Source organism: Brevibacillus sp. HB1.2 (assembly GCF_013332495.1).
Classification (GTDB): Bacteria; Bacillota; Bacilli; order Brevibacillales; family Brevibacillaceae; genus Brevibacillus; species Brevibacillus porteri.
The window spans coordinates 288,357-403,699 of the sequence record NZ_JABMIU010000005.1 but is presented as its reverse complement, the minus strand read 5'-3'; the positions used below and the strand labels follow the sequence as shown (position 1 = coordinate 403,699).

Annotated in this window: 98 protein-coding genes and 1 riboswitch (2 of these 99 cut by a window edge); of the genes, 3 read left to right on the top strand and 95 right to left on the bottom strand. The window is 44.8% G+C overall.

Going from position 1 to position 115,343, the window contains the following annotated elements:
- From HPY28_RS15675 to HPY28_RS15660, 4 genes are all read right to left on the bottom strand, one after another.
- On the bottom strand, window positions 1-2,951 hold the 5' portion of the coding sequence (locus HPY28_RS15675; protein ID WP_174230888.1) for a glycosyltransferase. 259 nt of this gene lie to the left of the window's left edge; the window shows 2,951 of its 3,210 coding nt (coding positions 1-2,951); it begins with the start codon at window positions 2,949-2,951; its stop codon lies off the left edge, out of view.
- Window positions 2,952-2,954: 3 nt separating this feature from the next.
- Window positions 2,955-5,048 carry a glycosyltransferase gene (locus tag HPY28_RS15670; RefSeq protein WP_174230887.1) on the bottom strand — a complete coding sequence of 698 codons (2,094 nt, stop codon included), beginning with the start codon at window positions 5,046-5,048 and terminating at the stop codon, window positions 2,955-2,957.
- Between the two features lie 89 nt (window positions 5,049-5,137).
- Window positions 5,138-7,078, bottom strand: coding sequence for a glycosyltransferase family 2 protein (locus HPY28_RS15665; RefSeq protein ID WP_174230886.1), 1,941 nt, complete (start codon window positions 7,076-7,078; stop codon window positions 5,138-5,140).
- Window positions 7,079-7,158: 80 nt separating this feature from the next.
- Window positions 7,159-7,980 carry a flagellin N-terminal helical domain-containing protein gene (locus tag HPY28_RS15660; protein ID WP_174230885.1) on the bottom strand — a complete coding sequence of 274 codons (822 nt, stop codon included), beginning with the start codon at window positions 7,978-7,980 and terminating at the stop codon, window positions 7,159-7,161.
- Between the two features lie 233 nt (window positions 7,981-8,213).
- Here HPY28_RS15660 and fliB point away from each other — a divergent pair, with 233 nt between their 5' ends.
- A complete protein-coding gene (gene fliB, locus HPY28_RS15655; protein WP_174230884.1) occupies window positions 8,214-9,455 on the top strand; it encodes a flagellin lysine-N-methylase in 1,242 nt (413 codons plus the stop codon).
- 77 nt (window positions 9,456-9,532) lie between these two features.
- Here fliB and csrA read toward each other — a convergent pair whose 3' ends face one another.
- From csrA to HPY28_RS15480, 35 genes are all read right to left on the bottom strand, one after another.
- The gene (gene csrA / locus HPY28_RS15650) at window positions 9,533-9,781 is read right to left on the bottom strand and encodes a carbon storage regulator CsrA (protein ID WP_174230883.1); all 249 of its coding nucleotides are present in this window, start codon (window positions 9,779-9,781) and stop codon (window positions 9,533-9,535) included.
- 13 nt (window positions 9,782-9,794) lie between these two features.
- Window positions 9,795-10,211, bottom strand: a complete 417-nt coding sequence (gene fliW, locus HPY28_RS15645) for a flagellar assembly protein FliW (protein ID WP_174230882.1) — start codon at window positions 10,209-10,211, stop codon at window positions 9,795-9,797.
- Window positions 10,212-10,224: 13 nt separating this feature from the next.
- A complete protein-coding gene (locus HPY28_RS15640; RefSeq protein ID WP_174230881.1) occupies window positions 10,225-10,803 on the bottom strand; it encodes a DUF6470 family protein in 579 nt (192 codons plus the stop codon).
- A gap of 20 nt (window positions 10,804-10,823) precedes the next feature.
- The gene (gene flgL / locus HPY28_RS15635; RefSeq protein WP_174230880.1) at window positions 10,824-11,726 is read right to left on the bottom strand and encodes a flagellar hook-associated protein FlgL; all 903 of its coding nucleotides are present in this window, start codon (window positions 11,724-11,726) and stop codon (window positions 10,824-10,826) included.
- A gap of 17 nt (window positions 11,727-11,743) precedes the next feature.
- Window positions 11,744-13,231, bottom strand: a complete 1,488-nt coding sequence (flgK, locus tag HPY28_RS15630) for a flagellar hook-associated protein FlgK (RefSeq protein ID WP_174230879.1) — start codon at window positions 13,229-13,231, stop codon at window positions 11,744-11,746.
- Window positions 13,232-13,243: 12 nt separating this feature from the next.
- On the bottom strand, window positions 13,244-13,735 hold the full coding sequence (locus HPY28_RS15625) for a flagellar protein FlgN (protein ID WP_173623360.1): 492 nt from the start codon (window positions 13,733-13,735) through the stop codon (window positions 13,244-13,246).
- A 72-nt stretch (window positions 13,736-13,807) separates the two neighbouring features.
- Entirely contained in the window at window positions 13,808-14,083 is a 276-nt protein-coding gene (flgM, locus tag HPY28_RS15620; RefSeq protein ID WP_016742371.1) for a flagellar biosynthesis anti-sigma factor FlgM, read from the bottom strand.
- A 110-nt stretch (window positions 14,084-14,193) separates the two neighbouring features.
- Window positions 14,194-14,622: a TIGR03826 family flagellar region protein gene (locus HPY28_RS15615; protein WP_106838056.1), complete on the bottom strand. Its 429-nt coding sequence runs from the start codon at window positions 14,620-14,622 to the stop codon at window positions 14,194-14,196.
- Between the two features lie 87 nt (window positions 14,623-14,709).
- Window positions 14,710-15,495, bottom strand: a complete 786-nt coding sequence (locus HPY28_RS15610) for a ComF family protein (RefSeq protein ID WP_174230878.1) — start codon at window positions 15,493-15,495, stop codon at window positions 14,710-14,712.
- Window positions 15,492-17,480 carry an ATP-dependent helicase ComFA gene (locus tag HPY28_RS15605; protein WP_174230877.1) on the bottom strand — a complete coding sequence of 663 codons (1,989 nt, stop codon included), beginning with the start codon at window positions 17,478-17,480 and terminating at the stop codon, window positions 15,492-15,494. The genes HPY28_RS15610 and HPY28_RS15605 overlap by 4 nt, the downstream gene beginning before the upstream one ends.
- 149 nt (window positions 17,481-17,629) lie before the next feature.
- On the bottom strand, window positions 17,630-17,995 hold the full coding sequence (locus tag HPY28_RS15600; RefSeq protein WP_017252296.1) for a glycosyltransferase family 2 protein: 366 nt from the start codon (window positions 17,993-17,995) through the stop codon (window positions 17,630-17,632).
- Between the two features lie 70 nt (window positions 17,996-18,065).
- Window positions 18,066-18,773 carry a response regulator gene (locus HPY28_RS15595; protein ID WP_017252297.1) on the bottom strand — a complete coding sequence of 236 codons (708 nt, stop codon included), beginning with the start codon at window positions 18,771-18,773 and terminating at the stop codon, window positions 18,066-18,068.
- Window positions 18,774-18,806: 33 nt separating this feature from the next.
- On the bottom strand, window positions 18,807-19,949 hold the full coding sequence (locus HPY28_RS15590; protein WP_017252298.1) for a sensor histidine kinase: 1,143 nt from the start codon (window positions 19,947-19,949) through the stop codon (window positions 18,807-18,809).
- Window positions 19,946-20,962 carry a polysaccharide deacetylase family protein gene (locus HPY28_RS15585; RefSeq protein ID WP_017252299.1) on the bottom strand — a complete coding sequence of 339 codons (1,017 nt, stop codon included), beginning with the start codon at window positions 20,960-20,962 and terminating at the stop codon, window positions 19,946-19,948. The genes HPY28_RS15590 and HPY28_RS15585 overlap by 4 nt, the downstream gene beginning before the upstream one ends.
- 150 nt (window positions 20,963-21,112) lie before the next feature.
- A complete protein-coding gene (metK, locus tag HPY28_RS15580; RefSeq protein ID WP_217437969.1) occupies window positions 21,113-22,318 on the bottom strand; it encodes a methionine adenosyltransferase in 1,206 nt (401 codons plus the stop codon).
- Between the two features lie 133 nt (window positions 22,319-22,451).
- A riboswitch (SAM riboswitch) is annotated at window positions 22,452-22,553 on the bottom strand.
- 61 nt (window positions 22,554-22,614) lie between these two features.
- Entirely contained in the window at window positions 22,615-25,191 is a 2,577-nt protein-coding gene (locus HPY28_RS15575) for a S8 family peptidase (protein ID WP_174230876.1), read from the bottom strand.
- A 180-nt stretch (window positions 25,192-25,371) separates the two neighbouring features.
- On the bottom strand, window positions 25,372-26,367 hold the full coding sequence (locus HPY28_RS15570; RefSeq protein WP_173623356.1) for an SLAP domain-containing protein: 996 nt from the start codon (window positions 26,365-26,367) through the stop codon (window positions 25,372-25,374).
- Between the two features lie 40 nt (window positions 26,368-26,407).
- Entirely contained in the window at window positions 26,408-27,370 is a 963-nt protein-coding gene (locus HPY28_RS15565) for an SLAP domain-containing protein (RefSeq protein ID WP_173623355.1), read from the bottom strand.
- A gap of 93 nt (window positions 27,371-27,463) precedes the next feature.
- Window positions 27,464-28,414, bottom strand: a complete 951-nt coding sequence (locus tag HPY28_RS15560; RefSeq protein WP_173623354.1) for an accessory Sec system S-layer assembly protein — start codon at window positions 28,412-28,414, stop codon at window positions 27,464-27,466.
- Between the two features lie 413 nt (window positions 28,415-28,827).
- Complete coding sequence (locus HPY28_RS15555) at window positions 28,828-30,114, bottom strand: glucose-6-phosphate isomerase (RefSeq protein WP_174225191.1); 1,287 nt, start codon at window positions 30,112-30,114, stop codon at window positions 28,828-28,830.
- A gap of 170 nt (window positions 30,115-30,284) precedes the next feature.
- Window positions 30,285-32,027 carry a phospho-sugar mutase gene (locus HPY28_RS15550; protein WP_174230875.1) on the bottom strand — a complete coding sequence of 581 codons (1,743 nt, stop codon included), beginning with the start codon at window positions 32,025-32,027 and terminating at the stop codon, window positions 30,285-30,287.
- Window positions 32,024-33,022, bottom strand: coding sequence for a UDP-glucose 4-epimerase GalE (galE, locus tag HPY28_RS15545; RefSeq protein WP_174230874.1), 999 nt, complete (start codon window positions 33,020-33,022; stop codon window positions 32,024-32,026). The genes HPY28_RS15550 and galE overlap by 4 nt, the downstream gene beginning before the upstream one ends.
- Before the next feature lie 30 nt (window positions 33,023-33,052).
- Window positions 33,053-34,456 carry an undecaprenyl-phosphate glucose phosphotransferase gene (locus HPY28_RS15540; RefSeq protein WP_174225194.1) on the bottom strand — a complete coding sequence of 468 codons (1,404 nt, stop codon included), beginning with the start codon at window positions 34,454-34,456 and terminating at the stop codon, window positions 33,053-33,055.
- Between the two features lie 278 nt (window positions 34,457-34,734).
- Window positions 34,735-35,628 (bottom strand): UTP--glucose-1-phosphate uridylyltransferase GalU, encoded by an 894-nt coding sequence (gene galU / locus HPY28_RS15535; protein WP_217437970.1) that lies wholly within the window; start codon window positions 35,626-35,628, stop codon window positions 34,735-34,737.
- Window positions 35,629-35,637: 9 nt separating this feature from the next.
- Window positions 35,638-36,720 carry a glycosyltransferase gene (locus tag HPY28_RS15530; protein WP_174230873.1) on the bottom strand — a complete coding sequence of 361 codons (1,083 nt, stop codon included), beginning with the start codon at window positions 36,718-36,720 and terminating at the stop codon, window positions 35,638-35,640.
- 18 nt (window positions 36,721-36,738) lie between these two features.
- Window positions 36,739-38,469, bottom strand: coding sequence for a glycosyltransferase family 2 protein (locus HPY28_RS15525; RefSeq protein WP_174230872.1), 1,731 nt, complete (start codon window positions 38,467-38,469; stop codon window positions 36,739-36,741).
- 83 nt (window positions 38,470-38,552) lie between these two features.
- Window positions 38,553-43,388, bottom strand: coding sequence for a glycosyltransferase (locus tag HPY28_RS15520; protein ID WP_174230871.1), 4,836 nt, complete (start codon window positions 43,386-43,388; stop codon window positions 38,553-38,555).
- A 19-nt stretch (window positions 43,389-43,407) separates the two neighbouring features.
- On the bottom strand, window positions 43,408-44,103 hold the full coding sequence (locus HPY28_RS15515; RefSeq protein WP_174225198.1) for a class I SAM-dependent methyltransferase: 696 nt from the start codon (window positions 44,101-44,103) through the stop codon (window positions 43,408-43,410).
- Window positions 44,100-45,386, bottom strand: a complete 1,287-nt coding sequence (locus tag HPY28_RS15510; RefSeq protein WP_174225199.1) for an ABC transporter ATP-binding protein — start codon at window positions 45,384-45,386, stop codon at window positions 44,100-44,102. The genes HPY28_RS15515 and HPY28_RS15510 overlap by 4 nt, the downstream gene beginning before the upstream one ends.
- Window positions 45,376-46,239, bottom strand: coding sequence for an ABC transporter permease (locus tag HPY28_RS15505; protein WP_174230870.1), 864 nt, complete (start codon window positions 46,237-46,239; stop codon window positions 45,376-45,378). The genes HPY28_RS15510 and HPY28_RS15505 overlap by 11 nt, the downstream gene beginning before the upstream one ends.
- Before the next feature lie 208 nt (window positions 46,240-46,447).
- Window positions 46,448-48,751 (bottom strand): O-antigen ligase family protein, encoded by a 2,304-nt coding sequence (locus tag HPY28_RS15500; RefSeq protein ID WP_174230869.1) that lies wholly within the window; start codon window positions 48,749-48,751, stop codon window positions 46,448-46,450.
- 256 nt (window positions 48,752-49,007) lie between these two features.
- A complete protein-coding gene (locus HPY28_RS15495) occupies window positions 49,008-49,703 on the bottom strand; it encodes a tetratricopeptide repeat protein (protein ID WP_174230868.1) in 696 nt (231 codons plus the stop codon).
- A 115-nt stretch (window positions 49,704-49,818) separates the two neighbouring features.
- A complete protein-coding gene (locus HPY28_RS30920) occupies window positions 49,819-52,086 on the bottom strand; it encodes a SwmB domain-containing protein (RefSeq protein WP_174230867.1) in 2,268 nt (755 codons plus the stop codon).
- A 123-nt stretch (window positions 52,087-52,209) separates the two neighbouring features.
- Window positions 52,210-55,359 carry an S-layer homology domain-containing protein gene (locus HPY28_RS15485; protein ID WP_174225320.1) on the bottom strand — a complete coding sequence of 1,050 codons (3,150 nt, stop codon included), beginning with the start codon at window positions 55,357-55,359 and terminating at the stop codon, window positions 52,210-52,212.
- A gap of 447 nt (window positions 55,360-55,806) precedes the next feature.
- The gene (locus tag HPY28_RS15480) at window positions 55,807-57,015 is read right to left on the bottom strand and encodes a TolC family protein (protein ID WP_174225204.1); all 1,209 of its coding nucleotides are present in this window, start codon (window positions 57,013-57,015) and stop codon (window positions 55,807-55,809) included.
- Window positions 57,016-57,287: 272 nt separating this feature from the next.
- On the opposite strand from HPY28_RS15480, the gene HPY28_RS15475 reads away from it, so the two are divergent.
- Window positions 57,288-57,947 (top strand): YigZ family protein, encoded by a 660-nt coding sequence (locus HPY28_RS15475; RefSeq protein ID WP_069850958.1) that lies wholly within the window; start codon window positions 57,288-57,290, stop codon window positions 57,945-57,947.
- A 77-nt stretch (window positions 57,948-58,024) separates the two neighbouring features.
- On the opposite strand, the gene HPY28_RS15470 is transcribed toward HPY28_RS15475, so the two are convergent.
- From HPY28_RS15470 to HPY28_RS15205, 54 genes are all read right to left on the bottom strand, one after another.
- On the bottom strand, window positions 58,025-62,545 hold the full coding sequence (locus HPY28_RS15470) for an S-layer homology domain-containing protein (protein ID WP_174230866.1): 4,521 nt from the start codon (window positions 62,543-62,545) through the stop codon (window positions 58,025-58,027).
- 177 nt (window positions 62,546-62,722) lie between these two features.
- Window positions 62,723-63,823: a glycosyltransferase family 4 protein gene (locus HPY28_RS15465; protein WP_174230865.1), complete on the bottom strand. Its 1,101-nt coding sequence runs from the start codon at window positions 63,821-63,823 to the stop codon at window positions 62,723-62,725.
- A 27-nt stretch (window positions 63,824-63,850) separates the two neighbouring features.
- A complete protein-coding gene (locus HPY28_RS15460; RefSeq protein WP_017252329.1) occupies window positions 63,851-64,588 on the bottom strand; it encodes a WecB/TagA/CpsF family glycosyltransferase in 738 nt (245 codons plus the stop codon).
- A 125-nt stretch (window positions 64,589-64,713) separates the two neighbouring features.
- Window positions 64,714-65,172 (bottom strand): 3-hydroxyacyl-ACP dehydratase FabZ, encoded by a 459-nt coding sequence (gene fabZ, locus HPY28_RS15455; protein WP_174230864.1) that lies wholly within the window; start codon window positions 65,170-65,172, stop codon window positions 64,714-64,716.
- Window positions 65,173-65,335: 163 nt separating this feature from the next.
- Window positions 65,336-65,857, bottom strand: coding sequence for a CDP-alcohol phosphatidyltransferase family protein (locus tag HPY28_RS15450; RefSeq protein ID WP_017252331.1), 522 nt, complete (start codon window positions 65,855-65,857; stop codon window positions 65,336-65,338).
- A 131-nt stretch (window positions 65,858-65,988) separates the two neighbouring features.
- Window positions 65,989-66,243 (bottom strand): DNA-directed RNA polymerase subunit beta, encoded by a 255-nt coding sequence (locus tag HPY28_RS15445; RefSeq protein ID WP_017252332.1) that lies wholly within the window; start codon window positions 66,241-66,243, stop codon window positions 65,989-65,991.
- A gap of 34 nt (window positions 66,244-66,277) precedes the next feature.
- On the bottom strand, window positions 66,278-67,111 hold the full coding sequence (locus HPY28_RS15440) for a flagellar hook-basal body protein (protein WP_069850971.1): 834 nt from the start codon (window positions 67,109-67,111) through the stop codon (window positions 66,278-66,280).
- A 15-nt stretch (window positions 67,112-67,126) separates the two neighbouring features.
- Window positions 67,127-68,095, bottom strand: coding sequence for a flagellar hook-basal body protein (locus HPY28_RS15435; RefSeq protein WP_173623342.1), 969 nt, complete (start codon window positions 68,093-68,095; stop codon window positions 67,127-67,129).
- 7 nt (window positions 68,096-68,102) lie between these two features.
- Window positions 68,103-69,119 carry a rod shape-determining protein gene (gene mreB / locus HPY28_RS15430; RefSeq protein WP_017252335.1) on the bottom strand — a complete coding sequence of 339 codons (1,017 nt, stop codon included), beginning with the start codon at window positions 69,117-69,119 and terminating at the stop codon, window positions 68,103-68,105.
- 81 nt (window positions 69,120-69,200) lie between these two features.
- Complete coding sequence (gene spoIIID, locus HPY28_RS15425) at window positions 69,201-69,485, bottom strand: sporulation transcriptional regulator SpoIIID (RefSeq protein WP_003388385.1); 285 nt, start codon at window positions 69,483-69,485, stop codon at window positions 69,201-69,203.
- Between the two features lie 180 nt (window positions 69,486-69,665).
- Window positions 69,666-70,394, bottom strand: coding sequence for a M23 family metallopeptidase (locus tag HPY28_RS15420; protein ID WP_174230863.1), 729 nt, complete (start codon window positions 70,392-70,394; stop codon window positions 69,666-69,668).
- 87 nt (window positions 70,395-70,481) lie between these two features.
- On the bottom strand, window positions 70,482-71,498 hold the full coding sequence (spoIID, locus tag HPY28_RS15415; RefSeq protein ID WP_017252337.1) for a stage II sporulation protein D: 1,017 nt from the start codon (window positions 71,496-71,498) through the stop codon (window positions 70,482-70,484).
- Window positions 71,499-71,670: 172 nt separating this feature from the next.
- Window positions 71,671-72,996 (bottom strand): UDP-N-acetylglucosamine 1-carboxyvinyltransferase, encoded by a 1,326-nt coding sequence (murA, locus tag HPY28_RS15410; RefSeq protein ID WP_173623340.1) that lies wholly within the window; start codon window positions 72,994-72,996, stop codon window positions 71,671-71,673.
- 18 nt (window positions 72,997-73,014) lie between these two features.
- Entirely contained in the window at window positions 73,015-73,758 is a 744-nt protein-coding gene (locus HPY28_RS15405; protein WP_017252339.1) for a YwmB family TATA-box binding protein, read from the bottom strand.
- 97 nt (window positions 73,759-73,855) lie between these two features.
- Complete coding sequence (locus tag HPY28_RS15400; RefSeq protein WP_017252340.1) at window positions 73,856-74,086, bottom strand: DUF1146 family protein; 231 nt, start codon at window positions 74,084-74,086, stop codon at window positions 73,856-73,858.
- A gap of 104 nt (window positions 74,087-74,190) precedes the next feature.
- On the bottom strand, window positions 74,191-75,723 hold the full coding sequence (gene nuoN / locus HPY28_RS15395; RefSeq protein WP_017252341.1) for an NADH-quinone oxidoreductase subunit NuoN: 1,533 nt from the start codon (window positions 75,721-75,723) through the stop codon (window positions 74,191-74,193).
- Between the two features lie 3 nt (window positions 75,724-75,726).
- Window positions 75,727-77,259 (bottom strand): complex I subunit 4 family protein, encoded by a 1,533-nt coding sequence (locus HPY28_RS15390; protein WP_017252342.1) that lies wholly within the window; start codon window positions 77,257-77,259, stop codon window positions 75,727-75,729.
- Window positions 77,252-79,165: an NADH-quinone oxidoreductase subunit L gene (gene nuoL / locus HPY28_RS15385; RefSeq protein WP_173623338.1), complete on the bottom strand. Its 1,914-nt coding sequence runs from the start codon at window positions 79,163-79,165 to the stop codon at window positions 77,252-77,254. Before nuoL ends, HPY28_RS15390 begins: the two co-directional genes overlap by 8 nt.
- 27 nt (window positions 79,166-79,192) lie before the next feature.
- The gene (gene nuoK, locus HPY28_RS15380; RefSeq protein ID WP_007722089.1) at window positions 79,193-79,504 is read right to left on the bottom strand and encodes an NADH-quinone oxidoreductase subunit NuoK; all 312 of its coding nucleotides are present in this window, start codon (window positions 79,502-79,504) and stop codon (window positions 79,193-79,195) included.
- Window positions 79,501-80,010, bottom strand: a complete 510-nt coding sequence (locus HPY28_RS15375; protein ID WP_017252344.1) for an NADH-quinone oxidoreductase subunit J — start codon at window positions 80,008-80,010, stop codon at window positions 79,501-79,503. Before HPY28_RS15375 ends, nuoK begins: the two co-directional genes overlap by 4 nt.
- Window position 80,011: 1 nt before the next feature.
- Window positions 80,012-80,425 (bottom strand): NADH-quinone oxidoreductase subunit NuoI, encoded by a 414-nt coding sequence (nuoI, locus tag HPY28_RS15370; protein WP_007722093.1) that lies wholly within the window; start codon window positions 80,423-80,425, stop codon window positions 80,012-80,014.
- A gap of 135 nt (window positions 80,426-80,560) precedes the next feature.
- On the bottom strand, window positions 80,561-81,571 hold the full coding sequence (nuoH, locus tag HPY28_RS15365) for an NADH-quinone oxidoreductase subunit NuoH (protein WP_170831628.1): 1,011 nt from the start codon (window positions 81,569-81,571) through the stop codon (window positions 80,561-80,563).
- Window positions 81,568-82,716 carry an NADH-quinone oxidoreductase subunit D gene (locus HPY28_RS15360; RefSeq protein ID WP_017252346.1) on the bottom strand — a complete coding sequence of 383 codons (1,149 nt, stop codon included), beginning with the start codon at window positions 82,714-82,716 and terminating at the stop codon, window positions 81,568-81,570. Before HPY28_RS15360 ends, nuoH begins: the two co-directional genes overlap by 4 nt.
- Before the next feature lie 3 nt (window positions 82,717-82,719).
- The gene (locus tag HPY28_RS15355; protein ID WP_483297550.1) at window positions 82,720-83,964 is read right to left on the bottom strand and encodes an NADH-quinone oxidoreductase subunit C; all 1,245 of its coding nucleotides are present in this window, start codon (window positions 83,962-83,964) and stop codon (window positions 82,720-82,722) included.
- Between the two features lie 188 nt (window positions 83,965-84,152).
- Window positions 84,153-84,671 carry a NuoB/complex I 20 kDa subunit family protein gene (locus HPY28_RS15350; RefSeq protein WP_007725455.1) on the bottom strand — a complete coding sequence of 173 codons (519 nt, stop codon included), beginning with the start codon at window positions 84,669-84,671 and terminating at the stop codon, window positions 84,153-84,155.
- Entirely contained in the window at window positions 84,662-85,033 is a 372-nt protein-coding gene (locus HPY28_RS15345) for an NADH-quinone oxidoreductase subunit A (protein WP_007725457.1), read from the bottom strand. The genes HPY28_RS15350 and HPY28_RS15345 overlap by 10 nt, the downstream gene beginning before the upstream one ends.
- 303 nt (window positions 85,034-85,336) lie before the next feature.
- Entirely contained in the window at window positions 85,337-86,077 is a 741-nt protein-coding gene (locus tag HPY28_RS15340) for a DUF6042 family protein (RefSeq protein ID WP_017252348.1), read from the bottom strand.
- 221 nt (window positions 86,078-86,298) lie between these two features.
- Window positions 86,299-86,697, bottom strand: coding sequence for a F0F1 ATP synthase subunit epsilon (locus HPY28_RS15335; RefSeq protein ID WP_017252349.1), 399 nt, complete (start codon window positions 86,695-86,697; stop codon window positions 86,299-86,301).
- 27 nt (window positions 86,698-86,724) lie between these two features.
- The gene (gene atpD, locus HPY28_RS15330) at window positions 86,725-88,134 is read right to left on the bottom strand and encodes a F0F1 ATP synthase subunit beta (protein ID WP_007725462.1); all 1,410 of its coding nucleotides are present in this window, start codon (window positions 88,132-88,134) and stop codon (window positions 86,725-86,727) included.
- A gap of 48 nt (window positions 88,135-88,182) precedes the next feature.
- Entirely contained in the window at window positions 88,183-89,046 is an 864-nt protein-coding gene (atpG, locus tag HPY28_RS15325) for an ATP synthase F1 subunit gamma (protein WP_069850991.1), read from the bottom strand.
- A 74-nt stretch (window positions 89,047-89,120) separates the two neighbouring features.
- On the bottom strand, window positions 89,121-90,632 hold the full coding sequence (gene atpA / locus HPY28_RS15320; RefSeq protein ID WP_017252351.1) for a F0F1 ATP synthase subunit alpha: 1,512 nt from the start codon (window positions 90,630-90,632) through the stop codon (window positions 89,121-89,123).
- 43 nt (window positions 90,633-90,675) lie between these two features.
- A complete protein-coding gene (locus tag HPY28_RS15315) occupies window positions 90,676-91,203 on the bottom strand; it encodes a F0F1 ATP synthase subunit delta (RefSeq protein WP_017252352.1) in 528 nt (175 codons plus the stop codon).
- On the bottom strand, window positions 91,200-91,703 hold the full coding sequence (gene atpF, locus HPY28_RS15310; protein ID WP_017252353.1) for a F0F1 ATP synthase subunit B: 504 nt from the start codon (window positions 91,701-91,703) through the stop codon (window positions 91,200-91,202). Before atpF ends, HPY28_RS15315 begins: the two co-directional genes overlap by 4 nt.
- Before the next feature lie 174 nt (window positions 91,704-91,877).
- Window positions 91,878-92,108, bottom strand: a complete 231-nt coding sequence (gene atpE, locus HPY28_RS15305) for a F0F1 ATP synthase subunit C (RefSeq protein ID WP_017252354.1) — start codon at window positions 92,106-92,108, stop codon at window positions 91,878-91,880.
- A 43-nt stretch (window positions 92,109-92,151) separates the two neighbouring features.
- Entirely contained in the window at window positions 92,152-92,946 is a 795-nt protein-coding gene (atpB, locus tag HPY28_RS15300) for a F0F1 ATP synthase subunit A (RefSeq protein ID WP_017252355.1), read from the bottom strand.
- 113 nt (window positions 92,947-93,059) lie between these two features.
- Window positions 93,060-93,428 carry an ATP synthase subunit I gene (locus HPY28_RS15295; RefSeq protein WP_017252356.1) on the bottom strand — a complete coding sequence of 123 codons (369 nt, stop codon included), beginning with the start codon at window positions 93,426-93,428 and terminating at the stop codon, window positions 93,060-93,062.
- 13 nt (window positions 93,429-93,441) lie between these two features.
- Window positions 93,442-93,615 carry an AtpZ/AtpI family protein gene (locus tag HPY28_RS15290; RefSeq protein ID WP_017252357.1) on the bottom strand — a complete coding sequence of 58 codons (174 nt, stop codon included), beginning with the start codon at window positions 93,613-93,615 and terminating at the stop codon, window positions 93,442-93,444.
- Between the two features lie 165 nt (window positions 93,616-93,780).
- Window positions 93,781-94,971 carry an acetyl-CoA C-acetyltransferase gene (locus HPY28_RS15285; RefSeq protein ID WP_174230861.1) on the bottom strand — a complete coding sequence of 397 codons (1,191 nt, stop codon included), beginning with the start codon at window positions 94,969-94,971 and terminating at the stop codon, window positions 93,781-93,783.
- A gap of 147 nt (window positions 94,972-95,118) precedes the next feature.
- Window positions 95,119-97,107 carry an AraC family transcriptional regulator gene (locus HPY28_RS15280; RefSeq protein ID WP_174230860.1) on the bottom strand — a complete coding sequence of 663 codons (1,989 nt, stop codon included), beginning with the start codon at window positions 97,105-97,107 and terminating at the stop codon, window positions 95,119-95,121.
- Between the two features lie 99 nt (window positions 97,108-97,206).
- Entirely contained in the window at window positions 97,207-98,025 is an 819-nt protein-coding gene (gene bioC / locus HPY28_RS15275; protein WP_017252360.1) for a malonyl-ACP O-methyltransferase BioC, read from the bottom strand.
- Window positions 97,994-98,731 carry an alpha/beta fold hydrolase gene (locus tag HPY28_RS15270; RefSeq protein ID WP_017252361.1) on the bottom strand — a complete coding sequence of 246 codons (738 nt, stop codon included), beginning with the start codon at window positions 98,729-98,731 and terminating at the stop codon, window positions 97,994-97,996. The genes bioC and HPY28_RS15270 overlap by 32 nt, the downstream gene beginning before the upstream one ends.
- Window positions 98,728-99,927 carry an 8-amino-7-oxononanoate synthase gene (gene bioF, locus HPY28_RS15265; RefSeq protein WP_174225213.1) on the bottom strand — a complete coding sequence of 400 codons (1,200 nt, stop codon included), beginning with the start codon at window positions 99,925-99,927 and terminating at the stop codon, window positions 98,728-98,730. The genes HPY28_RS15270 and bioF overlap by 4 nt, the downstream gene beginning before the upstream one ends.
- 15 nt (window positions 99,928-99,942) lie before the next feature.
- Entirely contained in the window at window positions 99,943-100,938 is a 996-nt protein-coding gene (gene bioB, locus HPY28_RS15260) for a biotin synthase BioB (protein WP_174230859.1), read from the bottom strand.
- Between the two features lie 20 nt (window positions 100,939-100,958).
- Window positions 100,959-101,678: a dethiobiotin synthase gene (gene bioD, locus HPY28_RS15255; protein WP_173623332.1), complete on the bottom strand. Its 720-nt coding sequence runs from the start codon at window positions 101,676-101,678 to the stop codon at window positions 100,959-100,961.
- A 5-nt stretch (window positions 101,679-101,683) separates the two neighbouring features.
- Complete coding sequence (gene bioA, locus HPY28_RS15250) at window positions 101,684-103,066, bottom strand: adenosylmethionine--8-amino-7-oxononanoate transaminase (RefSeq protein WP_174230858.1); 1,383 nt, start codon at window positions 103,064-103,066, stop codon at window positions 101,684-101,686.
- Window positions 103,067-103,194: 128 nt separating this feature from the next.
- Window positions 103,195-106,359 (bottom strand): phosphodiester glycosidase family protein, encoded by a 3,165-nt coding sequence (locus HPY28_RS15245; RefSeq protein WP_174230857.1) that lies wholly within the window; start codon window positions 106,357-106,359, stop codon window positions 103,195-103,197.
- A gap of 225 nt (window positions 106,360-106,584) precedes the next feature.
- On the bottom strand, window positions 106,585-107,733 hold the full coding sequence (gene wecB, locus HPY28_RS15240) for a non-hydrolyzing UDP-N-acetylglucosamine 2-epimerase (RefSeq protein ID WP_173623329.1): 1,149 nt from the start codon (window positions 107,731-107,733) through the stop codon (window positions 106,585-106,587).
- Window positions 107,734-107,751: 18 nt separating this feature from the next.
- Window positions 107,752-108,381, bottom strand: a complete 630-nt coding sequence (upp, locus tag HPY28_RS15235; RefSeq protein ID WP_007725492.1) for a uracil phosphoribosyltransferase — start codon at window positions 108,379-108,381, stop codon at window positions 107,752-107,754.
- 181 nt (window positions 108,382-108,562) lie between these two features.
- Entirely contained in the window at window positions 108,563-109,813 is a 1,251-nt protein-coding gene (locus HPY28_RS15230; protein WP_017252368.1) for a serine hydroxymethyltransferase, read from the bottom strand.
- A gap of 58 nt (window positions 109,814-109,871) precedes the next feature.
- A complete protein-coding gene (locus tag HPY28_RS15225; protein ID WP_173623328.1) occupies window positions 109,872-110,441 on the bottom strand; it encodes a TIGR01440 family protein in 570 nt (189 codons plus the stop codon).
- Entirely contained in the window at window positions 110,442-110,897 is a 456-nt protein-coding gene (rpiB, locus tag HPY28_RS15220; RefSeq protein WP_017252370.1) for a ribose 5-phosphate isomerase B, read from the bottom strand. It lies immediately after the preceding gene.
- A 139-nt stretch (window positions 110,898-111,036) separates the two neighbouring features.
- Window positions 111,037-111,507: a low molecular weight protein arginine phosphatase gene (locus HPY28_RS15215; RefSeq protein WP_017252371.1), complete on the bottom strand. Its 471-nt coding sequence runs from the start codon at window positions 111,505-111,507 to the stop codon at window positions 111,037-111,039.
- Between the two features lie 33 nt (window positions 111,508-111,540).
- Complete coding sequence (locus tag HPY28_RS15210; RefSeq protein WP_017252372.1) at window positions 111,541-112,101, bottom strand: manganese efflux pump MntP; 561 nt, start codon at window positions 112,099-112,101, stop codon at window positions 111,541-111,543.
- 56 nt (window positions 112,102-112,157) lie between these two features.
- On the bottom strand, window positions 112,158-113,237 hold the full coding sequence (locus HPY28_RS15205) for an L-threonylcarbamoyladenylate synthase (protein ID WP_017252373.1): 1,080 nt from the start codon (window positions 113,235-113,237) through the stop codon (window positions 112,158-112,160).
- Window positions 113,238-113,467: 230 nt separating this feature from the next.
- Here HPY28_RS15205 and HPY28_RS15200 point away from each other — a divergent pair, with 230 nt between their 5' ends.
- Window positions 113,468-114,265, top strand: a complete 798-nt coding sequence (locus tag HPY28_RS15200) for a DUF3298 and DUF4163 domain-containing protein (protein WP_017252374.1) — start codon at window positions 113,468-113,470, stop codon at window positions 114,263-114,265.
- A gap of 57 nt (window positions 114,266-114,322) precedes the next feature.
- Here the strand turns inward: HPY28_RS15200 and spoIIR are convergent, their stop codons facing one another.
- Both spoIIR and prmC read right to left on the bottom strand, forming a co-directional pair.
- Complete coding sequence (gene spoIIR / locus HPY28_RS15195) at window positions 114,323-115,105, bottom strand: stage II sporulation protein R (protein ID WP_174230856.1); 783 nt, start codon at window positions 115,103-115,105, stop codon at window positions 114,323-114,325.
- Window positions 115,106-115,216: 111 nt separating this feature from the next.
- Window positions 115,217-115,343, bottom strand: partial view of a peptide chain release factor N(5)-glutamine methyltransferase gene (prmC, locus tag HPY28_RS15190; protein WP_174230855.1) — the final stretch only. 764 nt of this gene lie beyond the right edge of the window; 127 of the gene's 891 nt are visible here — the last part of the coding sequence; its start codon lies off the right edge, out of view; its stop codon occupies window positions 115,217-115,219.

The following is a 115,343-nucleotide window of genomic DNA, read 5'->3' as shown; positions in this document are numbered from 1 at the left end:
AAAATCCCCCATCCACCAGGCTTCAATACTCGGTATAATTCTTCCATCGCTTTCCTATCATCTGGAACATGTTCTAAAACATGACTACAAATAACTGCATCAAAGTGGTTATCACGATAATTAATGTTCGTGATATCAACCCTCTGTATTCCTTCATCTTGTGGAAATAAATCTCCACAAATATATTCCATTTCGAAACTACTTAACCATTTTCTAAGCTTTAGTTCCGGAGCGATATGCAGTACTTTATTTTTCTTCAATAACAAATCAGTATGCTGTTCTATATATAATTTAAACAATCTTTCTCGATCGATTGAATAACATGAGGGACAAACTGCTGTTTCTTTGTTCCACATCTCATATTCATAACCTGGGAAATCGTATTTATCTGGCCATGGCAGAAAAGACCTGAAACTTTGTCCACAAAAGTTACACATATATGAATCCTTAATCTGAAACAAACTAGATATCGTCTTATGAATTGCTTCCTCAGCTCCAAATGTTTGATGTCCTGCAATACCAAACGTCTGGATAATATACAACGAAAGATTCAAATGACAAGTAAGGGCTTTTTCAAAATCTTTGTCTCGATTTAAATAACCGTCCATTCTTGAATCGATTATCAGTTGTAACCACTGCTCAATTGCTGGAAATTGAACCTCTGGCTTCTTTTGATTTTGTCCACTATGTTGTCTAAAATAGCTTAATGCTTGAGATATATAAACTACTTTTCCTTTAGTCAACAAGTGAATCCATGTAGCCAAATCATTGATGCCATAGTACTCTTTTCCTTTATATATACCAAACTCTTCTTCTATATCTTTCCTTCTAAACATTACCGTCGTTGGTTCACCTATTACATTGTTGCAATTCATTAAGACATAATTTCCGAGGTCTTTTCCGTCAATTATTGTATCTGACGAGAATAACTTTCTTGTTGCATTAATATCGGGGAGCAGATTTCCTTCTCCATCAATTAATTGACGATAAGAAGTCACCAACGATATATCTTCATTTTCATTAAAATAGCCAACCATTTTTTCAACTTTTTCAATATGAAATAAATCATCATCCATTAAATAATTTATATAGTCGCCTTTAGCATACTCCAAGCACTTTTGCCAGTTCTTTTGATTTAAGTTAACCTCGTTCTTATAATATCGAATATTGCTATGGAACCTTAAGTATCTTTCTACCATACCTTTCACTTCATCATTTGTACTATCATCACAAATTACAATTTCCACGTTTTTGTAAGTTTGATTTAGAGCACTCTGCAACGCCAATTCCAAGTAATAAGGTCGGTTATATGCTGGTATCAAAATACTTACCAATGGAAGGTCAGATTCAGTAGTTTGCTCAAACTGCTCATAAGAACTAAGTGTTTGTATCAGAATACTATATAATCGATTAACTTCATTCATATATTGGATTTCTTTTGAATGATCCACTTTTTCCAAAATAGAGTCAGCGTATTTCTTTGCTCCCTTCAATGCTGATAAGTATTCACTCGCATCTTTGAAAAATCCATATTGAGGAGCATATAATATTTCGTGCATGTAATCTGCACTTCCAGCGACAAGCATTTTATTTGATTGCTGCTGTTGACCACTATGAATTCGGAAATAGCTTAATGTCTCAGAAATATAGACAGCCTTCCCCTTTGCCAACAAGTTAAGCCATGTAGCCATATCTACATTGCAGCCATATTCTCTTTCACAAAATGTTCCAAAGGGAACAGTAAGATCAGATTTACGAAACAATACAGAAGTTGGTTCACCAATGAAATTTGCGTTATATTGTAAAACGAATTCCCCAAACTTAATTCCATCTATTACGGTATCTTCTTCAAACAATCTTTTAGATATACTTTCTTCGGGATAACGATTGCCATAATCGTCAATCATTATACGATGTGAAGTCACAATTGTAATCCCTTTATCCGTATCCTCAATATAATACTTCATCATCTTTTCAATCTTTTCATGATGAAATAGATCATCATCCATCAGATAATTTACATATTCACCGTTTGCCAGATCAAAGAGCATAAGATCATTTTGGAACTGCCCTAGATTCTGCTCGTTTTTCACGTAGTGAATATTTTTAAACTGACTAACGTACTTTTCAATCAACCGTTCAGTCTCGTCATTGGTACTGTCATCGCCAATAATCACTTCTATATTAGGATAGGTTTGGCCTAACGCACTTCTTAAAGCCAACTCAAATAATTGAGGACGATTGTAAGTAGGTATTAAAATACTTACGAGTGGAAGGTTCTTGTTATCTGCTTTCTTCCATTCATAATGGTGAATAAACAAGCTTTTATAGTAGAAATAATGCTCTGTCTCTACGCTACCGCAATCATGCAGGACCCATGGGGTTTCTTGTCTGGGAATGACCACTTTTAATCCGTTCCGCAAAAACTCGATACTCTGAGACATATCATAAAAATCCCAGCCGTCAAAGATTTCGTCCTTCCAGGGAATATCATATTGTGTAGCCATCAAAAGCCCATCGATGACTTCAACTCTTTGATATGCTTCCTCTACTTCCTGAAAAGACAATAGCTGCATTTTTCCGGTATGACTATCGTATACCTCCCCAAATAGCTCCTTGCTTTCCCACCAGATACCGTTATGAGATAACTCCTTTGCTCCCATCAGCCCCAGCATTCCTACTTCAGGGTCATTACGAAAAACTCCTAGGATGTCTTCCACAAACTTTTTATTAATGATAGATACATCTTCATGAAGATACACCTTGTACTTCGCATCACTGGTTTTCATCGCATAATTGTATCCAGCAGCCATACTGGGAGCATCCAGTACAGGTAAAACCTCTATCTCATAACCTTCTGGAATCTCTAAAGCGTGTAAAAACTTAACTGATTCCTCAAACAATCGCTGGTCCTTTACACAATAGATAAAGCAGATTTTCTTGTCATTCATCTGTTATGCTCCTTTGATTGCAGCCATTAGCTCGAGCACAGTCTCATCTGGCTGCTCAATCTGCTGTGCGAATGATAGTGCTAGTTGCTTTTCACCGTATGCATTCATAACAAAAGCCAAATTATACAGTGTGTGATGATCCAAGCGAGTTATATCATAAGCAGCTTGAAGTAGAGGAATAACCTCTTCATGTAAGTGGCTCTCATAACAAAGCACTGCGATAAGATTAAGTACCTCAACTTTATTCACCACGTCATCTGCCACTACATTAATAATCTCCTCTACCGTGACAAACGCTTGGTTGAGTCCGTTCAATAGCTCTGAAACGGCTTCATCAGTTTGAACACCGAACTCGATTCGGCGCAACAAAAATTTAAGTTCCTTCCGATCGTATGGTTCAGGTGACTTCTCCATATCTTCACTGGAAACCTTGCTAATCTGCTCTGCGTACCATGCTGCCAACTCTGTTTCTCCACTGATTTCCATAACAGCAGATAGATTGTATAGAGTATCTAGATTGCGTTCGTCCAATTCATAAGCCTTTTGTAAATAGGGAATAACATTTTCGAAATAACCAAGTTCAAAGTTTTTCACGGCTAGCAGGTTTAACGTCGCTATTCTGTCTTTGGCATCCGTCATGACCTTCTCAATTACCCGATCACACCCCGCATCGCGCAAGGCTTGCAAATGAAGATCTACATTCTCTCCACGGTGCAATTCTTCTATAGAAATAGAAATAGACGGAAATGCTTGATCAGCCGTGGCTTTCAGTACAAATTCATAAGTACGATAATAATTTTTCATTTGCTCGTTCGCATAGGGGATGATGCTTTCCATAAACTCAACTGTAGACTTATTCAACCATATCGGGTGTGAACTGTAATCTACTTGTGAAAAGCCCGCAATCCCGAGCATTTCCGTGAGCTCATTCAATGTGAAGTACCGCTTCTCATCGTACGCAAATGGAGAAACACCTTTTGCCAATCCTTCTATGACATGAATATGGTTCAAATTTTTGTTGATCATGATCATAGAGCCGCTTGGGTGCAGCAATGATTTTGCTTTTTCTATGAACGCAATAGGATTCGCTACTTTTTCAAGCACATTGTTGATAACGATGTAGTCAAACAACTCTCCTGTATACTGGTAATCAAAACTTTCCCAATCACCAGTCCTGATGTCAGCAAAAGAAAAAGCTTGTCTTGCAGCCGGTATTTGAGAATCAAATCCATAAACTTTTGATTTAGGAAAACTATTTTTTGTTTGCAACAGCGTGCCACCGCATCCAGATCCAATCTCCAGCAAAGAAAATGAGTCTTCTTTGTCATGATTGATAAATGGAAGGATTTCATAGCGAATTAGCATCGTTTTTTGGGAATCAAATCCCCATTTCTCTACAAACTTCTCTTCATTTCTTTTTAGCAAAGTCTGATACTCCTTCGGTTTCTCATTAAAAGAAACCGAACCAAAATGATGAATAAATGTGTCTTTGCACAAAATCAGTTTATAGCCAGCTTGTCTGATTCGAAGCGAATAATCGTCATCTTCAAAATTGCCTGGGCTGAAAATCTCGTCCAGTTCGCCAACCTTTTCATAGACAGCTCTTTTAAAGAGAAAAGCATACCCGATTAATTTTAAACGTTCTTCCCAAAGGTCCGAATTACTTGCATTATGTTTTGCAGCAAAAGGCTGCATCTCTTCAAGGGTTTGATAGCTTACCGGGATAGTCTGATAGTAAGCACATCTATTTGTAATTGGCCCAACAGCACCGATATTATCCTGACTGTACAAGGATGTCAGCAAGTTCTCTAGCCATCCCTTTGTTACTACGACATCATTATTCAAGAGCATAATGTTGTCACCGATTGCTATTTTCATTCCCTGATTACACCCTGCTGGGAACCCCATATTTTGGGTGTTGAAAATACTACGGATATCCTGCTGCTCTGACAACCACTGAGTCGTTCCATCTGTTGAGGCATTATCAACTACAATCAGTTCATAACTTTGCGGATTCGTATACTGACGTATGCTTTCTATACAAAGTTTGGTTACCTCTAAATGATTGTGTGTAAGAATAACGATGCTGGTTTTCATTCGATCACCTAATCCGTCCATGCGATATTTAGAAAAAAAAGAGAGACCACGGTCTCTATCTTCCCTGGAGAAAAGTCTTGGATGACAATTTAATTTAGTATCGATCGTTCGTAGAGGTTTCTTATATAGTTTGAATCTGGATATTTGCTTATCGCGATTTCCAAGACACCCTTCACTTCATGCAAACGATTGCTACGTTTAGCTAATTCAACCAAGGATTCATACACTCGAAAATCCTCTGGTACAAGAGAATGTGCTTTCTGCAGAAAGGCCCATGCATGTTCATCCAATCCACATTGCAATAAGCAATCTCCTACTTTATATGTAATCTCTGCGAGTGTGTTGCTAGGAAGCTGTTCTCCTTGTTCCAAGTACTCATTATAAAATTGGTAAGCATCTACATACTTTTCTTGGTAGTAAAGATAATCAGCCATTTCCAGCATAAGCTTTGATTGCTTCACCAATTCAGCGAGGACATGGTAATCTGATATTTTTAATGTGCTGCTTACATACATGAGAAACTTAAATACTTGCTTCTTATCTATAGGAAATTGAAGTTCTTCTTCAAATATGTGCATAGCTAATTGTTGAAGTTCGAAGTGACTAGAAAAGACTCTTAGAATATCTGCACGATGAATCTTTTCCTTCCAGGCCACTGCCAAGGCACTATAAGCAAACTCTTCTTGGCTTGTCTCTTGATACAGCTCCAAAAAAATCGCACCGGCTTTATCATATTTCTCGGATATGAAATCAAAAAGTGCTTGATACTCTTTTAAAGCTGGTACGTCTACCGGCATTATTTCAAATAGCCTTGTAGCAAGTTGTAAACTCTTTGTCTCCAATGAGGCTCTCAATAAATAAAAACAATCTTTAGTACTGCTGGCATCGTAAATCTTTGACAGAAATAAAAAAATCGAATCAGGCTTTTCAAATCGCCCTAAAATATTTATCAAACCAACCAAGGAGGAGTATAAATATTTATCAATCTGAAGTGCTTGTACATGATAATTCACACACTGGTTCCAATCTCCACGTTTGTAGAACATTTGACCAATCGTATTCACCACATTTGCAGCTGTAGCAAACGCACTCGATTGTACCACTGGAGAATGATCCAAAAACTTTAACCCTTCTTGATAAGCTTCAATAGCATCAAAATAACGGTTCTCTAATTTATAGTAATCACCAAGATATAGGTGGAAATCTGGATAGCTAGGATACGCCTCCAACGCCTCTCGGATCGTACTCAAAATAACTGAATTTGGTTTTGATAATTGAATCAAGCATTGAATCATATTCACATAGTTCTTTTCATAAATTCCCTTTAGCTCTGAATTGGAGTAACTCTTTGCCTTTATTGCAAATTCTAGGGCTTGTTCAAATTGTCTATCCAACAAATAGGAATCAGAAATATAAAACAAGACATCAAAACTATCAGGCTTTCTTTCTAGTTCCTTGAACAACAACTCAAGATTACGTTTACTTTTTTCTTTTGATAGTATCGTGTCCTCACTATATCCCGTATGAATAATCGTTATTTCCTTTTGTGCATCCAAATACTTCGCCGGAACGTCCAGTCTAACAATGCGTTCGTGAATCGCGCCTATATACCTAATCTGTGGATGATTCTTGAAAATTCGAACATGAATATTAGAGGAAGTTATTTTTCTGGTTGTTTTCTCAATGTTTGACATCATACAAATGACCATATCCAACATTTGCTGCTCAGCTTCTTGTATCACTAGCGGTACATACTTCACGCTATCTGGAGAAAAGTACTCATCAGCATCTAAAAAAACAATCCAATCCATTTTCGCTTGTTCAATTGCAAAATTACGTGCTGCGGCGAAATCATCTATCCACGTAAATGAAAATACTTTCGCTCCATAGCTTTCAGCAATTTCTACTGTCCGATCTGTTGACCCTGTATCGACTACAATTATTTCCGAGACGAAGGATTTCACACTATCCAGACAAGTTGGCAAATTTTCCTCTTCATTTTTTGTAATGATACAGGCAGATATGTTCATAGGTAAGCTATATCCTTTCCACAGACAAACAGATTTTAAAAAAGAGAGCAAGGAAACCCTGCTCTCTTTTAAACTTATGATTATCGGAGAAGTTGCAATACGCCTTGTGGCAATTGGTTAGCTTGAGCCAACATTGCTTGAGCAGCTTGAGTAAGAATGTTGTTCTTAGTGAACGCCATTTGCTCTTTCGCCATATCCACATCACGAATACGGGACTCAGCTGCAGTCAGGTTCTCAGAAGTGATATTCAGGTTGTTGATAGTGTTTTCCAAACGGTTTTGGTTCGCACCCAGGTAAGAACGTGCTTTGCTCACATTGTTGATTTGAGTATCGATAGCACCCAAAACAGTAGAAGCACCACTTTGAGTAGCCAAGCTCCATCCTGTGATAGCTGTGTTTACTGCGCCCAAGCTAAAGCTTCCTGCATTCAGACCCAGAACTTGGGATTGCTCTTGACCAATCTGCAGAGAAATTGTTCCTGCATTACCGTCCAGCAGGTTAATACCGTTGAACTTGGTATTGTCTTTAATGTTTGTTACCTCTTTACCCAGCTCAGACAATTCTTCTTGAATACGAGCAAGGTCATCAGTAGAACTGTAAGTACCGTTAGCAGCTTGAGTAGCCAATTCTTTTACACGAACCAGCATGTTGTTAACAGTTTGCAGAGCGCCCTCAGCTGTTTGAATCAGAGAGATACCGTCTTGGGAGTTGCGGGAAGCTTGCTCCATACCACGGATTTGTGCACGCATACGCTCGGAGATAGAGAGACCAGCAGCGTCGTCAGCCGCACGGTTGATGCGGTAGCCAGAAGACAATTTTTCAACGTTTTTTCCCAGGTTGCCAGCGTTAACACCAAGTTGACGGTGAGTGTTGATAGCCGACATATTGTGTTGGATAATCATGTGTATTTCCTCCTTGAGTTTTCGATAGTCACGTCCCTGTGACTATTCCTATATTTTGAGATTGAATCGCAATCGCGCGCTTGCAACTCCATCCCTACATTACTATTATCGGATTCTCGTATTACCTCTATTAGCATTTTTCGAGTTTTTTCTCATTTATTTTTTTCTAGTTGTCTCTTATCCAAAAGATAGGATTCTCCGAATAGTATAAAAAGAGATAAAAGGAGGACCGTATGATGTCCAATCAAATTATTCTGGTTCCTAAATATATTGAACATTTTCAATGTATCGGCTCTACTTGTGAAGATACTTGCTGTACAGGATGGAGCATCCCCATCGATAAGTCTACCTATAAAAAATACAAAAAAGTAAAGGACACCCCATTGTCCAAGAAACTGGAAACAGAGATTACAAGGAATCGTTCAAATCCTTCCGACCATCATTATGCGACCATTTTATTGTCTGGATGCCAAAGTTGTTCCATGCTTTCGCCGGAAGGTCTTTGTGAAATACAATTAAAATTGGGAGAAGATTATCTATCCACTACTTGTTCAGCTTATCCACGTGTGACTAACATAATTGATGGCGCTCTTGAGCAGTCCGCTAGTATGTCCTGTCCAGAAGCAGCACGTTTAGCTTTACTAAATCCTGAGCCAATGGAATTCTTTCAAATTCCGTCAAAACCACGCCAAAAATATTCTCTTCAATCTCAATTAATTCCCAACTCGTTAACACCTGGGCAAATTCAGTATTACTTTTGGGATTTACGTATCTTTTCTATTGAATTGATTCAAAATCGACAATATTCCATTACGAACAGAGTACTTATGTTAGGGCTATTTTATCAAAACGTGCAAGAAGCCATAGGGAATGGAGCTGCATCCCAGATTCCACAGCTGATTGAGAATTATCGTTCCTTAATAAGTACTAATGCTCTACATAATGCATTAAAGAGTATCCCTGTGGAAGCTACTGCTCAAATTCAAATGTTAAAAGAATTAATAGACTTGCGAATTTTTATTGGTACAGAAAACCAACGTTATTTGGATACCTTCGATACATTTTTACGTGGTATCTCTTTTGAAGAAGAGAGCACCACAGAAATAATTGCCGAGCACTATCAAACAGCTTACACATCATACTATCGGCCTTTTATGGAAACACACTCATACATTCTTGAGAATTATCTTGTCAATTATATTTACAAAAATACTTTTCCGTTTTATGGTCAACAAAATGTATTCGAAAACTATGTAATCCTGGCATTATATTACAGTTTAATTAAAATGCACCTGATCGGAATCTCAGGTTTCCACAAAGAAAACCTAAACGCGGATCACGTTATTACCTTCATTCAATCCTTCTCTAAAACAGTTGAACACAATCCGAAATATTTACAAGTCGCTTATGACTATCTGCAAAGACGAGGATTCCTATCCATAGCAGGAATGGCTATTTTCCTAAAAAATGAGTAAGAACTCCTCGTTTCACACTTGGCTGCCGAGCACGCTCGATGCAGCCTCTTTTATTCTATAAAAAAGAAAAAGATGATCTATTGATCATCTTCCGGTTTCTGATTCATTTGCATAAGCTGTTTCAAAACCGACCAATCCATCTCTTGAGTCGTAGCCTGCCTATTTTCCTCTTGAATGGCATCGTAGATTTCCTTTCGATATACATCCAGTTTCCGCGGAGCTTCAATCCCAATCCGAACTTGATCCCCATCAATTGAAATAATCTTGATTTCGATGGTGTCACCAATCATTATGGATTCATTTTTCTTTCGAGAAAGGACCAGCATGCTTGGACACCGCCTATTCAGTATCCGCAGCTTGTTGCGAGAACAACAGCTGGCGGATAGGATACGAATCTTCCTGCAAAATGACCTGTTTGCCCATTCGATTAGATAAATTAAGCACAATTGGAGCCTTCAAATTGACAGTAGCTTGATTTTTCCCACGGATAGTAACGATAGAAAATACAGCGACAGGAGACTCCTCTTCCATACGCAATGCCTCTTTCGATACCTCAGGGAGGGTAAATTGATAATCAGGAAAGAAAGAAAATGGATTTACTACCCAAAAACCAATGTCCTTCTCTTCTGTTGACTGAATGAGAAAAAAGGGACTCTCTTCTTCCTGTATCAATTGAAAAAACTGCAAATGAGAAAATCCAGGAATGCCGTCTTCAAAAAATAGCTTGCCCAATTCTATCTGCTGACTTGCGTTCATGTTTTCCCCTCACTTACATCATTCGGTCCAACTGGCTACCAGTGACCTCTATTTTCAAGCTATTTTGCTGTAAGATGTACGGCTCAACTTTGCCTGGGATATATGTAAATTCAGGCGGTCGGATCACCGGATCCATACTCATTCCATTTCGTATTACGTTGATAACTACTGGCTTGAGCTGAATACTTATGTCGACACCCTCGTCCCCCGAAGATGCTGGTGGAGAATAACCACTATCCAACACGCGCATGCCTCGCTCTCTTCCGATGGCTGCGATTGCATTCTCCTTGGTATGAATTCTCATCAGCCGATCGCCTTCTTGACTCTTCTCTGCAATTGCTTGCATCGCTTTCTGATATCCGTAAGTGGCATTGCTATCACTAAACTGCATGGGAGTCATGATTCCAATATTGGCCCTTGCCTGACTAGAATCAATCTGCAATTCGGTTCTGGCTTGCTCAATCGTTAGTTCAGCTGGCTGTTGACGAAGATTCATTTCTGCTTGCGGTTGTTTTATTTCATGTGTTGCCTTTGTCACATTTAGCCCTAATCGAGCAAAAGAGCTCTCCATTCTAAGCTGAGGAATCTGCATAGACCCACCTCATTTTATCATTAACGGAGGAAGTCCAGAAGTGTAGGCTGAATGATTCGCGCCCCCGATCCTAGTGCTGCTTGATGAACACTCTCCTGGGTCTTCAGGTCCGTCATTACTTCTGCCATATTCGCATCTTCATTTTTGGACATCAGTCCAGTAATGCTTACTTCTTGTGACTTTAATCGCTCTGCAATCAGATCGACACGATTGACACTTGCACCTAGCGAAGCTCGCTCGGCCAAGAGCTTATCGAATTGCTGCCCAATTGCTGTCTGAAATTGCGTCGCACTTTTACCACTGTCTAGCTCTGTAATAATATTATCCAAGACTTTGAACATATTACTACCGTTATTCGGGAAGTTAAATATATTTTGAGCGTTAATATTCGATGTAACAAATACGTTTTGACTTACCTCTAAATTAATGGGAGAACTATTTGTACTTACAAAATCGCCCTTGCCTCCATTTGCTGTCATGTCGTATGGAGGTTTGTTGGTATCCGTACCTGCAAAGATGTACTTCCCATTTATTTGTTGGTTAGCCAAGGTCCCCAAGTGATTTTTCAATTGTTTAACCTCTGATGACATTGCCTTTAAATCGTCGGGTGAAACTGCTCCATCCCCGGAATAAACCAGAAGCTCTTTAATTCGTTTTAATACGTTTCCTACCTCATCCATCGTAGCATCAGTCATGTCCATCCAAGACTGCGCTTCATCTACATTTCGGCTGTATTGGTCATTCTCCATCAATGAAGACCGATAAAACATCCCCCGTGCTGCAACTACAGGATCATCGGATGGTCTTTCAATTTTGCTCCCCGATGAAAGCTGTTGTTGCAGCTTATCCATATTACGCATGGAATTGTGCAAATTCCGTAGCATATTACTATTCAGCATGTTCTGCGTTACACGTACCGCCATAATCTATCCCCTCCTAATTAGAGGCCAACCCGGCCCATGCCATTGATGACTTTATCCAAAATTTCGTCCATGCTTGTCATGACACGTGCAGATGCACTGTACGCATGCTGATATTTCACCATTTCTGCCATCTCGTCATCGATCGATACCCCAGAAACTGATTGGCGCTGACTATCAACTGTTCCAACGAGCATTTCAGAGTTCAACTGGTTTCTCTTGGCTTCCTGGGCGTCGACACCCAATTGGCTGATCGTATATCGATAGTAGTTATCCAACGTAGAGCTTTCTGCCAAATCATTAGGACCCGCACCTGCAGTCAAAACTTTAAATTTGATCGATGCGATGGCAAGTGCACTCTTATTATTCCCTACAGGAGTACCGCCTGCTTCTTCTTGTGCTGCCGCGATGGCATCCAAGCTCTTCATGATCTCTGGGTTAACAACTAGACTGGATGCGCTAGTCGGATAATTTTTGGAAGCTGGGTTCGTTGCAAGAGAGTTCGCATCCACAAAAAACGGGAGGTCCTGTACAGTGCCATTGTTAATATCACTCAAGCTTCGTCCCGCCCGATGCAGATCATTGATTTCCTTCGTCAGATTCACAGCCAAAACATCCAAGCGTTTCAGCATGTTCGGCACAATCTGATCACGAGATTGGAACGTTCCTGCCATGTAGCCAGTTGTCGGCACAAAGGCCGCCCCACCCAGCGTCATGTCACTCAGGCCCGTAGCTGGATTCTGTACAGTAGCTACTGGCTGCGATGTAATTCCAGTAACAAATTCACGACCTTCAATGGTCACGTTTACCATACCAGCTGTTGATTGAGTTGCACGAATCTCCACCAGTTTGGAGAGCTTGTCCAAAAGCACGTCACGTTGGTCATAGAGATCGTTTGGCTGATAACCATGCGGTACAACGTTTGCAATCTGATTGTTCAAGTTAGCAATCTGTTGACCCAAGGAGTTGATCTCCATCGCTTTTACATTGACCACGTTGTTGAGATCGGTTTGTACTTCCTTGATGTGATTGGTTAGCGTATTAAACGTATCCGCTACTGCCTTGCTTCGTTCCCGAACAACTGCGCGAGCCGATGTATCTGTCGGGTCTTTGGCCAAGTCTTGCCATGCTTGCCACATCTGGTCCATAACTTTTTGCAAGCCAGTATCGGAAGGTTCATTCATGATCCCTTCTAATTTCTCCAACGTTTCCAAACGACCATCCCAGTAGCCTTGACGTTTGTGTTCGTTCCGATACTGAATATCCAAAAACTCTTCCCTCAGACGCTGAATACTAGTCGCTTGCACACCCGTACCGAGCAATCCCGGCTCGATACTCGCTTGCATCCCTACATAAGGCAAACCAGTCGTAGCCTGCATATTCACGCGCTGGCGACTGTATCCTTCCGTATTCGCATTGGAGATATTATGTCCCGTTGTATTTAGCGCGGATTGTTGAGCGAACAAGCCGCGTTTGCTGACTTCAATTCCATGAAAAGTAGAGCGCATTTCGACACCTCTTTACGCTTTTTTGTTGAAAAAAGTTCGATTAGCCTGACGATACGTATCCGAGGTCGGCTTTCCGTAGATGAAGTCGTCCTCGGGCGTATCCGTGATCAGGTCGAGCGTCATGTTTACAAAAGAAAGGGATTGCTCCAGTAACTGCTGATTCAGGTCGTTAGCATCGCGCAGTTCGGTCACAATCCGGCTTAGCTCATTACGACAGGAAGTGAGTCGCATCTTCTCTTCCGCACTGGTCGTCAACTTGATCAATTCAGCCAGTGTGCCTTCTTGCAGCGCAAACCCCTTCTGTGCTGTCAGTTCTTTTACGACTTGCTGGCGGGCTGCTTCAGCTTCTGTGACGCCCTTGATCAGTTTTTGCTCCTGGCGTGTAATGGCTACCAGTTCATCCACACTCCCTTTTACCAGCACTTCTTTCTTGTGCGAGGCTAGGGTGTACAAGGCTTTGTGCAACTGGATCAAGTTGTCGAGCAGATCGTAGAGTCTGTCCATTCCTTGCTTCTCCTCATCTTCCATCGAAAACTATTTAAAGAGGCTGTTCAAAAGGTCCTCTTCAGATCTGTGTTACAGCTTTTTCCAAAAGGACAGGAGCTTATCAGCGATCCGCTCACTTGAGACGTGATATTTTCCTTCCTCCACTTGCTTCTTCAACTGCTCCACTTTTTCCCGACGTTGTGGAGAGTTGACATCTTCTACTTGCTTCTGCATTTCAAGCGCTTCTGTGGAAATGTTTACTTCATCCTTGCCCATCGGGATTTTACCGCTTTTGCCTACCTGGTTGTTACCTGTCTTGTTGTAAGCATTGATCATCCCGACACGGTTAGGTTCATTAATCCGCATCTGATTACCATCCTCTCATACCAACGGTCTTTTCATAGAAAAAACCGATGACACCTCTTAGTAGTATCATCGGCAATTTCATGATGTACGATTAGTTTTTTTGCACAAAACTATTCGTCACTATTCTGCTTTCTTCGATAAGCTGCCTTAGCCAGATCGGCGCGTTGGAACTCCTCCAATCGCTGCTCTACCTCGATTTGTTGCGTGATTTCATGCTTCAAGCCTTTTAGACAAGATTCGCATATGTTGCCTGCTCGAATCAAAAAACCGCAGCGCTCACATGGATAACCAAGATTTGGACTTCCAGCAACCGAAATGCGCCCTTCCTTGATAAACTTCGTGATTTGCTTCACGCTCACGCCAGTGGCTTCGCTCACTTGATGAATATTCGTTCCGCGATTTTCACGCTTGCGTAAAAACTGGGCGCATGCTTCATATTCTTGTTCCACTTCTTTATAACATTTGGGGCAAATGTCACGGACTGCTTGTACAAATACAGCATCACACCGCGAGCAGTTTGCCAACTTGCCCATAGACATATCGGACAACCCCTTTTCCGTTCAGAAAGTTCATACGGTTCCACATCCGTTATATGCCTACATCATAGCTTAATTTTTCCAAACTGGCTATCGGTATATTGTCAAGGAATATACTTCACAGCTTGGCCCCAAATGTTCTCTGATTGTTTTCGCGCACGAACGCAACGTCGAACCAGTTGTATAAATATCGTCAAGAAGCAGGATTTTAGCAGTAGAGGGCACAGGCACATTCTGCCTATCCCACACAAAAGCTTCGCGCATGCTTTCGTGACGTGCTGCGCGCCCTTTTTGCTTGCTCAGCTTTGGGGTATCCTTCGTCCTGAGAAGCAACGGTTTGACAGGAATTTTGATTGCCGCTCCTAAATGCTGGGCCAGCAGGTCAACCTGATTGAAGCCGCGTTCCCGCAATCGTTGTGGATGTAAAGGAACCATCGTGATACAGGTAAAACCCAAAGACCTGTAATAACGCTGAACTGTAATGGCAAGAAGCGTACCGTAGTATAAAGCTAGCCGCTCATCACCGCGGTATTTAAACAATCCGAGCAAATCCTTCTCTCCCTTTTCATAGCGAAGCAAACTCCGATTTGCCACCAATATCTGATCATCTTCTCCATGAACACAATCCCGGCATAGCCCTTCGTTGCCGATACTAGCCTGCAACTCCCTGTCACGCCCGCACTGCCGGCAAATATCATGCCCAATCAACGGCAAAGCATCAAGACAGACTCCACACAACACAATCCCTTTTAACATGCGGTAGATGACCGGATAGCTCGCCTGATCGGATAGCTGTCGTGCCTTTTCACGAACGACCGATTCCTTTTGGAGAGCTGCGATACGCCCACCACAACGGACACACATCCCACTAATCACGAAAGGCCTCTTTGTTCCACGAGCCTTTGAGCTAAGCTGTTCATCTGTAATATCTGTCTGACGGCCCGCTTTGGAGAAGTAGCGCGTTCTGCTTGCAAAAATAAAACACTACCCGACGTATCATCAACGGATCGCCCTACTCGTCCTGCTATCTGCACCAATGATGCCTCGTCAAATACAGGTGCCTCCGCACCTACCACAACTACGTCACTCTTCGGTATGGTCACACCCCGCTCTAGAATCGTAGTCGTCACCATGACGGTATAACGTTTTTCTCGAAATGCGAGTACCTTTTCCTCCCGCATAGGGTCTGCCGCATGAACACCGGCCATCTCCCCCGCATGAGCAGGAAGCCACTTTTGAAGGTACGATAGCACCCTGTCAATTTCGTCAACTCGCGGGACAAAAACAAAAACTTGTCGGCCTTCATTCAGAGAACTACTCACCGCTTCTATAAACGGTGCCACAATTCGATTCGTCTGAACGCGCTTATGTAAGCCTTGTACCGTGAGAATCTTGGGGACAGGAAGCGTAGCACCGTGGTAGCGTCCAGGTAACAGAACATGTGTATCTGAGAATAGCGGTATCGCCCCAGACGAGCCTAGGGTTGAGCGTCCTTTTCTAATGAGCCGCTTTTGCAAATATCCCGGAGGTGTTGCACTTAAATAGAGGAGCTTCCCACTTTTTTTCACCGCTCTGGATAGAGCGCGATACAAAACAGGATCATTATGATAAGGGAACGCGTCCGCCTCGTCGAGAACCACCAGCAAAAAACGCCGATGGAAGCGCATGACCTGATGCGTGGTCGCAATCGTGATGTCACTCTCTTCCCACTTCTCTGAGCTCGAACCGTGAACAGCAATCACTTTAGCCCCGGGAAAGACTCGCTTAATACGCGGGGCTAACTCTAGTACGACGTCTTTTCGAGGTGTCGCAATCAAAACGCGACCGCCAGCAGTAAGTGCCTCTGTAACCGAAGGGAATAACAACTCTGTTTTGCCCGCTCCACAAACTGCCCAGATCAAAAACTCCGATAGCCCTGGTCTTGGATTGGCAACAAAGCAACGCGCTCGCTCAGCTGCCCGCGATTGATCTGCCGAATACTTCCCTGCCCACTCCAATCTCGCCACGTTCTGCAAGTGGTCTGCGCTACGGATAAGAGATTCTCCTACATCCATTAAAAAATACGGAGTGCAACACTTACTCCTGCCCATCCCTAAACAAGCTGTGCAGTAAGCGCACCCTTGCTCACACGTATGACAATAAGTAAACTCCACCTGCTCTCCTGCGCTTCCGCAACGTTCACAGACCAACTCCAACCGATTGCGCCACCATCCATTTATGACCGTAAAACGAATACCAGGTCGCCACTCCGCTTTGTTTGCAAGCACGAATGCATGCAAAATGGCTGACAAATCATACACGTCCACCCCTCGCTTTTTCAGCAAGGACTCCACTTCATCCCAAAGGAGCGCACGCCCGTCCAAAATCTCTCTCAAAACAGCTTCTTGTATATTCACCCGAGATGAGCTCCTTCGAAGAAGCTCGTGACCACCCAAAAAGCCCAACCGAGCACCCGGCAATTTCCCCGATTCTTTGCTACCTAGATAAGAAACTTCCACACTCTCCTCGATTGACTCCCAAGAAAACCACCTCTGCTCTCGGCGGTCCTGTACACTCGCTGCTTCCCTTCCATATAAGTTGCTCGCTTCGCACACGCTACTTACCGCCAGTGCTCTCAACTCTTTTACATATCCATCAGTCAGCATCCGTCCTTTGCCGACTTGTTCCATCAAATACCCGTTCACCTTTGCACGCAAGGAAAAGGCCAGAGCAAGCGACGATGTCTTCCCGATGACATGCAGGACACATCCTTCTCTCTCCTGCCAAAAAGAACGATCTACAGAAAAGCTCGGCGTAACATAAGTCTGCACCTGTGGTATTGATCCGCCGCAAGCTTTGATATATAGCAAATACTCACGCATACGCTCACTCCCCCGCCCTCTTGCCCTTAGTGTGCAAAAAGACAGATAGGTCCGGCAAATAAATTTCGGAACCAAAATCATGCCGTAGAAAAATAAAAAAGCCGCCGATCTATTGTCGACAGCTCGTAATATTTACGCTTAACAAACTTTTATGCTCCCTCTTTTTTCTCCCGCAGATCAATGACGATGGTTCCAGCCGCCATATCCTCCTGTCCGTCTCCCAAACATTGTCCGTACGGATAACGATTCAAGACAGCTGTCATCTGTTTCGTATCATCGTCTGATCCATCATCTATCAAGGTAATTCGGATAGGTCTGCCACTCCAATACGAGCGAAACAGCAGACTCCGCACTACACGTTCCAGCACCTGTTCCGAATTGCGCACCAGCAACCGATAATGCTCATGCGGGAGCTCGCTCGCGCTATCCGTCCGATTGGTCCAGCGCTCCGCGATCATTACCAACAAAGAGGAGCAGCCAAATGCTGCCAAAAGCCATACAATCAGCTCTTCCATCACGGTCATACCTCCTCCTATACCAAGGTATGCCGCACGGCTTGAACAGCGTGCAAATAGGAAGCGCTTCCTACAGTTTCACCCAGCCATTTTTAATGGAGATGACAACAGCTTGTGTCCGGTCTTGCACATTGAGCTTTTGCAAAATGCTACTAACGTGATTTTTAACCGTCTTTTCACTAATAAACAAGAATTCCCCAATGGCACGATTGCTTTTCCCTTCTGCCATCAGCTGCAATACTTCCCGCTCGCGACGTGTAAGCGACTCGATCACTTTTGGATCGATGGCTTGCGATTCATCTACGGAGAAGCTACGCTCTGCCGTCCCTTCCTGCTCGCTCAGACGACGGAATTCTTCAATCAGCTTGCCCGTCACCTTCGGATGTATGTATGCACCACCACTCGCCACTACACGCACAGCATCAACGAGGTCTGTCGTTCCCATTTCCTTCAGCAAGTAGCCAGACGCTCCAGCGCGGAGTGTACGATACACATATCCCTCATCATCATGAATCGAGAGCATAATCACACGAGTAGAAGGGCTTACCGAAATCACATTTTCTGCAGCAGAAACGCCATTTATGTTCGGCATGTTAATATCCATCAACAAGACATCCGGTTTGTGCTCTTCCGCCAATACTGTGGCTTCTCCTCCGTCCGCACCTTCCCCGACGACCTTGAAATCTTCTTCCATTTCCAATATTCGCTTTACGCCTTCGCGAAATAATTGATGGTCATCTACAATCACGATGCGGAGTTCTTGCTGTCTCTTATCCATGGTTCATCCCCCAGTACTTATTTACGTATCATGTCACAATTTTATCGGTATTTGGAATATAACCTTGGTTCCCTCTCCCGGAGCGGATTGCAGCTCAACACTGCCCTCTAAGAGCTGTACACGCTCACGCATTCCCAAGAGTCCAAAAGAGTTGCCATTCGCCATGCGTTTTTCCAGATCGAACCCAACCCCATCGTCTTTGACGATAAGACTTAACGAATCTTGTACAAATTCAAGCTTCACTTGAACTGTCGTAGCGCCTGCGTGCTTCTCCACATTGTTCAGACATTCCTGAACCAAACGGAAGATCGCAGCCTTTACCGAACTGCGCAAAGGAGGCTCCACACCAAATACTACCAGATCGATGGAAGACTGAATACGCTCTTCGCACGTTTGAATATATTTTTGCAAGGTAGGTACTAGCCCTAAGTCATCTAATGCCATTGGACGCAAATCAAAAATAATACGTCGAACATCCGCCAAGCTCAAGCGTACCATTTCCTTCAGCTCGTGCAGTTCCATTTGCGCTTCCAAAATGCGCTCGTTCTTCAACATGCGCTCTACAATTTCCGAACGCAGCACGACATTCGCCATCGATTGAGCTGGACCGTCGTGAATTTCGCGTGCGACACGCTTGCGCTCTTCTTCCTGAGCCTGGATTACCTTTAAGCCCATCAACTGATGCTGCTTAGCCGATTCCAGCGCCTCGCCTATCTTGCTTAAGTCACCCGTCAAGTAACCTAGCACAACGCCCATTTGAGAAACCAGCTTTTCTGCACGGACGATGGTTTCTTCCAAGGTACGCAGTTGACGCTCCAAATCATTTCTTCTGCGCTTCAAATTATTTTCCCGTTCGCGGTAAATGGACAGCTCTACCTGAATACGGCTCGCCTCTTCATACGCAACCCGGATATCTTCCTCCGTGTACATATGAAAATTACGACTGACCAACACGAGCTTGTTGCGCGATTTGCGATACGCCAGTTCAAGTGCATCGACTTTTTGAATCACTTTGGAAATTTCTTGTCGAAGTTCATGTAAATCAAACTTCAATGAGTTGCCATGCTGTCTGGCGTTTTCAGCTATATCAAATATTTGGGTTTTACTCGTTTCTACGGTTTCAATCGTTCGCTTGATCACCCCGTCCAGCACGCTGATGTCTATCGCTTTGTTCATGATTGCTCTCCTTCAAACTCATTTTTAGCCTTCGTGAACAACTGTTGGAGGTGCTCTTCTTCAACATCTCGCAGTCCCATGTCATTGCGTGGAATGGCAAACGGATCTGTTCCCTGTTTTACGAATCCACGATTGGATGTAAATACATAGCGGTAGCCAGCTTGACGAGCTGTCTCCAGTACGACTGGACTTGTGTAGCCGAATGGCAACGAGATGACTTGGATCTCTTGCTTCATCCATTCGCTTAAACTAACGCGAGATATACTGAAATCCACATAGAGTCGGTCCCTGTACTCTTTTTCTTCCTCTAAACGCTGCAAGTCTTTCAGATAGACCGGAGCTGTTTCTGGGCCAAGATCGCCCCACTTATTTCGTTCTTCCTCTTCATGCAGACTGTACGTATGGGAACCGATTGTAACCAGCCCCGAATGAATCATTTCGTTAACCTGTTGACGCGTAAGTGGTGGCGTCATATTCTCCCGTTTTCGATCAGCTACATCTCTTAAGCGCCCCGCAATCGCGAAGTTCACTGAAGGGTAGCCGTATGTACGTAAGATCGGAAATGCTTCTGTGTAGTAACTCTCATACCCATCGTCAAACGTAATCAAAACAGCATTCTCAGTCGGTAAGGTACCCGTCTCCATAAATCGCAGGAACTCATCCAACGAAATCGGATTCAGGTCGTTATCATGCAAAAATTTCATGTGTCGGGCAAATTGATCAGGAGCTATGACATACCGCTGATTCGATTGATCCGTGACATGATGGTACGTCAAAACCACAACCTGATTGTTATACCACTTTTTCGTTTGAACCGCTGCTTCTTCAATTAGTGTGACGTTTGGCTCAGCATTTTTTGTCTCACTTATGCTTATAGACGTATCCACTTGGGGAAAAGGTTGCACTTCTTGTTTATTCTTTTTTTCCAGAAAAGATTCGCCTAACAACCCAATAGCCACTGCAAAAAACAAAAAAGTAAGAAACACGATCAGGAAGAGCCTTCTGTTCGGCAAAAAAACCCCTCCTCTACTTCCTCACTAGGAGATTCGACACAGTCCTACAAATTCCTGTGCAACAATTGGCCCAATAATTGGATGACTTTGCTCCTAAAATGAAAAAGAGCCCAGTAGCAACACCAGGCTCTTTTTATGTCATTCATGATATTACAGTTGAGCAGCCTCTTGCTTCAGGATTTCTGCCTTGTCTGTTTGCTCCCAAGGAACATTCAGGTCATTGCGTCCGAAGTGGCCATATGCAGCTGTTTGTTTGTAGATAGGACGACGCAGGTCGAGCTGCTTGATGATACCAGCAGGACGCAGGTCGAAGTGTTTGCGAACCAATTTCACCAGAGCTTCTTCGGAAATCGTACCTGTGCCGAATGTATCTACTGCAATAGAAACTGGTTGCGCTACACCAATTGCGTAAGCAACTTGTACTTCGCATTTGTCTGCGAGGCCAGCAGCCACGATGTTTTTCGCTACATAACGAGCTGCGTATGCACCGGAACGGTCAACTTTTGTCGGATCTTTACCGGAGAACGCACCGCCGCCATGACGAGCATAACCGCCGTAAGTATCTACGATGATTTTGCGGCCAGTCAAGCCAGCATCCCCTTGTGGTCCGCCAATTACGAAACGGCCAGTTGGGTTGATGAAGTATTTGGTTTCAGCGTCCAACAGTTCAGCTGGAACAACTGGTTTGATTACGTGTTCAACCAGATCTTGCTTGATTTGCTCCAAAGTTGTTTCAGGAGCATGTTGGGTAGAAATAACAATTGTATCGATACGAACTGGTTTGTCGCCATCGTACTCAACGGTTACTTGTGTTTTTCCGTCAGGACGGAGGTAAGCAAGTGTTCCGTTTTTACGTACTTCAGTCAGACGACGAGCCAATTGGTGGGACATGCTGATTGGAAGTGGCATCAGCTCAGGTGTTTCATTGCAAGCAAAACCAAACATCAAACCTTGGTCACCAGCACCAATTGCTTCGATCTCAGCGTCAGTCATTTTGCCTTCGCGTGCTTCCAATGCTTGGTCTACACCAAGTGCAATGTCAGCGGACTGCTCGCCAATTGCAGTAATAACACCGCAAGTGTCAGCGTCAAAACCGAATTTCGCACGGTCATAACCGATTTCACGAATGGTTTCACGAACGAGCTTTTGGATATCTACATAAGTGTTTGTAGTGATTTCACCTGCTACGAGAACCAAACCAGTAGTTACGGAAGTTTCGCAAGCTACGCGAGCGTTTGGATCTTTGGACAGGATCGCATCCAAGATGGAGTCGGAAATTTGGTCACAAATTTTATCCGGATGTCCTTCGGTTACAGATTCGGATGTAAACAGACGACGACCTTTTTGCAAAGCCATGAGAAAATACCTCCTTTGACCTCATACAAATAGTGTGGTAGCCGAGTCAGGATTTTATCTACGTAAACGCAAATAAAAAACCCTTTCCATTTTTTAGGAGGAAAAGGTTTGAGCGTTTTTTGCTTCCTTCATCCTCTTATCGGCCAGAACAGATGTCCGTTCTGCTGGTTAGCACCGCTCTAGATCGGTTGCCGGGCTTCATAGGGCCAGTCCCTCCGCCTGCTCTGGATAAGAGTATCCATTACGGATAATAGAATAATTGTTTTTTTCAGAGATGTCAATAGGAAAAATTTTACTTATATTTGATAGGCCTTAGAAAGTACCACTACTACCTCTGCACGAGTTGCCCTTCCATTCGGTTTAAAGGAAGAACCGTAACCACTGAGCCACTTTCTAGATGTCAAAGCTTCAATGGCAGGAGAAGCCCAATGACTCGTTGGCACATCCTGATAATTCGAGGTACCACGGTTATACATTAAAACATCACGTGCCCGTGCGATCATGACCGCCATCTCTGCACGCGATATCGGCTGATCCGGCTTCATTTCATTCTTCGGGTACCCTTTCAAAATTCCTAATTGATAGGCTACACCTAGGTTGTGATACGCCCAGTGCCGCTTTTTCATATCCCGGAAGGTCGTGTTTCCTGTATAGGTAGTCGCTACCTTGGAACCGGTCGCACGCATCGATTTAAGCAGCATCGTCGCAAACTCTGCACGGGTCACTGCCTGATTCGGCTTGAACGAAGCATCATTGAATCCATTTACAATATCGCGAGAGCTAAGTCTGACGATCTCTGAGCGCGCCCAGTGGTCCGAAATATCGCGATAGCCCGCTATCAATTTCTGCTGCGTCACCGTGAGTCGGTACGAATCATATTTGAACGAAGTACCACTATTGAGACGTACATAGTATTTTCCTGGCTGCAAGCGCAAACCGATAACTTCATTCCCACTATTGGAAAGCTCGGCTACCTCGTTCGTCGAAGCAAGCGCATAGTTCATGTTTCGATCGCTGTAGAGTGCGAAACGAAAGCCACTATCCACAGGAATATACGGCGCTCGGAATGTCACATATGATTCGCTATTGACAGTAAATTGGAACCAGTCGGGATCAGCTGCTGTCGGAATTGTTCCTGACATCACTGTCCCACCGCTTAACGGAGACGCTTTTTGATAGGTGTCATTCGGCTCATTGAAGTCTTTTTTAACTGGTGTGTACCCCAAATCCAGCTGGTATTCGCCATTGACTGCATTCCGCGAATACTCGCTCACACGGATGTAATATTTACCCGGGGACACCTCTTTACTGACCCGCTCTGTCGGATTGTCCCTTGTCCCATTATCGTATAGAGGATCCCAGACTACTGCTTTTTGACCAGGCGCTTGTTTGCCAAGACCCAGCAACAGATCCACTCTCTTGTTGTCAGGGCTTACAGTGACATCTAAATGCCCGTACTCGCGAACATAGTAAGAGAACCAATCCTGATCGCCTTCATCATGAAAATTGCCTGTTACACTGATTTGGTTCCCTACAAGCGGTCTGGCCGTTTCTTGTGTATCGTTCGGTTCATTTCGGTCAGGGTTGATCGTAAATTTACTCGTCAACACGTAGTTAAAAGCATTGTTGACGCCTCCATTGCGCATTAAGCGGATGTTCATACTTCCTGCCTTGACCGGGACCGTTATCGTATCGCCATTCCCGAAGTACTGTGTAATCGGTTGACGATTCTCAGGGTAAAAGGTAGCAGCCACCGCCGAAGAAATACCCGATGTTACTGTAGCCGTAAAGCTAACCTTTCCATCGTAAGGGATGTCCATCTTCAGCCAATCTACGGTATCTTTTGGACCCAAATTGCCGCGTATTTGTGACTCAATCGGAAACGCCTTCGCTTTGGAAGGAGAATCATTCGGTTCTAAAAAGTCGTAAGAAAGTGCCGTTTTCACTGCTTTGTTGACATCTAACAAGCCGTATCCAGTCTTCCGATCCCATCCTTTCTCCCCCAAGTCAGTAGCCGTTTGATAAAGCAATTGCCTCACATCAAATGGACTGAGATTAGGGTGCCGAGCGAGAATGAGCGCGGCTGCACCAGCTACTTGCGGTGCCGCTGCTGAAGTACCACTAAACGAGCCGTATTTTCCCCCTAGCTTCGTTGTGTATACATTCAACCCAGGAGCCACCAAATTCAGTTCCGGCCCCGTATTTGCCTGAGACAAGACTTCATTGTTACTCCTCACAGCCCCTACCGCTACGACTGTTGGATAGGCAGCTGGATACGCCACACGGCTACTTTCATTACCACTTGCTGCAACCAAAACGGCTCCACTTCTCTCCGCACGTTGTACAGCAGCTGCCAACGACTTGGAGTAAGCCATACTGCTAAAGGACATCACAATAACTTTGGAACCACGATCCAAGGCTACATTGATACCTTTTGCAATCAGTTCTTCATCCGATGACGCCTTGCTATTCAAGATTTTAATCGGTAAAATCTTGGCATTCCAAAGAACACCTGAAACACCGATATTATTATTTCCACTAGCAGCAAGAACACCGGCTACTTCTGTGCCGTGCCCGTTGTCATCCTGTGCTGACTTCCCAGCATTGACGAGATTCACACCAGGTAAAAGGTTGCCCTTTAAATCAGGGTGTTTATAATCTGCCCCAGTATCCAATACAGCAATAATAATCTGCTCATTGCTATTTACCGTTGGCCAAGCTTTATCTGCTTTAATTTGACTTAGATGTAGCTGGTTGGTCAAATAGTAGTCATTGGATGCCGGAGGTGCTGCTGCGAAGACTGATTGGTTGTTTGCCATAATGAGCGTGACCATTAATGTAACAGTCACTGACATGTTCACTGGTCTTTTCATGTAAAACAGTCCTTCCTTCTCTCCCCTGCAAAAGTAGCAGTCTAAAAGGAATTCAGGTATTTGTAATCTGGTCTTTAGCATAGCGGATGAAAAGGGGGACATGCAACCCTCATCCTCCAATATTTGGGACATTCTCACAGAAGAAAACCCTTTTCACCATCGGCAAAAAGGGTTTTCTCCTTACTGTAACAAACCTTTATTGTCTTCTACTTCAGGTGCTACCTGAGCTTTTTCTTTTTTTCGTTGTTGTGCTTTCGGAATAAAGGCAGTCAGTTCCGCAATATTTACCGCTTCTTTTTTAAAGGAAGAGGAAGGAATATCGAACGCCCACACGCGATGGCTGTTCGCTTCTACCTTCATGTTTTCCAACGTGAAGTGTACGCGTGCTACCGTATCGCCAGCCTTATCATGAACAATAATTGGCACTTCGGTAAACTCCAGACGCTTTCCTAATCCGTTACGGAAAGCAACGATAACTTTCAAGCCGTTATCTTCACCAGGCTTGATATCGAGGACTTGCAAATCTACTTCGCCCTCTGCAATGGGGTTCTTCTCTTCAGCCTGTTGCAAATACTGCTCCGACTCATCTGCACTCAGACCCCAGTTATAATTTTGGTTATCCTCTACTCCGTGCTTTTTAGGCTTGATAAAAGTCAGCATCAGAGGTATTTCTTTTTCAGGGATACGGTCGAACTCATCCCAGCGGAACATAAATTCCATCGGGCGACTGGACATTTCTCCTACTGGTCCTGAGGCAATCAGGTCAAACGTTTTTTTCGCGACCTCTTCTCCGTCCTCCGTAACCAAAGTCAACGGAAGCTTTTGTAGCAAAACACTGCGGTCTGTCGCATTGCGAATGTAGACAAGAACCAGATAACCATCATTGGTAACCTGCGTAAAGAACGGAATAATACCGACTTCGTTACGAACAACCGGAGGCATTTCATCATGCGCGTATTGCAATAGCTCCTGCTCAGCGTCATCCAATTGATTTTCCCAAGGACCATTCATCACCAAAAACAGTTCCTTCGAGTCCACACGGTTCGCAGATTGTTGCGGATTATCCAGTCCAGATACACCCAGATAAAACTCTCTATGAAGATTCTCATGAATATCTTCGCGTACTTGCTCCAAGCTCTCTTTGGAACCAAACCAATTTTCCAATAACCAACTCATATAGCAACCTCCTCTTTCCCATCCCTAAAAAATGTGCGATCTACTCTACAGAAAGCGCCCATCTTTTCAGGTCGGCATCAGGCTTTTTCACAAATTTAGGTGGGAATACAATCAGCCACGGACGGCTGTTTCCAGGCTTTACACGAATGGAGCTTGCATCCAGAGAACCTGTCGCAACTACATCTCCATCCGAATCCGAAATCGTAAATTTGAGTTTTTCCGGACGGTAATCATGGTTGAGACCATTTCGGAAAAGCATGGCTACCACCAGGTTCCCTTCCTCGGTCTTTCGGATGTCAAAACCCGTTACTTCCACCGTATTAATAGGAACTAACGGCAAAGACTGTGTCAATGCTTCCAAACGATCCTTTTGACGATCAGTCATGCGCTTCTCCATTTCAGGATCAAGCTCCAGTGTACGAGGCCAAACATGTGAATTTCTGCCGGCCTTCATTACCACTTTCCAACGGCTAAAGGTGAAATTGTCATGCAAATAGCTTTCTTCCGGGAACAAAACCTCCCATGGACGGCTGGAATGCGGTGGAATAGCCTCCATATCTGACAAATCCACTCTCATCCGCGCAAAAGGCTTGTCGTCCAGATAAATCGCTAATCCTACGTTTTTAATACGCACAGGTTTATTTGTGGCGTTGCGGAAAAACATAGCGACAGTCATTCCGTTTGGCTGTGGAATCATACTGAAGCCTGTTACGCTAATCATGCCTGGTACCATCTCAGGCAATTCTGCTTGCAAAAAGCGGAGGGTATACTTTTTCTCCGAATCCAGCTCACTTTCCCATATCGGGCTCAACGATAGCTCAGTTCGAATTTTCTCAGCCTTCGTAGCAGACTTTTCTGGTCCACCATTGCTATCCATTTCGACTTCGTTGCTAGTCATGGAAGCTAAATCAATTGTCGACTCTTCCTGAATCTCCTTTTTCAGATCCTCCAGGGAGCGCTTTTGTTGATCTTTACCTAACAAATTCTTCATAAAAGAAAACATATGATACCTCCTCACACGTCCGGGCACGAACGAAGCTTCTCTTATCATCATAAACTTTTTAGACTAGCCCATGCAAATTGGCCACTCAAAAAATCAAGCTCCTTGGGGTACGCTCACTTTCCAACGCGACAAATCTGGTGCTTCCTTTAGGATGCTTGACGGCGGAAAAATAAACACCCATGGCTTGCTGGTATTTGCATTTACAGTCAAGCCGTCCAGTTCAAATAAGCCTTCTGCCACTTTATCTCCACTGGCATCAAACAGCGCCAACGGCAATTTTTCCAGGGAAAGGGTCTGCTGCGCAGAACCATTGCGTATCAGAAGCATGACATGAATATCGCCTTCTGACGAACGCCCAAGCTGTACACTCTGGATATTGACCTCTCCCTCTTTTAATGTAGGAAGATTCTTGGCTAACTGAATCAAGTAAGTTTTCTGTTCTTCAGATAGCGCCTTAATCCAGGATTCCTCTAGCTCCAATTGGTGTGGCAGAACCATTTTCTTCTCGGCCAATTCAAAAGCAATTTTCCAATTTGCCAAAAGAACATCCACTTTCAGGAAGTGTTCTCTATCAAATACAAACGACCACGGTCTTGCGGAACGTGGTGGAATTTCCCCGATCTCGCTCAGATCAAATGTCTGGCGGGTAAACAACTCCTGATCACCGAACAGTACCACCAGTGTCGTCTCATTCAGCTGCACAGGTTCATCAGAACTGTTCCGGATGAACGCTGTCACTTCAATCCCTTCATCATGCGGAACAAGAGCAGTCCCTGCCAGAGAGATATTTCCCGCCTGCAATGGAGTCAGTTCTTGAGCCATAAAGGAGAGCGAATACTTCTCCTGTTGACTAAGCTTATCTTCCCATGATTCATGCAAGGAGAGCGTTGTGATGACGCCAGAAGATGCATCCTGTACCTGGCTTTCTTCTTGATGTGACTGTGCGGTATCAGAAGCGGACAAGATCGATTCCTCCTGAACCTGCTCTTGTACCTCTTTCGCTGTTGGTTTATTCCCCATTAAATTCTTCAAGAAGGATAACATATCGTCGCTCCCAACTTTTCTCTACATCTATATACAGTTTGCATTCGTCATCCACTATAGCATAGTGACATCCTTTTGCAACATAGAAAACTTGGCATTACAAACAGCAAATATACGGCTTGTGCAACCATAGAACAGAGCCATTCGTAATAGTAGTTATGTTAGGATACCCGTATGAAGCAGATGGTGTCAAGGAATGGAAGAGTCCGGTTATGTATTTCATTTCCATAATGAGATAAAGTTTACATCGTTGTTTGTAATTGATAAAATATAGGAGTCTAAACAAATAACTTGGGGAATTTCTTTTTGCCAGCTGAATCGTTCAGTTGGCTCTTTTTTTGTATGGTTGGAAAAAATAGAAAACCAGGGCTTTTGCCCTGATTTTTCCGCTTCATTTTTATTTCGTTATTTCACTATACAAGTAAGGCTCTTATATTTTTTTTGTACTCTTCTACGCCTGGTTGATCAAATGGGTTTACGCCTAACAAATAGCCACTCACAGCACAAGCCTTTTCAAAAAAGAAAATCAATTCACCGAAAGTATACTCATTCATTTCATCCAGTTCGATACTGAGATTTGGTACTCCTCCATCGACATGGGCGAGGACCACTCCTTGGAAGGATATACGATTCAAATCGTGAAATGTTTTTCCCGCCAAGTAGTTTAACCCATCTATATTCGCAGGGTCAGATTCAATGAATAGATGCTCTTGCTGATTACTTACAAATAGTACGGTCTCGATTAAATCCCGTCTCCCATCTTGTATGTATTGCCCTATAGAATGTAAGTCAGTAGAAAATTGAACAGAGGCAGGAAATAGAGCTTTATGCTCTTTCCCTTCGCTTTCACCAAACAGTTGTTTCCACCACTCTGATAAATATTGTAGGGATGGTTCATAACTGACCAACAATTCAATGGTCTTACCCTTTCGATACAATACATTCCGGACGGCTGCATATTGATAGCTCTCATTACTCCATAAATCCGGATTGTCATAGTGATGAGAGGCTGCTCTTGCCCCTTCCATCATTCGTTCTATATTAAGCCCAGCAACAGCCATTGGCAAAAGCCCTACTGCCGTCAAAACAGAATACCTGCCGCCCACATCATCAGGGATCACAAAGGTTTCATAGCCTTCTTCTTCTACAAGCTTTTTAAGCGCTCCTCTGGATTTATCTGTCGTCACGTAAATGCGCTCTCTCGCACCTTCTTTTCCGTATTTCTTCTCTATGAAATCCTTAAAGACTCGAAATGCTAGCGCCGTTTCTAACGTGGTTCCCGATTTTGAGATGACATTAATAGATATATCTTTTCCGTCTAGTACATCAAGAAGATGAGTAAGGTATCTGGTACTCATATTATGGCCTGCAAAATATACCTCTGTTGAACCAGATAACTGATTGTAAAAGGAGTGAGTTAATGCCTCAATGGCGGCACGTGCTCCTAGATACGATCCCCCGATTCCAATGACGATAAACGCCTGGGAATCCCTTCTAATGCGTTCTGCTGCCCTTTGGATTCGTTCAAATTCGGCTTGATCATAGTTGTTTGGCAAGTCAACCCAACCTAGGTATTCAGAACCCGGTCCCATCTTTTCATGAAGGAAATCATGTGCTTCCTTTACGAGTTCACTCAGATTGTCTACTTCTTTTTTATCGATAAATGATAGCGCATTTGAAAAATTGAAAGATAGTCCCATTTATAAAACCTCCAAGCTATCGTCTCTGATCTCTAAATTCTTATCTCTTGTTTATGTATCGGCTATTTGTGCGATAATCTGGAAGAACTATGCCCAAAAATTGAATAAGCAAATGGAACAAAAAGACTTTTCACTTCAAGTACGAAAAAGTGAAAAGCCTTTAACTAGATCTACCCTAGTGAAATTTCATCGACACGTCTCAAAACTTGTGCCTTTATTTGATCCATTCGTTGAATTGATTCTGCTTGACTTTGCCCTTTTATAGAAAAATAAATCTTAAGCTTGGGTTCCGTTCCCGATGGTCGTAAGCAGAACCAAGATCCATCCTCAAGCCAATACTGCAAAACGTTCTCTTTCGGCAAAGATAAGGTGGTCTCTATACCGCTTTTTGTATCGAGAGCAATCTGTTTTGCATAATCACGGCTTTCCACGATTGGACTTTCAGCAATGGTAACAGGGGAATTTGTCCGCCAATCGTTCATGATTGCCTGAATACGCTCCAAACCATCGATTCCTTTCAATGTGCGAGATTCTAACCCTTCCTGATAGAAACCATGTTCGGCATAGAGATCGTTTAGCACATCGATCAAGCTCTTCCCTTGCTTCTTATAGAAGGCGCCCATTTCGCATATCAGCATAGTAGACATGACAGCGTCTTTATCTCGGACAAACGAATCCGCTAAATATCCATAGCTTTCCTCGTAGCCGAAAACAAACTGGCGCCCTCCCTGCTCCTCAAACAGACGAATTTGTTCAGCTATATATTTAAATCCCGTTAACGTGAGAATCGTATCTATACCATATTTGCGTGCTACAGCACTTCCCAACTCACTGGTGACAATTGTAGTGAATACTGTATCGCCAGATGAAAGGGTTCCCTTTTGGGCTTTGACAGACAACAAATACTCTACCAAAAGTGCCCCTGTTTGATTTCCTGTCAGGAAAACATATTCTCCAGTTTTGTCGCGGGCAGCTATTCCCACCCGGTCACAGTCAGGATCAGTGGCAACAACGATATCTGCTTTCTTTTCCTGAGCGAGCGACAACGCCATCTGAAACGCTTCTTTCTCCTCAGGATTTGGTGATTTTACCGTACTGAAGTTTGGATCTGGAACATCTTGGTCCTGTACGATATGAACTTGAGTAAAGCCGATTCTTTTCAGAGTTTCCGGCACTAGCATTCGTCCAGCCCCATGGAGTGGAGTATATACAATAGAAAAAGAAGTACTCATGTCCCGAACTACATCGGAATTAAGCGATACCTTTTCCAATCGTTCTATGTATACTTGGTCCAATTCATTACCAATAATCTGCAAAAATCCAGATTTCTCTGCCTCCTCGCGAGATATATAGTGAATTCCTTCAAATGTAGAGAGCTTATTCACTTCAGCGATGATTTGGGCAGCGATGTCTGACGCAATCTGTCCCCCGTCTTCCCAGTACAATTTGTATCCGTTATATTCGGGTGGATTATGGCTAGCTGTAATTACAATTCCCGCTTGTGCTTTTAGGTAACGAACAGCAAACGAAAGCTCAGGTGTCGGACGAAGTTGGTCAAATAAATAAACGCGAATGCCATTTGCAACCAACGTGCACGCCGTCTCTTCCGCCAAGAACGCTGACTGATGACGGGAGTCGTACGCGATAACGACACCTTTTTTCTTTGCATCCGCGCCAACTTTTGAGATATAGTCGGCTAATCCTTGAGTTGCACGTCGAACAGTATATCGATTGATACGGTTCGTGCCAGCTCCTAAGACCCCTCGCATTCCCCCAGTACCAAACTCCAAATATTTAAAAAAACGGTCTTCTATATCTTTAGGAGAATCTGTAATGGAGAGAAGCTCCGTTTTCGTTTGTTCGTCTATCCCTTGATGTTCTCGCCATTCCTGGTAAACCTCAAATTCGTTCATTCCGCTCCCCCGTTGTAACCGTCCGGATTATTTTGATGCCACACCCATGCGGATTGAATCATGGTTTTCAAATCGCTGTTTTTAGGAGTCCAGCCCAATTTGCCCATAATCTCATCTACTCTGGCGACCAGCATTGCTGGATCTCCCATTCGCCGCTCTGTTTCCAAAACTCGGATGTCACGCTCTGTGACACTGCGTGCTGTTTCGATGACTTCTCGAACGGAATATCCTTGACCGGTACCGACATTGATGGCTCTCGAAGGTTGTCCATCTTCCATGGCCTGGAGAGCCAGCACATGTGCTTCTGCAAGATCGAGAACATGAATGTAATCACGGATGCACGTTCCGTCTGGTGTATCGTAATCTGTACCGAATATTTGAATCGCAGGACGTTTTCCTAAAGCAGCCTGCAAGACCAATGGAATCAGGTGCGTCTCAGGGAAATGATCCTCGCCGATGCTTCCATCCAAGGCCGCTCCTGCCGCATTGAAATATCGCAAAGCCATCCATTGCAAGCCATATGCCTGTTCCAGCCAATACATAGCCTGCTCTATCATAAGCTTGGACAAACCATATGGGTTTATGGGCTGAGTCGGTGCATGCTCAGGGATTGGAACATCATTTGGCATGCCATAAACAGCCGCAGTAGACGAGAATACGACCCGCTTCACGTCATTGCGGATGAGCGTTGAGAGAAGCTGGGTCGTTTTGGCTGTATTCTCTTGAAAGTACAAATCCGGTTTCGCGACGGATTCGCCAACCAGGCTGCGTGCGGCGAAGTGGATGACTGAGCCTATGTCGTGCTTCTTTACAATGTCGGTTACTAGTTGAGAATTTGCAATATCTCCTTGATAAAACGGTACCGTGGATGGAACCGCACCTCGGTGACCAGTAACCAAACTATCAAGTATGACCACTTGATATCCCTTTTCCAGCAACAGTTTTACTGTGTGACTTCCTATGTATCCAGCACCGCCTGTGACAAGTACGTTCATCGTTTGCCTCCGTTATCTAAAATGCATGAACTAATAAGCATTTTTATTTATTAAACCATTCCATACAGTTTTGAAAATAATTCGAATGTCCAGAAGCAATGTCCAGTTTTCGATATAGAAAATATCGTGATTAATTCTTTCTTCAATTGATGTATCTCCACGAAGTCCATGCGCTTGGGCCCACCCGGTAATACCTGGTTGTACATGATGTTTGATCATATATTTAGGGATCTCTTCTTTAAATTGATCTACAAAATATGGTCTTTCGGGTCGCGGGCCAACAACACTCATGTCTCCCTTTAATACATTAAAAAATTGAGGGAGTTCGTCCAGGCTGGTTCTTCTTAATATAGATCCAAAAATAGTTTTCCGTGAATCAGTAGCCGTAGTCCATTGAGTATCTGATTCTACTTTGGTTAGCTGGTTCATAGTACGAAACTTATACATTGTGAAAATTCGTCTATTCAGTCCAACCCTCTCTTGTTTAAAGATAATTGGGCCTTGGGAAGTGAATTTAATCACAATTGCAATTATGATCATAATTGGTAATGTAAGCAAAATGGCAATTACTGAAAACGAAATATCGAATACCCTTTTTATAACCTGATTGCCAAGCTCATCTAAAGGTACATCTCGAATATTTATTAATGGAATATCCCCAAAATGATCAAAAGAGGGTCGGGAGGGTAGGAAATCAAAAAAGTCAGGAATTATAAAAGCCCTTACACCAGCCTTTTCACAAGTGGCAATGATTTTCCCAAATTTCTCATGTGCCTGTAAAGGAAGTGCCAGAATTACCTCATCAACGATATTTTGTTCCAAAAGATCTCCCAAAACATCTAACGACCCAAGAATGGGTTTATAATGCGTATATTCTTTTTCATGTTCTGACTGATAATCATCTAAAAAACCTATTATTTCATATCCGAGTTCTGTGTGTAGATTGACATTCTGATAGTATCTTTTTCCGACTGACCCAGCCCCCAAAATTAAAATGTATTGCTTGTTATAACCCCTTTTTCTAATAACCTTCAATAGGTTTTTTACAATGAAACGATAAATTCCTAAAGAGAACAGATTACCCGATACAAATATCAGAAGGAAACCACGAGAAATATTCATTTCTTTCATAAAAAACAAAATGCTTAAAAAAGTTAACAGGCTAAGCACTTGTATTTGAAAGATTTTATAAACTTCGTAAGAAAAACTTTTCTTTCTTTTTGGAGAATAAAAGCCGAGGAGAAAACCAAATAGATAGGAAATAAACCCCAAAATAACAAACCATACGAAATAATATTGGAATGGAAGATGCTCAGCATTTATATCGAAAACTTCAAATTTTAACCACCAAGAGATGAAAAAGACGACCATTGTCACAATCATATCAGTGAATGCATAGATTTGTGACAAATATCTACTTGTACCCCTAATCATGGTAACCTCCGGACGCATGTACCCAATTTACTATTTCGGAAATACATAGCATTTTTGAGCTACTACTAATTCCATATTTTTGTGATGAATTTTAACAACCAAATAATTTGAAAAACGGTTATAATTTTATAACCGTTTTTTATCTATCAAGTTAGAAAAGGCAATAAATGAAGTAAATAAGCAATACCAGTGCCTAATATCTCCCCTGATTATTTTAATCCATTATCTATATTATTTTACAAACATCTTTTCAAAAAATCTATTAATTATTTTATTTGTTATACTCCTGTTTTTATTTTTATAGAATTATTTCTTTCTGTTATCAGCTTGTTTAAATATTTCAAGAAACCTTCTCCCATGTCTTCTCTCATCAAAGCATATTCAACAGTTGCTTGCACAAAACCAAGCTTATCCCCTACATCATATCTTTTTCCTTCAAACTCATACGCAATAATCCCATTATAATACGCTAAATCTCTGAGAGCATCAGTTAGCTGAATTTCTCCTCCGGCTCCCGGTTTCGTCTGTGCCAAATAATCAAATATTTGCGGTTGTAGAATATACCGTCCCATAACCGCTATATTAGATGGTGGGTTTACCTTTGGCTTCTCTATAAGATCAAGAACTTCAATCTGTTTACCTTTTTCTTTCCCTGGATATACAACGCCGTATTTTCCAGTTTCCTGAAAATCAACTCTTTGTACACCAATAATTGATTTTTGTTCTTGTTCATATACTTGAATCATCTGTTTTAAACATGGGGTCTCGCTTTGAACAATATCATCTCCTAACAAAACCGCAAACGGCTCATTTCCAATGAACTTCCTAGCACAATAGACAGCATGGCCCAATCCTAATGGTTCCTTTTGTCTTATGTAATGAATATCGACCATATTAGATATTTCCTCAATGATTTCAAGCAAATTATTTTTCCTTTGCTCATTCAAACTGACTTCCAGTTCAACCGAGCGGTCAAAATGGTCTTCAATTGCACGCTTATTGCGTCCAGTAACGATGATAATATCTTCAATTCCAGATGCAATTGCTTCCTCGACAATAAACTGAATAGTAGGTTTGTCTACAATCGGCAACATTTCTTTTGGTTGTGCCTTGGTTGCTGGCAAAAAACGTGTTCCTAGACCTGCAGCAGGAATAATCGCTTTTTTAATCATGATCCACCTCTATGATTCATATATAGATTCTAATTGTCTGATAAAATCTCCATAATGATAGTTTGTTTGAAAGGTCAACATGGACGCTTCCGAAATCCGATTTGCAATAGCAGTGTCCGTCAGTATTCCAAGTGATTTCTCTGCAAACTGAACATCATCACGTGCTAGAAAGCCGTCTATTCCATCAGAAATAATATCTCTATGAGCAGTAATATCACTGGCTACTACTGGCGTTCCCAAAGCGAAAGCCTCCAACATCGTAAACGGAAGGCCTTCCCAGCGAGATGTTTGAAGCATAATGGACGCCGAACTTATATATTCCATCACTTTGCCGTGGGGAAGCCATCCTGTAAACTCTACCTGAGCCCCGATATTTCGACTAAGCGACACACATTCTTCTCTTAGTTTACCATCACCTATCCAAAATGCCTCAATATCTGGTTGATTTTCACGGATTTTTCTTATTGTTCTAATGAAAAGTTGAGGATTTTTTTGTTCATCCATTCTTCCAACCGCTACAATGCGTTTTCTGCAACGCTGAGCTGTTGGTGTAGAAGGTAATTGAATGGAGTTCCTTACCAGATACTTCCTCCTAAATGGATTGAAATAACGAGAGAATTGATATTCACTTTTGGAACAGGCTATAAATGATCCTGGAAAGTAACTCAAAACTGCTTCAGCTAAGAAATAAATAGCGCGCTTGCTGATATTTTCAGAGTTCATTAAAAAACTAAAGCCATGGGGCGTATAGAACACTTTACGTTTAGAAATTCCCACCGAAGCAATCCTTCCTAAAAAACCTGCTTTCGATGAGTGTAAATGGACAATATCTGGAGTCCTGCGTTTCATCCATTTATAAATATCGCAAATGCTCCTCCAGTCATTTATCAGGTTTATCTTGTTTGTCATGGGGAGGTAAACGAGATTTACATGTTCAGGAAATAGCTTGTCTAATTTTTTGGGTGTGACATCCCGGGTAGCATAAAGAATCGTATGATGAAACCTGGTATTACTCAAATCTCTGGTGACTTGCAATAAATACTGGAGCACCCCACCTCCCATACTTTCCACAATATGAAGTACATGTTTCACCTACTTCCCCCCTCACCGCTAACTGGATTGCCTTCGCGCTATACTAGCTAAAATGATTTCCAGCCTCCTAGTGCTATCCGCTGTTATTTCATCTATCAAATAAATATTTCTTGAGGAAACACCCTTTTTAAGAAGTTGCTGAACATACGCAGCATCCGTACAGACATAAACAGCGGTATCCATATGCCCTGCCCAATCAGCGAAAAAATCACTAGTGTCTACAAAAAATAGAATATTATTTACCAAATGGTTTGAGACTATATGCTGATCATGAATATAAACATCGAATACAATTATTTCACCCTTGTCTTCTTGATAGTTACGGTGAACTGCATGCCCAAAAGAAAGTAATCTATCACAGAACCTTTGAAGCTTTTCACTATCAGAAGTACATTGAATCATTAATTTGCTTATCGTTTCATATTCGATTCTTCCGTATCTACTACAAGTATCAAAGAGCGTAGCTGAAATCGCACAGACAACCGAAGGAAATTGCGAAACTTCTGCTATAAAAAAAACAGTAAGAGCCATATTTCTCATTACATGATAAGATGGTTCATCGAAAGTTACATAAATCCAATCATACTGAACGCGGTTCTTTTGTTCAAACAGACGATCTGTATTAGAAACAAGAACAATAACTTTGTCCCAGTCTTCAATCTCTTGCTGTAGAACGGTATTGAAATCAAAGACTGCAACTGATCTCTTATTTGCACTTGCTGAAGAGCTATTTGTGGACCATTTTTTTAATCCTCTTCTTAATTCATTTTCCAAATCCGTGCCACTCAGTTGAATAAAAATTGATACCTCTTTTTTAAGAAATAAGCGTCTCTCTTTTACTCTTTCAAGAGTTTGTCTGGCTTTTTCAGCAATTTTTAGTTCTTTTGCTTTCGCGGATAGACTATCACTATGTACTCTGTATTGATAATAAGAAGCAGGCTGGCCTAAATGAGTAAAGGAAAAGAACTCATTTCCTCTAATCCAATAGTCATAATCTTCAACACCAATCGAATCATTATAATTTCCAATTACAGACATAAACCTTTTATACAAAAAACTGGGACCAATAAAGTTGTCATGTACACGGGACAACAAAAAATCATCATCAGGTAGTTCAATTATACTGGAATCTATGGCGCTTTGGTTTTGGATCCGGAAGGATGATTGTGTATAATGCTGACCATGTTCATCAATTATTCGATAATCCGCATACACAAAAGTTTTCTCATGATTTTTTTCCAGAGTATATACTAATTGCTCTATATTAGTTTTCCCCATGATATTATCCGCCGATGTCCAGGAAAGAAATTCCCCTTGTGCAACGGAAAAGCCAGTGTTCAGTGCAATTGGTAAGCCAGCATGTTCTTGCCGTATATACCTTACTCTTTTATCATTTAAAAACTTTCTAAGTTGGTCTAAAAGATGCTCATCCGAACCATCATCGACGATAATTAGCTCAAAATTTTTATAAGTTTGATTCAGTACACTTTCAACTGCAAGGGATAAATATTCACTATGGTTGTATACAGGAAGAATAATGCTAACTAGCTCTTTTTGATTCTTTATTCCCGGAAATTTCACCTGTTCTTGGTTTATCTGAGGTTTTTTTTCGGGTAAAAAATTGACAACTTTCTTCATTGCTATCTTCATATCCTCTTTCGCCTTAGAAGGCAAGAGAGAAAAGGCGTGGCGCAAGAAACGATTTGTCGAGATATACAATAGTACCTTTTTGATTATTTTTCGGTTCATCGTTAGCCTTCCTGACTCTAAAATGTATAAAGCAGGAGAATTGCCTCTCTACGATAGAGAGGCAATTCATTTTCCACATACGATTATAATATTACTGAACGATACTGCGATACTGAAGTTATGGTTGATTCAGATACCTTTTCATATTCTTTTACAATTTGCAGTAAGTCGTAGTTTTCCAACACTTTTTCTTTCCCTTTCTTGCCTCTCTCTCTCCAAACGTCCTTTTCAGCGTACATGCGAAGGATCGCCTCTTTGAGCTCTTGAAAATTCTGTGTTGTTCCATTGAGTGTATAACTGTACAGAGTTTGATCATTTAATACAGCTACATCTCCATAGGCGTTTGGAATAATGATTCCAATATCTTCATTTTCCACTACATGTTTTGCTCCCCCAACATCTGTGAGTAATAGAGGTAGCTCAGCAAACATAGCCTCCGTCTTAGATATACTCCACCCTTCAATAATGGAAGGCATTAAAAAGACATCTGCTATTTTGAAGAGATCTTGGTTGTTGGCTACAAACCCAGTAAAAATAACGTTATTCTCTAGACCAAACTTTTCAATGCTCTCTTTACATTTTTGATAATAAGAATGGTCAAGTATATTGCCGCACATTAATACTTTGATATTGGGATGTTGTTTTACAACCTCGTTCATGACATGAATGGTTAAAAGTTGCGCCTTCCGACCATCGATAGAAGCCAGGTTCAATAATACATAATCATCTTCAGCTAAACCAAAATTGCTTCGGAAACTTATTTGTGGCTGCATAAATTTTTGTGTTAACCACTCAACACTTATTCCATTCGGTATAACTTTAATTTTATGAGCAGGTAAATTAACTCGTTTTACAGAATAATCCTTTACTTCTTGCGATACAGCAATATAAGAAGTAATATACGGATCTTGGTTTGCCAACAATGAAACATCTTCATTGGTAAACCAAACGTAAGAGTTGTGGAGAAAATGAATAACCGGAATATTTCTTGACCAGCACAATCTTGCTCCAAAAGTAGAGTAATGTTGATGAACAAGATGAATATTATGCTGCTGCAAGATATCTAAATACTCCACTTCTTTATTAGCCTCTGAAAGGATGATCACTGGATAGCCGAGTTCTTTACACCTGTCGGCTACTAATCCCCCCGTGTGGATGCAAGCTATAATCGGGTTATACTTTTCTTTGTCAATAGTTGTAATGACATTAAAAATAACCTCTTCTAACCCGCCTTTATCCAAGCTTAGGGCCTCTATCAGCAAATTAATTCGAGTCGGCTGATATAGACGTGCGGGTTCTTCAATTACACCGATTGCTTGTTTCTCGGCTTCTCTAGTATTTCGATAAAACAAAACATTATTAGCGAGTGATTCAAGCTTCTCGGCTTTATTTTCGGCTAGGAACCAATGTAAATATTTATCGACCAGACGTAAATCTATTTCTGTGCAAAGCAGCAGGTCCAATTCAGCCCCAATATTCTCTCCACGGGAATCCCATATCACATAAGGCAAGTTCCAATTCGATAATGATGTTCTGGTGAGAATTGGTTTGCCGGCATGCAGCAAAGCCTCTAGCGCCAGCTTTTTGTAAACTCTATCTCCTTCCAAAACAGGAAGAATAAACAGATCCATTCCCGAAAGATAGTAGTACTGCAAATCAGAAGGTTTATTACCTAATAAGTATACATTTGGCAAGTCGCCCAATTCTGCCTTGAAATCATAATCACTTTCTCCCTCCATACCTATGATAACAATATCGTACGAAGGACGTAATAGAGCTACATGCTTGATATACTCCACGTCAAAATGATTTTTTCTTAATGGTCCGAAATAGCCGAGTATCTTTTCGCCTGTCCCATTATAGTCCCAGAGATAATATTTGTTGTCACGAGCTTTTCTCATTATTGACGTTTTATCCAAGGATTCCTCTACAATAAAGATACGCTCGCATTCCGGACCTACACTTCCTTCATTACCTGTTTGCAATGTCCAATCCACAGATTCCTGTTCACCATTGAAACTAATAACAAAGGTTTGGTCAGGATATGTTTGTTTAACCCACTCTAAAGCACCCGTTTGTTTATCATAGGATTCATCCAGAAAAACCAAAGCTTTCCGAGCCACTTTTTCATTATGAGACGCAAGCTCGTGAATATTAATCTTTTGGATGGGCAGTGGAAATTTTTGTAGCAAGTCAGCTTCCGCAACCAAATTCACATGGGTTTTGTTTTCATAGTATCCCCTTACAAGTTGCTGGGTGCCCAAGTGTAACTCCTTCCCTGCCAGAAAAAATACGTCAAATGGTACCTTATAATATTCCGTCCGTTGTTTGTGGTATTGTATCAACTTCGGTACATTATCATTGATGTGACTTTTGCCGAATTTTTCACTCAAGGAATTAGAGTGAACTCGATAATAATAGAGAGACTCTTCATGATCGTATCTCTTAACGGTAAATAATTCATTAATCCGCAGCCAATAATCATAGTCTTCAGTTCCAACCAAGCATGGATCGTACTCACCGATTATCTTGGCTACATGGCTTCTGTACATAAAGGAGGCGCCAACAAAATTATCTTCTATAAGACCCAATGTTTCTACAGATTTAGGTAGGCTCATCAGGTTAGAACCTTTCGGGATCTGATTGTGATATCTATGATCGGTTCCAATAAGCGGGTCCCCGTTCTCATCGATTAACTCATAATTTGCGTATACAAGGTCAACATCAGGATTTACCCTCATAAACATCACTAGCTTTTCGATCATCTCGGGTTTACAAATATTATCAGCCGACGTCCACGTGAGTAAATCCCCTGTTGCTTGAAAAAAAGCGTTGGTTAAAGCACGTGGAAGCTTTTGATTTCGTTGCGTCAGGATTTTGATTTTAGGGTGATTTACATATCTATCTAAAACTTTTTCTATCCCGTCAGTTGATCCGTCATTCAAAATAATCAATTCAATGTTGGGGTAAGTTTGCTCTAAGACACTTTTAATAGACTTATCAAGCATATCCGCATGATTATATACAGGAAGAATTACACTGACTTTTTCGTGTGAATAACTCTGAAAATATGCCTGTTTTTGTTCACGGTTGTTAGTTAAAAGGTTCAACGACGGCAAGACAACAGAGGCAGCTATCTCATTATGTGCCGAAAGCTGATTTGACTCCCCGCTCTTAGGTACAATTAGTTTTTTCTCTGGATAAACCGTGTAGTACAACCTAGACAAATGTGGCTTTAGTTTCTGCTTCGTTTCAGGAGATACCTTTTGTTTACCGTACTCAAAACCAGTCTTCAGTGCGCGCTTCACTAACTTTTTGCTCATTTTAACAGACTTTATCAGGATAGACTTATTACTCTCAAGTAACATGATTGTTTTATTTCTTTCATCCAATAGTGAAAGTAACCGCTCTTGCTCAGTTTTCCTCCATGCGTTTTCCGCGACTACATTTTCAAACCTTACGATAAGATCGTCCAACCTTTTTTCAGCTAATAGCGTGTCTTCATGTAATTTTCCGTTTAAAATTTCGATTTCTTTTTGAAGTAAGAGTAGCTGCTTCTCCTGGTTCGTCTTTTCCGTCACTAAATCATAAAGCCTACTTTCATGGTCACTTTGAACTTCAATTAGCCTATTTTCCATCTCGCTTCTTGATTCTTCGAACTTAGTCCATGAATCATCTAATTTAACCCGTGATTCTTCTAATTTATCCCGTGATTCTTCTAATTTAGTTCGTAATTCCCTTAGTTCGGTGTTTACGAGGTTATTACGTTGTTGCAATTCATTATTTTCGGTTTCTAAACGTTGATTTTCTTTATTTTTGTCTTCTAACAATAACAGCAACCTATCCTGTTCCGATTTTCTCCAAGTAAGCTCTTCTTTGAAATGGGACATTTGTTCTTCTTGTTTTAACTGTGTTGAACGAAATATCTCATTCTCTAAAAAACGATGCCTAGTTCTCTCCATCTCCAAGAGTTTTCTCATTTTTTGGGCCTCTTTCACATTCCATTCAAAAGCCCTTTGCCAATGAGAGAGTCCATACGTCATTAAGGACACCAATTTTTTCCCAAACGCGTCCTTTCGAATAAACAGTTCATTATCATTATGAAGGCGGAATACATTAGAATTAGAATAGCTACTGGCCGCTCTCTCGGATTGAATATCGCTAATTTCTTTACTTAGAAGCTCTATTAAAGACGGGAGTATGTGTGACACTTCTTCATTAGCATAGATATGCATGATCTTTGAATATAGGGATGCTGACCCGTATTCAAATCCATAGTGCATGTAGTTAATAATATAAATCCAAAAAGCAATGACATCATTTTCTTGCATGTCATCAGAAAAAGGTACTGCATCTTGCAAATCAATCCAAACCGCTACTTTCTCTGTGGTATAGATCGCATTGAACGGAAATGGATCTCCATGACAGAGTTCATTTTTATGAAGATGATTCAAACCTTTTGCCAGATCCAGTATCACAGTGTACATATCTTTAGCAGTTATTTGGTTGAACTGATCTTCTGTTCCCTTTAGCCAAGCTGGGGTCATATTCATATCAGCTAGGGGGGTACCCTTTAAAATAGGGACTCGAATAGAGCAAGTACACGCATCCTCAATCGTTAATACGTTATTATGTTTTTGTTCTTTTAATTTTTTAAACAAATGAATTTTCTCTGCTGGATCGAATGGAGTAAAGGCACCTAATACATGATCCGCACTTCTTTGTTTATTCGATATACTTATCCATAATGAATCTTCTGCAGTTAAAGCGTAACTGTTGATAGTTCCAAGTTTAACTGGCTCCCATAATTCGGGGAGCGTTTTTAAAATACATTGATCGCCGCAATATTGAATAGCTATGTCGTCACGTGTAATGAATCGATTCTCTTGCAAAATTTCCTGTCTCGCAATCTTAAACATTTCTATCCCCCAATCCCGTCTATATTTCAATTCGATAAAGATTTCTTATAAACCCGTTTGCTCCTACAGTAAAGCAGATAGGAGTGACTGTATTTACTTTCGCTACATCAACGAACCATCTTGGAAAATTATATCCATCCGGATAGTAGTTTATAGGTTCATTCTCAGGTCCTTCAAAATATATTATGCGATTCGAGTGTTTGCAAAATTGGTGTAGAATCTCAATAATTTCTGCATCTTCTTTCTTACCAATTCCTGTTTTGGCATACCCGTTAAAAAAGTGGTGAACAACATTAAATAATAGGATGATGTCATATCGATCGCTAGTGTTTTTTATATAGTCTTCAATATCTGCTTCTATAAAGCGAGCATCAGTATTATAAATCGTATTGTTTTTTTGTGCTGTATCGAGACAAGGTTCAGCATAAAAGCCCTGTACATTGGGAGCAGCGTTATTATCAATACCTACGACTGTATGCCCCAAAGCCGATAAAGTATGAGAGAAAAAACCGATATTGCAACCCACGTCCAATATTTTCTGTTGTTTTAACCCTAGAACTTCCAAATCGTGGATAATCGCCAATAGTCTATCGAAACATACTCTTTCCCAATTCGATTCCTTGTTACTGATCAGCGACAATATCTGTGTATAATTCCCCTGTTTAAGTAGCTTTATATGTAAATCATCAAAGAATAGCGGTTGATACGTCTTCATCGGTGGAGTGACATCTCCTTGTAAGAGATAGTTCCTGGTATACTTACAAGTCCAGGTATAAATGTCTGTCCATAGTTCAAAACAACCCGAAAGACAATTCCATTATAAACCTTGTCACTATAGGAGCCTTGAACAGGTATTCGCAATCCAAATGCTATATTATAGGTCCCTGGGGATAGAGCCATGACGTGATCGAATTCGATTCGGACAGTCGTTCCTTTTTTTTGTGGCGGTAAAGAAATCCCCTTGAAAAATGAGTTCAGAGCGTAAATTTCGATCCCTTCCTGATTACGAACTACGATTCCAAATTCACTTTCCATGTCACACTCTTCTTCAAAGTGGATATAAGCAACAACTTTACATGGTTCACCATGTCTTACCGTATCGATCTCGTTTCCTTCCTCATCGACAATATACGCATCAATATATTTGGCTACTCCATCTCCAAAACGCTGGGTTACTCTTTTCTCAAAAGGAGGCTGCATCGTCGATTGGATATCCATTTCGTCTAATTTCGGTCTAGTTGCAACTGTATCATAATTACTGTTTGCTAAAGAAACCTTTGAGTACATGTCAGCCGACCTCATGGAATCTCCTTCAAATAAGAGCTCACCTTCCTGAATGAGAATACATTTGTCGCATAATGCTTTAACTGTTTCCATAGAATGACTGACAAATAAGAGTGTCACACCTTTTTTCTTCAATTCATTTAACTTGTCAAAGCACTTTGCTTGGAAAAACATGTCTCCTACACTCAATGCTTCATCAACAATGAGTATTTCAGCATCGATATTTACTGCGACTGAAAAAGCTAAACGTACAAACATTCCACTTGAGTAGTTCTTGACTGGTTGATCGATGAATTCGCCTATATCAGCAAAAGATAGAATTTCATCTAACTTTCCATCCATCTCTTCTTTCTTTATACCATATATGGAACCATACAAGTAGATATTCTCACGACCGGTAAAATCAGGATTAAAACCCGATCCCAACTCTAATAAAGCAGCTACTCTCCCCTTAACCCATACATCTCCAGAAGTAGGACTAAGCGTACCCGCAATTATTTGTAATAATGTACTTTTTCCCGAACCATTTCTTCCAATAATTCCAACAGTCGTCCCTTGCGCAACCTGAAAAGAGATATCACGCAATGCCCAAAACTCTTTATAATATTTTTTCTTCTTTCCAAATACAATTTGTTTAAGTCGGTCTGAAGGTTTATCATACATGTGGTAGCACTTAGAAATCTCTTTCACATGAATTGCTATATTAGATGACATCGGCAAAACCTCTCCTTGTAACCATGAACCACGCATAACAAGCAATCAAAAAAACAAAACCACCGGCAATCCAACCTGTTAATACTAATAAATCAGGCATAACCCCATTGAAAACAGTATCTCGAAATACCGATATCAGATATGTAAGCGGGTTTAGGTTCATGTAATATTGAAATTCTTTAGGCACTGCAGTTACTGGATAGAAGACAGGAGTTAAGAAAAACAGCATATTTACAACAATTCCAACGCTCTGCGCTACGTCTCGTATATAAACCCCAAGTGAAGCCAGTAAATAAGAGATACCTAAACTGAACATAATTAACGGCAGTAAAACAATAGGCACCATAAAAATAGTTGGCGATATATAATCGAGAAGAATGTACTGACCGATCACAAAGATCGTAAACGATATAAGAAAATTCGTAAGTACTGAAAACAAAACTGAAACTGGTAAAACTTCTAAAGGAAAAATGACTTTCTTCACGTAATTACTATTATTAATAATCAGCGAAGGTGAGCGATTTGCCAGTTCACTGAATATATTAAAAACAATTAGCCCCGAAAATAACATCATAGCAAACTCAGATGTTGACTGCCCGCCGTTAGTACCCCATTTGGCTTTAAAAACAACAGAAAAAACAAAAGTATAAATAGTGAGGAGAAATAAAGGGTGAATAAAGGTCCATAGGATTCCCAGATAAGAATCCTTATACTTCGCCTGAATCTCACGTACAGCCAAATTTTTTATTAATAGTCTTTGCGACCAACAAGTTTTTGCAAAAATAACCGGGTTCAGAAATCTCATGAAGGATATGGAATCTGAGTTATATCTATTTTGCAAAGTAAAACTCATCACCTTTCACATAGTTTTGCATCTTTTCACTTAATAAGTGTAACTATCAACAAAAAACAGTAAGCCAATGGATAGTCATTATTATACCTTGTCTTAACCAATCGCTCTCTTGTTATGACAGAGCGATTATACCATGTTACCTTTCTAGCTTCACTGCAGCCCCAGTTAAATACAATATTTACAATTTGGAATATGAATCAAGCAGGCCTTAAGGCTGCTGCACTACAATCCCCCGATACTCCACAACCCTCTGCGCAAAATCAGCTCGTTGCGTCATCAACGCCTTGGTAATAGTAGCAGCTTTTTCGTTTTGTCTCGTGGCTTCATATACTACAACTAGTAGTGCTTGCGCATCAACTGTGAATTGGGGATCACTTACCGTCTTCAGTATTTCAATACCCTGTGGATAATGACCGAGTATCATATAAGACTGTCCTATAAAAAAATACGTACTGTTCGCCAATTCAAGAGGCCGCTTATCAGGAATATCTTTCATCTTAAATTTCTTGATTTTCGTTAAATAGCTCTCATAATAACTTAACGACTTTTTAGCTAACATCAACGCTTTTTCGTTGTCATTTAACTTAGCAAAATCAGCTGCTAGCTGTGATTCCAAGGTAATAATACGCTCAATATATTCGACATTGAACGGATCACGTTCCACCGCAGATTCATAGTACTGAATGGCTTTCTCCCAGTCATTTAGAGTCACATATACATTCCCCACGTAAAATAATACTTTGGCATTTTGAGGCTCCAGTGCTTCTGCTACGCGTAACCTTTCAATCGATTTTAATTTCCACTCCTCGTTCCCTTCATTTCTAAACTTAGTAGCATAAACATTGGCCAAATTTAATTGATAATCTGTTTGATAAGGATTGAGGGCCACTGTCTTTTCAAGAATAGATTCAGCCTCATCAACCAATATCTCACCTTGTGTATCAGCTACAGTATCTTGAGCTAAATAGAATCTTAACGAATAAAAACCAAACACAAGAACAAATGCAGCCGTAAATGACAAGATCAATCTAACAACCACTTTACTAGAAAAATTATTAGATGATTGTTCGCTTGAGAAAGAAACAACCGATGGAACTCCTATAGCAAGCAACCAAAAAGCAACAAACCATACAGTCCCATAAGAAAAGTCAAAATCTATGAAACCATGCATGAATATCATTGCTAAGGCTGGAAGCACAGCGATTGTTAGTACCTGCTCTTCTTTTTCATTTTCTTTATAAATCCGTTGAGCAACTTGGTAAACCAAGAATGCAAACACCAACAAAAAGATGATTAATCCTAACCAACCGGTACTTAACAAGACTTCCAGATAACCATTGTGAATCTCATTATTGAAGTACGGCAGCTCTTGATGCTTAGAATAGAGAATCTTCCATCCCTCACCACCAACTCCTAATAGAGGTGCCTCACTACTGAGCTTGAATGCATCCTGATATACATTCGTTCTCCCCAACAAGCTGGCAGTTTCCCTATTAATATCCGATACCCGTTCCTGTAAACTGCTTGGCAATTGCTGATATACCAGTCCACTGTTCTTTATATCTAATACCAATAATACTCCTATAATAATGACGGCACCTGGCAAAAGGAACCTTGCAAACTTTTTATCTCCAAAGCTAGTGAAAAACGATTTTCTATCCAATACTGCTCTGATTAATAAAATCAACATTAGCACCACAAAAGTAGAAACAAAGAAAGAAAGCATGCCCGGATTAACTGAGCCTTGCCCCGCCTGCATAGTAATTTGTCGAAATACAATGAATGAAGCAGCACCTGAAAGGGCTGAGTATATTATGTATGTAATCTGTTCCTTGCCTTTCAGTAACAAAAGTCCGATAAACCATGCCAACGGAAAAACAAGTAGAGATCCACGAGAGTAAGAATGTAATAAGCCTACACCGTATGCGACCAAAGGTAAGCTATACAGTATAGTAGACCAGATAGGGAGGTTCTTCTTCGTCAAAACTACCAGTGCATAAAGCCAGAAAGCACATATAACCGTGGCGAAAGTATTGGCATATTGGAAAGTGCCAGTTAAACGTTCAGCAAGCATAAGGTCCTTGAATTCAACCCATCCCCACATACCAAAAATGGCAAAGAAGGAAATCCATATCCCAGACAATTGAAACACTATCGAAAATACTTGCTCTAGTTTCTTTGATTCGTCTGCTTGTTTTGTCCAAACTAACATGACAAACATGGAAGAATAGGCTAACCATCGAAAGATGTTGTCAAACGCTCCACTTGGTGTCGCTGCATTAGTCAATGATAATAGATACGTCAATGGTATTAAAAACACAACTAAATATGGCAGCATAGCCTGCTGTGGCTTCTTAATAAAAATCCTAACTGCATTCACTATAAAAAGCACTGCCAGAATTACTTCTATTAAATAAAAATCTGTATCAAAAAATAATCCCCGTAGATACGGAGTATAAATAAATAGTACATAAAGAACACATACGCTTATTAGACTTAATACACGTCCCATTACAACCTCCGAACTAAAAATGATCGAGTCAAAATAATTTCTATTCTTCTACCTGAAAGTAATCAACGAGTACTTTGTGAAAAGACATATTCATTTTATCACACCCATTTCCTAATTGACACGATTTGACACGACCATAAAATAAACAGATATCTAGCTATTTGGACCTAACTTTATTACCTAGTAAAAAAAAGAGGCAAAACTGCAAGTAGACCGGTACAAAAAGTCCTTGCAATTTAAACCTCGTTGAAATCAATTACTTTTTAGATTCAAGCTCTTTAACAACATTAGCTACTTCAACTTTGGTGTTTAATCCTTCAGGAGCAAGTTCCAGATACTTTTTCATATTTGTTACCGCTTCTTGTTTTTTGTTTAATTGCATATATCCAAAGCCGATAAAACGGTACGCTTCAAAATACTTAGGGTCACTTGTAATCTCCGACAAGACTTTTATCGATTCTTCAAATTTATTTTGAACAAAGTAAATTTGCCCTAGTTTAAATTTAAGATCTGCAAAATCAGGCTTTACTTGAAGGCCTTTGTTAGCAGTGAGAAGCGCATTGTCAAAATCCTGATTATACATTTGAATGGCTACAATATTGTTGTAGCCTTCGATCAAGTCTGGGGACTTTGCAACCGCATTTTGGTAGTTAGCATGAGCTTTATTGAGATCATTTTGTTTACGATAAATATTCCCTAAGTAGTATTCGTAAATTCCATTTGCGGCATCCAATTTAATACATTCCTCAAGAATTGATTTTGCCTCATCTATTTTCCCGGCGTTGTAAAGAGATAGAGCAGCCTCGTACTTTTCTTTTGCTGGATTAGGAGTTTCTGTTTTGTTTTCTTCAGCTATAGGTTGCTTAGGTGCTTTAGCTTCATTTGAGCATCCAGTAATTACTGCAAATGACAATACTAAGACAGTTGCTAATTGAATGTACTTTATAAACATTAGTTCCTCCATATTCTAGAAAATACTTGGTTTCCATTCTATATTAGCACAATCCACAAAATTAGTAATTGAAAACAAAAAAAGAGCCTATTACTAGGCTCTTTTTAGTTGCTCATTAGTTAGCAGTGATTGGTGTTGTGTTAACTTTGAGCGTGTTGCCTTGAATATCTTTAGTGTTCAGATCAGACTTGTAAGTAGCTACAGTTACAGTTTGGGAAGTGTTGTACTGTGGCAAAGTCAAAGTTACTTTCTTAGCATCGCCATCAACAGAGCCGATGTAAGTTGCACCTACTACAGTTCCGTTTACTTTTACAACAAAGTCATCCAAATGAGCAGCATCATCTGCAACAACAACATCTTCACTGAAAGTCAGAACCAAGGAAGTAGAAGACTCTTTCTTAGCAGAAACGAGTGTTGGGTCTACGTTGTCAGTAAAACCGTCAACTACAAGACTTTTACTTGCTGCATTCAATTTGCTTCCATCTACTGCCACTACGCTGTCATTGATTCCAAGTACAGCTTTACCGGTAGAAGCAATTGTTTCATCTTGCAATTCAATTACAACTTCCTCTTTGGAGCCATTGAAGTAAGCAGCATTTGCCTTAATTGGAGCACCGTTCAATTGGTAGCTCGATGCATTAGAAGCTGCTGCAGTCATCTCTTTACCAAATTTGATGGTAATTTTATTGTTTGAAACAGAAACTTTATTACCAGTAGTCAAGTCAATTTCGCCTTGTGCCGAAGTGGACTTAACAATGCTTACGGAAGCAGCAGCATTAGGGTTTTGGCTAAGGTCTTTAACAGCACCTGTACCGAAATCAATTGTGTAAGTACCAGCGTTGATCGCGCCGTCAGTTTTAACATCGTTAGATGCTACTTCAAGAATTGTTTTCTTGCCAGAAGCATCCGTTACTACTTGAGCAGAAGTAACAGTTTTTCTTACACCATCTTTGTCTTTCAAAACAATCTTAGCTGTATCTACAGCGCCCGTAGCATCGCTCAACTCTTCAGAGAATTGTACATGGAATACTTCATTTGGTGCACCTGTAGTACCCTTGTCAACCACTTTGCTGAAACGGTTAACGATTGTAGGAGCAGCACCATCTTTAGACAGAGTCACAGAAGTTGTGAACTCGTTACCAAACATGTTGTTGTTCGTAGCTTTATAACCGCCAACTGTTACGGACAGGTTAGTAGTGGTTTCATTATCACCATATACTTTTACTTGACCGTTGTCGGTTACTGTTACATAGTACTCATCATCAGAAGTACCAACTACAGGTTGGATGTCTGCATTCACAGCATATCCGTTTTTCTTAACAGAAATTGTAGTTGGTTTAGTAACTTCTTTATCGAATACTACTTTGAATTTGTACTCACCAGCAGCTTCTACTTTGCTTACGGATGGAGCAGCAGCATCAACAGTAACATCGAATGTTTTTGTCAGGTATGGAGCGTTGTTTGGTGTAGAATTGAGATCCGTTACGTTAGCAAATGCAATAGTATGTTGACCTGCAGTCAAGCCTTTAGCAGCATCTTTAAGTGTAAATTCTTTTGCTGGAAGTACTGGATCTGGAGTAGCAGTCACAGCAATGTTATCTACTGTGATCAATCCAATAGTCTTTACATATTCGTCAAAGGTAACAACTACGTCACTACCTTTAACTTGTACAGACTTAACAACTGGAGCAGCAGTATCTACGAAGGAGAATGTTTTTGTCTCATCCTTCTCCAAACCACTCAGGTTTTTGTTCAATACTGTCTTTTTAACAGTAAGAGATACATAATCTCCAGTGTTGATGTTATCACCCAAAGTAATAACAGCTTTAGTCTTATCAGTGCTATCAACTTTTACAGTGAATGCGGAACGTGTTGTGTTGTTTACTTTCAGTTCATAGTTGGACGCATCTTCAGCAGTTACTGTATCCAACTCGTCATCGAAGTCAACAACGATTTCTTTTGCGTTCAGAGCATCTACAGCTTCAACTTTCAGTTCGCCCGCAGGACCTGGAACTGCATCTTTGCGAGGGTCGTAAGTTGCACCGTTAGAACCATCGAGGTTAGATTTCGTATAAACGCCTTCGAAATCAGTCTCTTTCAGGTCTCTCTTAACTTTGCTGAACTCACCGTTCATGATTTCGCGGAGGCTTGCACCTTTACCGTCGAAGTCAACGTAGATCAGTTTGTCGAAAGCAGTTACTTTCATGTCAGCTGCAAATTTTGTTTTACCTGCATCTGTCAGGTTGAACAGGTCACGCAATTCATAGTATCTGTCTACATCTCCACCCAAATAAACACCAGATTTTGGTGCTGCAAAAGCGGAAGAAGCCATGCTAGCAACTACTGTAGCAGAAAGGATGGAAAGAGCTACTTTTTTATTCACGTACTACCCCTCCGTAAGTTTGATAGGAAGTCTCTATTTTTTGTGAGTGAGTATGTAATGAACAGCGGAGAGAGGTGACTCCCTCCGCTGTTCGACTCACGTAAAAGGCTTTAACTCACAAAATTATTTTTTGAAAGTTACGTTTGCTTTGTCAGTGTCGCCTTTTTCACTTGTTACAGTGATTACACCAGTAGTAGCATCTGTTTTGTCAGTAGAGAATTCGAATACGATTTCTCCGTTGCTTACTTTACCAGTGAAGGTTTCGCCGCCAACTTTGATAACTGCGTTATCAATCTCGGATTCTTTACCGGATTTGATTTCTACAGTTACAGAGTAAGAGTTTACTGGACCGATAGCGAACTGTTTACCAGTTGCGGAGTCAGCAATAGCATCCCATTTACCTGGGTTTGGAGTATCGCCTTTTTCTTGTTTCAAGAACGCTTCCGCTTCATCTTCCCAACCTTCTTTATCTACTTCATCTTCGTCGGAAATGATCAATACGTAGTCGTACTTGTTACCAGAAACGTCGGAGCTATCGATAGCAACGATGTAGTCGCCTTTGCTCACGCCGTCTACGCCTTCCAGATCATCGAAGATGTCCAGGAATGCAGTAGAAGATTTAGTGGAGATAGTGGATTTTTTGTCATCAGCATCTTTAACGGTGATGGTGTTGCCATCTACGTTAGATACCAGACCCACTTTGATTTTGTCGATGCTAGCATCTTTCCACTCGTCTTTGTCAGCGATCTTAGCGAGCATTTTCTCGTCGGAATCTTCGAGGTTGTTGTTAACTACTTCAACAACATCGTCCACAACTACTTCATCGTTAGTATCCAATTGGAATGCGATGAAGTCGCCGCGTTTGATACCACGATCGTCTTTCAGATCTTCGGAATCTTTGTCCAATGGGTAAGTTTTCAATTCGACTTTGTCACCGGTTTTAGTGAGAACTTGGATAGTGTCATCTCCACCGGATCTTCCGTAATCCCAAACCATACCGTATTGGGCATCGCCACCCAAACCGTCACCTTCAACTACGAAGATTGCTTCAACTTCATCTTTATTTTCGTCAACTGTGTAGTATACAGTCAGATCGTCTTCGTCTGCGATGTTTTTGAACTTCGTAGCTTTAGCGTTTTTCAGTTCAGGACGTTTGTTAGCGTCTTTGATCTCGCCAGTCATGTCGAAGATCGCAGTATCATCATTTACTTCGTAGTCGTCAACCATTTCATCGTCTTCGTCAGCAAGTTTGTTCCAGTCAGTTCCAGAAGAACGAATCAGATCTGTTTTCAGGATACGAACTTTTTCTGCTTTACCTTCTTTGTCAAGTTCAACTTCAAGCAGAACGTTGCTGTCGTCTTTCTTAGGTTGGAGAAGCTCTTCCAGTTCGCTCTCGTTACCGTTTTTGTCAAAGTTTTTGCCGTTTACATCATAGATGTCTTTAGCTTCCAACTCAACATTCACTTTTTTGCCTTTTTGAGTCAATACAGTGAATTGCCATTTGTCTTTACCATAGTCATTGTAAGCTGCACGAGTAACGATTGCTTTTTGTTTGCGATCGTCGATTGGATCCTTAGTAGTTACGTGACGAACACGACCAGAAGCATCCAGGTACAGTTTTACTGTTTCACCGTCAAGATCTTTGATCAGATCCCAGTTGGATCCATCAGTATCTTCAACGTCTTTGTTTCCGTTATCGGAGTAAGTAGCACCTTTGTAGATACGGTATGTTTTGTCTCCAACAGTCAGACGGTAGTCGTTGCTGTTACGCATAACAACTTTGTCTACTTTACCTTCTACAATCGTGTCAGTAGCGAAGATCAGGAACTTGTCTTCGTCACCTTCTGGATAGTAAACGCTGTAAACCATGTTTTCTTTCAGATCGCTGAATTTAGCTGGTTTACCATTGAGGAATACGAGGAAGTCTTTACCTTCATCTTTGTTTTCCAGCTCATTGAACTTGTCGTTGTCAATGTTCGTGATCTTTTTCTTTTCAACATCGACTTTGCTGATCACTTCAGAACCATACTTGCGACCTTCGTCAGTTTGGTTCATAGTTTGATCGTCGATTACGTGCATGTAAGCAATTTCGTTGTTGTCATCCAGAACAACTTTCACACCAAAAGTGAAGCCATCGCCATCTTTGATGATTTCTTTCAAACCGTCAACTGCATCAGTGTAACGTTTGAAGTTGTAAGTAACAACAGTGTCTTTGTTCAGACGGTAGGATTTCTCGCTAGCATCCAAAATCAGTTTCAGATCTTTCAGATCGGAGTTGCTCAGATCTTTAGCATCGGAGAACTTTTTGCCTTTCAGTTCCCATTCGCTCACACGGTCCATGATAACTTCTTCGTCTGTGGAACCTTCCATCCAAACGATTACGTCTTCACGGTCGTCTTTGATCCACACTTGTACGTGTTGACCAGCGAATTCGTTAGAGTTGATACCGTCAGCTACTTTGTAAGTAGTGTTGCCGATACCAGCATTTTTACCATTCAAAGTTACTTCGTTAGCTTTGATTTTGCCCAAACCGATAGCAGGTACGTTTGTTACCAGTGGCAAGTCATCGCCGTCACGGCCAGCTTCTTGAGCCCATTCCATGTCACGAACAGTAACTTTCAGGTACTTAGTCAAGAGGTTCTCGTTTGTTACCTCATAAGTAGCTTCAGTACCGTATCCTTTACGCTCCATCAGGTCTACACGAAGAGCGTTGTCGAGCATTTTGAAGATGTCGCCACGAACTGCTGCATTGTTAGGAGAAGTGATGCTTCTAGCAATGTTCAGCTCGGAAGCTTTGGAGATCATGCTGTTAGGCCATACACCTTTAACTGCTGGCTCATAACCCAGTGCACGAACGATCATAGTTACTGCTTCAGCATAAGTAACTTGGTTTTGTGGTTTGAAAGATTTGTCCGGGAAACCTTTTACGATCTCTTCGCCGGAAGCTACGTTTACGAAACCAGCAAACCAATCAGAAGATTTAACGTCAGTGTAAGTATTGCTGAATTGTGCCAATTTCGCACCTTGCTCCAGTCCGCGAGCGCGAACGATCAGAGTAGCGAACTCTGCACGAGTGATAGTTTTGTCTACACCGTATTCGCCGTTGCCATAACCTGCTACCAGGCCAAGAGCTTCCAGACGTTTTACGGTTTTTTCCATTTCAGCGTCCATTTTAGGAGCTGTAGTTGTTGCTGCTTCTTCTGCTGCGAAAGCCATTGGAGCAACAGTAAGTGCGAGTGCACTAGCCAATACACTGTTAACGACCTTTTTCATAACCTTGTGTTCTCCTCCTCTAGTATAAACAAATTGTTCTTGGGGAATATTTGTTGTTAATCTATCTTTCTTTTTAAAGCCCGAATCCTGCAAGCGCGTGTCACCTCCTTTCGCAGGAAAGCCTCGCTTTTTGTGTTAAAAATCTCTAGTATATTCAGTATTGTGTAAAATGCAACAATCACTAGTGTAACACAACTGCTAGAATTCGTGAATCTTTTTTACACAATTCCCCGTTTTTCGTGTGACATCCTATTAAACGCCTGAGCGAATCAAAAGTTGCGGCGCCTTCGAAAAAAAATTAAAGTTTTTTTCGTGGTTCGTTATTCACCTGTCCATTATGTACGAAGTGACATCCGCCACAATCCGTATTATAGGGGACATATGGCGGGCTGTCACGACTGAACCTTTTTCCAATTGGATTCGAAAGCTTACAAATCTTGTTTTCAGTTAGTTACCCAGAGCTGTTTCAAAAGCTACAACAGCCAGGTTGTATGACAATACAGCCTTTTGGTACTCGTTCTCGCTAGTAGACAACGCTTCTTCGGACTGGATAACCTCCAAAGTAGTTGCGAGCCCATTCTCAAAGCGCAGATTTTTCAGGCGATAGCTCTCCGCAGCAGAATCCTTTGCAGACTTACGGAACTCAATCCCTTCTCTTGCCGCATTCAGGTTGAGATATGCTTCTGTTACATCTTTGATAACAACACGCTTTTGCTCATCGATAGCAAGCTTGGCTTTTTCCACATTATTGCGCGCCTGTTGACCTTGAAGAGTAGATACAGCCAAATACTCATCGATCAGCTTCACGTTCAGTTCAGCCAGCTTGAGCTCTTCTTCTGCTCTCGTAATTTCTACCCGGTTGGAGAGTGCCTGCTCCTTGGCTTGCTCGTTCGTCAGCTTAATAGGGGCCGTTTGCTTATTCGATGTGACGAGCTTCCATTCTTTATTTAAATCTACTCCGAGGAAGTCATTTAGATCCATAAGGGCAATTTCCACAGCGTTTTCTGCAGACTTCAATTGTGCTTTTGCCGCTGCTACTCCCATCTCTGCTTCCAAAACATCTGTTTTTGCATTCGTTCCCACATCGAATGCAGCCTTTGCTACCTTCAGCTGTGCTTCTGAACGAGCCAAGCTTTGTTTCTTCAAGTTCAAATCATCTTGAGCAAAAATCAGCTTGTAATAGACATCTTGTGCCCCTAGCTTTGTTTTTGCTTCAGCTGATTTTACGTACAGTGCATTGAGCTTTTTGTTCACTTTCCCATTCTCGTTTGTCACATATTTGCGTTGTGCATCTTCCAGCGTTTCAATCGTACTGCTTGGCATTTCAGAGTTACTTACATAAGTAAGTGACTGATTAATGTCTGCATTTTTTGCATCCAGACGTGTCTCATTAAGCTTAGCATTTGACTTCAGAGCCTGTTCAACGGCTTTTTCCAAAGTCAGCTCCTCACTTGCAGCAGCCTCAGTAGTAGACTGGCTCCCTGTACCGGTTTGTGTTGTTGTTTTATCATTTGATGCTTGTACAGTCGTAGGTGCCTTTGTTTGATCGGAGCCTGTATTCGCAGATGCCGTCAAGCTTCCTGCGCCTAGTGCTGTTGTTAATACTGCCGCCAAACTGATGGACATCCATTTCTTTTTCGAATATGGAAAATTCACTGAATTCCACTCCTTTATTTTATATTGAGCATAAAATTATTAACCACATTAAATATGTGGTTTGTCCCAAGATCACTATATCACAGAGTTATACTTCTCACACGCAAAATTATGCCATACCAGCATTTTCATAAGGGAATCATAGATAGCTCCTCCCTTTCCTTTTTTATTCCAGAAGCACCACATAGAGTACTACGATTATGTGTCAAAAACATTTCAGTGTTCGCCAACATTTCTTTTGCATGCTATCCTTTTCTTGAGGTGATTGTACGATGCTTACGCAATACAAAACTATCGCTGGCTACGGTGAGGACTATATCGTTATTGAACGCTCCCGTTTTATCGGATATGCCAAGCGGGTTACAACCGAAGAAGAAGCGACAGCGTTTATCGCGATGATTAAAAAGAAGCACTGGGATGCTACCCATAACTGTTCCGCTTTTGTCATTGGCGAAAACGATCAAATTCAGCGATCAAGTGATGACGGGGAGCCCAGCGGTACAGCTGGCAAACCGATTCTTGAGTGTATCAAGAAAAACGGTGTTAAGGATACGGTCGTCGTCGTCACTCGCTATTTCGGCGGAATCAAGCTTGGGGCTGGTGGACTCGTTCGGGCTTACACAGCAGGAACGGTTACTGCACTTAAGGCTGCGAAAATCGTGGTGCATACCCTGCATCAAACGATTTCTGTCAGCGTCGACTACACGTGGTGGGGCAAGGTAGAGAACGAACTACGTCTAGGCGAACATCGCGTGAGTGGTACGGATTTCACAGACAAGGTTACCGCGCATGTATTGATTCCTGAGGGCGAACAGGATGAGTTCGTCGCGCGAATGGTCGATTTGACGAATGGACAAGCTCAGATCGTGCTCGGAGAAAAGGAATATGTGGAGGTTCCGGTGGACGCGGTTGGAGATGTGGAAGAAGAGTAATTTCTCAACGAAAAAAGCTGAAGAGGCGGATGACCTCTTCAGCTTTTCTTCTATTATATATAGCGAAATATATTCACTTACTGCTTAGGCAGTTTTTTGAGTTGGACCATCACACGTACTGTGATAACAGCCATCTCTGCACGAGTCAAATTATGAGTAGGCTTGAAGCTGTAGGTTGGCTTTTTCACGGATGGGTCATTGACTTCACCGTTCATCAGCTTACCTTTGCTGACAGCCAGCACAGATGGAGCTGCATAGTAGCTCACATCTTTCGCATCTGTAAACATTTTATTCAATGCCACTTTGGATGCATCGAGCGTAGCCAATTTCATGTTGAGCGCACGCGCAATCATGATTGTTGCTTCTTCACGCGTCAGTGAATCATCTGGGCGGAAGTAGCCTGGCTGTTTTCCACGAATAATCCCAGCGCGAGCAGCCGTCTCGATGTACTTGTACTCATAATCCCACGTATTCCGATTAGGACGGACATCCGTGAAGGTAGGCTCTAAAGGATCACGTTCATTGCTATCCTTATATGGACCTGCGTTAATAGGCAGTGCCAACGCTTTTACCAGCATTGTGGCAAATTCTCCGCGTGTCATGTCACGGTTTGCACCAAAACTGCTTCCACTGTATGCTGGCATAATGCCTTTTGCATACAAGGTCTCAATCGCATCACGGGCAAAATCATGGGTAATGACATCATCGTAGGATTCTCTTGTTTTCATGACCATGTAGTAACCAAATCCAGCAAACGGTACCTGCACGGTTTTCGCGCCAGTATTCACTACACCACCAATGTTTCTCCACTCGTCACCGTTGTGATAGTAAATGGTCAAGATGTTGTTCGCAGCATTTACGATCGATGGATCATATTTAATGGTAAGTGTTCCACGGAGGCTTGGAACAAGATTGTCCTGCCAACGGCTCTTAAAGTCCTGAGCATCGCCTTCATCGTAGTATGGATCACGTCCACCCGGAGCCTCTATGTCACCTGCATCGACATAGTACAACGGACTTGCGTAGTTAAAGTTGGATTCGAGTACCAGCCTGTCCTCCAAATTGTCTTCTTCAATGGTTACTTGTCCTGTTGTTCGGTCTGCCATACCAAAATAGAGAGGCACATCGACAAAAATGTCTCCGTTTGGATTCTTCACTTCTTGGCCAGCACGGCTGTCATCTGGTGACAGCAATACGGTACCTTTTGGGAACTTCAGATCAAATTGCTTATCAAATACGCTAAACGCTACTTTCTTCCCTAATACATCACGATATTCAGCACCATTTACATTCGAGCTCGCATTGTAAATTTTGATTTCGTCTTTATAGGTGCTATCGCCTACTACAACCGAGAATTTCACTGTGTTTAAACCTTTTTTAAGTGGAACTGTAGATGTAAACACGTAGTAGGTTTCTGGAATTGTTTTTCCTTGGTCATCGTCATAATAGAAGTCAGGGTTTGTTGTATTCGTTACTTTCGCTTCTGTTTTGCCGAACAATACTTTGTCCGCATTTTCCGCAAACACTTTTACAACTGCACTATTGCTATTAACGATGATGTACGGATCGTTTTCTTTTGCTTTTACTGGGGACAGAACTTCCCAGCTTGAATATTTCTGATCGATGTTGATGTCATAGCGAATGACAGTACCATTGTCATCTTCTGCTACGATTGTGTAGACTGTTGTTCCACCCTTTTTCAGAGTCAGAGGGAAGAGGCCCAATTTTTGTTCCTGTTCTTTCGCATCAGTTACAGCATCTTGCACTTCTTCAACAAGATCGCCATACTTCTTCGTGCTCATTTTCCCTCCAAATCGGGAACGAGACTCTGAATCAATGTTGTGCTCATCAAACAGGTCTTCCAAATCGTTATTCAAAGCTGCTTCCAGACGAGTCTTTACGTATTCCTGATTCGTTGTGTCTTGATCCCAATCCCCACTCTTGTAGCGGAAATCATTGATCCGTTTTCCGTTCTTTTCGATATATACATGTGTCGCATCATTTACGGTAAAGCTCAGGCTGCTCAAGAAGTTGGCACCCGTCTTATAGGATGGGTCTCCAGCTTTTTTCATCAGCTCTTCGGTTTTACCATTAGAGATGATCTCCAGCTTCACATCCTCTACAGATGGTGTCTTGGATGTGTTATACGAAACATTGTAGGTAAAAACGGTTTTTGGATCGTCTTTTAACGTGATTTTCAGGACGTTGTTGCCCTTTTTAAAACCTGATTGGGCATTTTGAAGTTGGTCTTTTTGAATCAGGAATGTGCCCTTGTTGGTATCGATATCGGTAATGTTGATAGTTGCTCCGTTCAACGTCGCCTCAATATTACCCGACTTCAATACGTAGTTGTACACTTTCCCGTCAAGATTTCGGATATCGTTCTCACTCTTCACTTGATATCCGTCTTCGAAGCTGCGAACCTGTCCTGTTGCATCTACATAGGTGATTTGCGCATATGGAGTAATGCGAATATCCAGTGTATAGGCAGCAGATGTCGATGCTGTACCGCCATTATATCCAATTACCAATTTACCCTGACCTTGTGGAAGCTTTCTCAGCGTAAGTGTAAATCCATCGGTCGCTGTCTGGATAACATAGTCAGTTCCTGCCGCCAGTGTTTGTCCGTTGTAGGTAATGTTTACAGTAGAGTTTGGATTCGAGATATTTTGTGTGACGACCTTCAATTCCAGCGGCGAAGTAACTATCGTATTTGCAGCCGTTGGAGACAACTCTTGTGCATTCGCCAAATTAATCACTTTTGTAATATTCGGCTTCGTGCTGTCCAAGTACTTGAACTCGTACTCGTAGTTCGCAACATTAATAAAGCCAGATGGAGAAGTTACGGTATTGTTCGATGCTTTTGTCAAGTACTGGTAGCTCAACGATACTTTGTACGTTTTTCCATCCTGGAAGACTCCTGCTGGTACCCCTACAGTTACCGCATATTCGGTAAAGCCGCTTTGCGGATTGCCGATCGGTGTAAAGGTTAATCCACTTCCACTCTTGTATTCACTCTTACTTCCACCTTCGGAAATCGTGACCTTGAATTCCTGGAACTGCTGCTCACCAGCAATATCTACAAATTTCAAAAGTGCCGCACCATTCAATGTCATGGCTGGAGAATACGTTGCACCTGTTACCGTTGATAGTTGGTTCGGCTGTAGTGATACTCCACCCAGCATTACTTTGTAAAACTGATCAGAGCTTCCGGATGAGGTAGTGGTAACCAGCAGCTTGCGGACGAATGTTCCTACTTCCTTATTTTGGTTAAACACTCTGATCTCCAGGGTATTTTCACCAAGCTGCGATGGTACACTCAATCCAAAAGATCCGGTGCGGTTCACTTGTGTTTTGACTACATCACCTGTACGCAGGTTTTTCACTTCAACTGTATCTGCATTGAGTGCTTTTCCGTCCATGTTCAAATTCAGACGGTTAGTCGAAGGAACTGTGATATAAGTTGGACTCGAAGTGACATTCGGATCGTTCAGTGGTGTATCATTTACTTTCAAATCACTAACTAGTGGTGTGTTGTTGTATTGAACATAGAACTGGTAGTGCTCTTTTGTTACATTTCCCACCTTTTCATAGAAGGCGACTTGATTCAGACCTGGTTTCAGGCTGATATTGCTAAATGTAAAAGTACTTCCGTTAATCGATGGAGCAGTATTCGATAAATCCTGAACCGTCTGGCCATTGTTCGTAATCAGCTTGATTCGCAAGCTGCTTCCGGTTACACCACTACCATACGTACCAATCAGTGTGATTGTGGAATCGCCATAAACCACTGGGTTATAGGCTGTCGTTCCACCCGAGAAGTTTGTAATCGAAATCGGGCTATTCTGCGAGTTGTATTCGTAATAAATAACGTCACGCTCACCTGTATTTGGTGCAAAAAGCTGTACAGCATTCAGACCAGGAGATAAATCAATATCTGGCAATACGCCTCCTGCTCCCGTTACCGTTCGGACGGTCACTCCGTTTACTTGGACTTCGACAGCCTGTGTTTTATCCACTGCGGCTGAGATGCCATACTCGTATTCCAAGCCAGTTACTGTTCGGCTTGTAACCTTTTTAGGATTGCTTTGATGCTCACCTTCCCCAGAATTATTGAATTTTAGCGGGCCTGTTCCCGAAGGCGAAGGAGTTGGTGTGTACTGAAAGTAGATCTCTGTTGTATCATTTGTTGGATCTAGCGTTACTTTTGGTCTTACCGTAACTTTAGTCACTGCCCCACTGCTGTTCAGTTGAAAATCCGGCAGTATAATTTTGTCATTTGCGAACAGTTGGTTATTCGCAAGGGGGACCCCATCAATTGTTACATCCACGCCTTGACCATTTTTCGAGGTATCTTTGTAAAAAAGCTCGACACCGTATATTAATTTCGATTTGGTCTTGATTGGGGTACTGTAGGCATAACCGTTACCGCTACCAGTCGCAAGATAGGCAGTTGGCGTCTTGATACCAGCCCCAGTATTCCAGTTGGAACCAAGTGCCGCAAAAGCAGGTACGGCAGGCAAAACACCTGTAACAATCAGCATCATCGTCAGGCACATCGCCAGCCAGCGACGGAATTGTTGATAGGACTTGTTCATTTTTTCACCTCTCCATATTATTCTGAATTGCTTATATGTCCCGCTCCAAAAAAGATCGGGCAGTATACTTCTCCCCTATCTTTATCGGACAATTCCCTTCTGTACTTAAGTGTTTCCCCCTAAATTTTGGTGAAAAAAAGCCCCAGCATCAAAATGATGCCAGGGCTTTTCGTATTTTTAATTCGTCCGACGCTGTTGTTCGGCTTGCTTAATTTTGATCCGTCTATACGTATTAATCAACGGACGATGGCGACGGCTAACGAGTCCAACGATCTCCGTTCCGAGATGAATAACGATTAGCAGTGCGACCATGACAATAATCGTGGTCCACTTCGTCGTCTTCGTCAACAGAATAGCCATCATTCCAAAGAAAATGCTGATCGAGTAAATCATGAGTACAGTCGAACGATGGGATAGACCCATGTTGAGCAAACAGTGATGCAAATGCCCTTTGTCTGGGCTCGAAATCGGCTTTTTGTTCACGATTCTGCGCACGATGGCGAAGAACGTATCCCAAAGCGGTACACCCAGCACAACGATTGGAATGATAAAGGAAACGAACAACGCTTCTTTAAAGCCCATGATCGACAGAGCAGCCAAGTTAAAGCCCAAGAAAAGCGAACCAGTGTCGCCCATGAACAGACGGGCCGGATGAAAGTTAAAGTAGAGAAAACCCAGGATCGCTCCGAGGAGCACGAAACAGTAGGTCGCTACTTTGTAATCGTCCATCAACAAGGCCATAACTCCCATTGTCCCTGCAGCAATTGCTGATACACCGGCCGACAACCCATCGAGACCGTCAATCAGGTTCACCGCATTTGTTACACCGACAATCCAAAACATCGTGATCGGAATCGCGAGCCAGAAGAGCCAGCCACTGCTGAAATCAATGCTTCCGCTATACGGCAGATTCACGACACCGATCTTCAAACCAAAAGGAATGACGACAATCGCTGTTGCGACTAGCTGTCCGAGCAGCTTCCACTTCGGCGAGAGCTGGTATTTGTCATCGAGCATACCGACGACCATCACGATCGTGCTTCCAATGAAGATTCCCAACATTTCCGATAGGCTTGTATACGGGACAAATAGGAAGAACGCAACCAGATAACCGATATAAATAGCCAAGCCACCCATACGTGGCATGATTCGCGTGTGTACCTTGCGCTGGTTCGGGGCATCGACTGCTCCTACTTTTACAGCCAGGTTTTTTACATACGGTGTTGCAATAAACGATATGATCAGCGAAGTCAGAAATCCGAGGATTAGTGTAGACATCGACTGTTCTCCTCTCTACGGATGCATCTAGGAACGGCTACTCCATTTTTCTTTCAGTACGGTTAGAACAAACCGAGGAATAGCCAGTTGACGCTTCCAGCGGGAAGGCTCGGAAGCAAGTCGATAAAACCATTCCAAATGCAGTTTTTGCCAGATCTCGGGAGCGCGCTTCACTTTCCCGGAAATGACGTCAAAGCTTCCGCCTACCCCCATCATCAGGGAGGCATTTAACTGATCGCGATACTTCGCCATCCATTCATCTTGTCTGGGCGCACCCAGTGCGACGAACAGGAGCTGCGGTTTCGCTTCGGCAATTTCTTGTACAATTTGAGTTTCTTCCTCTGGACGAAAATAGCCATCCCGACATCCGACGATTCGGGCGTTCGGATAACGAGCACTCAGTTTGTCTTTTGCCAAATGAATGACATCCGGCTTGGCGCCGAGTAAATACACGCCCCACTGATGTTGATCGGCTTTGGCCATGAGCGCTTCCAGCAGTTCCACACCCGTAACGCGCTCATAAATCGGCTGATTCGTCCATTTAGCAGCGTACACGATCCCAATTCCATCTGGAACGACATAGGCTTGTTCTACAATAGAACGGAAAGCGCGATTCTCTCTCGCTACCATGACGATTTCCGGATTGGCAGTCACCACGTGGGTCTTTTGACCGTTTTGTATACGCTCTGTTATATGATCGATAGTCTCACGGAAGCCGCGAGTCGTAAATGGCACATCTAATATCGTTGCGACCTGTTTGGTCATTTCTTCACCTTCAAGTGCTTGTTATTAAATCAATGTTTAAAAAGACGACTTTTTAAACTACCTTATTCATGCATGGAGATGCCCATTAGCCATTCTACCCGAAAAGAAAGGCACATTCAAGATGATCATGAATGTGCCTTATTTCCTGCCGTTAGGGCAAACATCAATCCACCCTCTGCTACTACTTTCCCATTTACCAATGCTTTTCCATGCCCTTTGCCGACGGTACCACGCACACGAGTAAGCTCAACCTCAAGTACCAGCGTATCTCCCGGCTTCACCTGATCTTTGAAACGGAATTCATCAATACCTGCAAACAGTCCGATTTTTCCTTGATGTTCCTCCATGCTGAGCATCGCTACTGCCCCAACCTGTGCCAACGCTTCCACAATAAGGACACCAGGCATGACTGGATAACCAGGAAAATGGCCTTGGAAAAACGGTTCATTAACCGTGACATTTTTAATTCCAACTGCTCTTTTTCCTAACTCCAGCTCTTCGATTTTATCTATCAGCAAAAACGGGTAACGATGCGGGATGATTTCCTGAATTTGCATAATATCCAAAGGCGCTTTGATTTGCATTATGTATCGCTCCATTTCCATACTTAACTAGACTTGTCTATGCATGAATACCCTTTGACCAAGAAAACAATATACATAACTCCCGCCCCAGTTGAACTGACAAGCGGGGTTAAGATAAAAGGGGCACTTCCTCCCCAAAAGCGGGAAGTGCTCTTTTTCACCCTTACACGCGGTTCAATAGTCGAGCCTTTGCCAGATAAATCGCGCTCGCAATAAATGAGAACGCTATAACAGACCAAAGTATCGCTTCACTGTACTCATAGCGATACATTACCAGCGGAATGACAACATACAAAAGGACAGTTGTCAGCTTGCCGTAGGCGTTTGCCGGGACGGTTTTTTTCCCGCGGAAGTGGTAAACAGCTCCTGTTACTATCATTGCCAGATCGCGCACAAAGAAAAACAGGGCAGCCCATATACTGATTCGATCTGTCAAAAATAATGAGGCGATGACCGCCAGCATCATTAATTTATCTGCCAGAGGATCTAACATCATTCCGATGGTGGTCACAAGCTTATGCTTCCGCGCGATGTACCCATCCGCAATATCGGTCACTCCCGCCAAAATCAAAATGCCTAAAGCGATTTCAACATGATACGGAAACACCGAAAAAAAGACATACAGGTACAAAGGGATGAGCACGATGCGAAAGATCGTAAGCAAATTAGGAAGATTCACGGACATCCCTCCGTATTCAAATCGTCACTTCCTTTTTCAACCACTCGCCCTATTATACTCTGTGGACAAACACCACAACAAGTCCTCGAAAAAATAGGAGCCCCAACCATAGGGTTCGGGCTTGTCCAGCTTCGTTTTTACGTATCTTCAAACATTAAATCCCACATATGTTTGTAGGTTCCCAGATCGAATACGTCAGACATTGGCTGCTTTCCAACCCCACCGTATCCGATCATCAGACCGATGACCAGTGAGAAAAACAGCAGGAGTGGGACCAGCACCATCTTGGCAACTCTCAGCCGCCAATTTTTGCCGCTCCGTTCCCGCTCTTTTCCTTTTGACTTAACCTCTTCGGTCTGACGCGGGAAACGTTTGCTCTTCCCTTGTTCCATGCTCCTCTCCTCCGTCATGCTGAAATTATATGAGTTATCTGCTTCTCAGTTGGTTAGCAATGCCCATCATTTGATCACTGATGCCGACTGCACGTGAGTTCAATTGATACGCACGCTGAATGTTCACCAGTTGGGACATTTCCTCTGTCATGCTTACATTCGAGCCTTCCAATGCTCCTTGTCGAAGTGTAGCATCACCTGTAATGAGGGCATTCGTGTATTTGGTAGTTGGATTTGCACCGGAATCTAACTCAGCATCAAACAGATTCTGACCGACTTGCTGCAGCTGATCAGGATTGTCTACTTTCCAAAGACCGATATTGCCGTAAGACACTCCATTTGCAGTAAGTGCTCCCTCGGCAGTAATTTGAATATTGGTGACTGGCTCTGGCAATACAATATTTACGCCGTTTTCGTCTGTTAAAATGTGACCAGAGGTAGTGTGCAATACATAACCTTGTTCATCATCATCGAATGAGACCTTGAAAGAGCCATCGCGTGTCAATCGATTTTCCTCTTGAATGACATTGCCAGTAGCGTCCTTGATCTTGTGAGTGACAAGAAAATACCCGTTTCCCTCAACCAACACATCTGTTGGCACATCAGTAACTTTCACACTACCTTGACCGAGATCCAGCTTGGTCATGCCAAGACGGGCACCGCTTCCGATCCGAATCCCCACCGATGTATTCCGATTTTGATTGTCTGCTGCCGGCTGTTCATTCATCGAATCGGAGAGAAGCTCGGAAAACGATGCGACCCGGCGTTTGTACCCGATTGTATCAATATTCGCCAGATTGTTGGCTGTATTGTCCAACGCTTGCTGAATACCGCGCATAGCTGATGTGGAAATATTAAGCGACTGCATCTTTCCTACCTCCTATTATCCGTTAACACGACCGATTTCATTAGCAGCCTTATCCAACGTACCATCAATCGTTGTAATGACCCGTTGGTTCGCTTCATAAGCGCGAAGAACACTCATCATGTTCGTCATGGTTTGGCCAGGGTCTACATTGGAGCGCTCACGCCAACCTTGTTGCATACCGTATCGACCTGAAATCGTAGGTGTAGCGTACGTACCTGCTGCCAGAGCTGCTTGATCGTTTGCTTCAGCAACATCAATCGCTTCGACGTCCATGTCGCCTTCCCAACGGAATACATTGGTTCCCTCACGAACCAGCATCAAGGGATTGGTTACTACAGCCAGTCCCAAACGAGGATGCGCTGCCAAAGATTGATATTCATTCGTGTTCGGGTCTTTGTACAACAATTCGCCAGCTTCGTTGATCTTCAAATCTTGTCCAGCATTAATTCCACTAACTGGGTCATTAACTCGAATCGCCTGATTTTGATTGTCCAAAACATAGTACCCATCAGCCGTTACCAAGTAGCCTTCCCCATTCACGCTCCAGTTACCGTTTCGCGTGTAGCGAATATCCTCTTCTTGAGCTGGCTGCGTCAAATCCTCAATCCGCGCCACACTGTAAAACAACCGTCGCTCATTCCCATCCGGATCTGGCTGAATATTGTCCATCAACGCAAGATCATACGGATTGCGTGTCTCTTCAATATCCCCCTGCGCAAAATTCGGTAGCGCCTCCGACATGTATACCCCTGTGTGCAAACGCCCGATAATGGCAGGCTGTCCAGGCATAGTAGGGATGCCCGGAACATCCAGTCCTTCCTTATCATTCATGCGGGAGAGCAATTGCTCCGGAAATGCACGCATGACACCCACGTCCTGTTTGAACCCGGGTGTATTGATATTTGCTAAATTGTTCGCCAGCGATTCTTGCCTGTTCTGCAAAGCCAGCATGCCAGATGCAGACGTATACAAGCCTCTGATCACTTAAATCTTACCCCCTGAATAATCGCTTATTCGAGTGAGCCGGCATCTTGTCCAAATAGTCCAGCATCATTCCTGTTCCTTTTGCAACGCACATCATTGGCTCCTCCGCTACCAGCACAGGAACCTTCAGCTCCTCTGCCAGAATCTCGTCAATACCGTGCAATAATGCGCCGCCACCGGTCAGGAAAACACCCTTATCAATTATATCGGCAGAAAGCTCCGGAGGTGTTCGTTCTAAAACAGATTTTGAGGCTTGTACAATCGCACTCACCGACTCAGCCAGGGCTTCCTGGACTTCAGTGGAGCGGATGGTAATCGTTTGCGGCAAGCCGCTTACCATGTCTCGACCCCGAATGTCCATTTCGTCCTGGCGTCCGCCGGATACGGTTCCAATCTGAACCTTGATATCTTCAGCCGTACGCTCACCAATCAGCAATTTGTATTTATTTTTTATGTAACGCATAATAGCCACATCGAATGTATCGCCTGCTATTTTAATGGAGGAAGACGTGACAATATCGCCCATCGACAATACCGCTACATCGGTCGTTCCCCCACCGATATCCACTACCATATTACCGGACGGCTGAAAAATGTCCATACCTGCCCCAACTGCGGCAACTTTCGGTTCTTCTTCGATAAATACTTCTCTTGCTCCACCGCTGCGCTCAGCTGCTTCGCGAATTGCTTTTTGCTCAACAGACGTGATGTTGGTCGGGCAGCAAATCAAAATACGCGGACGGGCAAACATGCTCTTTCCACCAATTTTGTTCAAGAAGTGCTTCAGCATAGCCTCTGTGATTTCAAAATCCGCGATAACCCCTTCTCGCAAAGGTCGGATCGCTACGATATTTCCTGGGGTACGGCCTACCATGCGATAGGCTTCATTTCCCACGGCCAAAACTTTTCTGGTTTTACTATCTATTGCCACGACAGATGGTTCGTCTAGGACAATTCCCTTGCCTTTTACAAAAACCAAGACATTGGCCGTGCCCAAGTCGATTCCGATATCTTTGCCAAACATGAAAGGTCCTCCCTGATTACCAGTTACATTTCTACCTAATATCATAGGCTCTTCTACGTGAGAGGACAAGGAAATTCTTTCTTACACACTCTCCTCCTGTTCTACTCGTACTTTTTTACTACGCCGTTTGTACTTTATTTTGGTCGCTTCGCCTCCCCGAAGATGTCTGATGGCTTTGTGATATTCCAAAATTTCCTTTACCTGGTTCGCCAACTCTGGATTTATCTCAGGCAGCCGCTCAGTCAAGTCCTTGTGCACAGTACTTTTCGAAACACCGAACTCTTTAGCGATCATCCGAACCGTATTTCTTGTCTCTACAATATATCGGCCGATTTTGATGGTCCGCTCTTTGATGTAGTCGTGCACATTACTCGCCTCCTTGTATCTACATTGTCTGATACAATATATGGGTGCGTAGGGACACATATTCTACGTTTCCAAGCCTGACAAGCCAGCACGGCCGCATCTTTTTTCAACAGTTTGTACCACACGCAAAAAAACACCCGCAATTGTTGTATTTTGCAGGTGTTTTTCTAAATTCATCGGTTATTGATTTTTTACTTCCGTTTCAGCCTGAATCAAGTATTGCTCTGGATTGACAGGCTTGTTATCGATGCGAACTTCAAAGTGAAGATGTGCGCCAGCTTCTTTTTCAAAGGTGTTGCGCCCAGCAGACCCGATTACTTGACCTTGTGTCACTTCATCGCCTGGTTTGACTGTTACACTTTCCAGACTTTGATATACCGTAATCATTTTGTCTGCGTGCTCAATCTCAATCTCGTTGCCGACAAGTGGATCGTTCACCACTTTTACTACTTTACCCGCAAGAGCTGCGATGACATCAAAGCTCTTACCGTCCGTAGATACGAGGTCAATACCTGTGTGTGGGTAGAAGGTATTGTCGAAGCTCACCAATGCTTTTTGCTGATTGTCCTTGGACGCTTTCTCATCGTAGTAGTTCATGCCCACATTGTACTGCACGCCTTTTCCTACTGGCCAAGCGAGTGGTTGTACGCCACTTGTAGCAGGTACCGCTTCTTCGTTTTGCGGTGTAGTCGTCTCAGGAGCTGCAGGAGTTGTCACTGCCACGCCATCTCCGCTATTCGTCATTTTGGATACCGTGTCCATGACATTGCCCTGATACCACATCACAAAAGCGAGAATGATTGCTGCGGTGCCGATGTAGATTGCAGGAAACGCCCATTTCTTGCCCAAAACTTTTTTCCAAGAACTTGCCTTCTTGAATGGAATTGGTTGATTTTTTTGATCTTCCATTTTATTCATCACCTCATCCCTCAGTATCGCCAGAATTTTGACGTATAAACCTGAGAGAGTAGGGAAAAGTAAAAATTTGCTTTTCTTTTAAGCTGGGATCACTCTTGAATACACTTGCAGACTAATTCCTTGATAGAAGTGCTTGACGATTTGCTCCGCGCTTTTCCCGCTTTTGGCCATTCCATTTGCTCCCCACTGGCTCATGCCGACACCATGACCGTACCCTTTGGTCGTAATGAAAACCTGATTGCCGCGCAAGTCCAACGTAAAGGAAGAAGAATTCAAATTGAGCTTTTCACGAAACTCTCTACCTGTAAACTCCTTGCCGCCAATGCTGATGGTTCCTACGCGATTTCCGGTTGTACGCGATTCGATCCGATACCAGGAACCATTGGTAGAAGCCTCCTGCGTGAGCTTGACGCCCAAATTCTTTTCTAGCTCCACAGTAGACATGACGACCGTTTCCTCATAGCGAGGAGATTGAATATCCCAAGGACTCGCAACGCTCTTCAAATAAGGAATGGGCTTTTCCCAATATTCATCCGAGTTTTCTGTAAAACCATTACTGGTGGAAAAAAACGTCGCGTCAATGGGCTCGTTCTGGTAGGTCAGGATAATCCCTGCTGTCGCCATAACTGCCTGCTGAATTCGTTTGTTTTTCCATTCGTACTGATCTCCCCAACGCTCTCGCCGCTGGTGCTCATCCATATAAACTTGATGCTGCACCGTATCCAAGACCTGACCACCTGATGGCACATCATCAAATTTGCCCTCTTTTACTCGTCGCACGATATAGGTCCTGGCCGCCAACGCCTGTGCTTTTAAAGCCTCCAACTCGAACTCAGCTGGCATTTCCGCCGCTACGACTCCGGTAATATACGTTTCTAGCGGCAATGTTTCCACAGCTTTTTTTTCTGTACGGTACACCTTTACTGGCATAGAAGAAGCCGATTCCTTCATCGCCGGTATGGCAGGCTCCGTGACGGCCACAGTCGGCTGACTGACAGGGCCTATTTCTGGTGAAAACCAAAAGACCAGAGCAGCAGGCATCAGGACGAGCAAGATCGGCAAAGCGATAAACCACATGAGTAGATAGCGTTTCATGCAAGAGATCCTCCCCGTTACATACTAGACACGAAAAGTCTGAATAACCTACTAAAGTCTATGTTTGGTAACAGAGCGGTAGAACGAGAGAATGAGAGAGTCGAGAGAACGAAAAAAAGACCCCCTGCATACGCAGAGAATCTTTCGTTTTGCCATATGGTTGACGCATTTATCAAGCAAAATTAGGAGAGAAGCTTACTTTGATGGTTTCCGAAACTGCTTTTTCACGAGCCTTTTCTTCTGGAACCATACGTTCTACATCTGCGCCCAAAGCCAGCAGCTTTTCGGTAAAGTTCACATAGCCACGGTCAATATGGTGCAGGGCAGAAACCTCAGTCTCACCCTCCGATACGAGCCCAGCCAGTACAAGTGCTGCACCCGCACGCAGGTCAGTTGCTGCTACCTTGCTGCCTGTCAGCTTAGAACCACCTTCGACGATGGCACTGCGGCCTTCGATCTTGATGTTCGCATTCATGCGACGGAACTCTTCCACGTGCATGAAGCGGTTCTCAAATACTGTTTCGGTCACGATGCTCGTTCCTTCCGAAACAAGCAAAAGCGCCATCATTTGCGACTGCATATCTGTCGGGAAGCCAGGGTATGGCAGCGTTTTGAGGTCAACTGCTTTCAGTGTGCCTGTGCGGCGTACACGAATGCCGTTTTCTTGCTCCTCAATGTCCACGCCCATTTCACGAAGCTTGGCGGTCACGGATTTGAGATGATCGCAAATCGCACCTTCCACAAAGACATCCCCGCCAGTAATTGCTGCAGCAACCATGAAAGTTCCTGCTTCAATGCGGTCAGGAATGACACAATGTGTGCAGCCCTTCAGCTTTTCCACGCCTTCGATGCGGATCGAGCCTGTACCCGCTCCGCGGATTTTTGCTCCCATTCTGTTCAGGAAGTTCGCCAAATCAACGATCTCCGGCTCTTCTGCCGCATTTTCGATCAATGTGGTTCCCTCTGCCAAAGCAGCGGCCATCATAATATTTTCTGTTGCACCGACGCTAGCAATATCCAGGTAGATTTTCGCACCCTTCAATCGTCCTTCTACCGTCGCTTCAATAAACCCTTGTCCGATTTCGATCTTGGCTCCCATAGCCTCAAACCCTTTAAGGTGCTGGTCGATCGGGCGCGTACCAATGGCACATCCACCCGGGAGAGCGACACGAGCTTGTCCTTTTCTGGCTAAAAGCGGCCCCATCACGAGGAAAGATGCGCGCATTTTGCGGACCAGTTCATAGGACGCTTCTACACTCGTAAGCTTGGAAGCATCGATTGTCAGCACTTCATGATCATATGTAAGGGAGATTCCCATCGATTTCAAAAGGTCGCATATCGTCATGACATCGTCGAGAGCTGGTACGTCAGAGATGACACAAGTCCCTTCTTCTGCCAGGATAGATGCTGCAATAATAGGGAGTACGGCATTTTTGGCGCCAGATACTTTTACATTTCCAGACAATGCCTTACCACCACGGACAATAATTTTATCCAATGTGTACCCCTCCGCGTGCTAATATTCCACAGTGATGATTGGTGTACCTACAGTAATCCATGTTCCAGAATGGCTGTCACGATGCGTAGCCACCTGTAGATTCATCTTTTGACCGTTTAACGCGATGAATGATTCCCACATAGGGGTATACCCTGAAATGCTGACAACCGTCTCATCTTGCAAACGTTCTAATTCTGTCGCCTGGAGAGTACCAAAAATCGACAATATTTTACCCTCCTGTTGGTCAACACCCATCTTAACATTGTACAATCCGCGAATACAAGTGCTAATTTGCGGAATAAAGTCGGCGCTTTGCAGGGCATTCGTGAAGGTTTCCTGTACTTGTCCAATATATAGTAGGGAATCACGGTTTCCAGATAACTGAAGTACTAGATATACAGAAAATGCTCCATTTTTAGGAACTGCTGTCACCTCGTAGCTCAGATCCACGCCGTTTTGTGTGTATGTAGTCCTATATGCAAGTATGTTGTGCTTACGCGATTGTTCGCTTGGGGAAAACGGAATCTCAAGTTGTTGTGCCCATTTCGTCGCCAACTCTTTTACTTGTTCAGAACGCAGGCCTTCTCCCATCGCCGTACGCATACGTACCTGAACCGATACACCCGTTGCGCCCGTATCTTCTAGTACTTTCATCATTTCTGTCACAACCGGCTTTTCTTCCTTTGCTTGTGCAGGCATCCAATACACGGCCCCCATCACGAGCAATAGAGCCAGCACGCACCAACCAGACCATTTCCCCATTGATATCCTCTCCCTATGCTTACATGTATCTCTTTGTACTTCTCATTTTGTACATGTAGCTGGGTGGATATACCAGCGAATCGTCGTCTTTGGGTATTTAGTTGAACAAATTCCCGAATGTCAGGGACCAGCCCAAGTAATCAAGGAAAAAGCGGGATAGTTCATATCCAATCACAATGGAAAGAAAAATTTGCAACAGCTTCGCCTGAACGCCATTTGGTTTTTTCAAAATCTTATCAAAGCGAAAGGATTGCAACGCCCACCAAGCGAGCCCAATAAACGCAATCGATAAAACGATACTCAACAAGCCATATACTTCTTGTGGCATGCTCGTTACCTCCTCATTGCCTATCCGAGAATCATAGAAAAAGGGACGGCCCGATTACGAGCCATCCCTTCTATTGTACCTGAAGTGCTATTCAGTTACGAGTATCACTGAGAGCTGGGAGAGAGCATGTTCCCAAAATCAAAGGACGGATTGAAATGAATTTGGATATAGTCGGTGACCAGACCCGGGAAAGCACCGAAGAATACGGTAGCGATTGCCATGATGAGAATAAACGTCCAAATGCCTTTTGGCACGACCATTGGTGCTTCGGTTGTCCCAGGACGCATGTACATCTGACGAATAATCCCAAAGTAGTAGTAGTAGGAAATGACGCTGGTGATGATCATAATCGCCGCCAGCCAGTAGTTTTCTACCACTAATGTACCCATGAACAGATAGAACTTCCCGAAGAAGCCAACCGTAATCGGGATACCTGCCAAGGACAAGAGGAAGATGCTCATCGCAACCGCCATAACTGGTGAGCGATGATACAATCCGGCGAATCCTTTCAAATCCTCTGTCTCTTGCTCACGAGATACAACCATAATCACAGCGAAAGCACCAAAGCTAACCAGCAAGTAACCGAACAGATAGAAGATCACTTCGCTGAAAAAGAGAGAGGTCGGTGGTACAAACGGCACGAGCAAATAGCCCGCTTGTGCAATGCCTGAATAAGCCATCATACGCTTGACGTTTGTCTGCCTGAGCGCCATCGTATTCCCGATAATCATCGAGGCCGCTGCCATTATCCCTAGATAGAGGCTTCCCTCTTCGAAAAAGAACCTTCCTGATCCCGTTCCATTGGAAACGTTGAAAAACGAGATCATCATTACTCGAAAAATCAGCGCGAACCCTGCTGCTTTTGACACAACTGCCAGGAAAGCAGTGACCGGGGTAGGAGCACCTTGATAGACATCTGGCGCCCACATGTGGTTAGGCGCTGCAGATATTTTGAATGCAAGACCTACTGCGAGAAACGCAAACGCCGTATAGACGAGGAACTGATAGCCCGCCATTCCCGCTTCTGCCAATCGGAATGAGATTTCATAAATATGTGTAGTTCCCGTGAGACCGTACACGTACGACATCCCAAACAGGAGCACAGCCGTAGCAATACTTCCCGAAACGACGTATTTGAACGCCGACTCGTTGGAAAGCCGCGATTTTTTTCGCAATCCGACCAGTACATAGGACGAGAGAGACAATAGCTCCAGTCCCACAAACAAGGTAATCAAGTCAGCCGACGAAGCCATGACCATAGCCCCGAGAAGCCCGGTCAGCAGCAAATAGTAATACTCGCCTCTGTGCTGGATTTCCCCTGATTTCAGATAGGACAGCGAGATGAGAATGGCAAAAGCTGTACCTGCCAGGAAAATCAGCTTGAACGCATTGCCGTAATCGTCGATTCGGATCATGTCGATCATGTAGCTGTATGGCTTATCGAGAGCATTCATATTGATGATCACAAAGATCGCCGCTATGACCGTTGCCAGGAAGGATAGCCAACCAATGACCTGCTTGCCTAGGCGTTTGCCCGCAAAAAGATCCAGCAGTGATAAAAAGGTAGCAAAGCCCAGAATGATAAACTCGGGCAGAAGGTAGCTCCAGTCATATGAGAAAATATCTTTAACCTCCATGGATTACCCTCCTATTCCCGTTACGATAGGTACGATCGTTTTCAGCGCCTGCTGCATCGGATTCCCCAGAACTGCTGGATAAACACCAATGAGAATAATACATCCCAATAGGACTACCATCGGAATGACTTCCATCGGCTGTGCATCAGCAAGTCCTGTACATCTACCTGGAGTAGGGCCAAAAGTCGTTTTCAAGATCGCTCTGAGTAAATAAACTGCGGTGAGGACAATCCCAATCGCTCCCACTGCTGCCATTACTGGCAAACGACCAAACAGACCGAGGAAGGCAAAGAACTCACTAATGAATCCGGACATGCCCGGAAGTCCGAGTGAAGCCATCCCCCCTGCCAACAACACACCGCTGACAAACGGCATGGACTTAGCTAAACCGCCCAAATCGTCGAGCATCGATGTCTGCGTCCGATCCCAAATGACACCGATCAAGAAGAAGAGCAGTGCTGAGATAAAGCCGTGGGATACCACCTGGAACATCGCTCCCTGAAACCCGATCGTGTTCATTGATGCGAAACCGAGCAAGACGATACCCATATGGCTGATACTGGAGTAAGCCAGCACCATTTTTAAATCCTTTTGTACGAAGGCCAGCACAGCTCCATACAAAATGTTGATAATCCCCAAAACTGCCATCCACGTAGAGAAATCATAGGCCTGCTCTGGGAAGAAGCCGATTCCCATCCGCAAAAGACCGTATGCCCCCATCTTCAGCAAAATACCGGAGTGAATCATGACGATAGAAGGTGGAGCCTGTACGTGTACGCGTAGCATCCACGTGTGGAACGGAAATACGGGCAGCTTGATCGCAAAAGCGATAAATAGCGCTAGGAAGATGCCAAAACGCATTTCCGGCGTAAGGATTTCGGTTATCGGATGCCCTGGTGTCGTCAGGATCGCCGTGATTTCATCCATATTGAGCGTCCGCATGATGACAAAGATCACGATGAAAGCTAGCAGCATAATCCCTGAACCGATTCCGTTATACAAAAGGAATTTATTCGCTGCTTGTTCGCGCTCCCCATATCCCCAAATCCCGATGAGGAAGTACATCGGTACGAGTGTCAGCTCGAAGAAAATGAAGAACAGAAACAGATTGTCTGCAGCAAAGACTCCCAACATGCCGATCAACAACAGGTGAAACAGGATAAAATACTCCTTCTGCCTCTTCTTGATCTGCCACGAAGCAATTGCTGCGAGGGTACCGATAATCGCCGTCAGCAAAATCAATGGCATCGAAATACCATCCACACCGAGTTCATAGTTGATCTCAAAAGCAAAGACGGTGCCTGCCTGAGCCATTCCAATCGGAATCGAAATCCAATTGTGCTTTTCTACGAACTGCAGATTAGCTGTCTCGTAATCAAACATGCCGAACATCCAACCTGCCAAGATAAGTGCCGGCAACGTTCCAAAAATCCCGACCTGCTTGATCACACCTGCATGTCGACTGGGGATAAAGGCCATGACGAGAATCGCCAGCAGCGGAGAGAACACCAGTGATGACAAAAGGATATTACCCAAAGAGTCCACCTCCCCTAGCCGTCAAACTGATGGCGATGATCAAGAGTAACAGACCGAATATGACCATTGCCCCATAGGACTGAATCTGCCCACTTTGTACTCTTGCGTGCAAAGATCCGATTCCTTGGGTGATTTTTGCTGTCAATCCAACCAAACCATCCACAATATACTTATCAAATACATCCAGGACAAATCCAAGCCAGCCTAATGGACGAACAATGACGTTGTGATACAGCTCATCGATGTAGTACTTCTTGTATGAGAGCTGATAGAGCCACGGCATTGTTTTTGGAATAGTGTCCGAGGAGATTGATTTCTTGCCGTACATCAGGTACGCCAGCACGACTCCAAAAATGGAGATCAACAGTGCCACAATCTGTAACCAAGATGGTGCATGCTCACTGCCTTCCCCAAAAATGCTCGTGATTGCCATCCCTGTGTTCGTTGATAACAACCAATCGGAGAGTAATGGCGCGTACGGTGTATTCACAAAGCCCGCAACAACCGCAAGTAATGCCAAGACCAAGAGCGGACCTGTCATGACACTTGGAGATTCGTGCGCTTCGTGCTTGCCACGTGCCTTCCCTGCGAATGTTAGGAAGAACAGACGGAACATATAGAATGCGGTAAAGAATGCTGCTAGCAGCGCGATGAACAGTAAATCGTAGCGTTGCGCTCCGTAAACAGCTCCCAGAATCGCTTCTTTTGACCAGAAACCAGCGAACGGAAAGATCCCCGCAATCGCCAAGCAACCGATCAAGAAAGTCAAAGCGGTAATCGGCATCTTTTTCCACAAGCCACCCATTTCGAATACATCCTGCGTATGTACGGCATGGATGACACTACCTGCTCCAAGGAAGAGCAGTGCTTTGAAAAAGGCGTGCGTCATCAAATGAAAGGAACCTGCTACATAACCAGCAGCACCAGCTACACCCAATGCCAGCATCATGTACCCGAGCTGACTGACTGTGGAATAAGCCAAGACACGCTTGATATCCCGTTGGGTCAGGCCGATGGAAGCTGCAAATATGGCAGTGAATCCTCCTACATACGCCACAACTGTCAAAGCCGTATCCGATGCGATAAACAGCGGATAGGTAGCAGCGACCAAATAAACACCAGCCGCGACCATCGTTGCCGCGTGAATTAATGCAGACACAGGTGTTGGACCTTCCATGGCATCAGGCAACCACGTATGAAGTGGAAATTGACCTGATTTTCCCATGGCCCCAACGAAAATGAGGATCGCCGTGAGTGTAATCATCCATGGTTCCAGTCGTCCGAGTGCGATACTCTCAAAAATCGCCCCGTACTCGAAACTTCCGGTCCACCAGAACAACAGACATATCCCGATGAATAGAGCAAGATCCCCGATGCGGGTAACGATAAAAGCCTTTTTGGCAGCCGCTTTTGCTTCTGTCTTGAAGTAGTAGTAGCCAACGAGCAGGAAGGAGCATACCCCGACCAGCTCCCAGAAAATATATACTTGCAACAAATTTGGCGAGATTACTAATCCCAGCATGGAGAACGTGAACAGCGCCAGGTATTGATAGAACACTGGAAATCGTTCATCCCCATGCATGTAGCCTTTGGAATAAATTTGGACCAACAGACTGACTAATGTCACAATGACGAGCATCATGGCATTCAGCGGATTCACTTCGAATCCCATGTTGATCACGATATCGCCAATATGCAGCCAATCTATCACATAATGGTAATCGGTTCCCCCACCCTGGAATCTCTCCCAGAAGATGAGCACTGCGATTCCAAAAGAAACAGCCGTCAGGGTAATGCCCACTATGGCCGCTCCTTCTTTCAATTGGCGACCAAATGAGACGATCACGATGAAAGCAAGAAGCGGAAACAGAGGGATCAGCCAGGCATATTGCATTAGAGTATCCATCTTTGTCCTCCTTTTCAGGTTTCCCTCTTATCGTTTCATTTGGTCCATTTCATCAACATTCACGGTCTCCTTGTTGCGATACAGCGCAATCAGAATCGCTAGCCCTACGGCAACCTCGGCAGCTGCAACCGTCATCGTGAACAAGGTAAAGATTTGTCCCGTCACGGATGGATACAGTCCGAATTTGGAAAAGGCGACCAGGTTAATATTTACAGCATTCAGCATCAGCTCAATTGATAACAAGACGACGACTGCATTTCGCTTCGTCAATGCACCGTACAAACCTACACAAAAGAGAATCAGAGCGACCATTAAGTAGGAGGAAATGCTTACTGTCATTCGTTATCCCCCTCCTTTTTCGCCATGACGATCGCACCGACCAATGCGACCAACAATAGAACAGACAACAGCTCAAATGGTATGACGAATTTGGTGAATACTTCGATACCGATTTCTTTTGCATTGTTTACTGGAGCCTCTGCAGGTGGCGGTGGCGCAGGCCACGGTGTATTTTGCACACCCCAGAATAATAGTCCGAACAGAACGATTACAAAGAGCAGGATAAAACGGTTTTTCCATGTCCGACCTGTTCCCTCATCGTTCGCATCGTGCTTGGTCAGCATGATTCCAAAGAGCATCAAAATGGAGATTGCCCCTGAATAAACTAGAATTTGTGCGACCCCGACGAACTCCGCTCCCAGCAAAACAAACAGACCTGCAATGCTGATAAACGTAACGCCCAATGAGATGACCATGTGGACGACGCGCGTAAAGCTGATCATAAACACCGCGCCACCGATCGTCAGAAGGGACAGGATAAAAAAGGCTACGAATTCACCTGTCATACTAATTCTCCTCCCTGACGTTCGTATTGTTGTCGTCCAGCCATTTCAAGTTCTTGTACAATTCGTCCCGGCTATAGGCAGCCAGTTCGAAGTTGTTTGTCATCACAATCGCTTCAGTGGGACAAACCTCTGTACACAGATCGCATAAAATGCACAGCTCAAAATTGATATCATACGTATCGATAATCTTTCCTTTTTTCTCCGGATCAGGATGGGGCTTCCCTGTCAGTTGAATACACTCCGTCGGACAAATGCGTGCGCATTGGTTACAGACGATGCATTTTTCAGGAGAAAAGTGCTGAATACCGCGAAAGCGAGGCGGCATTGGAAAGGGCACATCCGGATAGAAGTGGGTTACTTTTTTCTCCGTGAGCTTTTTAAATGTATACCCCAGGCCTTTGGCCAGTCCTAGCATGTGTGTCACCCCTCAGGATTTGAGAACTTGGCTGCACCACGTTTTTGACGAAAGCTAGCTTTTGGCGAAGCAAGCCTATGGCGAAGCCTGCGCTATGAAAACAGTGGAACGTAGTTGTTTTCGATCAAGTCGCTACTAGAACATGCCATTTTGGTAAGAAACCACTACAGCTGTGAGCAGGATGTTGAACAATGCCACGGGCAACAGCACTTTCCAGGCAAACGACATCAGTTGATCGACACGTAAGCGCGGCATCGTGGCGCGAATCCAAAACTGGAGGAAGACGTAAATTGAAAATTTAAGGATAAACCAAACGATTCCCGGAATGAAGTCCAGCGATGGATGAATCGGCAACCATCCACCAAAAAAGAGAATCGTGATCAAGGCACCCATCCCGAACATGTACACATACTCCGCCAGCATGAACATCGCAAAACGGAAACCGGAGTACTCGACGTGGTAACCGCCAACGAGCTCCGACTCTGCTTCTGGCAAGTCAAACGGCGTACGATTCAGCTCAGCCTGAGCAGCAATGATAAAAACAGCAAATCCGATAAACTGCGGAACAATATTCCAGACATCCCGCTGCGCCTCGACAATATCCTTGAGATTCATGCTGCCCGTCAATAGGACGATACCCACCACGGACATGACCAGCGGTACTTCATAGCTGATCATCTGCGCAGCGGAGCGGAGACCCCCGATCAGCGAGTACTTGTTATTCGAGGCCCAGCCAGCCGTGATCACGCCTAATACGGTGATCCCAGACAAGGCGATATAGTACAAGAGCCCTATTCCCAAATCAGCGAACCGAATGCTGTCCGAAAAAGGCATGACCGCCAACACGGCGAAAGCAGGGGCATAGGCCAATATTGGTGCTAGAGTGAACAACGCTTTGTCAGCGTGCTGCGGACGAATATCTTCCTTTAATAGCAGCTTGGCAACATCCGCAACCGTCTGGAGAAGTCCCAATGGTCCTACTCGATTCGGCCCGATGCGCAGCTGCATCCACCCAATCACTTTACGCTCAAAGTAAATGGCGTACGTAACGAATCCCAACACGACTGCAAGCAGTAAAACTGCCGCTACGATAAACCAAAGCGTAGTCCCCCATGAGGGTGCTTGCTGCAAGAGAGTATTCATCAACAGTCAACCTCCCCGAGCACGATGTCGATACTGCCCAGGATGGCAACCATGTTCGAGAGGTTTTCCCCCTGCAACAGCTTAGGCAGAATTTGCAGATTGGTAAACGAAGGTCGTCTGAACTTCAATCTCCACGGCTTATCCTTGCCTTGACTGGCAATGTAACAGCCAATCTCCCCCCGCGGTGACTCGATGCGCACATAGGTCTCCCCAGCAGGCGGACGAATCACACGTGGTACTTTGCCCATGACTTCGCCTTCACTCGGAAATTGCTCCAATGCCTGCTCAAGAATTCGCAAGGATTGTTCAATTTCAGCCATGCGCAGATGATAGCGCGCCATGCAATCTCCCTCAGTCGCTGTCGGCACATCAAATTCAAAACGATCGTAAATGCAATACGGTTCGTCCTTGCGCAGGTCCCATTTGACACCTGTCGAGCGAAGCATGACACCTGATAGCGAGTAATCCAATGCCGTTTTTGTATCGAACTTTCCAATCCCTATGAGGCGGTTGATAAAAATCTCATTCCCTGTCACCAGTTGGTGGTAGTTATTCAATTCTTTCTTCATGTACTGGACAAATTCTTTGGCTTTGTCGATCCAGCCTGGAGGTGCATCCCATTTCACTCCGCCTACGCGCATGTAGTTAAAGGTCATCCGCGCCCCGCATAGCTCATTAAACAAATCCAGGATCGTCTCTCGATCACGGAATGCATAAAGGAACGGCCCCATCGCACCAATGTCCAAAAGAAACGTTCCCCACCAAACCAAATGGCTAGCCACCCGGTTCAGTTCCATCGCGATCAATCGCAAAAACTGAGCGCGCTCTGGAATCTCCAACCCCATCATCGTTTCTACTGCGTGGCAGAGAACGTAGTTGTTGGTCATGGCGGACACGTAGTCCATACGGTCTGTATAAGGAATAATTTGTGTATAGGTCAAGTTTTCTGCCAGCTTCTCTGTACCTCGATGCAAGTAGCCCATCACCGGAATCGCTTCTTTAATGGTTTCCCCATCGATTTTTACTACCAAGCGAAATACTCCGTGTGTACTCGGATGCTGTGGACCTACGTTTAATAACATCTCTTCCGTACGAAGTCCTGTTTCAGAAGAGGTATCAACATGAGTCGTGAGGATGTTATGGTTCATCTGCTAAACCTCCTCGTCGTATTGCACATAATCTTTGCGCAGCGGATACCCAACCCAATCATCCGGCAACAGGATTCGACGTAAATCCTTATGTCCCGGGAAATGAATACCCAAAAGGTCAAAAGTCTCTCTTTCATTCCAATTTGCGCCATGCCAGAGGTCCATTACAGAAGCAACTTTTGACTCTTCTCTGCTCGTTTTGACCTTTACTGCCAAGCTTTGGCGATTTTTGTAGGAATAAAAGTGGTAGTATACCTCCAGGCGATCCTCATAATCGACACCGTGAAGATCGGACAGGTACTCAAAGCTCAATTGCTCGTCATCTCTTAAATATTGGGCAACTTGATGCCAACGTTCGTTTTGAATGGTGAGAGTTGGAACTTCCTTTCCCAGCTCGTTAATATACGAAGCCTCGATGACTTCCTGTCCAAATGCTTCGGAAATTCTCGAAACGTATTTATCAAGATAGGGCTGGTTTTTGGAAGGTGCTTTCGGCGCTTCCTCTGCCGGGGCCTCATCACCAGTCGCTTGCGCTGTTTTTGCCTTCGCTGCTGCGGCGGCTGCTGCTTTGGCTTTTGCGGCAGCGGCTGCCTTTGCCTTGGCGTCGTCATCACCGGATTCATCGCCGCCTGCTTCACGTGCGGCTTTTGCCTTTGCAGCGGCCGCTGCGGCAGCCTTGGCTTTTGCGGCTGCTGCTGCCTTCGCCTTGGCATCCGCCTCTGGAGCTGAATCAGCTGTATCGGCTCCATTTTCCGCGGCTTCCTTTGCTTCCTTCGCTGCTTTTGCCTTGGCTAGCGCTTCTGCGGCAGCTGCTTTCTTGGCTGCGGCTTTTTCTTCAGGCGTCATTTCAGACACTGGCTTTGCTGGTGGCGAAGCAGCTTCTGCCTGTTCCTTCGCTGCTTTTGCCTTGGCTAGTGCTTCTGCGGCAGCTGCCTTCTTGGCTGCGGCTTTTTCTTCAGGCGTCATTTCAGACACTGGCTTTGCTGGTGGCGAAGCAGCTTCTGCCTGTTCCTTCGCTGCTTTTGCCTTGGCTAGTGCTTCTGCGGCAGCTGCCTTCTTGGCTGCGGCTTTTTCTTCAGGCGTCATTTCAGACACTGGCTTTGCTGGTGTAACAACTGCTTCTGATTGTTGCTCGGCAACTGGAGTTTCCGCTTCCGCAGCTTCTTTTGCTTCCTTCGCCGCTTTTGCCTTGGCAATCGCTTCTGCCGCTGCTGCTTTCTTGGCTGCGGCCTTTTCTTCAGGCGTCATTTCAGACACAGCTTTTGCATCCGGAGCAGAGACTTCCTCTTGTGGCTCTTGAGATGGCTCCACTTGGCTCGCCTCTTGGGAAGCCTGGGCTTCCTGTTCTCTTAATTTTCGCAAAGCTTCTGCCTTGGCACGGGCTTCAGCCGCTGCCGCTGCCTTTTCCTCCGGCGTCGGCTTGCGTTTCTCGTCGCTCATAGATTGGTCACCTGCTTCCCAGTCTTCGCTTCGTAACGGATTTTTTCTTGAAGCTTATTAATTCCGTAGATCAAAGCGGCAGGGTTAGGCGGACAACCTGGAATATATACGTCGACAGGCACAATCTGGTCTACACCTTTTACCACGCTGTACGAGCGCACATACGGACCTCCCGCTGTCGCACAGGAGCCCATGGCAATCACCCACTTTGGTTCAGGCATTTGATCATACAGCCTGCGCAGCAGTGGGGCCATCTTTTTCGTGACGGTTCCGGCTACGATCATGACATCAGATTGTCTTGGGGATGCTCGAAAAATAACGCCAAACCGGTCGAGGTCATAACGAGCCCCACCCGTTCCCATCATTTCGATCGCGCAACAGGCCAAGCCAAAGGTTAATGGCCACAACGAGTTGCTGCGAACCCATCCCTTCACCGTTTCCAATGTCGTGAACATGACGTTGCGATTCAATTCCTCTTGCAATTCAGGCGCAATGCTCGTCAGATCTAGTTCCATTCCAGCACCTTCTTTCTCCACGCGTAAATCAATCCTACGATGAGCAAGGATATAAAGATGACCATCTCGACTAAGGCAAAGAGCCCCAGTTCTTTGTAAGCGACGGCCCACGGATACAGAAAGAGTGTTTCTACATCAAAGATGACAAACATGAGGGCAAAGATGTAATACTTCACGTTGAAACGCACCCAACTGTCACCAACAGGAATGTTACCGCTTTCATAAGTAGTTTGCTTCTCCCGTGTCGGTTTCTTTGGACGAAGTAATGGACCAACAAAACTGACTGTAGCCACGGGCAACAGCACACCAAGAATCAAAAAGATCGCGACAATCACATAATTGTTGGTATAGATGTCACTCACCCACGTTCCCTCCGCTCTTGAGAAAGGTATGAATCGTCTTGCGCTGTCCTCCAGAAGAAGTCGTGACTCCCTCAAAAGGGTACTGCTCGCAGCATCAAAGGTGTAGGTATGAACGCTGTCGCTAAATGATACTGCTAGAAAAAAATACCTTTATCATTATAGCAAATTGCCAATAGGGTGTCTAACGAAAGCCTTCCTTTTGTGCCATATAAAGGGAAAAAACTCAGAGATTTCTCCCCGAGTTTTTCCAGCATAGTATGATGACCAAACGAATATGTCCATCTGATCCTCTTATTCTCTTAATTATTGAACGTTGTTTGAAAATTGCTGTCCGAGGAAGTCCTCGTAAATGCGCTCCCATACAATCGCAAAGTTCATCTTATCGTCTTCTGGGATCTCCAGCATATTTTCAATCGCTTCTTCCATATATGGAGTCAGCTTGATCAGGACCTCTGCCAGCATCTGATCATTGGTGTTCAGCAATTGCTTCATTTCTGCTTTGGACATGCTGAACGTATTTTCTTCTTGCTCGTGCAGCTTCATCACGAGGCGGCTAAACATCGGATGTACCAATGCTTCCAGTTTAACATGAGCCAATGCAAGAGATTCTGCTTCGCTCAGCTTGAACAACTCAGATGCGTCTGGGAATGGATAAACCGGTACATCCCAAGCATCTCCATTATCGATTACCAGACCCCACTTCACGAAAAGCTCAATCGCTTCGTCAAGAGATGTCGGATATGCATAATCGGAACGGCTCATGAACGCTTTGAATCTGTTCAAGAGGTTTACATAGCCTTTAAAATCTTCTTCAGACTTAAAGCCTTCTTTAACAGGCTCGGTGAATGTGCCTTTCAATGCTTCGAACTCGTCCAGAGCTTTTTTCATTTCTTCTTTTGACTCATGCTTCGTTACTACATAGCACATTGCCTGGAAGAGAACTTTCATTTCATGAGATAGCACGCTTGTCCAGCCATTAGCCGCAAAGCTGCTAGGAATCACTACGCCATCTTGATTGTGGCGGATATCGCGAACGGTTTGCATCAATTACACTCTCCTTTAATCCCAATAGCCAATGCCGCTTTTTCCCGCTGTTTTTCATGCTAACGTAGCTCGTCGGCAGGGCATTAGGTCTATTATACACAGAAACATTAGGCAATTACCAACTGGAAATATCATGCCCGATTACCATGGCTCATCATTCATCACCTGATAACCGAAAAATCCCCGCAGCCACATGGGCGCGGGGATATCAAGCTTACGCTTTACTTCGCTACGTCGAGACGTGCCATCGCACGTTGCAGCGCGCGTTCTGCACGCTTGACGTCGAGCTCGGCATATTTCTCAGCCAAACGCTTTTCAGCACGCTCTTTCGCTGCCTTCGCGCGTTCAACATCGATGTCTCCCGGCAATTCAGCCGTTTCAGCAAGGATGGTTACTTTATCGCCGCGCACTTCCATGAAGCCGCCGCTTACAGCCATCTTTACTTCTTTATCGCCTTCTGTCTTAATCCGAACTGGCGCTGTTTTCAGCGGGGTTACCAACGGCACGTGGTTCGGCATAATACCGATTTCCCCTTGCAAGCCGCGAGCAATCACCATTTCAGCCTGACCGCTGTAGACAACTCGTTCAGGAGTTACGACTTCAACTGTCATCTTACTCACTTACTCGTCTCCCCTTTCCAGGGTGTCTTACGCCATTTTCTTCGCTTTTTCTACCGCTTCTTCAATTGTACCTACGTACAGGAACGCGCCCTCTGGCAGGTGGTCATGCTTACCTTCGAGGATTTCCTTGAAGCTGCGAACGGTTTCTTTCAATGGCACGTATTGGCCTGGGTTACCAGTGAACTGCTCGGCAACGTGGAAGGACTGGGACAAGAAACGTTGAATGCGGCGAGCGCGTCCAACTACTTGCTTGTCGTCGTCGCTCAACTCGTCCATACCGAGAATCGCGATGATATCTTGCAGTTCTTTGTAACGTTGCAGGATTTTTTGAACGCTACGAGCCACATCATAGTGTTCTTGTCCTACTACATCAGGAGCCAGAGCACGGGAAGTGGATGCGAGTGGATCTACCGCAGGGAAGATACCCAACTCAGCGATGGAACGCTCCAAGTTCGTTGTAGCGTCCAAGTGAGCAAACGTAGTAGCAGGAGCCGGGTCAGTGTAGTCATCCGCTGGTACGTAGATCGCTTGAATGGACGTTACGGAACCTTTTTTCGTGGAAGTAATACGCTCTTGCAGCTGACCCATTTCGGTAGCCAGTGTTGGCTGGTAACCTACCGCAGATGGCATACGGCCCAAGAGAGCAGAAACTTCGGAACCCGCTTGAGTAAAGCGGAAGATGTTATCAACAAAGAGAAGAACGTCGCGGCCTTCTTCATCACGGAAGTATTCCGCCATAGTCAGACCAGTCAACGCTACACGAAGACGTGCACCAGGCGGTTCGTTCATCTGACCGAATACCATCGCGGTTTTCGGCAGAACGCCTGCGTCTTTCATCTCGTGGTACAGGTCGTTACCTTCACGGGTACGCTCACCTACACCAGCGAATACGGAAATACCACCGTGCTCTTGCGCGATGTTGTTGATCAGCTCTTGAATAGTAACGGTTTTACCTACACCCGCACCACCAAACAGACCGATCTTACCACCCTTGATGTACGGAGCCAAGAGGTCAATAACTTTGATACCTGTTTCCAGGATCTCAACAGTCGTTGCTTGGTCTACGAACTCAGGAGCTTTACGGTGAATTGGGTCACGACGATCTACTTGACCGAGTTCTTGCAGGTCGATCGGCTCACCCAATACGTTGAATACGCGTCCGAGGGTAATTGCACCCACTGGAACGGAGATAGCTGCACCAGTATCAACTGCTTCCATACCACGAACCAAACCGTCAGTGGAAGACATTGCAACGGTACGAACCAAGTTATCGCCCAAATGAGTAGCAACCTCAACAGTCAAGTTGATGTCGCGCTCACCAGCGCTTTGTGCTTTATGTTGAATCTTGATCGCATTGTAAATGGCAGGCAGGTGTCCGCGGTCGAACTCGACGTCAACAACCGGACCCATTACCTGAACCACGCGTCCATTCGCCATCTTACTTCTTCCCTCCTGTAAAGCTAAATTGGGAGCTATTCGCTGCCACTAAGCCTGTGCGTTTGCACCTGCAACGATCTCGGAAATCTCTTGTGTAATGGCTGCCTGACGAGCACGGTTGTAGCTCAACGTTAAACGGTTGATCATATCCGTAGCATTGTCTGTCGCACTGCCCATTGCAGTCATACGGGAACCTTCTTCAGAAGCTTTTGCTTCGAGGAGTGCACTGTAAACCAGTGTTTCCGCATATTTCGGCAACAGATCAGCCAATACTTCTTCCGAGGACGGCTCATACTCGTAATTCAATTCGCGCGCATTGTTGCTCTCGGGAGCTTCCAATGGCAGCAATTGTTTTACGGTAGGTATTTGCGAAATTGCACTTTGGAACTTGTTGTAGCACAGGTACAGTTCGTCAATCTGCTCGTTCTCGAACATTTGGACTGCTGCACCGGCAATTTTCTTGATATCAGCAAAGGCTGGGCTGGCTGGCAGACCTGTCACTTCCTCCAAAAGAGGGTAGTTCCGTTTGCTGAAGAAGTCACGACCTTTGCGGCCAATCACAAAAATACCATACTCATCCTTGGACTTGTGCTTCTCGTTAATGGTATTTACCACTCTACGGAGAATGTTGGCATTGTAACCCCCAGCAAGTCCACGGTCGGAAGTGATGACAATATAACCAGTCTTTTTCACCGGACGATTTTGCAACATTGGATGTTTGGAACCAGAGTTCCCACTCGCGATGCTTGCGATCACTTCTTGGATCTTGTCAGCATACGGGCGTGCCGCCTCAGCTTTATCCTGGTTACGGCGAAGCTTTGCAGCCGCCACCATTTTCATCGCTTTCGTGATTTGGCGCATATCTTTTTTACTTTTGATACTGCGTCGAATCTCACGTATTCCTTTAGCCACTCGTTTTCACCACCTTGAGGACGCATGCACGGGCAAATGGCCCGGCATGCATCTGATGTCTATCAGGTTAACGATTAGCGAGTTACCGAAAAGCCTTTTTTGAACTCTTCGATCGCTGCGTTGAATTCTTTTTCATCTGGAAGGTCTTTCGTTGTGCGGATGTGCTCCAACAGTTGCGGTTTGTTGGAATCCAAGAAAGACAACATCTCTTTCTCAAAGCGGCGCACATCTGCTACTGGAATGTCATCCAGGAAACCTCTTGTAGCGCTATAGATAGAAGCAACTTGCTTCTCAACAGACATTGGATCGAACTGACCTTGTTTCATGATTTCCATCAAGCGCTCACCACGGGTCAGACGAGCTTGGGTCGCTTTGTCCAGATCGGAACCGAACTGAGCAAACGCAGCCAACTCACGGTATTGAGCCAACTCAAGCTTGAGTGGACCTGCTACCTTTTTCATCGCCTTGATTTGCGCGGAACCACCTACACGGGATACAGAAAGACCAGTGTTAACCGCTGGACGTTGACCTGCGTTGAACAAGTCTGTCTCGAGGAAGATCTGACCGTCCGTGATGGAGATCACGTTGGTTGGAATGTATGCGGAAATGTCACCCGCTTGGGTTTCGATGAATGGCAGAGCCGTAATGGAACCAGCGCCCAGATCATCAGACAGTTTCGCAGCGCGCTCCAGCAAGCGGGAGTGCAAGTAGAATACGTCACCAGGATATGCTTCACGGCCTGGAGGACGGCGGAGCAAGAGGGACATTTCGCGGTATGCAGCAGCCTGTTTGGACAGGTCATCGTATACGCACAGAACGTGTCCGCCTTTGTACATGAAGTACTCAGCCATTGTTACACCAGTATAAGGAGACAGGTACAACATTGGAGCTGGGTCAGACGCAGTAGCAGAAACGATGATGGTGTAATCTAGAGCACCTGCTTTACGCAGTGTTTCTACGATGTTTGCAACGGTGGATTGCTTTTGACCGATTGCAACGTAGATACAAATCATGTCTTTACCTTTTTGGTTGATGATCGTGTCGAGCGCCACTGCTGTTTTACCAGTTTGGCGGTCACCAATGATCAACTCACGCTGTCCACGACCAACTGGGATCATCGCGTCAATCGCTTTGATACCTGTTTGGAGTGGCTCGTGTACGGATTTACGCGCCATAACGCCAGGAGCCGGGCTCTCGATTGGGCGGAAACCGTCATTTGCGATAGGGCCTTGACCATCGATAGGTTGACCCAGTGGGTTTACAACGCGGCCGAGCAGCGCTTCCCCTACTGGAACTTCCATAACGCGGCCGGTACGTTTTACAGTATCGCCTTCCTTAATGTCGCGGAAAGGTCCCATAATAACGACACCCACGTTATCTTCTTCCAAGTTGAGTACCATACCCATTACGCCATTTTGGAACTCGAGGAGCTCACCTTGCATGGCCTTTTCCAAACCGTGAACACGAGCAATACCGTCACCTACTTGGATGACTGTGCCTACATCCACAACTTCGATTTCAGATGTAAAGTTAGCGATCCGCTCTTTAATGAGGGAGCTAATCTCTTCTGGTCTGATTGCACTCACTTAATTCACCCCATTCATCCAACTTCTTAAAAGCAATCGAACTTTACGCCTTTTGCGCAAAGGTTTCCAACTTCGTTTTCAGGCTGCCATCGTACAGACGGTCGCCAATCTTGATAATAATGCCGCCGAGAATCGCTGGATCTACAACTGCTGTCATACGCAGCTTTTTGTTCAGCGTTTGACCGAACTTCTCAGCCAGCTCATTTTGCTCTTCAGTAGAAAGCGGCTTAGCACTAGTCACAATCGCATCTGCGAATCCACGAGCTTCGTTCGCCAATTGTACAAAAGAACGGTAGATATCAACCAGATCAACTTCACGTCCGTTTTCAATCAGGACGTTTAGAAAATTAAAGGTTTCTTCCCCAACATGGCTTTTGAACAATTCGTCAGCGAGCTGGCTTTTTGCATCTGCTGCGATGTGCGGGTGCAACATGATCTTTTTCAGATCTTCATTGCTTTCTACCGCTTCTACGATTGCACCCAGGTCTGCTTCTACCTGATCAATCTTGCTACGCTCACTCGCTACTTCAAAGAGAGCGCGAGCATAACGTTTCCCTACTGCGCTACTCATAGGCGATCTCCCACTTGTGCGAGAAATTTGTCAACAGTAGACTTTTGAGCTGCTTCGTCCAGTTCTTTCTCAATGATCTTGGAAGCCAAGAGCACGGAAAGACCAGTCATTTGCTCACGCAGTTCGAGTTTTGCTTTTTCTACTTCACGAGCCAGTTCAGCACTAGCATCTGCTTTCATGCGCTCAGAAGCTGCTTGTGCTTCAGCAACGATTTTGCTTGCTTCATCAGAGGCTTGCTTCGCAGCACGGTCGATGATCGCTTTAGATTCAGCGCGAGCTTCATCCAAAAGACGGCGTTGTTCAGCCAAAAGCTTTTCGGATTCCTTGTGGTTGCGTTCCGCAGTAGCAAGCTCGTTCTCAACATGAGCACGGCGCTTTTCCAATACGCCCGCAATCGGTCCTGTTGCATATTTGGAAACAACGATCAACAGCAAAACGAAAATAATCACCTGGAGTAATAATGTGCCCCATTCCAGGGATACGGCTCCAAACTCAACCATTTTTAGTTCACTCCTTCCTGACAAACGAAAGATTCTGCAATAAGTTCTTTACGTACTTACCAGAATTATTACTAGAAGACTTCCATGCCAAGCTTTGGCCGAAGCCTGATTTTTCCCTACTAAAAGATAGGCGAAGGTGACCCTCCGCCTATTTAATACTGTTCAACTGTTCGCTTAGCCCAGACGACCCATCAAGATGAAGCCTACAGCTACAGCGATAATTGGAATCGCCTCTACGAGACCCATACCGAGGAACATGATACCCATCAGGTTACCACGAGCTTCAGGTTGACGAGCAACACCTTCAATTGTTTTAGAGATTACGTTACTTGCACCAAAAGCACCACCAAGTGCTGCCAAACCGAAAATAAGACCCATAGCAATAGCTACACCCATAACTTCCATGTTAAAAATACCTCCCTAAATTGTTGTTAACCAAAACTAGATTTTAGTGTTCATCATTCACAAGTTGTGAAATGTAAACCATAGAAAGAGTCAAGAAAATGAACGCCTGAATTGCACCTACGAAGACGGAGTAGCCGAGCCAAATAAATAATGGTGCTGCGGCCAAAACACCCCCACTCAACAGGAAGGCAATCATAATCTCTTTTGCAAAGAGGTTACCGAACAAACGCAAAGGAAGCGTCAACGGTTTAATGATAAACTCCTCAAGAATGTGAATCGGGTTGAGGAATACGTGCTTAAACCAACCACCTGGACTTTTCTTGATACCAAGGTAGTGGGAGTAAAGCAAGACTACCAATGCCAAACCAAATGTTACGCTTGGTGTAGCAGTCGGCGACTTCCACCAGATAACGTGAGCCCCTTTGTCAGCTAGCTCGTGCTCAACCGTTTCGCGCTTTTTCGCTTCGGCTTCTGGCGTAGGAGCAATCGTCAGCATCTTCATAACACTTTCGCTGATTTCACCTTTGTGCACTGTGGTGACGTTGGCGATAACACCTAGCTGGTTCCCAATGAAGATGTAGAGAAACAACGTAATACCAAGCGTCATCATCATCATGACTTTCTTGTGATCCATGTATCCTGCAGTAACATTCTTGACAAAGTCAAAAATCCACTCAACTGCATTTTGCTTAGCACCAGGTACTCCGGTTTCCAGCTTTCGCGTCATTACAAACAGGAAGATAAACACAAGCAGTGCGGTAAGAACCATCATGAGAATCGTAGCGATGTCAAATACCATGCCGCCTAAACTAAACCGTAACGTATAATGATGACCCATCTTTTCACCCCTTTCCATCGATAGATAGAGGTTGTCCGAAACTCTGTCTACACATTGCTATCGAACGCTCTCTGTTAAAATCACTTCATTAAAAGGAAATGCTGGTAACAAATCTATTTTGAATTGCGGAATACGAGTAGATAGCTGATCCCTTGGATCAAAAACAACCCAAGTAGAACTCCTGATAATGTGAACATATGAGGGAAAAGAAAGGTAGTATAGGCAGCTAGCCCGGCAATCATGAACCGAAGCATCGTGCCCGTTCCTTTTGGTCTGATATTAGGGTCATCTGCCATTTGTCCAACAACCCAGACCTTGCTTGCGAGAACGCTGGTATTAATGATTCCTGTCACTGTTCCAAGCACTAAACTCTGCAAAAAAACCTTGTGTTCAGGCAATACAATCATCAGTATCACAAACAATGCCATACACCATAAAGAATAGCGAAAAGTCTTTCGCATCGCTAAAGCAAACGCTTCCATCGTTCGTCACCCCCTACAGATACGGGCGAATGAGTCGATAGACAGTGTATACACCAATAGCAATCCCTGTAATCAAGCCGATAAGCAAGAACCAAGGATCAGTCGCTAGTAGGCGATCCGCGTATCTGCCGATCATAAAACCGGCAACCACACAAATGGCAAAGTCAAGACCAAGTACGCTGACCAAACCAAGTGCTCGCCATGGATTGTCAAGTTTCGCCAGTTTATCCTTCTCCTTTCACATAAGGAGAGGGCACACAATTTCCAAATGCCCTCATCCATATTAACGAAGATTTATTCCCTTTGTCAACGCAAGCGTTTCGGTGTACACAAAGCGTTCACAATTTAAAAATTAAATTTTCTCGACAATTGTGGAGACGCCCTGTCCCCCACCAATGCAAAGAGTCGCTAAGCCATATTTTGCCCCTTCGCGCTTTTGCAATTCATGGACGAGCGTGACCAAAATTCTCGCGCCACTCGCACCGATTGGATGTCCCAAAGCGATGGCTCCACCGTTGACATTTAGCTTCTCACGATCAAAGTCCAGTGCTTTGCCAACAGACAGTGATTGGACGGCAAAAGCTTCGTTTGCTTCGATCAAATCGATGTCAGCAATCGACAGTCCCGCTTTTTCCAGTACGCGTTTGGTCGCAGGAACCGGACCGTACCCCATGATGCTCGGATCAACACCTGCACTCGCATTGGCTACGATACGAGCAAGTGGCTTCACTCCCAGCTCTTCTGCTTTCTCGCGCGTCATAATCAAGAGAGCTGCTGCTCCATCGTTGATGCCGGATGCATTCCCTGCTGTCACGGTTCCATCCTTTTTAAATGCAGGCTTCAGCTTGCCTAGCGCTTCGGCTGTCACGCCAGCACGCGGGAATTCGTCCACGGCAAACAACACTGGGTCACCCTTTCGCTGCGGGATCGGAACCGGCACAATCTCTTCTTGAAAACGACCACTAACGAGCGCTTGCTGAGCCTTTTCTTGGCTCCACGCTGAAAACTCATCCTGCTCTTCGCGTCCGATTTCGTATTTGGTGCAAAGATTCTCCGCCGTAATGCCCATGTGATAGTCGTTGAAAGCACACCACAGCCCGTCGCGAATCATGGAGTCTACTACTTTCTGATCTCCCATGCGGTAGCCTGAGCGCGCTCCTTCCATTAAGTATGGTGCCTGGCTCATATTTTCCATCCCACCAGCCAAGACAACTTCTGCCTCACCAGCAAGGATTGACTGAACGGCCAAATGAACGGCTTTTAGACCTGAACCACAAACCTTGTTGATTGTCAGGGAGGGAACTTCATGAGCAAGGCCCGCGTGAATAGAAGCCTGGCGCGCCGGGTTTTGACCCAAGCCTGCTGACAGTACATTCCCCATTATCACTTCATCGACCGCATTCTTGGAAACACCTGCACGATCTAGCGCTGCTTCCAGTACAATCCCGCCCAGCTTTGTCGCGCTGACACCTGCAAGCGTTCCTTGAAAGCTACCTATAGCAGTGCGCACAGCACTCGCAATGACGATTTCTCTTTGACTCATCTTCCACACACCCCTCGAATACACAGGATAGGCAACCTTCTTAAGATTCCATCTTTTCATGATAATTCCTGCCAGGAAATCGCTTTCTTTTCCAATTCATGAAAAACCGTCACAGCTCTTAGAGAAGAGTGTGACGGTCTGAATGATTTATAGAAGTGCTTCTGCCATTTCATCGACGATATTGTTGATGGCAATCGGGCCGTAATAGGCGATCCACACGGTTGTGTTTACCTCGTACACCTTATTTTCCTTGGCTGCTTTTAGCCCTTTCCAAATGGAGCTGTTTTTGTACTCGTCCGTTAATGCTTGATTCGCTTTGTCCGTTACGACAAATAGGTGATCGGCATTTACCTCTGGCAACACCTCCAGAGAAATCATCGTAGCTGTATCTGATTTATCCATCGCTGGCTTGGGAGGAGTCAGTCCCAAATCGGAATACAAGATAGCAGCCGTACGGTGTTCAACTGTGTGCAGTCGAATAGCATTGTCACGAGGACGAATAAGTGCGACGGACTCACCCTTGAGCTTGGTTGCGAATTCTGCTTTCAATTTGTTCGTTTTCTCTTGGTAGTCTTTTACGATTTGCTCAGCTTGTTGTTCTTTTTCGAGAATTTTTCCGAAGGTAATCAGCGTCTCTCTCCAGTCTTCATTACGGTCAAACATGATGGTTGGAGCGATTTTGTTCAAATTATCATAGATTTTATCTTGAAACTCCGTGCATATGATCAAGTCAGGCTCCATAGCAACTACCGCTTCTGAATTGGGCTCGTCTTTTGTTCCGAGTACGTGAACATCTTTTAGCTTGTCCATGAGATACTCTGGAAACTTCGAACCGTCCCCCGTTGTAATGACACTACCTGCAGGCAGCTCGCCCAAGGCAATCATCTGATCTGCGTATTGCGTATCCAGCACAGCGATTCTGACTGGTTTAAAATCAAGCGTCAGCTCGCCTTTCATGTGCTTGATTGTACGCGTATCGCTTTTCTTCACTTCTTGATTCGCGCTAGATTGCGTGGTATTCGACTGTGTCGCCACCTGATTCGAAGCGCCTGCTGCTGCGTTCCCCGAATTGCTAGTATTCGAACCGCCGCCTGAGCAGGCTCCCAGCAGCAAGGTAAGGCTCAGCATCAGGTTCAGCGCCAGCATCGCTTTTGTACTCTTATACATCGGTACGGCTCCTCCATCTCTTGATCCCAGGTGATTTTGATTTTCATTTTCAATGTGATCATTATATTTCCACAGCTTTTGACCAGCAATGGAATATCGCGACAAGAGTAATGGACTTTGGCGACGAATTTCCGATGTCAACGGATTTTCCTTATACAGAGAAGGGGAGAAGCCTGTATATTTTTTAAAGATACGACTGAAATAATAGCTGTCTGTATAACCTACTGATTCCGCTACCTCTTTTAGTCCCAAATTCGTTTGACGCAGTAGTTCCTGCGCTTTTTGAATGCGCACCTGGATCAGATAGTCGATAGGGCCGACCGCTAGCTGGGCTTTAAAGGTGCGTTGCAAAGATCGGGAGCTGCAGTTTAAGAGCGCAGAAAGATCATCGAGTGTGAACGTCTCTGCGTAATGCTCCTCGATATACCTGACGGCCTGAACGACCAAATTCGGTACCGTTACCCCTATTCCTTGCAACTGCATCTGTGCCATTAGCTCACATACGAGTTGATAAAGCAGGGCCTTGGCTCGCAGCTTGTCCAGGTTGCCGTTCTGATTCCATACTTGCTGCATACGTGATATCGCGACAAATACATTTGCCTGATGTATGGGGGTTAATCCGTATTGGATGTGAAAAGGTTGTGCTTTCTCCAGTAAACGTAACAACTCCTGCCGACAAGGCAATGGTAAATGAGCTTTGTACAAAATCAGATAGTATTCCAGCTCATCCTTTATTTCCTCGATGTCCACGTAAGTACCTTTGCCAGCATGGACCATATAGCAATTCTTGATAGCATGTACATTCCCGTCAAGACGAATCAGACCACTGCCTCTCACCGAAAATAGAAAGGCACTAGCCGGCAATTGATAGGATCGCAGCTGCTCTCCGGCTCGCATGACGATATGCCGTACATCATGTAATCGTACACTTGCCTGATTCCATAGAAAAATATGATCATCCACGTTCATTGTCCCACACTCAACTCCTTGATAGCCCTCCCATCGTTCTTCTTTTCATTCTATTTGATAACCATTCTCATTTCTATAGCAAAAATCATAGAGAGCACACTACCTCGATGAAACCGCGCGAACGTAAATCACTTCGTAGGTGACAGGGATGCCCGTTTCTCTTTTATACGTCTGCTCATAGTAACAAATCATTTCTGCAAGGAGTTTTCTGCGTCCTAGACCGCTCCCTTGCTCCATACTTGCACTAGCGCCCACCGCTTTCACGGCATGCAAGAAATCCCGTACACCTGGGTAAGTTAGCCGCTCATATTTCCTCATCACCTCTATATCCGTAAAGCCTGCTTGCTCCAATAGCTCGTGCCAATCACGTGCGGAGTGAAACTCCAAGCCATGGCGCACTCCCTTTTCCCCCAAAATCGCATGAGCATTCGCAAACGAATCATGCAGCTCCCAAAACGTATCGGGTCCAAATGTTGAAAAAACCAAAGGTGCTCCGGGCTTCAGGATTCTTCCCAATCCTTTTAGCGTATGCGCTGGCTTGGCAAACCACTGAAAGCACGCTCCTGAAACTATCAAATCCTTTGACTTCGCCTGTTGTTCCCAAACCCATTCTTCCGCATCAGCTTGAGAAAATGAACAAGTCAGGCCATGCTGTTCCAGATTGTTCTTCGCCTGCTCCAACATGCCCGATGCAATCTCTACCACTTCGTAATGGGCAGCAGAAAAATGGCTGCGAATGACGCGGGTTAATCCCCCTGTCCCACAGCCAATCTCTAGAATGTTTCGCACCTCGTTCTCGTTCGTTATTTCTGTAACTATTTGACTCAAATGATCGGCCATCTTCTTTTGTACGAGTGCGTATTTTTCGTATGAGACAGCCTTCTCACTAAATCGGCTGCTGATTGCTCTCTTCTGCAAGCTGCTCCACCATCCTCTTTAGCGAATCTCCTACAACCTCCGGAACAAATACATGCGGAGCATGACCACAGTCAGGAATTTGCACGAAATGGGCACCTGCAAGGCTACTCGCCAGTTCTTCTCCGGCTGCGAGCGAACAGATAGCATCCTCCCTACCATGAATAACGAGAGTGGGAGTAGTCAGCGAAGACAGGAACGGGCGGCAATCCTCTCCTTCTAAATAGGTCAAGCCCGCGATCAACGCTGCCGTACTCCACTTCTGGCTGTCCACCCCCACGTGCAAGCCTATTTGCTTACGCTCTCCTGGTGTTAGCATCTGTTCAACAAATGCGTCCATCACCCGCTCCCGTGCTATGGAAAGCTGTCTTTTCATCCTTTGCAAAACAACAGGATGCCATCCTTTGCGAAGGTCATGCTGTTCACAGGTAAAGCGTGCTGTGGTGCCGATCAAAACAAGTCCTGAGACCGGGTACTGAGCAGCAAGACGTATGCCGAGCATCCCTCCCATGGACCACCCCACTACAATCAGCTCCTGGTCCAAAAGAGAACGGGCTTCCTCTTCTACTCTCTCGTAAAATTGCAAGGAATCAGTGACGTCCGAATAAGTAGGCGTGATGTGCTGATAGGAAGGAAATTGGGAGCGAACTGCATCCCAGCTGCAATCTGGCATTCCCCACCCGGTTAGCCACAGCATCACTTTTCTCACGATATCGTCCCTCCTTTATGAAGCTCGTTCCTGATTTCGCTCACTTGCTCGCAAGCCCACTCTAGCTCTTCGCGCGTATGGGCAGCCATCACTGTAAAACGGATACGGGCGGTTCCCTCTGGCACGGTAGGTGGTCGAATCGCCACTGCTGCAATCCCCCGTTGCCGAAGCCTTTTGCTGAATTGCAAAGTCCACTCATTCTCTCCTAACGTGAGCGGGATGATTGGCGTATCTTCTTCGTCTACGGTAAACCCGCGTGAGCGAAGCAACTGGCGAAACACGAGCGCATTCTGCCTCACCGCTTTTCTTCGCCAAGACTCTGTTTGTACCAAAGACAACGCCGCCAGATTCGAGCCGATCACAGCAGGGGGCAGGGCTGTCGAATACACCAGTGAGCGCGCTTTTGTCATCAAGTAACGAATGATAATCTCATCTGCGCATACGTATGCCCCATAAACACCAAATGCCTTGCTAAAGGTTCCCATCAAAACATCGACTTGTCCGGCAATGCCCAGCTCGTGGCACAAGCCCTGCCCTTCTTCACCACGCACTCCCCCTGCATGGGCTTCGTCAACCATCAGCATGGCATCGTAACGATCTCGCAGTTGTACCAATTCAAGTAGGGGAGCTTTATCACCGTCCATAGAGAATATGCTGTCCGTGACAATCCACTTCCGTCTTGCATCCTGGTGCTTTTTTAGCAAAAATTCCAGATGGTCCATATCGTTATGTCTGTACCGAAAATGCTCCGCCCGACTGAGCACGATCCCATCGACGATGCTGGCGTGATTCAACCGATCACTAAAAACAGCGTCGCCTCTTCCGGCTAGCGCTGCAATTACCCCTGTATTTGCCTGATAGCCGTTTGCAAAGACAAGCGCCCCTTCTCTCTCCTTCCACAGCGCCAATTGTTGTTCCAGCACGTTATATAATGCGTAGTTGCCATGGACGAGACGAGAGGCAGTTCCTCCTGCCCCCCACTCCTCTGCTGCCTTCTTGCCAGCTTCCACGATTCGTTGATCATGGGCCAAGCCCAAATAGTTGTTCGATGACAGGTTTAATAACGGTTTCCCTTCGACCTGAATCCACGTGCCTGCGCGATCACTGGCTGACTCCACGGTGTTCCATTCTCTAGTCAGCGATTGTTTGCGCAACGAATCATATTCTTCTTCCAGCCATGTGTAGCGTTTATTCATAACTGACCTACTGTCCTACAGCGCACACAGCTCGATTTCAAACCCGAGGTCTTCAATCATCTGATGGTCTGTCGTGATTTCCTGCCCGGGCGTCGTCAAATAGTCCCCCACGAACAATGAGTTAGCCGCATACAAGGAGAGCGGCTGCAACGTGCGCAAATTCACTTCGCGACCACCCGCAACGCGAATTTCTTTATCTGGGCAAATAAATCGGAACAAGGCGAGAACCCGAAGAGCCTTCATTGCTGGAGTGCGTCCTTTATCCTCCAACGGGGTTCCGGGAATCGCATTTAAAAAATTGATCGGGATGGAATCTGCTTCGAGATTGCGCAGGGCAAATGCCATTTCGACGATCTCTTCATCGCTCTCCCCCATGCCGATGATCACGCCTGCGCAGGGCGACATCCCTGCTCTTTTCACGGTATCGACTGTCTGTACACGCTGATCGTATGTGTGCGTTGTCGTAATCGCTTCGTAATGATTGCGACTCGTGTTGAGATTATGGTTGTAGCGGTGAACACCTGAATCTTTTAGGCGCGTTGCTTGTTCGTCGCTTAATATCCCAAGGCACGCACAAATTTTCAGCGGCATCGTTTCGCGGATTTCTTTGACTGCCTCGATGACCTGGCCCAGCTCTCTTTCTGTGGGACCACGTCCTGAGGCGACAATACAGTATGTACCTGCTTTTCGATTCATGGCTTCTCGCGCACCTGCGAGCAATGTCTCCTTGTCCAGCATCGTGTACTTGAATACGGGAGCATTCGAAACAATCGACTGCGAGCAGTAACCGCAATCCTCCGGACATAGGCCGCTCTTGGCGTTGATGATCATGTTCAGTTTGACCTTTTTTCCGAAAAAGTGCTTTCTGACGCGAAAAGCTTCGTTCATGACCAGTAGCAGCTCATCATCAGACGCTTGCAATACCTTCATTGCCTCGTCCTGTGTAAACTCTTCTTTCTTGATGGCTTTGCTTGCGTACTCCTTCCAATCCAGACAGGCGCTTTGCTTCATTTTCTCGTCTCCTCTTTCTATTATTTATGGCTCCATTGACACAACTGTCCGATGTCTACACATTCTTGGATCAGCTGCGTCAACTGCTGGCGCTCTAACGGTTGGTCTATCCATGGAAGCACGCCCCATACAGGAACTCCCCCGTAGCTCTCAATCATGCTCGCGTTTGTTTTGACACTCTCATCGGTGACACCAGCAGAGTTGTTTTGATTCAGGATGACACCTACAACCTCGATCCCGAGTTCCCGTGCATACCAAACGGACAAGAGCGTATGGTTAATCGTACCGAGCCCAGCCCGCGCCACGATGAGCATAGGCAGATTCAGTCGAGCAGCAAGATCCGCCATCGTTTCGGTTGGAGTCAATGGCACAATCAGACCACCAGCTCCTTCGACAAGGATTGCCGGATAACGTTCCATCAGGGGTCTCCCGCAAGCGATTACTTCCTCCATGGTCAAGGTTTTCCCCTCTGCTTCCGCAGCCAGAGACGGGGTAAGCGGCGCCTCAAAACAGAGCGGAGCTATCTCCTCACACGAGTCAGGCACTCCACTCCACGCTCTCAAGTGCATAGCGTCACTGCCCTCATCATGTGCTCGTGCTCCTGACTGGACTGGCTTCCAAACCCCTATGTCCACTCCTGTCTCACGCAACACGGATGCGATTCCGGCAGTCACAACCGTTTTGCCTACCCCTGTATCTGTTCCTGTGATGAACAATCCGGAAAAGGGTCGATCAGTCACATCAATCACTCCTCCGTTTCACCTGTCGTTACATCCTGAATCGATTCCGTCAAAATCCGAACCATGTCAGCCAATTCTTCCGTTGTAGATACAAGCGGCGGGATAAAAACCATGACGTTGCCCAATGGCCGTGTCAGAAGCCCTTTTTCTCTCGCTATCTGACAGACACGCACACCGATCCGCTCATTCCAGTGATAGGGCTCCTTGGTCTCTTTATCCCGAACCAGCTCGATTCCCGCCATCAAGCCTTTTTGCCGGATATCGCCTACATAGGGCAGGTCGCGAAGTGGCACTAGCAATTGATCCAGATCGGTTGCTTTTTGTGCTACCTGTTGAACGACTCCGCGCTCCTCCATCAGCCGCAGGTTGGCGAGAGCAACTGCACAGCCAAGTGGATTTCCCGTGAACGAATGTCCGTGAAAGAAGGTTTTCTGTTCCTCATAGTCGGCGAAAAAGGCATCATAAATCTGCTCGGTTACTAAGGTAGCCGCTACTGGCAAATACCCTCCCGTGAGCCCTTTTGCGACCGCCATAATATCTGGCACGACTCCATCATGCTCACAAGCGAACATTTTGCCCGTGCGTCCAAATCCTGTCGCTACTTCGTCTGCGATCAGCAATACATCATAGGCGCGCAACAGCTCCGCGATTTTTTTCAAGCAACCGTCCGGCATGATAATCATGCCGCTTGCTCCCTGCACGACAGGCTCCACGATCATCGCCGCAATCTCATGAGCTCTTTCCTTCAACAAACTTTCCAGACTGCTCAATGTGGCCTGAACGGCTGCTTCTTCGCCACCCTGTCGGTATGGATAAGGGTATGGAATGACATGTGGAGAAAAGAGCAGTGGTTTGTAGACCTGATGGTAGAGCGGAATGGCTCCCACACTGGTAGCTCCAATCGTATCCCCGTGATAGGCATTGTTCATTGTGATAAACGAATACTTGCCAGTCTGCCCGCGATTTTGCCAGTATTGGAACGCCATTTTCAATGAGATTTCGACTGCCGTTGCCCCGTTGTCAGAGTAAAAGACTTTGCTCAGTCCTTTTGGAGCGAGGTTGATCAGCTTTTCCGCTAATAGAATGGATGGGACATTTGCCATGCCGAGCAAAGTAGAGTGGGCAATCTGGTCGAGCTGTTCCGTGATCGCCTGATTCAGCTCGGGAACGTTGTGCCCGTGGACATTCAACCACACGGAGGAAAAACCGTCGTAGTAAGCCTTGCCGTTCACATCGAACAGCTTGATCCCTTCTCCTCTCGCAATAATCAGTGGCTCCTGTGCGACGTAGTCTTTCATTTGGGTGAAGGGATGCCAAACGTATTGCTTGTTTTTGGCAGAAAGCTCTGCATAATTATTTAACAACCAAATCACAACCTTGGTTAACATATATTTGTTAACCGTTATTTTAAAATGGTTAACCTATTTTAGCAAAGCTTTTTTCTTCGACATGGAAAAAAGAAAAAAGGCCAAGCTCCTCTTTTTTAGAGAAGCTTGACCTTTTTCTATTGTCATTCTTACTTGGCTTGATGCAAGATGCGATATAGCGCAACGACACACACTGCTCTCGTCGTCGGTTTATTCGGCTGATAATTTCCTCCAACTGGATCAATCAGACCGAGTCCGACCATGTTGTTGATGGATGTAGATGCCCAGGATGGCCATGTCCCTTTATCGGAGACCTTTTTCGTCGCTCCCTTTTTATTCACGAGACGATCGAGAATGACTGCGGCCTCTGCGCGAGTCACCGGCTGATCTGGACGGAAAGTATTATCGTTATAGCCCTTCACCAGGCCTTTGGAAACAGCAACCTGTACGGCACCTTGCGCATAGGAAGGCACCTTATCCTTGAATTTCAGCTTTGGTGAGGATGGGAGCTCCCATTCAAAAGTGCGCGCGAGCAAGGTGACGAACTGTGCTCTTGTCAAAGAAACCTCTGGGCCGAACGTCGTCTCCGTCAAACCCTTTACGTAGCCCTTTTCCGCCATGTAGGTGATTTCTGCCTTGGCTGGATGCTTCGCGATATCACTAAATCCAGCGCTGTCCGTGCCTGCATTGTCCAGGTAGTACGGAATGTATTTGCCGTAGCTATTGACTTCATATACCCACTGACCTTGAGCATTCAGGGTTCCTAGCAGCGGATCCAAAGTATTGTTTACTTCGTTTACGTACAAGAGCCCAACGCCTTTTCCAGCGAGCCATTGCTTCGGTGCCAAGGTCAACTGAATCGACGAAGTTGAAATTGCGTCCTCTTGTCCTGCTTTTAGTTCGCCCGGCTTAATCGTAAACGAATAATCAGCAGGCACATATCCTGGCATCGGCTGAGTCACGATCGACTCCACATCAATCAGCGCACTATCCAGGTAAGGCGCAGTATTTGCTAAGGAATAATGGAGATCCAGCTCCGCCCCGAGAGACATGCTGCCTGGCAGTTCAGGAACAACGGCTACATCGCTCGGTTGACCTGTCTGGTTGCCCAAGAGGAGCGAGAATTCGTCGAAGTACAGTGTTCCTTTGTCGTGTGTAATGCCATCATTGGCTTGGTCAACGACATACACACTCTTGAGCTGCAATGGATACGCAACATTGCTCGGGAAGTAGCCTTTAACCTGCTTCCACCCTGTCCAATTGATCTCTTTTGCCAGATCGACGTAGACTGCCTTGCCGTTTGCATCGACTACTTCTGCACGGAGCCAATGTCCGCTGTTGTCACCATTGACCCACAAGCCCAATCCGAGCGGTTTGCCAGGAATGGTCACAGGCTTTACCCCCAGAACGCCATACGAAATCCGCATGTTGTTCGCTGGTGCTCCAGAGAAGTTGTACACCAGCTTCGCTGCCTTTTTCGTGCGGAATGTCTGATCGGAAACGAGCCCGAACGATCCAGCGGAACTGATGCTGGATGGATTTGCCGCATGGTACATACCAACCTGATTATCGAAGGTGAGCCATGGCTGCTCAAATTGTCCGACAGCAAATGGTACGCTTGTCGACACGCCATCATACGTAATGGTCAGGGTTCCGTTGCCCGGCTCATTGCCTGCTACCAGTTGCAGATTGTCGTTAATCGTCGCTACAGAGGAATCGACACTCGCTTTTACGCTAAGTGGCGTCGCTTGTACGGTAGAACCCTTCTTCGTTTTGATTTTGACATCGAGATTAAGGGATTGTCCCGGTGCAATCGTGATCGGATTCGGGGAAACGACGATTTGCTGCACATCGTTGCCGGAAATGACTTGAATGTCTTTATTTTGCGTCACATTGCCCAATCGCGCAGTCAATGTGATCTTGCCGGAGCGAGCTGGTGTGAATTGCTTGCCATTTACATTTCCCGCTTCGGACTGACTGGCATCCCAGCTCACATCGCCTGCATTGATCGCGTACGGTTGGTAGTGAACGTCATATCCCTTGGATGCGCTGAGCGAGATCGTTTGTCCGATGAGCACATCTGCTGGTACATCGATTTGGAAGCCTTTCAATTCTCCAGCAGGTGCCGTGTTGTATACGGCCAGTCCAGTAGGCACACGTCGCTCAGCACCGCCGCTCGGCTTATTCGACAGATTCGCGTGTGTCTCACCCAGCATGCGAGCTGCCATGGTCGTAGAGCCACCACCATCAAAATTTACAGCCCGAAAAGAACCGAGCTCCGCCATGATTTTTGCTAGTTCATCCAAATAAACGCCTTGGCTCGCATCGATCGTGACCATGTACAAGGTCTTCCCGTCCTGGGAAACACCGACCGCTGTACGCGCCGTTTTGTTTGTGATGGACTTGTCCGCTGGAAAGGACGAAAGTGCTTTCCCTTGATCAACCAAAAGAACATTGCCACCCACCGCATGGTTCAAGTCGAGTGTCTGTGGTGTCGTTTGATACTCAACTGTTGCAGTAGCGCCTACTGGGAAGTTTTGTTTGAGAAACGCTCCTGCTGCTCCATGTCCCCAAAGGACATAGCCGTTGTAAGGTATGTATACGCCAGGTTGATTCACACGAACTTCTTTGGCTACGTTGTCTACAAACAGAATCTCGACGACATCTTTGTAGCCCGATATCGTCCCCAAGCTGGTTTTGCCAAAGGAAGGGGTATAAACGTTCAGTTGGTTCTGGTGACTTTTTCGTCCGTCACTCGGGTTGTACTCTTCCTTGTTGACACCCTGAATCGAATAGGTAGCGCCATTAGGAGCAGTAACCTTGCCGCCAAAACCAAACTTATCGACAATGGCCATCTTGTCTCCGGTCAAGCCTAGGGCGTACCAGTAGGAGACCAAGCCCATGGAAGAAATGAGTTCATCGTCTTTCATGACAATGCCAAACGGCGCTCCCCGCTTCGACATGTTAAAAAAGTCGGCATTGATCGCTGCTACAGCTCCGGTTTCACGCGCCATTTGTGTAACCGTCTGCCTGTCTGTCAGCTTGCCTTTCGTCCCGTATACCGGTTTGACCTCAACGTAAGGATTATTCATGTCAACCTTGGTCACCATGATCGTGACGACTTGGTTGGCAAATGATTTCGTATATTTCTGCAAAGTGGTCCCCTCACCAATTGGGGTTTGCCACATCATATTCAATGCACTGGTCTCCGCTCTGGCGTGTGCGACATTGGTCGCAAACGGCACAAACGGAACAAAAGCTCCCCAGGCCATGGTCGTGGCCGTGAGCAGCGTCACTATCCTTTGCGCTCTCATGTTGGTAACTCCTCTCCGTATTCCAAACTCTATCTTTTTTCCATCTAAGCCAAGTAACTAAATATTAGACGCAAAAAATCATGGATAGTTTCGCCAATTCTCTCGATTCTCCATTAGAAAAACATACCAAATCGTCAGTCTTCGAAACCAAAAAAATTCCCGTTACCAACAAGAAACCCGCCCGGTTTTGACGAACGGTACCTGGCGGGTTTTCCTAGCTGTATGTTACTGACCTGGTTTGAAAGGCTCTGGCTGTTCAGCTCGCAAACCAAAATGATAGAGGATTGCTTCTACGATTCGACGGGAAGCCTCGCCATCCCCGTACGGGTTGACAGCGTGCGCCATTGCATCGTAAGCCGCTTGGTTGGTCAGCAATTCTTTTGCCATTGCATAAACTTGCTCTTCGTCAGTTCCCACGAGCTTCAACGTGCCTGCTTCAATCCCCTCAGGACGTTCTGTCGTATCGCGCAGAACCAGGACTGGTACGCCAAGAGACGGCGCTTCCTCCTGCACCCCGCCAGAATCGGTCAGGATGAGATGGGCACGACGAGCGAAGTTGTGGAAATCAAGGGCATCCAATGGTTCGATCAACGAAATGCGATCGTGGTTTCCGAGAATCTCCTGCGCTACTTCTTGTACAGCAGGATTCAAGTGAACCGGATACACAACAGCAATCTCAGGATGCTCGTCCACTAGTCTTCGAACTGCACGGAAAATACGGCGCATCGGCTCGCCCAAATTTTCGCGGCGGTGTGCCGTCATCAGCACCAGCTTCTGACCAGCTACGCGATCAAGTACCGGATGCGTGTAATCCTCGCGAACCGTTGTTTTCAGCGCGTCAATTGCTGTGTTTCCTGTCACGTAGATGCTCTCTTCCGGCTTTGCTTCGCGACGAAGATTGTCAGCCGATCCATCGGTCGGAGAGAAGTGCAGGTCAGCCATTACACCTGTCAACTGACGGTTCATCTCTTCCGGGAACGGCGAGTACTTGTCCCATGTGCGCAAGCCCGCTTCCACGTGTCCGATCGCGACTTGATTATAAAAAGCAGCCAGACTCGCCACAAAAGTGGTTGTCGTATCCCCGTGTACGAGGACAATGTCCGGTTTTACTTCCTTCATCGTTTCATCCAGGCTCTCCAATGCGCGAGTGGTCACACCCACTAACGTTTGGCGATCCTTCATGATGTTCAAATCAATGTCTGGTTGAATATCAAAAATGTCCAAAACCTGATCGAGCATTTGACGATGTTGGGCCGTCACGCAAACGACCGATTCGATCTGTTCACTGTGCTTGTTCAATTCATGGACAAGCGGCGCCATTTTGATCGCTTCTGGACGTGTTCCGAATACCGTCATTACTTTTACAGTTTTCATACGTTTTTCCCTCTCCGACTACTTCGTGCCGTACAAGCGGTCACCCGCATCGCCCAAGCCTGGCACGATGTATCCATGGTCGTTTAAATATTCATCAACAGCTGCTACGTAAATATCTACATCAGGATGCTCGTCCTGAACCAGCTTGATGCCTTCTGGAGCAGCGATGAGGCACATCAGCTTCAAGTTTTTCGCTCCACGTTTTTTCAAAGCAGTAAGAGCAGCAACAGCAGAGCCCCCAGTCGCCAGCATTGGGTCAGTTACGATCAACTCACGCTCAGCAACATCGGATGGCAGCTTCACATAATACTCAACAGGCTGTAGGGTTTCCGGATCACGGTAAAGACCTACGTGTCCTACTTTGGCAGCAGGGATCAGCCTCATCAGGCCATCCACCATACCAAGACCAGCGCGCAGAATCGGTACCAGCCCTACTTTTTTACCAGCAATTACGTTCGACTGACAGGTAGCCACTGGCGTTTCGATGGTGGTTTGCTCCAACGGCATATCACGAGTAATTTCATAGCCCATCAGAGTCGTCACTTCATCTACCAGTTCGCGAAATTCCTTGGTCCCTGTATTCTTGTCACGAATATACGTAACTTTATGCTGAATCAGCGGATGGTCAAACACATATACACGGCTCATGTCATTTCCTCCGTTTCCCTATCAATGCATCCTTTCTATAATAGCGGGTGAGAGTGACGCCGTCAATTTGCCTAATCTTCGTACTTTTTCGCATCCTCGATCCCTAGCTACAGCCGGGAAGTGGAAAAAAAGCAGACCCGTATGGGAAAATTTCCACTGGGTCTGCTTCTCGTTGGCTTGCTTAGATATTCAATCCTTCGTACATCGGGAAACGTTGGCACAAAGCTGCCACACGTTGGCGTGCTTCTTCGTGCTTCGCAGCATCCTCTGGGTTTTTCAATGTCAGAGCGATAATTGCTGCAACTTCTTTCATCGCTTCCTCATCAAAACCGCGGCTCGTTACTGCTGGCGTACCCATGCGCACACCGCTTGTAACAAACGGGCTTTGTGTATCGTAAGGAATGGTATTTTTGTTTGTGGTAATGCTTACTTCGTCCAACAAATGCTCAGCTACTTTACCTGTCAGGCCGATTTTGCTTACATCAACCAATACGAGGTGGTTATCCGTTCCGCCGGAAACGAGCGTCAGACCTTCCGCAGTCAGCGCCTCAGCAAATGCACGTGCATTCTTGATGATGCGAGCTGCGTAATCCTTGAACTCTGGTTGCAGGTTTTCGCCGAAGGCAACCGCTTTTGCTGCGATGACGTGCATCAACGGACCACCTTGAACGCCTGGGAATACGGATTTGTCGATGCCTTTCGCGAATTCTTCCTTGCACAAAATCAAACCGCCACGTGGTCCACGCAGAGTCTTGTGCGTCGTAGAAGTAACGAAATGCGCGTGCGGTACTGGGTTTGGATGCAGACCTGCCGCAACCAGACCAGCGATATGCGCCATATCCACCATGAAGTACGCGCCCACTTCATCCGCGATCTCACGGAACTTGGCAAAATCAATTGTACGCGGATAGGCACTCGCACCGCAAACGATCAGTTTTGGCTTGTGCTCCAACGCTTTTGCACGAACAACTTCATAGTTGATCAGGTGCGTATCTTCGTCTACACCGTAATCAACGAAATTGTACAGAGTACCGGAGAAGTTTACTGCACTACCATGCGTCAAGTGACCACCGTGGGACAGGTTCATTCCCAACACAGTATCGCCTGGCTGAAGAATGGTGAAGTATACAGCCATGTTCGCCTGAGCACCGGAGTGTGGTTGTACGTTTGCATGCTCAGCGCCAAAAATTTCTTTTACGCGGTCGCGCGCGATGTTTTCCACGATATCCACATACTCGCAACCACCGTAATAGCGGCGACCTGGATATCCTTCTGCGTATTTATTCGTCAAAACGGTTCCCATTGCTTCCATAACTGCGCGGCTTACGAAGTTCTCAGAAGCAATCAGCTCAATCTTGTCGCGTTGTCTTCCGAGCTCCAGTTGAACGGCTTCCATGACTTGCGGGTCTTGATTACGCAAAAAATCTAGCATAATAGTTTCTCCTCCTTAAAAGTTCGTGATCATAAAGTGGGCTTGTCCCACATTCTTTTTACGTGCAGCTTTCATTCGATGGTGTCTTCTCATACACGGCACGCGGTCCGCCAATCAGCTTAGGACGCGTACGCGCTGCCGTAACATGAGCTTGTCCAACGAGACGCTGTGTCGGACGCACCGGTACTGCCACATGCTTCAGATGCATGCCGATCAGCGTATGGCCGATATCAATGCCTGCGTGCGCGCGAATGTGCTCCACAACGGCTGCATCCGTGAACTGTGTAAACGCATGCGCAGCCATAGAGCCTCCAGCAGTCGGAACGGGAACAACCGAGACCTCTTCCAGTCCGTATCGCAATGCAACATCACGCTCGACGACCAGAGCCCTGTTCAAATGTTCACAACATTGGAAGGCAACAGCAAAGCCGCGCTTTTCTACAACAGATTGAATCCCACGATACAGAGCCTTCGCTACATCTTGGCTGCCAGCTTTACCGATATGCTCCCCGAGCACCTCGCTGGTACTGCACCCAATCACCATGAGTTGCCCGGCTTTCAGCTCTGCCATATCAGCTACTTCTTCGACAATGTCACTGATTTGTTTTTCGATAGCGGATAAATCCACTTACTTCACTCCCGCATGCTTCGCTTCAATTTGGGAAATCTTTTCCACACGACGCTCGTGGCGACCACCTTGAAACTCTGTTTCCAACCAAATTTTCACGATATCAAGCGCAAGACCCGGTCCAATGACACGCTCACCCATCGCCAACACATTGGTGTTGTTATGCTCACGGGTAGCGCGTGCAGAAAACGTATCATGCACAAGTGCACAACGGATGCCTGGAACCTTGTTGGCTGCGATCGACATGCCGATACCTGTTCCGCAAACGAGAATGCCTCGATCAAACTCCCCCGCTGCCACCTTTTCCGCTACTGGCAAAGCATAATCGGGATAATCAACCGATTCCTCGCAGGTGCAGCCGAAGTCTTCCGTCTGGATGTTCATGGAGGCCAGCAGAGACTTGATCTCCTCTTTTAGCTTGTATCCACCGTGATCAGCAGCAAGTGCTACTTTCATCTGTCATCCCTCGCTTGTCTCATAATCTTCGTCTAGTATACATCAAAAAACAACAAGTAAAAAGTGAACATTTTTATCAAATGACTAAAAATCGTTCGTACTCTCGCAAAAAACAAGGCCCTGGCTATATACCAGCACCCTATTCATCCACTGATTTACGAAGACCTGGGTCCTTGAGCATCAATGAGAGCCTTTCCAGTGACTCTTCGATTTCTTCGGCACACCTGCGATAATCCATCAGTGATCCCCCATACGGATCAGCAATATCACTAAAGCCTTCTATCCCAACGAACTCCTGCAGGGTATGCACCTTTTCAGCCGCTGAGGGGAAATACGTCAGGATCGCTCGCTTGTGACCGTGCGTCATCGTCAAAATGACATCAGACCATTCAATCAACCCTTCGTCTACCTTGCTGGCCTTATGATCGTGGGCAACTCCTCGTTCTTCTAATACTTGTTTGGCGTGCAAGGAGGCATCCTGACCGGCAAATGCCGCCACTCCTGCTGAGCGTATCTCAAGCCCCTGTCCATCTGTCTTCGAACGGAACAACGCTTCTGCCATTGGGCTTCGGCACGTATTTCCCGTACAGACGAAAAGTATCCGTTTCACGTATCGTTCCTCCTCTCCTATTAATTAGTCCGGTTATATCATAAATTTTAACCCAAAACCAAACAAAATAAGTCCACCTACTAATTCGCTATAATCCCCAAGCCACCCTCCCACACTCCTGCCTAACAATAAACCGAAGTAGGACATGGTGGCACCCATTATTCCAAAAAGGGAGATGGCCAAAATTCTATTGACCTCGATCAAGCCGAACGAGAAACCGACGGTGAAAGCATCCAGGCTGACACTTAATGCGAAGAGCATAAGTCCGAACCCTTTTGTCTTCAATACACTTTTTTGATCCCCTTGGACGAAACCATTCCATAGCATATGCAAGCCGATGATCATCAGGACACCGCCGCCAATAAACACGGCTATATCTCCAACCAAATCGGACAAGTATGCTCCAACAACAATCCCGATGATCGGCATCATAATGTGAAACAGTCCGATGGTGATACTCACTTTGATAATCTCTCGTAACCGAATCCCGACCATCCCTACGCCAATTCCCAACGAAAAGGCATCCATACTTAAGGCGAAAGCAATAATGAGCAACGTCAAAAATTGCCCCCATTGAAATAACACCTGGTCCAAGCAGCTCCCCTCCCGTCTCTTCACCTTATGCGGACAAGGGGGAGTTTAGGACAGGTTTACACGGACAAGACTCGGCCTCCAGCAGCCTTTTCCAAGCGATTCATTACGGCCATACCCAACCCGTTTCGCGGGAAAGTCTCACCGACTATATACTGCACCTCTTGATCGTCGAATTCTCGCAGCACAGCATAAAGCTGTTGGGCAACCATTTCCAGATCCGCTTGTGATCCGACCACAAGAACGACATCTGCCGCCGCGTGACTTTGCCAAAAAGGAGCTGTTTCTTCCGTTGCCAGCACACCCGTTTTTTGACCGTGCTGCTTCGCCTGTTGCAGCATGTCTTCCATTTTCGCCCGAACTTTTTCACTCTCTCCTGACACGAGCCACATTTCGCCTTCAGGAGCGTAATGCGTATATTTCATCCCTGGAGAGCGCGGTGCCTCGGCTGCTCCCACTTGAAAAGAAGGGTCGAGCTCCACGTAGCCAATCACTGGTTCCATTTGCTCCCGTGTGATGCCGCCTGGGCGCAGAATCATGGGCGGGTCCTGCGTAACATCAATAACCGTAGATTCTACCCCAACACCTGTTGCCCCACCATCGACCACACCTGCTACGCGTCCATCCAAGTCAGCCAATACATGCGCCGCTGTCGTTGGACTCGGACGTCCAGAGCGATTGGCACTTGGAGCTGCAATCGGTACCCCCGCTTCCTTGATCAAAGCCAAGGCAATCGGATGATCAGGCATGCGAACCCCGACTGATTCCAGACCTGCCGTTACCAGCGAAGCTACTTGATCCGTTTTTGGCAAAATCACCGTCAACGGTCCAGGCCAAAATGCCTCCATCAGCTTTTTCCCTTTCTCCGGAACCTCACTTGCTACTGTGGACAACTGGTCCCACGCCCCAATATGTACAATCAGCGGATTATCGCTGGGTCTGCCTTTTGCTGTAAATATTTTTTCCACTGCTTCATTTGATAATGCATTCGCTCCCAAGCCGTAAACCGTCTCCGTGGGAAACGCGACAACTGCCCCTTCTCGAAGAAAACGGGCTGCATCCACAATCTGTGCACAACTATGCTGATTTTCCACATCGTTATCCACAGACCAGGCTTTTGTCACAAAATTCATTTCCATCGTTAAAAAATCCTTTCTCTAGCTCGTTTCTTGGTAAGGAGTGCCTTAAGTATAGATGTGCACCAAAAAGTTTTCAACAGGCTGTGGGTAACTTGTGAATAACTTTTCTGAACAGCGTGGAAAAGAGAACATTGTTACCTTTTTTTAACTTCATCCGTCTCAACCGTGTAGTAGAATGAACACGAAAACAAAACAATAACTTTCCCTTTATCGAAAGGACCGTGAATGATATGTCATCTTTTAAATCCTTAGCTTCCAGCCTGCTTGGAACAGCTGTATTGTTAACAGCTGTCGCTGCTCCAGTATTTGCAGCACCAGCTTCACCTGCAACCTCCACAAAGCCTGCTGTACAAGCGCCAAAGCCAAAAGCTAACGGTGTCGTGTTCACACCAAAAACCATTACGGTCGATACGAAAGAATTTCAAGGTAAAGTATCCATCCCAGTGATTAGCGGGATGAAGGATAAAGCTTTTGAAGCAAAACTGAACGCTACTCTGCTAAAAGAAGCACAAACAGGCTTGGCGGAAGGACAAAAAGCCGGCAAAGAAGATGCGGCAGAAGCGAAAAAAAACGGATGGGAGCCACGTCCTCATGCACTCGACATCTCCTATGAGGTATACCATGCTGGTAATCTCGTTTCTTTCTCCGTACAGACGTACATTTATACAGGCGGAGCACATGGCATGACGGATGTTTCGTATTACAACATCGATAATCAACCCAAATCAAAACAATTGAAGCTGGCTGACCTGTTCCAGTCTGGCCATGACTACCGTACCATTTTCAATCAAATCATTTTGCAACAAATAAAAGAAGAAACCGAGGAGGATGGCTTTAATCCTTACGATGGATTTGAAAGCATCAGAGAGGATCAAGGCTTCTCCTTTAAAGATGGCAACCTGATGATCCATTTTGGTCAATACGAAATTGCCGCCTATGCAGCGGGAATGCCAGAGTTCGCGATCCCTGCTCAGCGTTACCAAGATTTGTTGAAGTCTGAGATTCGTGAGGCTTTGTTCAAAAAGTAATAGAGCCATTCAAAACGACACCTGCACATGCGGCGGGTGTCGTTTTTTGTGTCTAGCTTAGGAGAGCCAGCTCTCGATTTTTTCCCATAAGTAAAATCTCACTTCTACTTCAGGAGCAGAGGCAGTTGCTTCTTCTACTTTTTCTATCTCTTCGGACTTTTCTAGCTCTACTTTTGTTTGTTCAGCGTCCACTTTATTTGATTCGGAATGTTGCCCTACTTCGTTCTCTTCTAGGGGTGCAACCGCTACTTGCTTTCTATCAAGTCGATCGTAGTTTTCATCTTCTTCGGATACAGCTGCTGTCGGTTGCTCTGATTCTTCAGGCTCTGGAGTTGGCTCTGCTTGTACAGCGTCGCCATTGGACATGTCAATAAAGCAGAGCGGTGGGAACAGGACACACCACCAGTTTTGGCCTTTTGCCTCTCCAATTTGTACACGGACTGCTCGGTAATTACCCGCAGGATACACATAAGAGCCGTACAGCTTCGTCGGAAAAGGGACTTCGCCGAAATCGACTACCGCTTTATACGAAAAACCGCGTTCCTTGATCGTCTTGTCTACGACTTGTTGCAGGACAGGCAATTGTGATTGAATCACTTGCTCTGCTTCCTCCAAAGTCTCGATATCGTCCGCCCATGTATTCATTTGAGCGATAATGGCATCTCTGACTTCGCGCTTCAACCATTGGTCTTGGACAGAATCGCTGTTCGCAATAATACGCAAGCGAACGGATTCCTGAGGGATCGGCCCATTATCCAACACATTGGCCGAAGTAAGCTGCCCCTCCCAGCTCATCATAAGTACAAACAGGCTAAATGCCATCAATAACATCCGTTTCATCGTTATCCGTCTCCCTCTATACTGATCTTCTCTCTTTAGCAATCAGTATGGACGGATTCACACGATTTCAAACATTCATTCCATATGTAAAAAAGGCGAGACGAGCAAGTGCTATCGTCTTACTCCGATAACGACCCGCTCGATCCCCGCCAAATCCGGAACAATCTCTACCTCATCCATGACACCGGATGCCCTCATCAATGCCGCTACATCCCCAGCCTGATAAATGCCTACCTCA

Bases quoted from the DNA above. Each gene is read 5' to 3' on its own strand.
- HPY28_RS15355 (WP_483297550.1), bottom strand. From the start codon at position 83,964: ATGACGCCTGAAGAAAAGGCCGCAGCCAAGAAAGCAGCAGCGGCAGAA.
- HPY28_RS15295 (WP_017252356.1), bottom strand. From the start codon at position 93,428: ATGGAAGCGTTTGCTTTAGCGATGCGAAAGACTTTTCGCTATTCTTTA.
- HPY28_RS15510 (WP_174225199.1), bottom strand. From the start codon at position 45,386: ATGTCATCTAATATAGCAATTCATGTGAAAGAGATTTCTAAGTGCTAC.
- flgM (WP_016742371.1), bottom strand. From the start codon at position 14,083: ATGCGGATTAATGAACCTAACCGTGTCGGGATGATCAATGCTTACAAC.
- galU (WP_217437970.1), bottom strand. From the start codon at position 35,628: ATGATTAAAAAAGCGATTATTCCTGCTGCAGGTCTAGGAACACGTTTT.
- HPY28_RS15515 (WP_174225198.1), bottom strand. From the start codon at position 44,103: ATGAAGACGTATCAACCGCTATTCTTTGATGATTTACATATAAAGCTA.
- spoIID (WP_017252337.1), bottom strand. From the start codon at position 71,498: ATGAAACGCTATCTACTCATGTGGTTTATCGCTTTGCCGATCTTGCTC.
- HPY28_RS15465 (WP_174230865.1), bottom strand. From the start codon at position 63,823: ATGTCTACACTAATCCTCGGATTTCTGACTTCGCTGATCATATCGTTT.
- HPY28_RS15340 (WP_017252348.1), bottom strand. From the start codon at position 86,077: ATGCAAACCGTTCGCGATATCCGCCACAATCAAGATGGCGTAGTGATT.
- bioA (WP_174230858.1), bottom strand. From the start codon at position 103,066: ATGTTAACCAAGGTTGTGATTTGGTTGTTAAATAATTATGCAGAGCTT.
- HPY28_RS15495 (WP_174230868.1), bottom strand. From the start codon at position 49,703: ATGTTTATAAAGTACATTCAATTAGCAACTGTCTTAGTATTGTCATTT.
- HPY28_RS15245 (WP_174230857.1), bottom strand. From the start codon at position 106,359: ATGAGAGCGCAAAGGATAGTGACGCTGCTCACGGCCACGACCATGGCC.
- HPY28_RS15590 (WP_017252298.1), bottom strand. From the start codon at position 19,949: ATGAACAAAGCGATAGACATCAGCGTGCTGGACGGGGTGATCAAGCGA.
- rpiB (WP_017252370.1), bottom strand. From the start codon at position 110,897: ATGAAAGTAGCACTTGCTGCTGATCACGGTGGATACAAGCTAAAAGAG.
- HPY28_RS15445 (WP_017252332.1), bottom strand. From the start codon at position 66,243: ATGGAACAAGGGAAGAGCAAACGTTTCCCGCGTCAGACCGAAGAGGTT.
- spoIIR (WP_174230856.1), bottom strand. From the start codon at position 115,105: ATGAAACGGATGTTATTGATGGCATTTAGCCTGTTTGTACTTATGATG.
- HPY28_RS15230 (WP_017252368.1), bottom strand. From the start codon at position 109,813: ATGCTAGATTTTTTGCGTAATCAAGACCCGCAAGTCATGGAAGCCGTT.
- HPY28_RS15615 (WP_106838056.1), bottom strand. From the start codon at position 14,622: ATGTCTATGGGCAAGTTGGCAAACTGCTCGCGGTGTGATGCTGTATTT.
- HPY28_RS15575 (WP_174230876.1), bottom strand. From the start codon at position 25,191: ATGAAAAGACCAGTGAACATGTCAGTGACTGTTACATTAATGGTCACG.
- HPY28_RS15420 (WP_174230863.1), bottom strand. From the start codon at position 70,394: ATGGAAGATCAAAAAAATCAACCAATTCCATTCAAGAAGGCAAGTTCT.
- HPY28_RS15360 (WP_017252346.1), bottom strand. From the start codon at position 82,716: ATGAACCATAACATCCTCACGACTCATGTTGATACCTCTTCTGAAACA.
- HPY28_RS15375 (WP_017252344.1), bottom strand. From the start codon at position 80,010: ATGACAGGTGAATTCGTAGCCTTTTTTATCCTGTCCCTTCTGACGATC.
- nuoK (WP_007722089.1), bottom strand. From the start codon at position 79,504: ATGACAGTAAGCATTTCCTCCTACTTAATGGTCGCTCTGATTCTCTTT.
- HPY28_RS15450 (WP_017252331.1), bottom strand. From the start codon at position 65,857: ATGTCCGTGAATCTTCCTAATTTGCTTACGATCTTTCGCATCGTGCTC.
- HPY28_RS15405 (WP_017252339.1), bottom strand. From the start codon at position 73,758: ATGGGGAAATGGTCTGGTTGGTGCGTGCTGGCTCTATTGCTCGTGATG.
- HPY28_RS15560 (WP_173623354.1), bottom strand. From the start codon at position 28,414: ATGTTATCCTTCTTGAAGAATTTAATGGGGAATAAACCAACAGCGAAA.
- HPY28_RS15440 (WP_069850971.1), bottom strand. From the start codon at position 67,111: ATGCAGTCGCTTAATATTTCCACATCAGCTATGCGCGGTATTCAGCAA.
- bioF (WP_174225213.1), bottom strand. From the start codon at position 99,927: ATGAATAAACGCTACACATGGCTGGAAGAAGAATATGATTCGTTGCGC.
- HPY28_RS15400 (WP_017252340.1), bottom strand. From the start codon at position 74,086: ATGCCACAAGAAGTATATGGCTTGTTGAGTATCGTTTTATCGATTGCG.
- HPY28_RS15565 (WP_173623355.1), bottom strand. From the start codon at position 27,370: ATGTTTTCTTTTATGAAGAATTTGTTAGGTAAAGATCAACAAAAGCGC.
- HPY28_RS15350 (WP_007725455.1), bottom strand. From the start codon at position 84,671: ATGGAACTAGATCTGACGAGCATTGCGCCTGAATTGCAAGAGGAATTG.
- HPY28_RS15505 (WP_174230870.1), bottom strand. From the start codon at position 46,239: ATGAGTTTTACTTTGCAAAATAGATATAACTCAGATTCCATATCCTTC.
- HPY28_RS15625 (WP_173623360.1), bottom strand. From the start codon at position 13,735: ATGGACAGACTCTACGATCTGCTCGACAACTTGATCCAGTTGCACAAA.
- HPY28_RS15285 (WP_174230861.1), bottom strand. From the start codon at position 94,971: ATGAGTCAAAGAGAAATCGTCATTGCGAGTGCTGTGCGCACTGCTATA.
- upp (WP_007725492.1), bottom strand. From the start codon at position 108,381: ATGAGCCGTGTATATGTGTTTGACCATCCGCTGATTCAGCATAAAGTT.
- HPY28_RS15640 (WP_174230881.1), bottom strand. From the start codon at position 10,803: ATGCAGATTCCTCAGCTTAGAATGGAGAGCTCTTTTGCTCGATTAGGG.
- HPY28_RS15605 (WP_174230877.1), bottom strand. From the start codon at position 17,480: ATGCGTGAGTATTTGCTATATATCAAAGCTTGCGGCGGATCAATACCA.
- HPY28_RS15670 (WP_174230887.1), bottom strand. From the start codon at position 5,048: ATGAAAACCAGCATCGTTATTCTTACACACAATCATTTAGAGGTAACC.
- flgK (WP_174230879.1), bottom strand. From the start codon at position 13,231: ATGCGCTCTACTTTTCATGGAATTGAAGTCAGCAAACGCGGCTTGTTC.
- fabZ (WP_174230864.1), bottom strand. From the start codon at position 65,172: ATGCAAATCAAAGCGCCTTTGGATATTATGCAAATTCAGGAAATCATC.
- atpF (WP_017252353.1), bottom strand. From the start codon at position 91,703: ATGGTTGAGTTTGGAGCCGTATCCCTGGAATGGGGCACATTATTACTC.
- HPY28_RS15200 (WP_017252374.1), top strand. From the start codon at position 113,468: ATGTCATCTTTTAAATCCTTAGCTTCCAGCCTGCTTGGAACAGCTGTA.
- fliB (WP_174230884.1), top strand. From the start codon at position 8,214: ATGATGTCCAATCAAATTATTCTGGTTCCTAAATATATTGAACATTTT.
- nuoN (WP_017252341.1), bottom strand. From the start codon at position 75,723: ATGGAGGTTAAAGATATTTTCTCATATGACTGGAGCTACCTTCTGCCC.
- HPY28_RS15205 (WP_017252373.1), bottom strand. From the start codon at position 113,237: ATGGAAATGAATTTTGTGACAAAAGCCTGGTCTGTGGATAACGATGTG.
- bioB (WP_174230859.1), bottom strand. From the start codon at position 100,938: ATGAAGCAAAGCGCCTGTCTGGATTGGAAGGAGTACGCAAGCAAAGCC.
- atpB (WP_017252355.1), bottom strand. From the start codon at position 92,946: ATGGGTCATCATTATACGTTACGGTTTAGTTTAGGCGGCATGGTATTT.
- HPY28_RS15665 (WP_174230886.1), bottom strand. From the start codon at position 7,078: ATGAACATATCTGCCTGTATCATTACAAAAAATGAAGAGGAAAATTTG.
- HPY28_RS15500 (WP_174230869.1), bottom strand. From the start codon at position 48,751: ATGGGACGTGTATTAAGTCTAATAAGCGTATGTGTTCTTTATGTACTA.
- mreB (WP_017252335.1), bottom strand. From the start codon at position 69,119: ATGTTTGGCAAAGATATCGGAATCGACTTGGGCACGGCCAATGTCTTG.
- HPY28_RS15600 (WP_017252296.1), bottom strand. From the start codon at position 17,995: ATGGAAGAGCTGATTGTATGGCTTTTGGCAGCATTTGGCTGCTCCTCT.
- HPY28_RS15660 (WP_174230885.1), bottom strand. From the start codon at position 7,980: ATGATTATCCAACACAATATGTCGGCTATCAACACTCACCGTCAACTT.
- flgL (WP_174230880.1), bottom strand. From the start codon at position 11,726: ATGGCGGTACGTGTAACGCAGAACATGCTGAATAGTAATATGCTACGG.
- csrA (WP_174230883.1), bottom strand. From the start codon at position 9,781: ATGCTGGTCCTTTCTCGAAAGAAAAATGAATCCATAATGATTGGTGAC.
- HPY28_RS15485 (WP_174225320.1), bottom strand. From the start codon at position 55,359: ATGAAAAAGGTCGTTAACAGTGTATTGGCTAGTGCACTCGCACTTACT.
- HPY28_RS15460 (WP_017252329.1), bottom strand. From the start codon at position 64,588: ATGACCAAACAGGTCGCAACGATATTAGATGTGCCATTTACGACTCGC.
- HPY28_RS15595 (WP_017252297.1), bottom strand. From the start codon at position 18,773: ATGGATAAGAGACAGCAAGAACTCCGCATCGTGATTGTAGATGACCAT.
- HPY28_RS15280 (WP_174230860.1), bottom strand. From the start codon at position 97,107: ATGAACGTGGATGATCATATTTTTCTATGGAATCAGGCAAGTGTACGA.
- HPY28_RS15540 (WP_174225194.1), bottom strand. From the start codon at position 34,456: ATGATTAGGGGTACAAGTAGATATTTGTCACAAATCTATGCATTCACT.
- HPY28_RS15475 (WP_069850958.1), top strand. From the start codon at position 57,288: ATGCTTACGCAATACAAAACTATCGCTGGCTACGGTGAGGACTATATC.
- HPY28_RS15550 (WP_174230875.1), bottom strand. From the start codon at position 32,027: ATGAACGAATTTGAGGTTTACCAGGAATGGCGAGAACATCAAGGGATA.
- atpE (WP_017252354.1), bottom strand. From the start codon at position 92,108: ATGGAAGTTATGGGTGTAGCTATTGCTATGGGTCTTATTTTCGGTTTG.
- nuoL (WP_173623338.1), bottom strand. From the start codon at position 79,165: ATGGATACTCTAATGCAATATGCCTGGCTGATCCCTCTGTTTCCGCTT.
- HPY28_RS15570 (WP_173623356.1), bottom strand. From the start codon at position 26,367: ATGAGTTGGTTATTGGAAAATTGGTTTGGTTCCAAAGAGAGCTTGGAG.
- HPY28_RS15555 (WP_174225191.1), bottom strand. From the start codon at position 30,114: ATGGGACTATCTTTCAATTTTTCAAATGCGCTATCATTTATCGATAAA.
- nuoI (WP_007722093.1), bottom strand. From the start codon at position 80,425: ATGCTAGGACTGGCCAAAGGCCTGGGGTATACATTTAAAAAGCTCACG.
- atpD (WP_007725462.1), bottom strand. From the start codon at position 88,134: ATGGCGAATGGACGCGTGGTTCAGGTAATGGGTCCGGTTGTTGACGTC.
- HPY28_RS15470 (WP_174230866.1), bottom strand. From the start codon at position 62,545: ATGAACAAGTCCTATCAACAATTCCGTCGCTGGCTGGCGATGTGCCTG.
- HPY28_RS15520 (WP_174230871.1), bottom strand. From the start codon at position 43,388: ATGTTTAAGATTGCGAGACAGGAAATTTTGCAAGAGAATCGATTCATT.
- wecB (WP_173623329.1), bottom strand. From the start codon at position 107,733: ATGAAAACTGTAAAAGTAATGACGGTATTCGGAACACGTCCAGAAGCG.
- fliW (WP_174230882.1), bottom strand. From the start codon at position 10,211: ATGAACGCAAGTCAGCAGATAGAATTGGGCAAGCTATTTTTTGAAGAC.
- metK (WP_217437969.1), bottom strand. From the start codon at position 22,318: ATGGCTTTGCAAAAAGGTCGTCGTCTGTTTACATCCGAATCTGTAACC.
- galE (WP_174230874.1), bottom strand. From the start codon at position 33,022: ATGAACGTACTTGTCACAGGCGGTGCTGGATACATAGGAAGTCACACA.
- HPY28_RS15315 (WP_017252352.1), bottom strand. From the start codon at position 91,203: ATGAGTAGCGCAGTAGGGAAACGTTATGCTCGCGCTCTCTTTGAAGTA.
- HPY28_RS15525 (WP_174230872.1), bottom strand. From the start codon at position 38,469: ATGAACCGAAAAATAATCAAAAAGGTACTATTGTATATCTCGACAAAT.